Annotated in this window: 111 protein-coding genes and 10 pseudogenes; 52 read left to right on the forward strand and 69 right to left on the reverse strand. The window is 58.6% G+C overall.

Annotation, left to right across the window (positions count from 1 at the left end; genetic code table 11):
• The 3 genes and pseudogenes from P3R82_RS29535 to traC all read right to left on the reverse strand — a co-directional run.
• A pseudogene (locus P3R82_RS29535) lies at positions 1 to 470 on the reverse strand (conjugal transfer protein TraG); the annotation flags it as partial.
• Positions 457 to 672 (reverse strand): type IV conjugative transfer system coupling protein TraD, encoded by a 216-nt coding sequence (locus P3R82_RS29540; protein ID WP_046797658.1) that lies wholly within the window; start codon positions 670 to 672, stop codon positions 457 to 459. The pseudogene P3R82_RS29535 and the gene P3R82_RS29540, both read right to left, overlap by 14 nt.
• 4 nt (positions 673 to 676) lie before the next feature.
• Positions 677 to 973 carry a conjugal transfer protein TraC gene (gene traC / locus P3R82_RS29545; RefSeq protein ID WP_046797659.1) on the reverse strand — a complete coding sequence of 99 codons (297 nt, stop codon included), beginning with the start codon at positions 971 to 973 and terminating at the stop codon, positions 677 to 679.
• Between the two features lie 249 nt (positions 974 to 1,222).
• Between traC and traA the strand changes: the two genes are divergently transcribed.
• From traA to P3R82_RS29565, 4 genes are read left to right on the forward strand one after another with little or no spacing between them, the layout of a single operon-like run.
• On the forward strand, positions 1,223 to 4,546 hold the full coding sequence (gene traA / locus P3R82_RS29550; protein ID WP_283196446.1) for a Ti-type conjugative transfer relaxase TraA: 3,324 nt from the start codon (positions 1,223 to 1,225) through the stop codon (positions 4,544 to 4,546).
• Positions 4,543 to 5,109, forward strand: coding sequence for a conjugative transfer signal peptidase TraF (gene traF / locus P3R82_RS29555; protein ID WP_283196447.1), 567 nt, complete (start codon positions 4,543 to 4,545; stop codon positions 5,107 to 5,109). Before traA ends, traF begins: the two co-directional genes overlap by 4 nt.
• A complete protein-coding gene (locus tag P3R82_RS29560) occupies positions 5,099 to 6,265 on the forward strand; it encodes a conjugal transfer protein TraB (RefSeq protein WP_283196448.1) in 1,167 nt (388 codons plus the stop codon). Before traF ends, P3R82_RS29560 begins: the two co-directional genes overlap by 11 nt.
• A 17-nt stretch (positions 6,266 to 6,282) precedes the next feature.
• Positions 6,283 to 6,894: a TraH family protein gene (locus tag P3R82_RS29565; protein ID WP_283196449.1), complete on the forward strand. Its 612-nt coding sequence runs from the start codon at positions 6,283 to 6,285 to the stop codon at positions 6,892 to 6,894.
• Positions 6,895 to 6,926: 32 nt separating this feature from the next.
• Here the strand turns inward: P3R82_RS29565 and P3R82_RS29570 are convergent, their stop codons facing one another.
• The 3 genes from P3R82_RS29570 to P3R82_RS29580 all read right to left on the reverse strand — a co-directional run bounded on the left by P3R82_RS29570 (position 6,927) and on the right by P3R82_RS29580 (position 8,687).
• Positions 6,927 to 7,547: an RES family NAD+ phosphorylase gene (locus tag P3R82_RS29570; RefSeq protein ID WP_283196450.1), complete on the reverse strand. Its 621-nt coding sequence runs from the start codon at positions 7,545 to 7,547 to the stop codon at positions 6,927 to 6,929.
• Positions 7,548 to 8,303: a hypothetical protein gene (locus P3R82_RS29575; RefSeq protein ID WP_035227102.1), complete on the reverse strand. Its 756-nt coding sequence runs from the start codon at positions 8,301 to 8,303 to the stop codon at positions 7,548 to 7,550. It lies immediately after the preceding gene.
• Positions 8,304 to 8,435: 132 nt separating this feature from the next.
• Complete coding sequence (locus tag P3R82_RS29580; protein WP_283196451.1) at positions 8,436 to 8,687, reverse strand: hypothetical protein; 252 nt, start codon at positions 8,685 to 8,687, stop codon at positions 8,436 to 8,438.
• 304 nt (positions 8,688 to 8,991) lie between these two features.
• Between P3R82_RS29580 and traR the strand changes: the two genes are divergently transcribed.
• A complete protein-coding gene (gene traR / locus P3R82_RS29585; protein ID WP_142174466.1) occupies positions 8,992 to 9,696 on the forward strand; it encodes a transcriptional regulator TraR in 705 nt (234 codons plus the stop codon).
• A 14-nt stretch (positions 9,697 to 9,710) separates the two neighbouring features.
• Here traR and P3R82_RS29590 read toward each other — a convergent pair whose 3' ends face one another.
• Entirely contained in the window at positions 9,711 to 10,010 is a 300-nt protein-coding gene (locus P3R82_RS29590) for a transcriptional repressor TraM (RefSeq protein ID WP_092938379.1), read from the reverse strand.
• Positions 10,011 to 10,476: 466 nt separating this feature from the next.
• Between P3R82_RS29590 and P3R82_RS29595 the strand changes: the two genes are divergently transcribed.
• On the forward strand, positions 10,477 to 11,283 hold the full coding sequence (locus tag P3R82_RS29595) for a LuxR family transcriptional regulator (protein ID WP_349294084.1): 807 nt from the start codon (positions 10,477 to 10,479) through the stop codon (positions 11,281 to 11,283).
• A gap of 117 nt (positions 11,284 to 11,400) precedes the next feature.
• Positions 11,401 to 12,063: an acyl-homoserine-lactone synthase gene (locus P3R82_RS29600; protein ID WP_283196452.1), complete on the forward strand. Its 663-nt coding sequence runs from the start codon at positions 11,401 to 11,403 to the stop codon at positions 12,061 to 12,063.
• A 38-nt stretch (positions 12,064 to 12,101) separates the two neighbouring features.
• On the opposite strand, the gene trbI is transcribed toward P3R82_RS29600, so the two are convergent.
• The 11 genes and pseudogenes from trbI to trbB form a co-directional block, all read right to left on the reverse strand.
• Complete coding sequence (trbI, locus tag P3R82_RS29605; protein WP_283196453.1) at positions 12,102 to 13,397, reverse strand: IncP-type conjugal transfer protein TrbI; 1,296 nt, start codon at positions 13,395 to 13,397, stop codon at positions 12,102 to 12,104.
• Positions 13,398 to 13,409: 12 nt separating this feature from the next.
• On the reverse strand, positions 13,410 to 13,853 hold the full coding sequence (gene trbH, locus P3R82_RS29610) for a conjugal transfer protein TrbH (protein ID WP_283196454.1): 444 nt from the start codon (positions 13,851 to 13,853) through the stop codon (positions 13,410 to 13,412).
• Between the two features lie 3 nt (positions 13,854 to 13,856).
• A complete protein-coding gene (gene trbG / locus P3R82_RS29615; RefSeq protein ID WP_283196455.1) occupies positions 13,857 to 14,687 on the reverse strand; it encodes a P-type conjugative transfer protein TrbG in 831 nt (276 codons plus the stop codon).
• A gap of 15 nt (positions 14,688 to 14,702) precedes the next feature.
• A complete protein-coding gene (locus P3R82_RS29620; protein ID WP_283196456.1) occupies positions 14,703 to 15,365 on the reverse strand; it encodes a conjugal transfer protein TrbF in 663 nt (220 codons plus the stop codon).
• A gap of 21 nt (positions 15,366 to 15,386) precedes the next feature.
• Positions 15,387 to 16,514: a P-type conjugative transfer protein TrbL gene (trbL, locus tag P3R82_RS29625; protein ID WP_283196490.1), complete on the reverse strand. Its 1,128-nt coding sequence runs from the start codon at positions 16,512 to 16,514 to the stop codon at positions 15,387 to 15,389.
• Positions 16,515 to 16,561: 47 nt separating this feature from the next.
• Complete coding sequence (trbK, locus tag P3R82_RS29630; RefSeq protein ID WP_071201508.1) at positions 16,562 to 16,744, reverse strand: entry exclusion protein TrbK; 183 nt, start codon at positions 16,742 to 16,744, stop codon at positions 16,562 to 16,564.
• Positions 16,741 to 17,544 (reverse strand): P-type conjugative transfer protein TrbJ, encoded by an 804-nt coding sequence (trbJ, locus tag P3R82_RS29635; protein WP_234689190.1) that lies wholly within the window; start codon positions 17,542 to 17,544, stop codon positions 16,741 to 16,743. The genes trbK and trbJ overlap by 4 nt, the downstream gene beginning before the upstream one ends.
• The gene (locus P3R82_RS29640) at positions 17,537 to 19,972 is read right to left on the reverse strand and encodes a conjugal transfer protein TrbE (RefSeq protein WP_283196491.1); all 2,436 of its coding nucleotides are present in this window, start codon (positions 19,970 to 19,972) and stop codon (positions 17,537 to 17,539) included. Before P3R82_RS29640 ends, trbJ begins: the two co-directional genes overlap by 8 nt.
• A 10-nt stretch (positions 19,973 to 19,982) precedes the next feature.
• On the reverse strand, positions 19,983 to 20,282 hold the full coding sequence (locus P3R82_RS29645) for a conjugal transfer protein TrbD (protein ID WP_015647762.1): 300 nt from the start codon (positions 20,280 to 20,282) through the stop codon (positions 19,983 to 19,985).
• Positions 20,275 to 20,626, reverse strand: a pseudogene (locus P3R82_RS29650) (TrbC/VirB2 family protein). The gene P3R82_RS29645 and the pseudogene P3R82_RS29650 overlap by 8 nt, the downstream one beginning before the upstream one ends.
• 31 nt (positions 20,627 to 20,657) lie before the next feature.
• Positions 20,658 to 21,623 carry a P-type conjugative transfer ATPase TrbB gene (gene trbB, locus P3R82_RS29655; RefSeq protein ID WP_052821131.1) on the reverse strand — a complete coding sequence of 322 codons (966 nt, stop codon included), beginning with the start codon at positions 21,621 to 21,623 and terminating at the stop codon, positions 20,658 to 20,660.
• Between the two features lie 376 nt (positions 21,624 to 21,999).
• Here trbB and repA point away from each other — a divergent pair, with 376 nt between their 5' ends.
• The 3 genes from repA to repC all read left to right on the forward strand — a co-directional run bounded on the left by repA (position 22,000) and on the right by repC (position 25,687).
• Positions 22,000 to 23,199 carry a plasmid partitioning protein RepA gene (repA, locus tag P3R82_RS29660; protein ID WP_046797688.1) on the forward strand — a complete coding sequence of 400 codons (1,200 nt, stop codon included), beginning with the start codon at positions 22,000 to 22,002 and terminating at the stop codon, positions 23,197 to 23,199.
• A gap of 103 nt (positions 23,200 to 23,302) precedes the next feature.
• The gene (repB, locus tag P3R82_RS29665) at positions 23,303 to 24,307 is read left to right on the forward strand and encodes a plasmid partitioning protein RepB (protein WP_283196457.1); all 1,005 of its coding nucleotides are present in this window, start codon (positions 23,303 to 23,305) and stop codon (positions 24,305 to 24,307) included.
• 168 nt (positions 24,308 to 24,475) lie between these two features.
• The gene (gene repC / locus P3R82_RS29670) at positions 24,476 to 25,687 is read left to right on the forward strand and encodes a plasmid replication protein RepC (RefSeq protein WP_283196458.1); all 1,212 of its coding nucleotides are present in this window, start codon (positions 24,476 to 24,478) and stop codon (positions 25,685 to 25,687) included.
• 344 nt (positions 25,688 to 26,031) lie between these two features.
• Here the strand turns inward: repC and P3R82_RS29675 are convergent, their stop codons facing one another.
• Positions 26,032 to 27,192: a site-specific integrase gene (locus P3R82_RS29675; protein WP_283196459.1), complete on the reverse strand. Its 1,161-nt coding sequence runs from the start codon at positions 27,190 to 27,192 to the stop codon at positions 26,032 to 26,034.
• Positions 27,193 to 27,269: 77 nt separating this feature from the next.
• Between P3R82_RS29675 and P3R82_RS29680 the strand changes: the two genes are divergently transcribed.
• From P3R82_RS29680 to P3R82_RS29725, 10 genes are all read left to right on the forward strand, one after another.
• Positions 27,270 to 27,548, forward strand: a complete 279-nt coding sequence (locus P3R82_RS29680) for a type II toxin-antitoxin system Phd/YefM family antitoxin (RefSeq protein WP_283196460.1) — start codon at positions 27,270 to 27,272, stop codon at positions 27,546 to 27,548.
• Positions 27,535 to 27,966 carry a plasmid maintenance toxin (PemK-like) gene (locus P3R82_RS29685; protein WP_283196461.1) on the forward strand — a complete coding sequence of 144 codons (432 nt, stop codon included), beginning with the start codon at positions 27,535 to 27,537 and terminating at the stop codon, positions 27,964 to 27,966. The genes P3R82_RS29680 and P3R82_RS29685 overlap by 14 nt, the downstream gene beginning before the upstream one ends.
• A 306-nt stretch (positions 27,967 to 28,272) precedes the next feature.
• Positions 28,273 to 29,910, forward strand: a complete 1,638-nt coding sequence (locus P3R82_RS29690) for a Mu transposase C-terminal domain-containing protein (RefSeq protein WP_283196462.1) — start codon at positions 28,273 to 28,275, stop codon at positions 29,908 to 29,910.
• Complete coding sequence (locus P3R82_RS29695) at positions 29,907 to 30,824, forward strand: TniB family NTP-binding protein (RefSeq protein WP_183902755.1); 918 nt, start codon at positions 29,907 to 29,909, stop codon at positions 30,822 to 30,824. Before P3R82_RS29690 ends, P3R82_RS29695 begins: the two co-directional genes overlap by 4 nt.
• A gap of 448 nt (positions 30,825 to 31,272) precedes the next feature.
• Positions 31,273 to 31,863, forward strand: coding sequence for a hypothetical protein (locus tag P3R82_RS29700; protein ID WP_283196463.1), 591 nt, complete (start codon positions 31,273 to 31,275; stop codon positions 31,861 to 31,863).
• A 246-nt stretch (positions 31,864 to 32,109) separates the two neighbouring features.
• The gene (gene blh, locus P3R82_RS29705; protein WP_183902757.1) at positions 32,110 to 33,408 is read left to right on the forward strand and encodes a bifunctional sulfur transferase/dioxygenase Blh; all 1,299 of its coding nucleotides are present in this window, start codon (positions 32,110 to 32,112) and stop codon (positions 33,406 to 33,408) included.
• Positions 33,399 to 33,746 (forward strand): sulfite-sensing transcriptional repressor BigR, encoded by a 348-nt coding sequence (bigR, locus tag P3R82_RS29710; protein ID WP_183902758.1) that lies wholly within the window; start codon positions 33,399 to 33,401, stop codon positions 33,744 to 33,746. Before blh ends, bigR begins: the two co-directional genes overlap by 10 nt.
• Positions 33,743 to 34,153, forward strand: a complete 411-nt coding sequence (locus P3R82_RS29715) for a YeeE/YedE family protein (RefSeq protein WP_183902759.1) — start codon at positions 33,743 to 33,745, stop codon at positions 34,151 to 34,153. Before bigR ends, P3R82_RS29715 begins: the two co-directional genes overlap by 4 nt.
• Entirely contained in the window at positions 34,150 to 34,581 is a 432-nt protein-coding gene (locus P3R82_RS29720) for a YeeE/YedE family protein (protein WP_183902760.1), read from the forward strand. Before P3R82_RS29715 ends, P3R82_RS29720 begins: the two co-directional genes overlap by 4 nt.
• Positions 34,578 to 35,360, forward strand: a complete 783-nt coding sequence (locus P3R82_RS29725; RefSeq protein WP_183902761.1) for a sulfite exporter TauE/SafE family protein — start codon at positions 34,578 to 34,580, stop codon at positions 35,358 to 35,360. The genes P3R82_RS29720 and P3R82_RS29725 overlap by 4 nt, the downstream gene beginning before the upstream one ends.
• Positions 35,361 to 35,433: 73 nt before the next feature.
• On the opposite strand, the pseudogene P3R82_RS29730 reads toward P3R82_RS29725, so the two are convergent.
• The 5 genes and pseudogenes from P3R82_RS29730 to P3R82_RS29750 form a co-directional block, all read right to left on the reverse strand.
• Positions 35,434 to 36,350, reverse strand: a pseudogene (locus tag P3R82_RS29730) (recombinase family protein).
• Positions 36,351 to 37,014: 664 nt separating this feature from the next.
• A complete protein-coding gene (locus tag P3R82_RS29735) occupies positions 37,015 to 37,578 on the reverse strand; it encodes a hypothetical protein (protein ID WP_283196464.1) in 564 nt (187 codons plus the stop codon).
• Between the two features lie 36 nt (positions 37,579 to 37,614).
• Positions 37,615 to 38,037, reverse strand: coding sequence for a type II toxin-antitoxin system VapC family toxin (locus tag P3R82_RS29740; protein WP_283196465.1), 423 nt, complete (start codon positions 38,035 to 38,037; stop codon positions 37,615 to 37,617).
• Complete coding sequence (locus tag P3R82_RS29745; RefSeq protein ID WP_283196466.1) at positions 38,034 to 38,300, reverse strand: type II toxin-antitoxin system Phd/YefM family antitoxin; 267 nt, start codon at positions 38,298 to 38,300, stop codon at positions 38,034 to 38,036. The genes P3R82_RS29740 and P3R82_RS29745 overlap by 4 nt, the downstream gene beginning before the upstream one ends.
• 87 nt (positions 38,301 to 38,387) lie before the next feature.
• Positions 38,388 to 39,518 carry a site-specific integrase gene (locus P3R82_RS29750; protein WP_283196467.1) on the reverse strand — a complete coding sequence of 377 codons (1,131 nt, stop codon included), beginning with the start codon at positions 39,516 to 39,518 and terminating at the stop codon, positions 38,388 to 38,390.
• A 124-nt stretch (positions 39,519 to 39,642) separates the two neighbouring features.
• Here P3R82_RS29750 and P3R82_RS29755 point away from each other — a divergent pair, with 124 nt between their 5' ends.
• On the forward strand, positions 39,643 to 40,602 hold the full coding sequence (locus P3R82_RS29755) for a DUF1403 family protein (RefSeq protein WP_035243841.1): 960 nt from the start codon (positions 39,643 to 39,645) through the stop codon (positions 40,600 to 40,602).
• Between the two features lie 2 nt (positions 40,603 to 40,604).
• Positions 40,605 to 41,282, forward strand: coding sequence for an SMC-Scp complex subunit ScpB (locus P3R82_RS29760; protein ID WP_051032483.1), 678 nt, complete (start codon positions 40,605 to 40,607; stop codon positions 41,280 to 41,282).
• A 24-nt stretch (positions 41,283 to 41,306) separates the two neighbouring features.
• Here the strand turns inward: P3R82_RS29760 and P3R82_RS29765 are convergent, their stop codons facing one another.
• Genes P3R82_RS29765 through P3R82_RS29775 form a run of 3 tightly spaced genes read right to left on the reverse strand, consistent with a single transcriptional unit; the run spans position 41,307 to position 44,796 of the window.
• Positions 41,307 to 42,344 (reverse strand): TniQ family protein, encoded by a 1,038-nt coding sequence (locus P3R82_RS29765; RefSeq protein WP_003501672.1) that lies wholly within the window; start codon positions 42,342 to 42,344, stop codon positions 41,307 to 41,309.
• Positions 42,341 to 43,219 carry a TniB family NTP-binding protein gene (locus tag P3R82_RS29770; RefSeq protein ID WP_035243718.1) on the reverse strand — a complete coding sequence of 293 codons (879 nt, stop codon included), beginning with the start codon at positions 43,217 to 43,219 and terminating at the stop codon, positions 42,341 to 42,343. The genes P3R82_RS29765 and P3R82_RS29770 overlap by 4 nt, the downstream gene beginning before the upstream one ends.
• 2 nt (positions 43,220 to 43,221) lie before the next feature.
• Positions 43,222 to 44,796, reverse strand: a complete 1,575-nt coding sequence (locus P3R82_RS29775; protein WP_225245755.1) for a Mu transposase C-terminal domain-containing protein — start codon at positions 44,794 to 44,796, stop codon at positions 43,222 to 43,224.
• 164 nt (positions 44,797 to 44,960) lie between these two features.
• On the opposite strand from P3R82_RS29775, the gene P3R82_RS29780 reads away from it, so the two are divergent.
• Positions 44,961 to 46,049 (forward strand): RHE_PE00001 family protein, encoded by a 1,089-nt coding sequence (locus P3R82_RS29780; RefSeq protein WP_283196492.1) that lies wholly within the window; start codon positions 44,961 to 44,963, stop codon positions 46,047 to 46,049.
• 52 nt (positions 46,050 to 46,101) lie between these two features.
• Here the strand turns inward: P3R82_RS29780 and P3R82_RS29785 are convergent, their stop codons facing one another.
• Entirely contained in the window at positions 46,102 to 47,583 is a 1,482-nt protein-coding gene (locus tag P3R82_RS29785; RefSeq protein ID WP_183902424.1) for a macro domain-containing protein, read from the reverse strand.
• 20 nt (positions 47,584 to 47,603) lie between these two features.
• Entirely contained in the window at positions 47,604 to 48,842 is a 1,239-nt protein-coding gene (locus P3R82_RS29790; RefSeq protein ID WP_183902425.1) for a DarT ssDNA thymidine ADP-ribosyltransferase family protein, read from the reverse strand.
• Positions 48,843 to 48,941: 99 nt separating this feature from the next.
• Between P3R82_RS29790 and istA (P3R82_RS29795) the strand changes: the two genes are divergently transcribed.
• Positions 48,942 to 50,462, forward strand: a complete 1,521-nt coding sequence (istA, locus tag P3R82_RS29795; RefSeq protein WP_183902426.1) for an IS21 family transposase — start codon at positions 48,942 to 48,944, stop codon at positions 50,460 to 50,462.
• Complete coding sequence (istB, locus tag P3R82_RS29800) at positions 50,452 to 51,246, forward strand: IS21-like element helper ATPase IstB (protein WP_183902427.1); 795 nt, start codon at positions 50,452 to 50,454, stop codon at positions 51,244 to 51,246. Before istA (P3R82_RS29795) ends, istB (P3R82_RS29800) begins: the two co-directional genes overlap by 11 nt.
• On the opposite strand, the gene P3R82_RS29805 is transcribed toward istB (P3R82_RS29800), so the two are convergent.
• The 14 genes from P3R82_RS29805 to P3R82_RS29870 all read right to left on the reverse strand — a co-directional run bounded on the left by P3R82_RS29805 (position 51,247) and on the right by P3R82_RS29870 (position 61,800).
• Positions 51,247 to 51,417: a transglutaminase N-terminal domain-containing protein gene (locus P3R82_RS29805; RefSeq protein ID WP_183902428.1), complete on the reverse strand. Its 171-nt coding sequence runs from the start codon at positions 51,415 to 51,417 to the stop codon at positions 51,247 to 51,249.
• A 454-nt stretch (positions 51,418 to 51,871) separates the two neighbouring features.
• The gene (locus tag P3R82_RS29810) at positions 51,872 to 52,321 is read right to left on the reverse strand and encodes a hypothetical protein (RefSeq protein ID WP_246400283.1); all 450 of its coding nucleotides are present in this window, start codon (positions 52,319 to 52,321) and stop codon (positions 51,872 to 51,874) included.
• Positions 52,322 to 52,714: 393 nt separating this feature from the next.
• The gene (locus P3R82_RS29815) at positions 52,715 to 52,918 is read right to left on the reverse strand and encodes a hypothetical protein (RefSeq protein ID WP_183902429.1); all 204 of its coding nucleotides are present in this window, start codon (positions 52,916 to 52,918) and stop codon (positions 52,715 to 52,717) included.
• Positions 52,919 to 52,984: 66 nt separating this feature from the next.
• Complete coding sequence (locus tag P3R82_RS29820; RefSeq protein WP_183902430.1) at positions 52,985 to 53,122, reverse strand: hypothetical protein; 138 nt, start codon at positions 53,120 to 53,122, stop codon at positions 52,985 to 52,987.
• A gap of 85 nt (positions 53,123 to 53,207) precedes the next feature.
• Positions 53,208 to 53,435, reverse strand: a complete 228-nt coding sequence (locus tag P3R82_RS29825; protein ID WP_183902431.1) for a hypothetical protein — start codon at positions 53,433 to 53,435, stop codon at positions 53,208 to 53,210.
• A 293-nt stretch (positions 53,436 to 53,728) separates the two neighbouring features.
• Entirely contained in the window at positions 53,729 to 53,938 is a 210-nt protein-coding gene (locus tag P3R82_RS29830; protein ID WP_029870033.1) for a cold-shock protein, read from the reverse strand.
• 479 nt (positions 53,939 to 54,417) lie between these two features.
• Entirely contained in the window at positions 54,418 to 54,549 is a 132-nt protein-coding gene (locus tag P3R82_RS29835; RefSeq protein ID WP_183902432.1) for a PHB depolymerase family esterase, read from the reverse strand.
• A 133-nt stretch (positions 54,550 to 54,682) separates the two neighbouring features.
• Positions 54,683 to 55,744, reverse strand: a complete 1,062-nt coding sequence (locus P3R82_RS29840) for a fatty acid desaturase (protein WP_183902433.1) — start codon at positions 55,742 to 55,744, stop codon at positions 54,683 to 54,685.
• Entirely contained in the window at positions 55,741 to 55,860 is a 120-nt protein-coding gene (locus P3R82_RS29845) for a DUF4167 domain-containing protein (RefSeq protein WP_210279760.1), read from the reverse strand. Before P3R82_RS29845 ends, P3R82_RS29840 begins: the two co-directional genes overlap by 4 nt.
• A gap of 323 nt (positions 55,861 to 56,183) precedes the next feature.
• Positions 56,184 to 57,482 carry a glycoside hydrolase family 130 protein gene (locus P3R82_RS29850; protein ID WP_183902435.1) on the reverse strand — a complete coding sequence of 433 codons (1,299 nt, stop codon included), beginning with the start codon at positions 57,480 to 57,482 and terminating at the stop codon, positions 56,184 to 56,186.
• Between the two features lie 30 nt (positions 57,483 to 57,512).
• Positions 57,513 to 59,795, reverse strand: coding sequence for a glycosyltransferase family 4 protein (locus P3R82_RS29855; RefSeq protein WP_183902436.1), 2,283 nt, complete (start codon positions 59,793 to 59,795; stop codon positions 57,513 to 57,515).
• Positions 59,792 to 60,745, reverse strand: coding sequence for a class I mannose-6-phosphate isomerase (locus P3R82_RS29860; protein ID WP_183902437.1), 954 nt, complete (start codon positions 60,743 to 60,745; stop codon positions 59,792 to 59,794). Before P3R82_RS29860 ends, P3R82_RS29855 begins: the two co-directional genes overlap by 4 nt.
• A gap of 292 nt (positions 60,746 to 61,037) precedes the next feature.
• Positions 61,038 to 61,274 carry a hypothetical protein gene (locus P3R82_RS29865; RefSeq protein ID WP_183902438.1) on the reverse strand — a complete coding sequence of 79 codons (237 nt, stop codon included), beginning with the start codon at positions 61,272 to 61,274 and terminating at the stop codon, positions 61,038 to 61,040.
• Between the two features lie 259 nt (positions 61,275 to 61,533).
• Positions 61,534 to 61,800, reverse strand: coding sequence for a DUF1488 domain-containing protein (locus P3R82_RS29870; protein ID WP_183902439.1), 267 nt, complete (start codon positions 61,798 to 61,800; stop codon positions 61,534 to 61,536).
• A gap of 1,018 nt (positions 61,801 to 62,818) precedes the next feature.
• Here P3R82_RS29870 and P3R82_RS29875 point away from each other — a divergent pair.
• The 5 genes and pseudogenes from P3R82_RS29875 to P3R82_RS29890 form a co-directional block, all read left to right on the forward strand.
• Positions 62,819 to 64,465, forward strand: a complete 1,647-nt coding sequence (locus P3R82_RS29875) for a PAS domain S-box protein (RefSeq protein ID WP_343056546.1) — start codon at positions 62,819 to 62,821, stop codon at positions 64,463 to 64,465.
• On the forward strand, positions 64,444 to 65,190 hold the full coding sequence (locus P3R82_RS30325) for an ATP-binding protein (RefSeq protein ID WP_210279763.1): 747 nt from the start codon (positions 64,444 to 64,446) through the stop codon (positions 65,188 to 65,190). Before P3R82_RS29875 ends, P3R82_RS30325 begins: the two co-directional genes overlap by 22 nt.
• 393 nt (positions 65,191 to 65,583) lie before the next feature.
• Complete coding sequence (locus P3R82_RS29880) at positions 65,584 to 65,727, forward strand: hypothetical protein (RefSeq protein ID WP_183902440.1); 144 nt, start codon at positions 65,584 to 65,586, stop codon at positions 65,725 to 65,727.
• 91 nt (positions 65,728 to 65,818) lie between these two features.
• Positions 65,819 to 65,989, forward strand: a complete 171-nt coding sequence (locus P3R82_RS29885; RefSeq protein WP_183902441.1) for a hypothetical protein — start codon at positions 65,819 to 65,821, stop codon at positions 65,987 to 65,989.
• A gap of 15 nt (positions 65,990 to 66,004) precedes the next feature.
• Positions 66,005 to 66,328: pseudogene (locus P3R82_RS29890) on the forward strand (alpha-ketoglutarate-dependent dioxygenase AlkB); the annotation flags it as partial.
• 35 nt (positions 66,329 to 66,363) lie between these two features.
• On the opposite strand, the gene P3R82_RS29895 reads toward P3R82_RS29890, so the two are convergent.
• From P3R82_RS29895 to P3R82_RS29910, 4 genes are all read right to left on the reverse strand, one after another.
• Entirely contained in the window at positions 66,364 to 69,330 is a 2,967-nt protein-coding gene (locus P3R82_RS29895) for a Tn3 family transposase (RefSeq protein WP_183902442.1), read from the reverse strand.
• Positions 69,281 to 69,952 carry a recombinase family protein gene (locus tag P3R82_RS29900; protein WP_283196468.1) on the reverse strand — a complete coding sequence of 224 codons (672 nt, stop codon included), beginning with the start codon at positions 69,950 to 69,952 and terminating at the stop codon, positions 69,281 to 69,283. Before P3R82_RS29900 ends, P3R82_RS29895 begins: the two co-directional genes overlap by 50 nt.
• Positions 69,953 to 70,259: 307 nt before the next feature.
• Positions 70,260 to 71,171 (reverse strand): hypothetical protein, encoded by a 912-nt coding sequence (locus tag P3R82_RS29905; RefSeq protein WP_183902443.1) that lies wholly within the window; start codon positions 71,169 to 71,171, stop codon positions 70,260 to 70,262.
• A 274-nt stretch (positions 71,172 to 71,445) separates the two neighbouring features.
• Positions 71,446 to 71,739, reverse strand: coding sequence for a hypothetical protein (locus P3R82_RS29910; protein WP_113207725.1), 294 nt, complete (start codon positions 71,737 to 71,739; stop codon positions 71,446 to 71,448).
• 545 nt (positions 71,740 to 72,284) lie between these two features.
• Between P3R82_RS29910 and P3R82_RS29920 the strand changes: the two are divergent.
• The 7 genes and pseudogenes from P3R82_RS29920 to P3R82_RS29955 all read left to right on the forward strand — a co-directional run.
• Positions 72,285 to 72,662, forward strand: a pseudogene (locus P3R82_RS29920) (ATP-binding protein); the annotation flags it as partial.
• Between the two features lie 294 nt (positions 72,663 to 72,956).
• The gene (locus P3R82_RS29925) at positions 72,957 to 73,223 is read left to right on the forward strand and encodes a hypothetical protein (protein WP_113207726.1); all 267 of its coding nucleotides are present in this window, start codon (positions 72,957 to 72,959) and stop codon (positions 73,221 to 73,223) included.
• A gap of 907 nt (positions 73,224 to 74,130) precedes the next feature.
• Positions 74,131 to 74,493, forward strand: coding sequence for a hypothetical protein (locus P3R82_RS29935; RefSeq protein WP_113207728.1), 363 nt, complete (start codon positions 74,131 to 74,133; stop codon positions 74,491 to 74,493).
• 27 nt (positions 74,494 to 74,520) lie between these two features.
• A complete protein-coding gene (locus tag P3R82_RS29940) occupies positions 74,521 to 74,952 on the forward strand; it encodes a pyridoxamine 5'-phosphate oxidase family protein (RefSeq protein WP_183902444.1) in 432 nt (143 codons plus the stop codon).
• 51 nt (positions 74,953 to 75,003) lie between these two features.
• Positions 75,004 to 75,421: pseudogene (locus tag P3R82_RS29945) on the forward strand (DUF1003 domain-containing protein); the annotation flags it as partial.
• 219 nt (positions 75,422 to 75,640) lie between these two features.
• Positions 75,641 to 75,829 carry a hypothetical protein gene (locus P3R82_RS29950; RefSeq protein ID WP_162735831.1) on the forward strand — a complete coding sequence of 63 codons (189 nt, stop codon included), beginning with the start codon at positions 75,641 to 75,643 and terminating at the stop codon, positions 75,827 to 75,829.
• A 177-nt stretch (positions 75,830 to 76,006) separates the two neighbouring features.
• Entirely contained in the window at positions 76,007 to 76,156 is a 150-nt protein-coding gene (locus tag P3R82_RS29955; protein ID WP_183902473.1) for a hypothetical protein, read from the forward strand.
• 1,127 nt (positions 76,157 to 77,283) lie between these two features.
• On the opposite strand, the gene P3R82_RS29960 is transcribed toward P3R82_RS29955, so the two are convergent.
• Complete coding sequence (locus P3R82_RS29960) at positions 77,284 to 77,769, reverse strand: hypothetical protein (protein ID WP_183902474.1); 486 nt, start codon at positions 77,767 to 77,769, stop codon at positions 77,284 to 77,286.
• Positions 77,770 to 78,342: 573 nt separating this feature from the next.
• On the opposite strand from P3R82_RS29960, the gene P3R82_RS29965 reads away from it, so the two are divergent.
• Entirely contained in the window at positions 78,343 to 78,546 is a 204-nt protein-coding gene (locus tag P3R82_RS29965) for a WGR domain-containing protein (RefSeq protein ID WP_246400297.1), read from the forward strand.
• A gap of 201 nt (positions 78,547 to 78,747) precedes the next feature.
• Here the strand turns inward: P3R82_RS29965 and P3R82_RS29970 are convergent, their stop codons facing one another.
• Positions 78,748 to 78,912 carry a hypothetical protein gene (locus P3R82_RS29970; protein WP_165420901.1) on the reverse strand — a complete coding sequence of 55 codons (165 nt, stop codon included), beginning with the start codon at positions 78,910 to 78,912 and terminating at the stop codon, positions 78,748 to 78,750.
• 314 nt (positions 78,913 to 79,226) lie between these two features.
• On the opposite strand from P3R82_RS29970, the pseudogene P3R82_RS29975 reads away from it, so the two are divergent.
• The 3 genes and pseudogenes from P3R82_RS29975 to P3R82_RS29985 form a co-directional block, all read left to right on the forward strand.
• Positions 79,227 to 79,346: pseudogene (locus P3R82_RS29975) on the forward strand (HU family DNA-binding protein); the annotation flags it as partial.
• Between the two features lie 635 nt (positions 79,347 to 79,981).
• Positions 79,982 to 81,853, forward strand: a complete 1,872-nt coding sequence (gene ltrA, locus P3R82_RS29980) for a group II intron reverse transcriptase/maturase (protein WP_283196469.1) — start codon at positions 79,982 to 79,984, stop codon at positions 81,851 to 81,853.
• 70 nt (positions 81,854 to 81,923) lie between these two features.
• A pseudogene (locus tag P3R82_RS29985) lies at positions 81,924 to 82,067 on the forward strand (HU family DNA-binding protein); the annotation flags it as partial.
• Between the two features lie 57 nt (positions 82,068 to 82,124).
• Here the strand turns inward: P3R82_RS29985 and P3R82_RS29990 are convergent.
• The 8 genes and pseudogenes from P3R82_RS29990 to P3R82_RS30025 all read right to left on the reverse strand — a co-directional run bounded on the left by P3R82_RS29990 (position 82,125) and on the right by P3R82_RS30025 (position 89,321).
• Positions 82,125 to 82,457, reverse strand: coding sequence for a hypothetical protein (locus P3R82_RS29990; protein ID WP_183902477.1), 333 nt, complete (start codon positions 82,455 to 82,457; stop codon positions 82,125 to 82,127).
• Positions 82,458 to 82,513: 56 nt separating this feature from the next.
• Positions 82,514 to 82,837, reverse strand: coding sequence for a DUF736 family protein (locus tag P3R82_RS29995; RefSeq protein WP_063473607.1), 324 nt, complete (start codon positions 82,835 to 82,837; stop codon positions 82,514 to 82,516).
• 614 nt (positions 82,838 to 83,451) lie between these two features.
• A complete protein-coding gene (locus tag P3R82_RS30000) occupies positions 83,452 to 83,871 on the reverse strand; it encodes a hypothetical protein (RefSeq protein WP_183902478.1) in 420 nt (139 codons plus the stop codon).
• Entirely contained in the window at positions 83,861 to 84,121 is a 261-nt protein-coding gene (locus tag P3R82_RS30005; protein ID WP_183902484.1) for a type II toxin-antitoxin system prevent-host-death family antitoxin, read from the reverse strand. The genes P3R82_RS30000 and P3R82_RS30005 overlap by 11 nt, the downstream gene beginning before the upstream one ends.
• An 82-nt stretch (positions 84,122 to 84,203) precedes the next feature.
• Positions 84,204 to 85,145: a DUF2493 domain-containing protein gene (locus P3R82_RS30010; protein WP_183902479.1), complete on the reverse strand. Its 942-nt coding sequence runs from the start codon at positions 85,143 to 85,145 to the stop codon at positions 84,204 to 84,206.
• Positions 85,146 to 85,530: 385 nt separating this feature from the next.
• Positions 85,531 to 86,565, reverse strand: coding sequence for a toprim domain-containing protein (locus tag P3R82_RS30015; RefSeq protein ID WP_183902480.1), 1,035 nt, complete (start codon positions 86,563 to 86,565; stop codon positions 85,531 to 85,533).
• Positions 86,566 to 86,577: 12 nt separating this feature from the next.
• A pseudogene (locus tag P3R82_RS30020) lies at positions 86,578 to 88,512 on the reverse strand (strawberry notch C-terminal domain-containing protein); the annotation flags it as partial.
• Positions 88,513 to 88,568: 56 nt separating this feature from the next.
• Complete coding sequence (locus P3R82_RS30025; protein ID WP_000602738.1) at positions 88,569 to 89,321, reverse strand: IS6 family transposase; 753 nt, start codon at positions 89,319 to 89,321, stop codon at positions 88,569 to 88,571.
• Positions 89,322 to 89,405: 84 nt separating this feature from the next.
• Here P3R82_RS30025 and P3R82_RS30030 point away from each other — a divergent pair.
• Positions 89,406 to 90,029, forward strand: a pseudogene (locus P3R82_RS30030) (chromate transporter); the annotation flags it as partial.
• Between the two features lie 344 nt (positions 90,030 to 90,373).
• Here the strand turns inward: P3R82_RS30030 and P3R82_RS30035 are convergent.
• Genes P3R82_RS30035 through P3R82_RS30045 form a run of 3 tightly spaced genes read right to left on the reverse strand, consistent with a single transcriptional unit; the run spans position 90,374 to position 93,192 of the window.
• The gene (locus P3R82_RS30035; protein ID WP_283196470.1) at positions 90,374 to 91,501 is read right to left on the reverse strand and encodes an HNH endonuclease; all 1,128 of its coding nucleotides are present in this window, start codon (positions 91,499 to 91,501) and stop codon (positions 90,374 to 90,376) included.
• The gene (locus P3R82_RS30040; RefSeq protein WP_283196471.1) at positions 91,502 to 91,990 is read right to left on the reverse strand and encodes a hypothetical protein; all 489 of its coding nucleotides are present in this window, start codon (positions 91,988 to 91,990) and stop codon (positions 91,502 to 91,504) included.
• Between the two features lie 5 nt (positions 91,991 to 91,995).
• Complete coding sequence (locus P3R82_RS30045) at positions 91,996 to 93,192, reverse strand: nucleotidyltransferase (RefSeq protein WP_283196472.1); 1,197 nt, start codon at positions 93,190 to 93,192, stop codon at positions 91,996 to 91,998.
• A 176-nt stretch (positions 93,193 to 93,368) separates the two neighbouring features.
• On the opposite strand from P3R82_RS30045, the gene P3R82_RS30050 reads away from it, so the two are divergent.
• From P3R82_RS30050 to P3R82_RS30060, 3 genes are read left to right on the forward strand one after another with little or no spacing between them, the layout of a single operon-like run.
• Complete coding sequence (locus P3R82_RS30050; RefSeq protein ID WP_283196473.1) at positions 93,369 to 93,689, forward strand: helix-turn-helix transcriptional regulator; 321 nt, start codon at positions 93,369 to 93,371, stop codon at positions 93,687 to 93,689.
• Positions 93,690 to 94,595, forward strand: a complete 906-nt coding sequence (locus tag P3R82_RS30055; protein ID WP_283196474.1) for an ImmA/IrrE family metallo-endopeptidase — start codon at positions 93,690 to 93,692, stop codon at positions 94,593 to 94,595. It begins immediately after the preceding gene.
• A gap of 5 nt (positions 94,596 to 94,600) precedes the next feature.
• Positions 94,601 to 95,080 (forward strand): hypothetical protein, encoded by a 480-nt coding sequence (locus P3R82_RS30060; protein ID WP_283196475.1) that lies wholly within the window; start codon positions 94,601 to 94,603, stop codon positions 95,078 to 95,080.
• Between the two features lie 57 nt (positions 95,081 to 95,137).
• Here the strand turns inward: P3R82_RS30060 and P3R82_RS30065 are convergent, their stop codons facing one another.
• Positions 95,138 to 95,794, reverse strand: coding sequence for a hypothetical protein (locus P3R82_RS30065; RefSeq protein ID WP_283196476.1), 657 nt, complete (start codon positions 95,792 to 95,794; stop codon positions 95,138 to 95,140).
• A 75-nt stretch (positions 95,795 to 95,869) separates the two neighbouring features.
• Positions 95,870 to 96,199, reverse strand: coding sequence for a DarT ssDNA thymidine ADP-ribosyltransferase family protein (locus tag P3R82_RS30070; protein WP_283196477.1), 330 nt, complete (start codon positions 96,197 to 96,199; stop codon positions 95,870 to 95,872).
• A gap of 86 nt (positions 96,200 to 96,285) precedes the next feature.
• Here P3R82_RS30070 and P3R82_RS30075 point away from each other — a divergent pair, with 86 nt between their 5' ends.
• The gene (locus P3R82_RS30075; RefSeq protein ID WP_283193952.1) at positions 96,286 to 97,119 is read left to right on the forward strand and encodes an IS5 family transposase; all 834 of its coding nucleotides are present in this window, start codon (positions 96,286 to 96,288) and stop codon (positions 97,117 to 97,119) included.
• Between the two features lie 12 nt (positions 97,120 to 97,131).
• On the opposite strand, the gene P3R82_RS30080 is transcribed toward P3R82_RS30075, so the two are convergent.
• Positions 97,132 to 97,314: a hypothetical protein gene (locus P3R82_RS30080; protein WP_283196478.1), complete on the reverse strand. Its 183-nt coding sequence runs from the start codon at positions 97,312 to 97,314 to the stop codon at positions 97,132 to 97,134.
• Between the two features lie 325 nt (positions 97,315 to 97,639).
• On the opposite strand from P3R82_RS30080, the gene istA (P3R82_RS30085) reads away from it, so the two are divergent.
• Both istA (P3R82_RS30085) and istB (P3R82_RS30090) read left to right on the forward strand, forming a co-directional pair.
• On the forward strand, positions 97,640 to 99,166 hold the full coding sequence (gene istA / locus P3R82_RS30085) for an IS21 family transposase (RefSeq protein WP_283196479.1): 1,527 nt from the start codon (positions 97,640 to 97,642) through the stop codon (positions 99,164 to 99,166).
• A complete protein-coding gene (gene istB / locus P3R82_RS30090) occupies positions 99,156 to 99,968 on the forward strand; it encodes an IS21-like element helper ATPase IstB (protein ID WP_283196480.1) in 813 nt (270 codons plus the stop codon). Before istA (P3R82_RS30085) ends, istB (P3R82_RS30090) begins: the two co-directional genes overlap by 11 nt.
• Before the next feature lie 32 nt (positions 99,969 to 100,000).
• On the opposite strand, the gene P3R82_RS30095 is transcribed toward istB (P3R82_RS30090), so the two are convergent.
• Both P3R82_RS30095 and P3R82_RS30100 read right to left on the reverse strand, forming a co-directional pair.
• Entirely contained in the window at positions 100,001 to 100,612 is a 612-nt protein-coding gene (locus P3R82_RS30095; RefSeq protein ID WP_283196481.1) for a hypothetical protein, read from the reverse strand.
• Positions 100,613 to 102,286: an Eco57I restriction-modification methylase domain-containing protein gene (locus P3R82_RS30100; protein ID WP_283196482.1), complete on the reverse strand. Its 1,674-nt coding sequence runs from the start codon at positions 102,284 to 102,286 to the stop codon at positions 100,613 to 100,615.
• Here P3R82_RS30100 and P3R82_RS30105 point away from each other — a divergent pair.
• From P3R82_RS30105 to P3R82_RS30115, 3 genes are all read left to right on the forward strand, one after another.
• Positions 102,270 to 103,022: an IS6 family transposase gene (locus tag P3R82_RS30105; RefSeq protein WP_000602738.1), complete on the forward strand. Its 753-nt coding sequence runs from the start codon at positions 102,270 to 102,272 to the stop codon at positions 103,020 to 103,022. The genes P3R82_RS30100 and P3R82_RS30105 overlap by 17 nt on opposite strands.
• Before the next feature lie 583 nt (positions 103,023 to 103,605).
• Entirely contained in the window at positions 103,606 to 104,034 is a 429-nt protein-coding gene (locus P3R82_RS30110; protein ID WP_012653051.1) for a DUF305 domain-containing protein, read from the forward strand.
• A gap of 15 nt (positions 104,035 to 104,049) precedes the next feature.
• Positions 104,050 to 104,382 (forward strand): four-helix bundle copper-binding protein, encoded by a 333-nt coding sequence (locus P3R82_RS30115; protein ID WP_041700177.1) that lies wholly within the window; start codon positions 104,050 to 104,052, stop codon positions 104,380 to 104,382.
• A gap of 98 nt (positions 104,383 to 104,480) precedes the next feature.
• Here the strand turns inward: P3R82_RS30115 and P3R82_RS30120 are convergent, their stop codons facing one another.
• Positions 104,481 to 106,694 carry a copper-translocating P-type ATPase gene (locus P3R82_RS30120; RefSeq protein WP_283196483.1) on the reverse strand — a complete coding sequence of 738 codons (2,214 nt, stop codon included), beginning with the start codon at positions 106,692 to 106,694 and terminating at the stop codon, positions 104,481 to 104,483.
• Between the two features lie 670 nt (positions 106,695 to 107,364).
• Between P3R82_RS30120 and P3R82_RS30125 the strand changes: the two genes are divergently transcribed.
• Positions 107,365 to 107,937, forward strand: coding sequence for a cytochrome c (locus P3R82_RS30125; protein ID WP_071207600.1), 573 nt, complete (start codon positions 107,365 to 107,367; stop codon positions 107,935 to 107,937).
• Between the two features lie 10 nt (positions 107,938 to 107,947).
• On the opposite strand, the gene cueR is transcribed toward P3R82_RS30125, so the two are convergent.
• From cueR to P3R82_RS30140, 3 genes are all read right to left on the reverse strand, one after another.
• Positions 107,948 to 108,391, reverse strand: coding sequence for a Cu(I)-responsive transcriptional regulator (cueR, locus tag P3R82_RS30130; protein ID WP_012653056.1), 444 nt, complete (start codon positions 108,389 to 108,391; stop codon positions 107,948 to 107,950).
• A 15-nt stretch (positions 108,392 to 108,406) separates the two neighbouring features.
• Positions 108,407 to 110,887 (reverse strand): heavy metal translocating P-type ATPase, encoded by a 2,481-nt coding sequence (locus P3R82_RS30135; protein WP_283196484.1) that lies wholly within the window; start codon positions 110,885 to 110,887, stop codon positions 108,407 to 108,409.
• 152 nt (positions 110,888 to 111,039) lie between these two features.
• Positions 111,040 to 111,243, reverse strand: coding sequence for a heavy-metal-associated domain-containing protein (locus tag P3R82_RS30140; protein WP_012653058.1), 204 nt, complete (start codon positions 111,241 to 111,243; stop codon positions 111,040 to 111,042).
• Positions 111,244 to 111,394 lie beyond the last annotated feature (151 nt).

Raw genomic sequence — 111,394 nt, forward strand, 5'->3', positions numbered from 1 at the left:
GCGCGTTTACCCCGGATGCGTTTCGGCTCGGAACGCGAGAATGCCGCGTTGCCGAGCACGGCCACGCGAAGTGCGAACATGCCAGAGAAGAGAGCTGCCGCAGTACCTGTCATCGTTGCCGGGTCGATATAGGACAGAATCGACCTCGCCGCAGGCACCTGTCCGGCAAATTGCGAAAGCCGCATTCCTTCCCGAACGACGGCAATTGCAATAACGGTGCCCGATCCGGCCACGACGCCGCACCCTGCCGTCTTGATGTTGACCGATCCCTGGGCACTGAGGAGAAAGATCAGTGCAATCGCAGCGCTCGCCACATAGGGAAGTGCCAAGCCGATTTGGCCGAGCGTCAATTTCGCCTCCGCCGTTTTTCCGAACGTCGCGAGCCACTGTTCGATCCCCGGCAACATCAGTGCGATGGCGATCATCGCCAGCGGCGGAACAACGGCGAGCAGGATCTTATTCGCTGTCATTGCCGAATGCCTCCGCGCCGATTGCGGTCAGACGGGATCGCTCCGCCTCATCGCCCTTGATTTTCTTTTGCGCTTCGATCAGCACACCCAACAGAAGCGCGCGTTTCTCATAGCGCAACCCGGCTTTGACGATCAGGCCGCCCAACTCGATCTTCTCGCGAGCGTCCTTCTTTCTGGCCTCTGCTGTGGTCAGCCGCTGCATCCGCTCAAGCCTCGCCAGCCTGGCTCGTAGCCGCGCCAGCGCTGAGCGACGTGGCCGACGATGTTCCGGTCGCTCCAGCGGCACCCTTTTCTTTTCCGTTCGATCCGGCTTTCGTTCCGCGAAACCGCTTTGCAACGTCCTCGAAAGCTGCCTGAAGGTCGGCGTCGTCGACTTCGATCTCTCCAAGTCCGGCCTTCAGCGCAATGCGGCCAATGCGTTCGGCGTCACGCGTTTCTGCCTGCTTCAGCTGTTCCTGCAAGCGGGCAAGTTCTTCGCGGATTTTCGACGTTGGCTTCTTCATCGGGATGCAATCTCCAGTGATATCCGTGGAATGATGGCAGAGAGTCCCCGATTTTTCCCCGGCAGGACAGGTACAAATTTGTACCTCGCCAAAGCGTCAGCATTTGGCGAATGATCCCGCCGCTCGACAAGAGCGGATCCAAGGGCGCAATTATACGTCGCTGACGCGACGTTCTGCTTTTGCCCCCTGGCGGGGCAACCTCTTGCGATCAACCAGTTGATTTCGTTCGCAAGAAGGAGCGATCCGCCCGTGGCCGTCCCGCATTTCTCAGTCAACATCGTCGCCCGTGGCTCTGGGCGCAGCGCCGTGCTGTCTGCGGCCTACCGGCACTGCGCCAGGATGGAGTATGAGCGGGAAGCACGCACAATCGACTACACCAGGAAGCAGGGTCTTCTGCACGAGGAGTTCGTGATCCCTGCCGATGCGCCAAACTGGCTGCGCGCCATGATCGCCGATCGATCGGTCTCGGGAGCCTCAGAAGCGTTCTGGAACAAGGTCGAGGTGTTCGAGAAGCGGGTCGACGCCCAGCTTGCCAAGGACGTCACCATCGCGCTGCCGATCGAGCTATCCTCCGAGCAGAACATCGCGATGATGCGAGACTTCGTTGCCGAGCATATCACGTCGAAGGGTATGGTCGCGGACTGGGTCTATCACGATGCACCCGGCAACCCGCATGTCCACCTGATGACGACATTGCGGCCTCTGAGCGGGGACGGGTTCGGTGCTAAGAAGGTTGCTGTTCTTGGACCAGACGGCCAGCCCATTCGCAATGACACTGGCAAAATCATCTATGAACTCTGGGCGGGTGGCACCGAGGGCTTCAATTCCTTTCGTGATGGATGGTTTGCTGTGCAGAACCGGCATCTGGTGCTTGCCGGGCTGGATATCCGCATCGATGGCCGATCCTTCGAAAAGCAGGGCATCGACCTGACACCGACCATTCATATCGGGGTCGGTGCCACCGCCATCGAGCGAAAATCGCACACAGAAAACGGGCTGGCGACAGCCGGGTTACGGAAGCTCGAGCGGATCGAATTGCAGGAGGAGCGGCGCGCGGAGAATGTCCGGCGCATCCAGCGCAATCCCGGTATCGTGCTCGATCTCATCACTCGGGAGAAGAGCGTCTTCGACAACCAGGACGTGGCGAAGGTCCTCCATCGCTATGTCGACGATGCGGCTCTCTTCCAAAGCCTGATGGCGCGGATCATGCAGCATCTGGAAGTGCTGCGTCTCGACCGCGAGCGGATAGACTTTACCTCCGGTGTCAGGACGCCTGCCCGCTACACGACACGCGAGATGATCCGCCTTGAGGCTGAGATGGCAAACCGGTCCATATGGCTGTCCGGGCGCAGTTCCCATGGCGTCCGCGAGCCAGTGCTTAGGTCGACGTTTGACCGGCACACACGGCTGTCGGATGAGCAGAAAGCGGCGATCGAGCATGTCGAGGGGCCGGCACGCATTGCAGCCGTGATCGGGCGCGCCGGCGCCGGCAAGACAACAATGATGAAGGCGGCGCGCGAGGCTTGGGAAGCGGCCGGTTATCGTGTCGTTGGTGCCGCTCTGGCGGGTAAGGCGGCCGAAGGATTGGAAAAGGAAGCGGGTATTCTTTCCCGCACATTGTCGTCCTGGGAACTGCGCTGGGCCCAAGGTCGCGACCATCTCGATGACAAGACCGTTATGGTCCTCGACGAAGCCGGCATGGTCTCCTCCAAACAAATGGCGCAGCTTGTTGAAGAGGCAACGGTGCGCGGGGCAAAGCTCGTTCTCGTCGGTGATCCCGAACAGTTGCAGCCGATTGAGGCCGGTGCTGCGTTTCGGGCAATCACCGATCGTATCGGCTACGCCGAACTCGAAACCATCTATCGCCAGCGCGAGCAATGGATGCGCGACGCGTCGCTCGATCTCGCCCGCGGCAACATCGCCAAGGCTGTCGAGTCCTACAGCGCAAACGGTCGGATGATGGGATCGACCTTGAAGTCACAAGCTGTCGAAAACCTTATTTCCGATTGGAACCGCGAGTACGATCCGGCCCATTCCTCGCTGATCCTCGCACACCTTCGCCGCGACGTGCGGATGCTCAATACCCTGGCGCGCGCCAAGCTGGTCGAGCGCGGCCTTGTCGATGACGGTTACGCCTTCAAGACGGAAGACGGTATCCGTCATTTTGCCGCTGGCGACCAGATCGTCTTCCTCAAAAATGAAAGCTCGCTTGGCGTCAAGAACGGCATGCTGGCCAAGGTCGTGGAAGCCGCCCCGGGGCGTATCGTTGCCGAGATTGGCGAGGGCGAGCGCCGGCGGACGATCAGCGTAGAGCAGCGGTTCTACAACAACGTCGATCATGGTTACGCGACGACGATCCATAAGAGCCAGGGCGCGACCGTCGACAGGGTCAAGGTCCTGGCGTCGCTGTCCCTCGACCGGCACCTGACCTATGTGGCGATGACCCGTCATCGCGAGGATCTCGGCGTCTATTATGGCTCGCGGTCCTTCGCCAAGGGGGGTGGCCTTGCCGAGCTTCTATCGCGCAAGAACTCCAAGGAAACGACGCTCGATTACGAGAAGGGCGCCTTCTATCGCGCGGCCCTTCGCTTCGCCGACGCGCGGGGTCTGCATCTGGTCAATGTAGCGCGCACCCTCGTTCGCGACCGCCTCGACTGGACCGTTCGCCAGAAACAGAAGCTCGTCAATCTCACCGCCCGCCTGGCGACGATCGGCGCACAGCTCGGTCTCAAGCGCCCGAATCCCCATGTGACCCCGAAACCCTTCATGGAGGCAAAGCCAATGGTATTAGGCATCACGACGTTCCCGAAATCGATCGACCAGGCCGTTGAGGATCGTCTGACTGCCGATCCCGGTTTGAAGAAGCAATGGCAGGAGGTCACGACACGCTTTACCCAGGTCTTCGCCGAGCCGGAGACCGCGTTCAAGGCGGTCAATGTCGATGCCATGCTGAAAGATCCGGCAAGAGCGCAGACAACGCTTGCAAAGATCGCAGCTGAGCCGGAAAAGTTTGGAGCGCTCAAGGGCAAGACCGGCATCTTCGCCGGAGCGAACGAGAAGGCGGCGCGCGACACCGCACTTGTCAACGCGCCTGCCTTGGCGCGAAACCTCGAGCGATATGTGACGGCGCGGGCCGAGGCAGAGCGCAAGCATGAAGCGCAAGAGCGGGCGATCCGTCTCAAGGTCTCCGTCGACATCCCTGCCCTCTCTCCATCGGCCAGGCAGACGCTGGAGAGGATCCGCGATGCGATCGATCGCAACGATCTTCCTGCCGGCCTCGAATATACGCTGGCCGACAGAAACGTGAAAGCCGAGCTCGAAGGCTTCGCCAAGGCTGTGTCTGAGCGCTTCGGAGAACGCAGCCTGCTCCCGCTGTCGGCGAAAGATGCAAACGGCGAGACCTTCCACAAACTGACGGCCGGGATGAACCCCTCGCAGAAAAGCGAAGTTCAGTCGGCCTGGAACAGCATGCGCACTGTGCAGCAGCTCGCCGCGCACGAGCGCACCACGCTGGCATTGAAGCAGGCTGAAAAAGCGCGGCAAACCCAGACCAAGGGGCTCTCCCTCAAATGATTATGATGATGCGTGAAGGTTGGACGATGCCTCGTCAACGACGCCGCGCCTGCGTCACGATATCCGTGGCCGCCGGCATGTTTGGCGTCCTCTTTGCTGCCGGTTGGAGTGGTGGTCTGCGCATCAACACGACGCCGAGTGAGCCGCTCGGCCTGTGGCGCATCGTTCCGCTCACCCGCTCCGTCTTGCCCGGCGAAACAGTTTTCGTCTGCCCGCCTGACAATCCCGCTATGCGCGAGGCGCGACAGCGCGGATATCTCCGGCGGGGACTTTGCCCCGGTGGTTTCGGACCGTTGATCAAGACCGTTATCGCGGTGGCGGGACAGCGCGTGGACGTCACCGATCGTGTCGCCATTGATGGCTTACCGATCCCCCGCTCTCGCATCATAGAGAAGGACGCACAGGGGCGATCTCTTCGGCACGATCAAAGCAGGATGGTGCGGCCCGGAGAGGTGTATTTGCATTCCGGCTTTATCGGCTCATGGGACTCCCGGTATTTCGGGCCGGTGCCTCAGTCCGGCGTACTCGGTCTAGCACAAGAGGTGTTGACCTATGCGCCGTGAGGTCATGATAATTGCCGTTCTCGTTTCGCTTGCCGTGGTGGTCGGGGCGGTTGGCTGGAGCGGGCAGGTGTCCCTGCTCCCTGCGGCAACCCTCTTCCCGCTTCTGTGGGCCCTTTCATCAACGCGGATCGCAGCGGCCGTCGTCGCGGCCGGCTATTTCCTGGCGGCGTCGCGAGGATTGCCGTCGGGCGTCGCACAGTTCTTTGCTGCGGATCTCTGGGTCGGCCTCAGCTTCTGGGTCGCGGCGGCATCCTCTTTCGTTGCTGTCCATGCGGTATTCTGGACAGCACGGTCGGGCTTGGTAAAAGCGGTGCGATATCTCCTCATCTTGGCTCTCACCGGTCTGCCTCCGCTCGGGATCACAGGCTGGGCGCATCCGTTGACGGCGGCGGGAATTCTGTTTCCGGGATGGGGATGGTGGGGGCTGCTCGCTTTGACAGCCGTCCTGATCGGTCTCGCATCCCGGATCGGGCCGGCTATCGCCATTGCTCTGTCAGGTCTATGGCTTTGGTCCGCCGCATCGGGGACAAATCAGATTCTACCGGTGGGGTGGCGTGGTGTCGACCTTGAAATGGGTGCGAGCCTTGGCCGCGACAGCTCACTACAACGTCAACGCAACCTGATCGCACTCGTTCAGGAGGTTGCGGGATCTGGCGCAGCCGTGGTGGTTCTGCCTGAAAGCGCGCTGGGCTTCTGGACGCCAACCCTTGAACGTCTCTGGCGGGAAGGATTGCAAGGGGTCAGTGTGACGGTAGTTGCCGGTGCGGCTGTGATTAATGCGAATGGCTACGACAATGTGATGGTGGCTATTGATGGGGGTGGCGGACGTGTCCTCTATCGCGAGCGCATGCCTGTGCCGGTTTCGATGTGGCGTCCATGGGAGCGATGGATAGGAGAGACTGGCGGCGCCCGCGCCAGTCTCTTCGCCAATCCCGTCGTCGAGGTCGCGGGCCGAAAGATCGCGCCTCTTATCTGCTACGAGCAGCTCGTACTGTGGCCCATTCTCCAGTCGATGCTACACCGACCCGACGCGATCGTTTTGATCGGCAATGGCTGGTGGACGACGGGTGGCAACATCGTCGCCATCCAGCGCGCGAGCGCCAAAGCCTGGTCCGCCCTGTTTGGCGTCCCCCTTGAGATTTCCTTCAATACCTGAACTTTGGAGCCTTCGTCATGGATGCTGCCTTTATCGCGGAATGCGCCGATCCCTCCCTGAAACCCGCCATCGTCGAGCAGTTCGTGTCCGCTGTCGGTCCGGGCGATCCGCTTGCTGTCACGGTCAAAGCCGGAGGGCGGCTCATCCTTGTCCCAAAACCGAAGACGCCAGACGAGGCGATGGAGGTCATACGCCAGTATGTCGGACAGGCCGTCGTGCGTGTGGGCCTGACACAGTTCCCGGCGGGTGTCGGCGTGAAGGACGCGTCCGAGCTTAAACCAGATTTGATCGCACCTTGCGAAAACCTTCGCATGGGGACGAGGATGTTTTCCAAGATCATGCGCATCGTTTCAAAGTGGTATGGCAACCCAACGAGCAAAGAGGTGCTTCCACAGATCTTCGAAGATGCCGTTTACGCTTGGAACACCGGCCAGTTCGAGGGGCAAAGCGTGTTTCAGGCGGAGGATCCAGGTGGGACAATTGTCGATCGGAAAAACGTTTCTTCGGATGCCGCGGACCAACCTGCGGATGCTAACCCCTCCCAGAGCAAAGGGGAGTCCTTAGACGAAAAAGAGGTTGGGACTGCGGGAATTCGGGTCGATTTGTCCCGGATCGGTGGGCAGAAGTAGTGCTGGATCCGACTTCGACGACAGGTAAAATATCAGGGATCAGGTTCGACAATTGCGACATTGAGGTCGTTTAGTATATCAGCCAGACCCGGCGCGCGGATCAGCTTCGTCGTGCCGACCGCCTGCAGTTTTCCGATAGCTCGATCGAACAGTGCAAGGTTGGTGTGGCCGTTGAGCCGAGACGGGTAGATGATGCCGTCCACCTGGCTGTCGTGTTCATTGAAGGCGACCGCCCACTTCCGTGCGAGGGATTGCTTTGAGCCCTTCGCGACATCCGTCGGCACACCCATCTTGATCGGCCCGTCGTCTCGAAGATCGACCATCATCAGCGGATTGATGACCTCGATCTCTGCGAAATTGCGGTCATACAGTTCGGATTCAGCTATCGGCAGGTCGCCGAGGACCCCATCGCGTTGATCGCGCAAGACGGCTTCGAGAAAGCACACCTTCACCGTATCGCCCAAATAGAGCACCCCGAACCGGTTAGCGAACTTGCGCCGGCGTGGATCGCTGAAACGGCTCGGTGTTTTACCGAAGCCCAGTGGATCAGGGTAGGTGCCCAGATAGATGCGACCGAACCGAAGTCCGGCTGCGACCGTATGCAGGTGAAGGCTTGCATTTGCAAAGCCGGGAGGCGGCAGAGTACGTGCCATTCAGCGGAAATCTCGACCAATGCTCTCGACAACCTCGAGCGCTTGCTCGGTCCGTCCCCGCTCCAATGCCTCGCGACCTGTCAGTCCGTCCAGCTCTCCGTGGGGCTGGACCAGGAACCGGTAAACCGCCCAGGCTCCGCCCAGTCGCTCGTGGAGCGTTGCAAGCGCTGCAAACGGCTTGCCATCGGCATCGATCTGCCAATCCGGGAAGCGAAAGCCGCGTTTCGCGCCATCCAGCCCCAATACCAGTCCGGTCTGGCGCTTTGAATTCACCGTTACCCTTGTCGTGCCAAGCAGCTTGGCGAATTCGTCGGCATTCAGCATGTCAGTGCCGCTGAGGACCTCAGCAGCCTTTATGCGTCCCCGCGCCCGTGCGGCCACCAACGCCTGCTCCAACTCCGGATCCAGTGCATCGTTCTCCTCTACGACAGGCACCGTTGTCATTTCCACCGCCTCAACGGGAGTGACAACCATCTCACCTTCGGAATCGACATCGACACGGAAGCTGACCGGGTGGCCAGCAGAACGGCTTTTTGCGATCGCTTGACCATATTCCTGGAGGAGCGCCTTGACGCGATTGGGATTGCCGGTCAGGGCTTTTGATGCATTGTCCGGGATCTTGATCTTGAAGGCGGCTCTCCCCTTCGCCAGCGGGGCGGCGCCTGTGGTCAGGAAAAAAGCCATGGATTCAGCGCCCGGTTTTTCGCGCCCGCTTGCACCGTCACGTATGCTGGTTTTGGACTTCAGAGATGCCATCTCTCACCCTCCGTTCGGAGAGCTATATATGGCAAGGTTGGTTAAGTTCGTCAAGTTGGTAAAGCCGTAGTGCTCCTGATCTCTGTGTCCTGATTGCGGCTACGTGGACGACTGCGGAGTGATCGACGACAATCATGGTTGATGCAGGTCGTCGAGGACTTCTTTCGGGGATGATGTATCAAGCAGCGGTAGGGCAGAAACCTTTTCCCCGATCGCTGTCATCTGTTCGACGGTCATGCGATGTCTCACAGGCAGGTCGCCGAAAACCCCGAGGGCCTGAGCTTCACGTTCGAGGGTAGCGCGTATGATATCGTCCGGTCTGCGCCCGACACGGGCCGCAATTTCCCGGGCAAGCTGTTCGGTGTCGTGGGTAAGCTGCAACATGGGTTCGCTCTAAATGGGTCCTTCCATGTAAAGCATTTCGCAAAACAATGACAGATTCTGCTCAGGGGCCATGAAGCTGAGATCGCTTGGCCAATTGTGAGCTGACACGTTTTCCGCGAGTAAGCAAAATCCGTGGTTTGCAATTCCGAGAAGACGATTTAGAAAACCATTCCATCATGGTCAACTTACGCGATTGAATATGCTTCATTCTTTACCAGGTCACTGTTCGCGCGCGTCGCGGTCCCTCTGACTGCCGACGCACTTCGCCACCGCGAAACGGGTGCGATTTACAGGGAGAGTATGGATGTCAAACTGGGTCGAGAAACTGCTGGATATCACTGTGATCGGAAACGATCAGTCCATGGTGAAGGGCGCACTGGCCAATCTTGCTGATCGGTTCGATTTTGTGGGCTATGCCTTCGTCAACATTCGTCCGGGTCAGACCTATGCGGTCTCCAACTACGATATCGACTGGCAGAAAATCTATGACACGCTGGACTACCGGTTCATCGATCCGGTCATGCGGCAGGCCCAACTGATAAGGCGCGCTTTCGCCTGGTCCGGCGAAGCCGAAAAGAGCTCGCTGTCAAAAGAGCAGAAAAACTTCTTTTCGAAAGCCGCTGATTTCAACATTCGCTCGGGCGTTTCCATCCCGGTCGCCACCGCCAACGGTGCCATGTCCATGCTGACCTTTGCATCGGCGAAGCCTTCGCTTGCCAGTGATATGGAGATCGATGCGATTATGGCCGCATCAGCGGTCGCCCAGCTTCATACGCGTCTTGAGCACATGCGTGTCACGCCCTCCATCGAGGAAAAGATTGTCCTGACGCCGAAGCAGGTGAACTACATTCGCTGGCTGTCGCTTGGCAAAACCGTCGAGGTGATCGCTGAACTAGAGCAGGCAAAGTATGCTGGCGTCCGCTCTGCGATTGACGATGTCAGAACGCGCTACAATCTGGCCAATCATGCACAGGTGGTGGCTTTGGCCATCCGACGCGGCCTGATTTAGGCTGATCCGGCGGGTCAGGTTTTGGGCGTATAGCCCAGAATGTGCAGCAGGGTGGTCAGCGCCGACATTTGCGCGTGCATCCTGATGGTTGCTTCGAGATAGGCAATATGGGTATCGCTAACAAGCTCCTTACCGGCTTTAACGTCAGCCGGCAGTTCATTGAACAGATTTTCTGCCTGCTCCAACAGTTCGCGATGTTCGCGGATTGCATCGATCGTGAGACGCTCGACGAGCGGTGACGGAAGCCCATGCAGGAGGCCTACCAGCGGCTTCAGATCGACTGCCTCGCCATTCAATCGGTCGTCGGCGTCCATGTTCAACTCCCAAAACAGGAATGCGCGGTGCGCCCCCGCATAGTTCCTGACCCCTGGCGATCGGGGAGTTTGTAACCGAGCACACTCAGCCCATGGACCTTTAGTTCCGAGGAACCTGGACATACCTCCACGGCTCCCCGACCATAGGTCGAGGAATCTGGCGCCCTAACGGCGGGCACCAAACCGGTGTGCTTCGGGTTACAAAGCCCGGAGGCAGCGCGTACTGCCTCACCAGCGCTTATAGCGACCTAACCTTGTTCGCGCCACCGCAGATTTGTTGGCGTACTGGGTCGGCTCGCGGCCAACGCTTGAAGAAGGAACCTAGAGTCGTTGTCGCTTTTGTGTCCAAAATGAAACGCGGAGATCGACCAATAGTCGAACTAAATTAACCTCTGCATCGCGAGGCCCTTTCTCGTCGAGAAGTTGCGTTTGAAACGCGAAAGCAATCAGGCTACAGCACGATCCCTTGAAGTTCTGCATCGCCGCCGAACTCGTTTGGCTGATTATTCGATCTCTGCGGCGGATTGTCAGTCCGCCGTGTTGGAAACGTATATTGACAGGATCTTTCGCCGATTTTTCTGACGTCAGGGAGCGCCTTGCAAAGACGGGCGCGGTGACCGAGGCGCTCCATTTGATACAGTCGTTTTATCGCGTCGATTTCATTACCTACCATCTCGCTTCGACGGTGATTGGTGATTTTGACGCCCCGTTCGTGCGCACGACCTACCCGGATGCGTGGGTATCCACTTATCTGTTGAAGGGCTATGTCACCATCGATCCTGTTGCGCGCGAGGGCTTTCTGCGCCAGTTGCCATTCGATTGGCGAGAACTCGAAGTCGCACCCGAGATGCTGATGTTTCTGGAAGACGCAACACGCCATGGGATCGGCCGCTTTGGCTTCTCCATCCCTATAACGGATAAAGCCGGCCGTCGCGCCATCCTCTCTTTGAATTCGAACGCCTCCGCCGAAGACTGGGAGGATCTGGTGGATGCTCATCGGAGTGAATGGGTCGATCTCGCGTATCTCGTCCACCAGATGGCCGTGTTCGAGCTACATGGAGCGAGCGATCCGATCCCGGTCTTGAGTCCGCGGGAACGTGAGTGCCTCTACTGGAGCGCGCTCGGCAAGGATTACAAGGATATCGCGCTTATTCTCGGCCTATCCCATCACACGACCCGCAGCTACATCAAGTCGGCGAGGACGAAACTTGGTTGCGCCACGATCTCGGCGGCGGCCACTCTTGCCCTGAAGCTGCGCGTGATCACGATATGAGCCGACCGCCAGCCAGACTTTGACAATACCCGCATATGGGCTTGAGCATATGCGGGAATATCTGGCTTCCCCGGGAGGCGGCATCTTCCAGCCATCATCAACAGCTGGAGATAAACTTTGTTCATTCTGGTTCAGGCGCATCAGTACACCCGTTATAAGTCTCTCATGGATCAGGCATTTCGCCTTCGCAAACGCGTCTTTCGCGACCAGCTCGGATGGGCCGTCACGATCGACGGTGATTGCGAGCGCGACGAATACGATGCTCTGCGGCCGGCTTACCTGATGTGGTGCAATGATCGCGCGGATCGCCTTTATGGAACGTTGCGACTGATGCCAACCACCGGCCCGACGCTTCTCTACGACGTGTTCCGCGACACTTTTGCGGGGGCCAGCCTGATGGCACCTGGCATCTATGAGGGAACGAGAATGTGCCTCGATGAGGAAACACTCTCCGAGGACTTCCCGAGTCTGGAAGCGGGTAAGGCGTTCGGCATTCTGCTACTGGCGTTGTGCGAATGCGGATTGTCCCACGGCATCGAGACGCTGGTCTCGAACTACGAGCCGCACCTGGCGCGCGTCTATCGTCGGGCGGGGCTCGCCGTTGAAGAGGTTGGCCGTGCGCACGGCTATGGTCGCTCCCCGGTTTGCTGCGGTATCTTCGAAGTTTCAGAGGAAGTTCGCACGCGCATGCAGCAGGCGCTCGGTGTCGTGGCTCCCCTCTACGCAGGATATCGGCCGCGCAAAAATGCAACCAGCGAGCCCGTGCGTCTATCTGCCTGATCCAGGAGTTGTCCAAGGCGGTTACGGCAACGTGTGCCTCAACCGCCATAATTTCCGGGAAAGACAATATCCTGGTCGACGAGAACGTTGAACTTGTAGCCCGGCCGGATCTGGATGGTGGGCTGAACATTCAGGTTCTTGGAAATCGTCTGCTCCGCGACGCGGCCGAAGGTCTCCGCAAAGTTTCTACGCGCCGCGTCAGAAGCCGTATCCTGTGTGGCGAGGGTCGAACTCTCCGGAACTGCCATATCGATGCCGGTACCTATGAGTGCAACAAGCGCTGCCGATCCAAAGGTTCGGAAATAATGATTGTTGACCTTGTCGGAGAAGCCGCCATAGCCCTGCGAGTCTGTTCCAGCCATGCCGCCGATCTGCAGTGTAGAGCCATTCGGGAAGATGACATCCGTCCAGACGACCAGAACGCGGCTTTGGCCAAACGAGACCTTGCTGTCATAGCGTCCGAGTAGTTTGGTACCCTGCGGAATGAGAAGAAAATGCCCGGTGGCGCTGTCGTAGATGTGCTGGCTCACCTGCGCTGTGATCCGGCCCGGCAAATCGGAGATGATGCCGGTAATCATGGTGGCCGGGATGACGGAGCCGCGCTTCAGTTCATAGCGTGACTGCTGGGGTACAACCTGGTTCGGCAGGTAGCCGAGATCCTTGATGTCGGCGTTGAAGAAATCTTCCTTCGAAGTCTGCCCATTTGGATCGGCATTCTGCCCCATCAGACCTGATTTCATGGCCGCGGCGTAGAGATCAGAGGCACCGTTATTGGTGGCCGGCTGCCGCTCCGTTGTCCTGGTGTCGTTGGAGATATTTCCCAGCTCCGAGATTTTGACCTTCAGCGGCGAATCAAACGCAGTCGCACGGGCCTGAAGGCTGGCCATGCGCTGTCGCTGCTGTTCACGCAGGACTTGTTCGCGCTGCTCGCGGCGAAGTCGGGCCAACCATTCTTCTTCCGACTCCATTCGCGGTCGGCGCTCTTCCCGTGCCTGCTGCTTTATCTGCTCTTCTTCAATCGGCTTGGCCTCGACATTTGTCTGGGTTGTGGGCGTGGGCTGGAATACGGGCTGCTCTTCGCGATCCCCGATGATGCCGTCTTTTACCCCGCGCTTCATCTGATCAGCGAAGGTCGAGGCCGGGACGTTCGAGCCTGCTTCATCCGGAATTCTGTCGCCGAACCGCAGTCCCCGGGATGATATGCCGTAGACAAGGACACAGGCGACGACGACTGCGATACCGATGCCAAAGAACACCGGCAGGCGATTAAGCCGTTTCATGCCTTTTTCCTGCGAGGCGCTGCTCGGATTGCCGAGCTGGAGCGACTGGACCATATCTGTCTCTCCTCAGTTTCGCTTCATCAATGAAAGCGGGCTTGCCGGCGTGGCGCCACCTGATGACACCGAATAGGCTCGCCCAAGCTCGAGTGTCTCGCTGGAAAGTCTTGCCAGCACCTGTCCGTCAACGTCGATCAACGAATATGCCAGCTCGATCGGTTTGGCGGTGTCTTTCAATGAGCGCGCCTTGTCATCCGTCACGACAGTGAAACCCCACCCCTTCAACGCGGCCTCGAGCGCGGTCGCGAAATCCGATGCGTCGCTGTGAAGCCTGATCGGCGTCGCGGTCGATCCCGCCTGCTCGGCATAACGCCCAGCTATGTCGCCAGCGATAGCGCTTGCCACGGGGCCTGTTACCGTCGAAGGCGCGGCGCTCGTCGTGATCTCGTCTGTTCCGGTCTGGCAACCAGAGAGAAGAACGCCAGCAACAAATAGAAGAAGGCAAAGGCGCATCGATCAGCCTCCCCGCCGTATGGTGATTTTCTGCTGACGCCAGCCGACGCCCGAAACAAGGACAGCCTTGTCGATATTGTAATCGACGATCATCATGCCGTTCTTCATCCGGTAGTTTACGATCCGGTTTTGCCTGCCAGAAACCACGAAGAGGACCGGCGCATCCTGACCGGAGAGCGTTCGCGGAAACTGTATGTAGGTCTTCTGCCCATCCGAATAGACGCGCTTCGGCTTCCAGGGCGCGCTGCCGCTCAGCGAATAGGAGAAGGCAAGTTGCTCTGGCGGTACGCCGCCGTCGGAATTGGTCATCGTCTGAATTCGAGCGTTGATGTCGGACAATCTCGTCGCGGCCTCTTCCGGATACTCGAAACCAACGCGGGCCATGTACTGGCTTGGATGCGATTTGAGCTTAATGTGATACGTGCGCCTCGACGTCGTCACGACCATCGATGTGACCAGCCCGGCCTCAGACGGTTTGACGATCAGGTGAATTGCCTGTCCGCCCGCAGCACCGGATGTGGCCGGCTCGACCTTCCAACGCACCGTATCGCCGACAAGAACGTCGCGGACAATCTCTCCACCCTGAAGCTCGATGTCGCAGACCTGTAAAGGTGAGCAGACGACAGAAGGCTGCGTCTCACCGAACAGGAAGATGACTTTTCCGTCGGCCCCAGTTGTCACCAGTCCCCGCTTCCCACGCCATTTGTTGGAGAGGGTGGTTCCTTTCGCCTCATTCGTCGTCAGGTTCTGGGCAAAGCCCGATGTCGTCGCCGTGATCAAAAGCGCAAGTGCGGTCATGCAGCAAAGCGCTGCCCGATTTAACTGTGTATTCATTGAAGTCCCCTGCCCTTACAGTTGCGCAGTCCAGTCGAAGTCCTTGACATAGAGTCCGATGGGATTGAGCCGGATCGTTGCCTCGTCCTGGGGCGCGGTGATCGCCACCGTGGCTATGCCGCGAAATCGGCGTGTCGCGATTTCCTTGCCCTTGCGATCACGCTCATATTCGGTCCAGTCGATCTGATAGGTCTGGTTCGACAGCGCGACGATGTTGTTTACCTCGACCGCGACGGTCGCATTCACGGCCTTTTCGAATGGCGAGTTGCCGCGGAACCAGGCGTTGATCTTCTGGGTCGAGGGATCGCTTGTCCTCAGAAGCGCATAGGTTCTGTCGATATACTGTTTCTGGACGACGGCATCAGGCGTGATGGAGCGGAAACTGGTGATAAAGCCGCCGAGCGTGGCCCGAATGACCCTTGCGTCTGCATATTCGATCTGCTGGGGAAATCCGGCGGAGACGGTGTTTCCGAGCTTGTCGACCTCGACGATGTACGGCACGAGTTTGACTTGCGTGCTGAGATACAGCGAGTAGCCGAAACCGATCACCGCCATACCCAGGCTTAAGATTCCGACCGTCCGCCATGCCGAGGCCGCCCTCACGTAAGAGCCATATCGTTCCGACCACTCCTGCCTTGCGGCAAGATAAGGGTTCTCGGGGGCGCGTTGCGCTGCCATATTGTTTTCCCTGTCTTGAATTTACGATTTGTCGTGTCGTTCCGGCGGTTGACCGGGCGAGGCTCCCTTGCCACGAGCCTGGTCGAGCTTCGCGTTCGCTAGGCCAAGGATGGAGCCGGCATAGGCACCGGGCGACCCGATCGCCTTCTCCTTGGCTGCGGATCCTGCGGCCTGCCCGGCCGAGCCAAGGCCTGCACCCACTCCACGTAGAGCCGCTCCTCCAAAGGATGATCCGGCGGCCCGCGCCGCTTGCCCTGCAGCAAATCCTGCTCCAGCCGCACCTGCTGCCAGGAAGGCTCCGCCGGTCGCGAATGACGCCGCCTGCCCACCGTGTTGAATGGCTTCCATCCCGCCGGAAACAGACGCCCCCTGAACGACGCCCTGCATGATGTTTGGAACATACATCGCGATGATAAATACAACGACCGAGATGCCGGCGATCGCAAGTGTCGTGATGAACTGGTCGGTCTCGGCGGTAGGGGCCTGAGCAAGTCCCAGGAGGACATTCGAGCCGATCTTTGCGATCATGACCAAGGCCATGAGCTTCATGCCAACGCCGAAAGCATAAACGAGATATCGGACGGCAAAGTCCTTGGTGAACGAGGATCCACCAAGGCCGAGCATTATCATTCCTGCGAGTAGGCCGACATACATCTCGACCATCACAGCCACGAAAATCGCCGCCACCAGCGAAAAGCAGATCACAACAATACCCATGGCGAGAACGGCTGCGATCGCAAGGGCATTATCCTCGAAGACACCGAACTTGGCCTGTTCCGACATCTGCGAAGCGACACGGATACCTGCATCGAACACCTCCGCGGGCGAAGCTGACCCACTGCCGGCCCCGATCTGATAGAGACTATCGACAACAGCTTTGGCAAACGTCGGTCCCTGGGTCAAAACAAAGGCAAAAAAGCCGATGAACATTATCCTCCGCACAAGCTCTGCGAACCAGCTGTCGAGGGATGCCGACTGAATGGCGAGCCACACCGCGGCAATCCCCACCTCTATTCCGGCGAGGATCCAGAACAGAGACCTTGCCGCATCCATGATCGTTGTTTCCCAGCCCTTGGCAGCGGAAGAAACCTGATTTTCTAGCTCTGTGAGGACTTGGCCCTGCTGTGCAAACGCAGGGCCGGCCAGCATAAGGCAGGCAAGTCCGGTTGCAAAAAAGATCAACTCGATCCGTGCCCTCACCATCTTGGACGCATTTCCTGGCCCTTTTCGATTGGGGGCAGGTCCTTTTTCACACCGAAAAACTTCTCACTCATTTTGGATGCGGACCGATCGTCGGATTTCATGATGAACACCCTTGCTGCGGACACCGAAGCCGCCGCGACCAAAAGCGCGATAGCAATGACAACTGCGCGGCTCACCAGCGTGGCTCCATCTTCTGACCTTCGGGGACGGCACTGGTATCGGCGTTGAAGAACTTTTCCCGCCGAGCCTGCGCGAGATCCTTGTCGGTTTGCTCGCTTTGCAGCCACGTCCCCATCATCGTCATCTGCTGGGAGACGAGACCACGCAGCTTCTGCATTTGCGCAACCTGCTGCGCCGCAATTTCGTGGCCGACCTGGAGAGCTTTCATTTGGCCATCGGCCGATTCCGACATGTTTCGGAGGGAGCCCATCGTATCCTCCTCGCTGTCGAACTGGTCAGCCGTCAGGCTTGCAGCCTTGAGCGTGCTGGCGATGGTGTCGCGGTTGGTATCTGACCAACGGGCATAGTTCGAGGATAGGTCCGTCCCGTTGGCGGCGGCAGTCTGAAGATCAGCATAGGATTGAAAGCGCTGTTTCAGCACATCATCTGCGCTCCCCATCGAGAAAGAGATGCTCTGTCCCTGATCGACGATACTGCGGAGCTGATTGAGGTCGCTCTCCACCTGCCCCCAGATATGATCGGGCAGCTGCGCCGTGTTTTGCAGCATGTTTTCGTAGATGTTCAGCTGGTTTTGGATCTGCTCGGCCAACTGACTGATTTGTGTCAGCTGATTTTCGACTTGCAGGCCGGAGCTTTTAAGAAGGTCAACGAGCTGTGCATTGTTGGCAAGCTGTGTCCACTCGGTTGCAGCGCCCGTCGCTGAGCCAGCAAATGCTGGTGTGGAAGCGCCGGTTACAAACGCTGCAATGACAACGGTCGCTGATTTTCTTCTGAGCGATAGGATATGGTCAAGCATAGCGATTGATCCCTCTTTCATTGAGCCATTGGGTCGGCCAGTCTTTGCCGTAAGTTGAGAGAAGTTCCCGGATCCGAGCGAGGTCGGCTTTGCCGGAAGCACCGACGAAGGAGAGGGTGAGCGGCCCCAGCGCCATATCGAAAAGGCGGCGTCCGTCCGGCGACGTCACGTAATATTCCCGCTTTGGAATAGCGGCTGCGACGATTTCGATTTGGCGAGGATTAAAGCCGATGCGCTCATAGAATTCTCGTGTCCCGGACTCGCGGGCAGCCCCATTCGGGAGGCAGATCTTGGTTGGGCAGGATTCCTTCAGGACATCGATGATGCCCGAGCGCTCTGCGTCCGAAATTGACTGAGTGGCGAGAACGACGGCGCAGTTTGCCTTTCGCAGCACCTTCAGCCACTCGCGGATTTTGTCGCGGAAAACCGGGTGGCCGAGCATCAGCCAAGCCTCATCGAGAATGATGAGGCTTGGTGCCCCCGTGAGCCGCTTTTCGATCCTGCGAAACAGATAGGTCAGCACGGGGACGAGATTTCGCTCGCCCATGTTCATCAGTTGCTCGATCTCGAAGCACTGGAATTGACCGAGGGTCAGCGAATCCTGTTCAGCGTCGAGAAGCTGGCCCATGGGGCCGTCAACAGTATAGTGGTGCAGCGCGTCCTTGATCTCCCGCATCTGCACGCCACTCACAAAATCCGACAGCGACCGGCCTGGAGCCCCCGCCATCAAACCGATCTGCCGAGATATGGCGTTTCGGTGGTCCGGGTTGACCGTGACACCCTGCAGGGAGACGAGTGTTTCGATCCACTCGGAAGCCCAGGCGCGGTCGGTCTCGGTCGAGAGGTCGGAGAGAGGGCAAAAGGCAAGCCTAGCCCCCTCCCCTGCCTCGCCGCCGATTTCGTAATGATTACCATCAACGGCCAGCGTCAGCGGCAGAATAGAGTTGCCTTTGTCGAAGGCGAAAACCTGCGCACCCTTATACCGGCGAAATTGCGCTGCGATGAGCGCGAGAAGCGTTGACTTGCCGGAACCGGTTGGTCCGAAAATAAGCGTATGCCCGACATCATCCACGTGAAGGTTCAGTCGGAAGGGTGACGATCCGGAAGCCACCTGTGTCAGTGGCGGCGCGTCGGGTGGATAGAACGGGCAGGGCGCAAGCGGACTGCCCGACCAGACGGAATTGAGGGGGATCAGGTCAGCGAGGTTGCGGGTGTTTATCAGCGGTTCCCGGATGTTGCAGTACCAGTTGCCTGGCAGGCTCCCGAGGAACGCGTCTGTCGCATTCAACGTCTCGATCCGCGCGCCAAATCCTTCAGCCTGGATCAACCTTCGAACGGACTCGGCTTTATCGGCAAGATTTTCTCTGCTCTCGTCGAACAGGATGATCACCGGCGTGTAATAGCCATAAGCGACCAGCTGCGAAGAGGCCTCGGCGATCGCGTCTTCAGTCTCAGCGACCATGGCCATTGCGTCTTGGTCAACCGATCGGCTCTGTGTCTGGAAGAGTTGGTCGAAGAAAGGCCGTACCTTTTGCTGCCATTTCTTGCGCGTGCGCTCCAACCGCTGTTTGGCTTCCTCAGCATCCAGAAAGATAAAGCGTGACGACCAGCGATAGGTGAGCGGCAAGAGATCGAGGTTATTCAAGATGCCTGGCCAGCTCTCGGCCGGCAAACCGTCGATCGCAATCGCGCTGAGGAACCGGTTTTCGACTTTCGGGGTAAGGCCGTGCTCTAGCTCCGCGGTCGCCAGCCAATCCAAATACATGGGAATTTCAGGCAGACGGACTGGGTGGTTTTCACCGGTGATGCAGAACCGGATGAACTGGAACAGCTCATCGTAGCGGGCAATGCGGGTGCCACCGCGTTCCGGCACCTCACGCGTCCGCATACGCTCAATGGAGATGACGTTGCCGAGGTATTGCTCAATCTCTCGGGTGGAGCGCCTGAAACTGTCGAGCACTGTGTCGGCATAGGTCGCCGTCCGGCTCTCAGTGTCCGAGTAGATATAACGCGTGACGCCAGATCGCCGGCGCTCGGGAGGGCGATATGTCAGGACGAGCGCATGCCGGCTCTCGAAATGCCCGCGCTCCTGTTCGAAGTGCTTACGCCGCTCATCATCGATCATTCGAGTGACAGCATCGGGGAAATGACTGCGTTCCGCAGAAGGATAGTCAGTCGTTGGGATGCGCACGGCCTCGACCTGGATCATCCAGCCGGAACCTAGCCGTGAAAGGATCGTATTGATCTGACGGGACAGATCGTTGCGCTCGAAATCCGTGGCGCTCTCGGAGTCAGGGCCGGCAAAATACCACCCCGCCATGAGACTTCCGTCCTTGAGAAGAATGATCCCATTGTCGACCAGTCCGGCATAGGGCACGAGATCGGCGAACGACGGTGCAGACGGGCGAAGGGAACGCAAAGCGACCATCATTGCACCTCTAAAAACGCCGCCACGGCGAAGACGTGGGCAGGTAGTGATGCCGGTAGCGCAAATGCCGCACGTAGACGTGACGCATGAGGGGATCGGATTTTGCCATCATGCGCAGCGCGCCGACGATCACGAACCAGATGGCGATGCCAAACAGCGCTGAATACAGGGTGAGCACGACGAAGATCAGGATGATTGCCACCAGCCCTGTGACAAGCAGGAGCTCCCGGTCTGCCCCCATCAAAAGGTTCGGCCGTGAAAGAGCGCGGTGAATGCGATTGCGTTGGAGAGCGGAATGCGGCTCACCCATTGGCCCCCTCCCCTCTTGCAACGGGCATCGGCTGGGAAACGGTCCCTGGCAAACTTGTGGCAGTGATGCCGATCGACGCGCCGGTCGCACCGAATAGTCCGACAATCGTAGTCGCCCCCAGCAGGATACCGGCGACCAGTACGATGTAGACGAGGCGTCGCGCGAAATCGTTGAGCTCGCCGCCGAAGATCAGCATTCCGCCGGCGATCGCCATGGCGGCGAGGGCAATTGCTCCTGCGACTGGCCCAGTGATGGATTCCTGAATCTGTTCAAGCGGCCCCTCCCAGGGAAGACTCCCCACCGGAACTGGCAAGGGCTGGCGCCGCAATCGCCGCGCAAAACATCGCAGCGAGCAGTCCGAGGCGAAAAGAGCGATTATGCAGCATGAATGTCCTCATCAATTTGAGCGTAATGTTCGGTCTGGTACCGGCTACCGCTGAAGCCCTCGACATTGATGACTTCTCGTACCCGTCTCCCCCTCCCCGCGCGCTCGATCGAGATGACAAGATCAACGGCCTCGCCGATCACAGCCTGCATCGGCTGCTGACTGACCTCGGCGGTCAGTTGCTCCAGGCGACGCAGGGCGGACATGGCAGTATTGGAGTGGACGGTGGTGACGCCACCGGGATGGCCCGTATTCCAGGCCTTTAGCAGCGTCAGTGCGGCGCCATCGCGGACTTCGCCAACGATGATGCGGTCGGGACGGAGGCGCATGGTGCTCTTGAGCAGCCGCGCCATATCGATCGTGTCACTGGTATGCAGGCACACCGCATTTTCTGCTGCACACCGGATTTCCGCAGTATCTTCAAGAATGACCATGCGGTCGTCCGGTGCTGAGGCTATGATTTCAGCGATCACGGCATTAGCGAGAGTCGTTTTGCCCGAGCCCGTTCCACCCGCGATCACGATATTGAGCCGATTCGCGATTGCGCTCCTGATCACTGTGGCTTGCGCCTCCGTCATCACCTTGTCAGCGATATAGTCGTCGAGTGGGATCAGCCTGGAGGCTCTGCGCCTGATCGTGAACGTTGGGGACGCGACAACCGGGGGCAGCAACCCTTCAAAGCGGTGTCCGCCAATGGGAAGTTCGCCCGAAATGATCGGCCGCTCATCGTCCGCCTCAGATTGTAGAGCGTGTGCGACGGAGCCGATGATTGTTTCCGCTGCTGTCGCAGCCATCTCACCCGCGGGCGCTATGCCCTGCCCTAACCGCTCGATGAAAACTTTACCGTCCGGGTTGAGCATGATCTCGACGACGCCAGGGTCGTCGAGGGCGATACATAGACGATCGCCCAGTGCTTCTTGAAGCTTGCGCACAAGGCGGGAATGCGACTGAAGCATTGCGACGTTCTCCTCGCTGATTGATTTGCGGGAAAAAAAAGCGGGACGGCACCAAGCTGTCCACGTACAAATTTGTACCTCGCGATTCTCTGTCGTTTCCTGCACGGTGGCGCAAGTTGGAGAGACGGCCTGTCGGCGTCTTGAATATTTGCGAACAGATTGTGAGGGAAAGAGATTTTGGGCGGGAATTTATACCAGGCTAAATCTCTGGAAACGTTGAAAAAAAGGCGGGAACAGTTTGTTGCATCAAAGAGCGTTAAGGTTTTGTTAACCCTATTTCTCTTGCGGACAGACGGGAATCGTGCGCTATCTTCAGACGGTAATAGCGCGTCTGACGCTGATAAACCGTCTTGAACCTGAGGCTAAAGTGAACGTGATCGACAGGCACATCAGTAGGGCTGCAACGTCCGCACATATTACGCAGCGCGCGGAAGCTCTATCCGCGAGACTCCGTGCGGTCGGTGAACGCGCCTTTCCCCCGACCGCGCAGAAGTCGCTTCGGTCGTTCACCTCTGGGGAGGTAGCCGAGATCGTTGGTGTTTCGGATGGCTACCTGCGCCAACTCTCCCTAGATGGCCTCGGCCCGGCACCTGATATCGGGACCGGTGGCCGACGCTCCTATACACTTGAACAAATCAATGGCTTGCGGCAGTACCTCGCCGAGGCACGCCCCAAGGAAGCAGCGCGTTTCTGGCCCCGTCGCCGGGAGGGCGAAAAACTTCAAATCATCACTGTCGCCAATTTTAAGGGTGGCTCGGCCAAGACCACGACATCTCTATATCTCGCGCAGGGTCTGGCGCTCCAGGGTTATCGAGTCCTTGCCATAGATCTTGATCCCCAGGCCTCGCTCTCCGCGATGTTTGGTTATCAGCCGGAATTCGATGTTGCGGAGAATACCACGATATACGGCGCCATCAGGTATGATGACCAGCGTGTGGCGATGAAAGATGTGATCCGCAAGACCTACTTCACGGGCATCAGCATCGTTCCCGGCAATCTTGAGCTGATGGAGTTTGAGCATCAGACCCCGCGATTTATGCTTCAGAACCGAGGACGGCCAGAAGATTTGTTTTTCAGGCGTGTCGCAAGCGCCATTGATCAGGTCAAAGACGAGTACGACATTGTCGTTGTTGACTGCCCTCCTCAGCTTGGTTTCCTCACCATGGGTGCTTTGAATGCAGCGACAGGAATGATTGTCACCGTCCACCCACAAATGGTGGACGTAGCTTCCATGAGCCAATTTCTCCTAATGACGTCCGATCTTGTCTCCGTAATCGAAGAGGCGGGAGGTAAGCTAGACTATGATTTTCTGAGGTTCCTTGTGACCCGCCATGATCCTCGAGATGTACCTGAACAGGAAATCGTCGGTTTACTTCGGGATGTATTCGGTACCGATGTGATGGCTGCGGCAGCATGGAAATCGACCGCAATTGCTAATGCCGGTTTGACCAAGCAATCTCTTTACGAGTTGTCGCGTGGCGCGGTCGGTCGATCGACCTATGATCGAGCGATGGAATCGATTAGTGCCGTGAATCACGAGGCTGTCGGCCTAATCAATGAAGTGTGGGGGAGATGATGGTGCTCCACTATCAAAAGAATCAATCGCTTAACTTGTTGTCAGCTGACGACGTGATGTCGTTGGGGCTAGTAGTTAAACGTTCTGATTGGGGAAATGATAGATGAGCAAACGCACTCAATCAGTTCGCAATCTCTTTGCCGCAGGGCCTGATGAGGCGCCGACCGTGGACACACGTCAACCAATGCAGCGCGTAGCGTCAGGAGCGGTTCGGTCGTTGAAGGACACTTTTTCGGAAGTTGAGAGGGACTACGAAGAACTCAAGCAAAAAGTTGCTGACGGCGCTCTTCCGATTGACCTCGATCCGTCTCTTATCGACCCATCCCCTTTCGCCGATCGTTTTGCGGATCAGGATGCTTCGGCTGTCGAAGCGCTCAAAGCCTCTTTCCTTGAGCACGGGCAAGAAATACCAATTCTAGTACGGGCTCATCCGACTGAGATTGGCCGTTATCAGATTTCTTATGGCCATCGTCGCGTACGAGCTGCCACTGAGCTTGGTCTTAAGGTCAAGGCTTACGTGCGCGAACTTAGTGACGATCGCCTTGCTGTCGCCCAAGGCATTGAAAATTCAGCTCGTGAAGATCTTACCTTTATAGAGCGTTCAATGTTCGCGCTGAAACTCGAGGAAGGCGGGTTTGAGAGGACACTCATTCAAACCGCGTTGTCGGTTGATCGGCAGGAAGCATCCAAGCTGATCAACGTAGGCCGCGCAGTTCCTGGTTGGCTGGCCGAAGCGATAGGCCGGGCTCCGAAGATAGGTCGCCCGCGGTGGCAGGAGCTTGCTGACGGTCTGAAAAATGCAGGAGCGGAAAGCAAAGCGCGTAAGGCTACAACTGACAAGTCTTTTGGTCACAAGACTTCGGATGATCGCTTTATCGCGGTTCTTCGCGCGATAAAGGCGATCGATAGACCGAGCGCGGAAAAGACGCCGGTACTTTCCGCAAAGTCTGCCGAGGGTGCTAAGATCGCGACCCTCGCGGTCTCCGGCAGGGTTTGTAAAATTGAGATTGATAGAGATCGGGACGAGGCGTTTGCCAAGTTCGTGATGGATCGAATTCCTGATCTTTACGAGAAATTCCGGCAGACCGAGCCCGGATCCGAAGGTTAGAAAAGGAAGAAACCGCAAAAGAAAAAGGCCCCCAAACGTTGCCGTCGTGGAAGCCTCTCTCATTGGTCTAAGCAGCCTGAGAATCGCATTTCCATGAATCCCAGTCAATAGTCTTTGGCACCGATTTGGTGAGCTGATTCCTTTTGCCGATCGAAAGGTGAAAGAAAAATGCGAAGTGGAAGTGTAACGACGCCATTCGGGCGGCGGCCGATGACGCTTGCCTTGGTCAGGACCCAATTCCAGACAGCGGACATCCGTAAGGGAAAAGTTGCGGACAAATGGAAAGTATACCGCGACGCCTGCGAAGCACGCACGCTACTTGGCCTGCGCGATAGGGCGCTTGCTGTGCTCAACGCTCTCCTGTCGTTTTATCCAGAGACGGACCTCAGCGAAGATGCGAACCTTGTGGTCTTTCCGTCTAATGCTCAACTGAGCGCACGAGCGAACGGCATCGCGGGTACGACTCTGAGAGAGGCCTTGGCTGTATTGGTGGGTGCCGGACTGATAAATCGTAACGACAGCCCCAATGGTAAACGCTACGTGAGACGTGGCAAGGACGGCGAGGTGGAGACAGCATATGGGTTCAGTCTTGCCCCATTGCTTGCGAGGGCGGAAGAACTTGCTCTCATGGCGCAGCGGGTGGCCGAGGAGGCACGACGCTTCAAGGTAGTTAAGGAGCGGACGACTATCGCGCGCAGGGACGTGCGTAAGCTTATCACGGCTGCTGTTGACGATGGTGCGCCTGGCGACTGGGCGACGATGGAGACAATCTACCTAGGGGCCGTAGCAAAGCTTCGGACCGCCAAGTCGATTGAGGCCCTTGAATCGATCCTGGACGAACTGGAACTATTGCGCGAAGGTGTACTTAGCGTATTGGAAAGCAACATCTTTTCACAAAAAACCGCTACCAATGACAACGAAATCCGTCAGCACATACAGAATTCAAATACCGAATCTATAAATGAATTTGAACCTGGCTCAGAAAAAGAGCAGGGCGAGAAACCGATGTTAAAACCAGACCGACCGGCGGAGCCGCTAAAGAGTTTCCCTATTGGTTTGGTGATGCGAGCGTGCCCTGAAATTGCGGCCTATGCGCCTGGAGGCCAGGTCCAGAGTTGGAGGGACTTGATGTCCGCCGCAGTCGTGGTTCGATCGACCTTGGGAGTGAGCGCTTCAGCGTATCAGGACGCTTGCGAGGCGATGGGCGCCGAGAATGCGGCCGTCGCGATGGCAGCGATACTTGAGCGAGCTGGGCACATCAATTCAGCTGGTGGCTATCTCCGCGATCTCACCTCCAGAACTCGCCGCGGTGAGTTTTCGCTCGGCCCGATGATAATGGCGCTTTTGAAAGTGAACTCTGGCGGGGCTATAAGTGCGTGATGTCCCCGATCTTAGGAGCTTTCGGAAGCCGTCGATTGTAGTCAGCTGACAACAAACTAACCCCCTGTTGCAGCTAAGGTTTCTTAATCGCCTGCGCGGTCCGGATCAGGAGTCAAACCAGGAGTTTGCAACTGAAATAGCCGAACGTGTTTCGAAGGTGGCACCAGTGGTCGTTCTTTCCGCCGCGCGGTAGAGTAGATAGAAGCTTCAGCGTTGCTTTGGGAAACAGCGCGGCGAAATGCGCCTTGAGCATGACCATCGTTTACCAGCTCGTTTTGCCAACGCCACGGAAATACAGTTTCAGTGAACATGCTGTCATGGCTGTGCGGAGGACGACGGCGCCCTTATAACAATCGCGTAGCCCGGCCGCTCCGGCGGGTCGCGTTGTTGTAGTAGCTTGACGCCTGCTGTACCGATCGGTGGCGCGACTGCTCCATCGCCTCCGGCAAAGGAACGCCTCGGTTTGCGGCTTCAGTCAGATAGCCCGACCGCAACCCATGCGCGGAAAACTCATCCGCCTCCAGACCGGCCATCGTCGCCCGCTGTTTGACAATATCATTGATCGCCTTCGGATCGAGCGCCCGACGGGATACATTCCCCCAGCGATCAATCGCCCGGAACACACTCCCACTTTCAATCTTGGCGGCAACAAGCCAGGCGTTCAGGGCATCAACCGGCCGGCCGGTCAGGTAGACAACTTCATCGCTGTCGCCGCTGCTGGTCTTTGTGCGGCCGAGATGGATCGACAGCGAGGGCAGGGGAGCCCCGCCCTCAACGGCGATCGGCGGCTCAGCCGTCAACTGTTCCCTGCGCAGCCCGGCAATCTCGCTGCGACGGCGCCCACCCGACGCAAAGCCAACCATCAGGATAGCCCGATCGCGGATGTCACGAAGGCTTTCGCCGGCACAAGTTGCCAGCATTTTTGCCATGATGTCGCCGGTGACCGCCTTTGCGCTCTTGCGGCGGCGTTGGCGTGGCACGGCACGAACGGCGAGCCGGATTGCGGATTTGAGGGCAGGGGAGGCGAAAGCGCCGTTGAAACCTCGCCACTTAGTCAGTGTCGACCAGTTGGCCAGACGACGGCGCACGGTATCGGGCGCGTGCGGCCCGGTTGATCTGAGAAAGCCGCCATCTCGAAGGGCCTGGTCAACCTCAGCCGGCATGCCATGGTCCGGATCGGTTTCGCGCCTCGCTGGGTCCCAGAGGTGATGGGCGACAAACTTGAGGAGCAGCGCCTCGGGGGCCGGCCAAGGAAGGGCGCCGCCAGTCGCGGCATGCGACCAGGCTTCGAGATAGCCGAGATCGGAGGTCAACGCCCGCAGCGTATTCTCACCCATACCTTCGTTGACCAGATGACGCAGGGTCTCGACGTCCTGGTCGGTCAGGATTTCGGCAAGCTTGTCACGTCGGTCGATCGGCAGCACCGCCGCGATGTTGTCGAGCTGTTCGGCGCGGTTTAAAACATTCTGGGTGACCGACGATACCGACAAGGTCTTTTTCGTCATGGTACATGTCCAATGCTAATCGTGCGTTTGCAAAAGTTACGGAAAGCCCGTATATTCCGCAACAAAGGAGTTCTGCCATGACCTCGACCGTGACAGCAGCAGCCGTTTCCAAGAATTTTGGCGCCTATCAGGATGCCGCAGTCCGCGAGCCGGTGATTATCACCAAGAACGGCCGGCCGCGCACGGTTCTGATCGCCTATGAGGACTATCTGCGTCTGGCCAGACGCGACCGTCGCGTAGATCTCACCACAGCGATGAGTGATGATGAACTTGCCGCCATTGAAGCGTCGCAGATGGAGCCGGGTCTCGATCATCTCAACGCCGAACTGCTGACGGACAAACATGCTGCCGACTGAACCAAAAGTCGGTTGGGTCTTTCGTTATTCCTATCTCTGGCATTGGCAGCATCTCGAAGGCCGGGAGGAGGGCGACAAGGACCGCCCGGCGTTGGTGTTGGCAATTGTTGCGACCCTGGACGATGGCACGCCCGCAGTCCGTGTCCTGCCGATCACGCACTCGCCGCCCTCTGATCCGAGTGACGCGATCGAAATCCCGCCGGCGACAAAACGGCGTCTCGGACTGGACGACGAACGATCCTGGATTATCCTGACGGAAAGCAACCGGTTTGTCTGGCCGGGACCGGATGTCCGGCCCGTTGAGAGCGAAACAGGCTACCTTGGCCCTTTGCCACCGGCATTGTTCAACGAGATCAAGCGCCGTTTTGTCGAACTGGCGCGCGGCCAGCGTCATCGCGCCACGGCCCGCAGCGAGTAGCGGCTTAGCTGCGGTCGCGGACCTTGGCTGGCCGCGTCTTTGATCTGCAATGTCGAGCAAAATGGGTCCTTTGTGATCGTCCTTGCGCCCAGTTTCACTTGTCGGCATTCTTAATCGAGTGGATTCTATCTCACTGATTTCTCAGGACAAGGGGTTTTCCAATTTCGCCGGACTCGCCCTAATTCTCCGGACTCCTTCGTCACTTAAAGTGCTGTCGCGGCTCTGTTACGATCCCGCGTCATCTTAGCTGTCGATGTAGTCGGCGCAAAGCTCCACTTGAACCGTGACGGGATGGGGAGATATAGGATGAACAAAAGACCCGATAAAATGGTGGCGACTGAGGTCGCTTGGACGAAGGCGGTCACTCGCGAAGCGCTGATCCGGCCGCTGGCAGCGGCGAAGCGTATACCAGCGCTCGGCCTTGCACGAGTGTGCCGGGAACTTGGGTTGAAGCGGTCGCGTCTTTACGAACTGATAGCCCTTTATCGAGTGGCGCCGGTAGCCAGCTCGCTTCTTGATGGCGTGGCGGGTCAAGAAAAGGGAGGCCGTCGACTGCGTGACGATGTCGAAGAGACCATCGAGGTTGCAATCCGCGACACCTATCGAAGTCGCGAACGGCCGACTGCGAAGGCACTTCATGACCGCGTCCGCCAGCTGTGCCACGAGGCCGGTATCCCCACACCTTCCTTGAAAGCTGTCAGAGGTCGAGTCCATCAAGCGGACCAAAGGGGGCTTTATAGAGATAGGGAGGGAGCCACGGCCGGGCGCCAACGGTTCGCACCGGTTGTCCGGGAATATACTGCAGACTATGCATTTCAGGTCGTGCAGATCGACCATACGCTCGTAGATCTCTTTATCGTCGATTCTTTCCATCGCCGCCCTTTGCAAAGGCCGTGGCTGACACTGGCCATCGATATCGCAAGCCGGATGGTGGCCGGTTTTCATATCAGTCTGGAAAGCCCTTCATCGACATCCGTTGCCCTCGTCGTTCAACAGTTGGTCTTGCCGAAGGAACCGTGGCTCGAAGATCGGCGTATCAAGGCCGATTGGCCGGCCCATGGCCTTCCGGATATCATTCATCTCGACAACGCTCGAGAGTTTCATGGCAAAGCTCTCGTTCGCGGGGCAGCAGAACACGGAATTTCCCTTGTTCATCGTCCGGTTCGCCGTCCGCATTACGGCGCGCATATCGAACGGCTGATCGGCACCATGATGGGGGCGGTGCATATGCTGCCGGGTTCGACCTCAAGCAACGTCGCGGATCGCGGGTCTTATGACTCCGAGAAACATGCAGCGATGACCTTGGATGAGTTGGAGAGGTGGCTCACACTCGAAATCACAGGCCGCTATCATGCCGATCTTCATCGCAGCCTGGGCGTGCCTCCACGGCTGGCCTGGGATGACGGCCTTGCTGATCGGCCATACGCGTTGAGGCTTCCCCATGATCCTGGCCAGTTCCTGAAGGATTTCCTGCCGTTTGAAGAACGGTTCGTCCGTAGAGACGGGATCCATCTGTTCGGGCTTCGCTATTGGGACGATGTGCTTAGCCCATGGGCCGGCCGGGGCCAGCGGGTGCGCGTCAAGTACGACCCCCGAGACCTGTCGCGCGTTCAGGTAGAAGGGGCCGACGGCTTCGTCTGGACGGTTCATTTCGCTGATCTTCGGCGCCCGCGTATCACGCTTGGTGAGCATCGTCTGGCCTTGGCTGCATTGCGAGCAAAAGGCGTCCGGGCCGTCAACGAAGAGCTGATCTTTTCGACGATTGCCGAGCAGCGGCAACTTTTGGCGGACGCTGCGGTGAAAACACGAACCGTGCGCCGGAATGCAGAGCGGAGCGAGCGCGCATTGTTCGCAAGTCGGGGTTACGACGCTCTTCCCGACGACCAGCCCAGTCCAGAAATTTTCGAGGATCTGCCACCATTGTCCGTGGAGGAGTGGTCATGACAGCATACGAGCACCTGCAGCCGGCGTATCGCCAGTATGCCGATCTCGATACCGATGAGCGCATCGCCTGGCTGCGTGCGGATAGATGGCTTGAGACTTCGCAAGCAACGACGGTGATCAGGCGGCTAGAGGATCTTCTGTCTTACCCTCCGCGCGACCGGATGCCCTGCCTTCTCATCTATGGCGAAACCGGTATCGGCAAGACCAAGATCATTCGGAAATTCCTACGTGATCATCCGCCTCGGTTCGACCGGAGCACAGGCGTCACGACGATGCCTGTCGTTGCCATGCAGATGCCGGCCGAGCCGATCGAGCGCGATGTCTATGGTGAGCTGCTGAATGCACTGGGCGCGCCAGGTCCCCAGTACGAAGCCGCATGGCGCCTGAAGGCCATTTGCCGAAGCATGATGCGTGACATGGGCGTTCGGATGCTGATCATCGACGAGATCCACGCTGTCCTGACCGGCACATTTCGCCAGCAGCGAATATTCCTCAACGTCATCCGGTTCCTGGCTAATGATCTGAAGGTGCCTATGATCTGTGCGGGGACGGACCTTGCCCGACAAGCCCTTCTAACAGACCAACAGCTCGCCGAGCGGTTCGATGCTCTTCATCTGAACCGTTGGTCCAACGACAAAAATCTGGCCCAGCTTCTGTCGAGTCTGGCCGGAATTCTCCCCCTCAGGGAACCATCCGATATAGGCACTGCCGCAGTCCGCCAACGTGTCCTTGAGTTGACCGACGGTGTAACGGTCAGGATTTTCCGGTTGATTGAGACCGCAGCGGTCGAGGCCATCCGAAGTGGTAACGAGCGCATTGCCATCGAAAGCTTCACCGGTGGCGAGCTGGTTTTGCCCCTGATCTCGATGACGCGATACTCGGAGCGGCAACTGCAGAGACGGATTGCCCGGTGAGGACGACACCGCTTTTGCCGCTGGCACCGCGCCATATGGCGACGAACTGATCTCATCGTGGCAGGCGCGGGTTGCGGCAAGGTATTCCCGGCAAAGTGCTGATATTGAAGCTTGGCTGGGCCTCGACAGCTCAACCGATAACGATTTCGATCCAGACCCGACAAGTGTTTGGAGATGGAGCCGCGCTTGCAGGATCCGACCTGCCGTCGTCGAGGCGCTCGCACTTTCCCGGAATGCTGCCTCACTTGGTTATGTCCGGCAGTCCAGATGGCGCGGCATATGTCCCGCCTGCCTGGAGGGCGATCGGCGAAACGGCCGCGATCAGTATCTTCGCAGACACTGGTCGCGCGCTGAGACCGTTGCTTGTAGCATCCACCGCGTTCGCCTCCGCTTCTCCTGTCTGAAATGTTTAAGGCGATGCGACTTCCGGTATGAATACCGGGACGGGTTGGCCGAGCTGATTTGCTCCGGCTGTATGAGAGCTGTGTCGCGTGCCCCACCGTCGCATTTTGAACTCCGTTACGCCGGCCTGCTGATTGCGACGATGGAGGCGATCGACGATGCGGAGAAGGGGAGGGGCGAGACAAAGCTTGCCGACATTCGAAAGGCTATCCGCTTTCTCTGGAGCGGTTCTGTGAACCACGGAAGACCCGAGATCACTTTTTTCGGCGTTCAAGACATAAAAGGGCCGGCTTCCATCCCGGTGAACGTGGATGCGCCGTTGACGTGCTTGTCCATGACATGGCGGTCCAGCACTCTCCTGACGATGGCGCAGATGCTGGATATCAGCAGCGCACAATCCGAGTTCGGCCCTCCTAGCGATTGTTTGACGTTCGCTTTCCAGCAGTTTGAGAAAAATATAACTTCGAGTCAGTCCCTGACTACTCGGTCATCTACGGGGAAAAAAGCAGAATCGATCTTCCGCCTCGATCCAACAGTAAATATTTTAGAGCTGTCGCCGCGATTACGAAGGATCCGAGGTGGCACGCCATTTCGACGCTTAGGGGACGCCAACGCTCAATCGCGCTCTCGCGACTAGCTCGTAGTCTTTTGGATCTCCTCGAGGGGTGACGCGCTCTCTTGTAATCGCCCTGTAAAACTGCTGCTTCCGTCGTTATTCGGGGTCCGGTCGGCGCGACGCGGCGTCGAGAAAGCTCCTCTGGGGTCGGAGGGCGTCTCTCTGCTCCTGAGTGTGCTGCGACGATCAGGTCACTTGGCGGACTTGAAAGATAGACATTATACGTTATATTATAATGGATAATGTAAATGGACTAAGGAGTCAGTCATGTCCGTGATCAGGATTTCAGAGAAGCTGTCGGTCTCGCCGCAGCCAAGTGCCGACGACATCAAGTCCCTTCGTCGCCAGGGTTTCGCGACGCTGATCAACAACCGCCCGGACGCCGAGGACGCCGCCCAGCCCGGCACGGACGTGGAAAGCCAGGAAGCCGAGCAGTGCGGCCTGTCCTACGCTTATGTCCCGGTCACGCTAGGTACGATCACCGAAGCCGACGTCCGTGCCTTTCAGAAGGCGGTCGATGCGTCCGAAGGCCCGGTGTTCGCCCATTGCAAGTCGGGCACGAGGTCCCTCACCCTCCATTTAATCGGCGAGGTTCTCGACGGGCGAATGGCTGCCGAAGACGTCGTCGAGTTCGGCCGTGCCCACGGCTTCGACAGCAGCGCCGCCGCGGCATGGCTCAAGCAGCACGCGGCACGCCGCCCGCGGGTGAAAGGCTTGTTCGACAAGCGCACCTGGAGCGTCCAATATGTCGTGTCCGATCCGGCGACAGGCAAGTGCGCCATTATCGATCCCGTGCTGGACTTCGACGAGAAATCGGGAGCCACCGCGACCATCAATGCCGACGCGATCCTCGGCTATGTCAGGGAGAATGGCCTGACGGTCGAGTGGATCCTCGATACCCATCCGCATGCTGATCATTTCTCCGCGGCCCACTATCTCAAGGAGAAGACTGGTGCCAGAACCGCGATCGGCGGACGCGTCGTTGATGTTCAGAAGCTCTGGAAGAGGATCTACAACTGGCCCGAGCTTGCCACCGACGGCTCGCAGTGGGACCACCTTTTCGCACACGGCGAAATGTTCAAGGTCGGCTCCATCGACGCGAAGGTGATGTTCTCGCCCGGTCACACGCTCGCCTCGATCACCTACGTGGTCGGCGACGCGGCGTTCGTCCATGACACGCTTTTCATGCCCGAGAGCGGCACGGCGCGGGCAGACTTCCCCGGCGGAGACGCCCGCGTCCTGTGGAAATCGATCCAGGACATCCTCGCCCTCCCGGACGACACCCGAATCTTCACCGGACACGACTACCAGCCGAACGGTCGCGCTCCGCGGTGGGAAAGCACGGTGGCCGAGCAGAAGAAGTCCAACGAGCATCTTGCCGGAGTGACGGAAGAGCAGTTTGTGGAGCTCCGGAGGAGGCGTGACAAGACGCTGCCGCTGCCGAAGCTCATCCTGCATGCGCTGCAGGTAAACATCCGCGGAGGGCGTCTGCCGGAGCCTGAAGCGAACGGCAAGCGCTACCTCAAGTTCCCGCTCGATGCATTGCAGGGAGCCGCATGGGAATGAACACCGATTTAAGGAAAATGATGAAGGCACGGCTCTCTCCCGCCGAGATGGTCGGCCGGGCCGGAGAGGTCGCCGATCTCCTGAAGACGTTGTCCCACCAGTCCCGTCTCATGATCGTGTGCACGCTAGTCGAGCGCGAGTTCTCGGTCGGCGAACTCGAGGAAAAGCTCAACATCCATCAGCCGCATCTTTCGCAGCATCTGACGGTGCTGCGGAGCTCCGGAATTGTCGAAACCCGGCGGGATGGAAAGCAGATCTTCTACCGCCTGACCGAGGAGAAGGCCGCACAACTGGTCTCCGCGCTCTATGACATCTTCTGCGTAAAGGAAGAGACATGAACATCTATCTCCAGTCGCTGAGCGGCGGCATGCTGATCGGCGCATCCGCGGTCATGCTCCTGCTTCTGAACGGCCGGATCGCCGGCATCAGCGGCATCGTCGGCCGCCTTGCCCAAGGCATCGGCTTGACCACCAATCTTGCGTTCGTACTTGGCCTCCTGCTCGGGCCGCTCGTCTACCTGCTGGCGGTCGGTAACTGGCCGACCGTCGAGATCACAGCGGGCTGGCCGATGATCATCGTCGCCGGACTGCTAGTCGGCCTCGGTTCGCGGATGGGATCCGGATGCACCAGCGGCCACGGCGTGCTGGGCCTTGGCTGCCTCTCTCCACGATCCATGGCCGCCGTCGCCACCTTCTTAATCGCGGGGGTCATCGCCGTCACCATTCTACGAGGCCTCGGATTATGAATAGGACCATCTATCAATTCGGCGCCGCCCTCGCCTCTGGCATTGTCTTCGGCTTCGGCCTGTCGCTCTCCGGCATGCTGAATCCCGCTCGCGTCCAAGGCTTCCTCGACGTCTTGGGCAACTGGGACCCAAGCCTTGCCTTCGTTCTTGGCGGCGCCGTCGCTGTCGCCTTCATCGGCGTACAGGTGATGAAGAAGATGCGCCATCCTGCTTTCGACGACAGTTTCCATGTGCCCACAAACCGGACGATTGACGCGCCGCTGGTCATCGGCTCGGCCTTGTTCGGAATCGGCTGGGGGATCGGCGGCCTCTGTCCGGGGCCGGCTGTCGCTTCCCTGTCGGTCGGCTTTCCCCAGACGGTGCTGTTCGTCGTCGCCATGCTGGTCGGCATGATACTTTACGACCGGATTTGGAGCGGAAGGACATGAGCACTTCCGTTCTCGCGGCCGTCGGATCTGGCGGGATCGTCGGCTTCATGCTCGGCCTTCTCGGCGGCGGGGGATCCATTCTGGCGACGCCGCTCCTGCTTTATGTCGTCGGCGTCACGCAGCCTCATATCGCGATCGGAACCGGAGCGCTCGCGGTTTCGGTGAACGCCTTCGCCAACTTCGCGAGCCACGCTATAAAGGGTCACGTCTGGTGGCGGTGCGCAGCCGTCTTCTCCTTGCTCGGCGTCTTCGGCGCGCTTGCCGGCTCCAGCCTCGGCAAAGCGATGGACGGAGGCCGCCTGATCTTCCTGTTCGGCGTCCTGATGGTCGTGGTCGGCGCCCTGATGCTCAAGCCCAGGAAGCCGACGTCCGTAAAAAGCCGGCCGGTCGACCTCAGGATGTGCTTTGTAACCGCAGCTGTGGCGCTTGCAGCCGGAGCGGCATCGGGTTTCTTCGGGATTGGTGGCGGCTTCCTGATCGTTCCCGGCCTGATGCTGGCGACCGGGATGCCGATGATCAACGCGATCGGCACGTCGCTCCTCTCCGTCGGAGCGTTTGGGCTGGCGACCGCGTTGAACTACGCGGCGTCCGGGCTAGTGGACTGGTGGCTTGCCATGGAGTTCATTGGTGGAGGCGTAGCAGGCGGCCTTTTCGGCACGATGCTGGCAACTCGACTGAGCGCCTACAAGAACATACTCGACCGTCTGTTCGCGGCGCTCATCTTTGTCGTCGCAGGTTACATCTTCTACCGGAGCTTGGCATCTACGCCAGCAGGGTGATGCTGCACCTACATCGACACGTGGTGCTGCGTTGTGGAGCCGACGCGTTGACTTAGCACTCTTTGAGACTCCGTCAGCCCCGAAGAAGCCCGAAGCGAAACGCCTCGTCCATGAGCGCTTTTACGGACGAGGGTTGCCATTTCCGGCCGCCGCGAACCGGACGCTCTCCCATCTGATCCAACTGCGCCGCGATGTCGCGCAGTGTCAAACTCGGATCGGCGATAGCGATTGCTGCCACCAGCTTCATATGGTGATCGTCTACTGGTCTGCGAGGGGATCGCGCCAACAGTTCAGGGTCCGCGAGCTTTTCGCGAACCATGCGATGGACAGCACGGCGTAACCGCTCGACAGTCCAGTCGTGGCCCTTGCGGTTAAGGACCAGGACGACATTGTCCCAGCTATGCTGTGGGCGTAGTCGCTTCACCATCGGAAGCCAGGTCTGCGCCGAGGTGATCAGCTCGTCGAGATAAAGCTGGTTCTTCGCAGCGGCCGCAGTCCGTATCGCCTCAGGGCGTCGCTCGCGAAGGCCCGGATTGCCTGCAATCCGGCCGCGTGCCTTGGCAGCCTTCATACCCGATTTCGTTCGCTCCGCTATGAGCGCACGCTCAAGCTGGGCGACGGCGCCCAGGACCTGTAGCGAAAACATACCCTGAGGCGTCGACGTGTCGATCGGATCGCGCAGCGATCGGAAATGGACGCCACGTTCCTCAAGGTCTTCGATGACATCAAGCAGATGACTGACGGATCGTGCCAACCGGTCCAGTCGCACGACGACGAGGACGTCGCCGGTGGTCAGCTCCCTTAGCAGTCTGGCGAGAACTGGTCTGGCACGAGAGGCACCTGAGCCGTGCTCCTGATAGATCCGGTCGCAGCCCCCGCGCGCAGTTCATCGACCTGCGCATCGTGGAGCTGGTCCTCTGTAGAAACACGCGCATAACCCATCAAGCGCCGCGGCAGGGGAGGGGCTACACGTCTCGCTGATTTTGCCATGGATATTCGGCTCGATTCTGGCATTTTGTTCAAATAAAGAATGCGTCGATAAACGGTCCTTTGCAAGCGTGTTTTATGAGTGATATGCGAGTCCGCAGAGCGCGATTTATGACCATACACTGGTGTTTGGTCATCCAGTTATTCGAACGCGCGCCAGCGGCGATCTGAGGCGGAAACGCTGGGAAGTAAGGCTTCTGAGCGCATAACGTTCGCTGATCTGCGCTCGGACGGACGACGCCGACCGGAATTTTCTTCAGAGCCTGCGGCGACTGCGCCTGTACTGAGCGGGCAAAGCGCGAAGAGCGCGTTGAATCCACCGAATGAGGGCGAAATAGGCCCGAAATCGCCGGAAATGTGGGGAATCCGCTGAATCAGGATGGCCGACATTGCCGATTAGCGATCCGAAATCAATAACCATCGATAAGCGATACTTATCGATGGTTAGAACCTCTGTGGTTTTTAGTTCCCGATTTCAATTGAAGCGATAAGCGAAAAACCCTTCCTTCAGTTTTTAGCTTGCGGTTTCAACAGAGGGTAGGGAAGGGGCACCATCCGGTTGATATCACTATTGATGTTCCAGTGATTTACCACCGGGGATCCGGCCATTCCGCATTTTCCCATGCAGCGAATTCTGCCGGGGAGACCAGGTTCTTCTCGCCGTTCTTCAATCGCATAGAGTAGAAGCTGTCATACATCGGATCGAAGCTTGAAAGGAGCTGCGCAAAGCCGGATTTTCGTTGGGCCTTCGTCCATGAGCAGAAGATCCCCCGCGGCTGTCGATCATGTCGAATACTTCAAGCTGTGCTGGATCAAGGCGCTGCCAGAGACCAATGATTTGCTCAGCCTGTGCACCAAAGTCTTCGCGCAGCGCATCCTCGATGACCGCCTCCAGAGCGTAAGAGATAGCCTGGGTCTTGGCCGTATGGCTAAGGAACGCGAGGGATTGTCTCAACAGCCTCTGCTGCAGCAGAAGAACTGGCCAGAGGATCTGGACACCGTATCGAACACCGATTTCCTCAGAATGCTTTGGCGGCTGGATAACCTCACGTTGCCGCTCAAAGGCTTTGCGCACATCGTAGGCCAGGCCCAGAAACGAGCCTTCCTTGTCGATGACAATCGGTGAGCGGTCATTCACCTCGTGGACGACTTCGTGCAGCCAGGTCAGGGACGTGTGGTCTCCGACGAGAAGGATGCCAGCGTGGTTTTTGAGCAAGCTGTATGAGAGCATGTAGACTAATCCTTCCATCGACGAACATGGAGTTGATCAAGCCGCCCATGGGTTGAGGATATCAACTCCGAAGCCCTCGAAATCTTTGGTGTTGCGTGTCGCAAGCGTCAACTGATGAGCGACGGCGGTGGCTGCAATCAGCCCGTCCATCGAGGCAAGCCCACGACCGCTTCGCTTGGCAAGCGCCATAAGATCGCCCCAGGCCAGGGCGACGGGCGCTTCCACCGGAATAATCCGATTTTCGAAACGCTGAGGCAGATCGTGTGCGAGCCACTCGCCCAGGGCCTCGCGCTTTCGTCCGCTATCCATCAACGCGACGCCCCGTCTAATTTCAGCAATCGACACGATGCTGATGAACGTGCGGTCTTCGTCCAACCCGTGAATCCATCTCAGAACACCTTCATCTGGGCTAGGTTTTGTGACTTCCGACAGCACATTCGTATCGAGCAGCAGTCTCATAACGACAAGTCACGCGGCTCGTCACGTTGACGTTGAAGATCCAGATCCGCTCCGCGCAGAGGCGATGACAACAGAAATTCCGCAAGCGATCCCCTGCGCCCAGTTTTCTTCTGCCACTCATCTGCAGAAACGACGACCACGCTTGGCTTTCCGTTGCGTGTAATCGTCTGAGGTGCCAATTGCGCGCGCTCCATGACCTCCGAGAGCTTTGCCTTCGCGCCAGCGACCGTCCAGCTCATCTCGTCGTGCGTTGTTGTTTGCATCGCTTCACCTATAACCAAAATGACTATAGTGACTATAGTGCGCTAGCGGGTTTTCTGCAAGCGCTTGAACGGCAGGGGAGCAGACAGCTAAAGCCCAGATGCCTTGGTTAGATTTACCCGGAAGCGATCACGTCGCCGTTGATATCGCCGAGTCATCTCCGCGGAAGCATGACCGAGCTGTTTCTGGACGTAACGCTCGTCCACTTCAGCGGAAGAGGCCAAGCCCGCGCGAAGAGAATGGCCGGAGAATTTGAAGGCGCGTTCAATTTCGCTGAGATCGCTGCGAACGCCTGCGGCCATTGCGGCCCTTTTCACAAGCCGAGCGACCTCCTTGTCGTTCAGCCGCTCCGACCCGACAGCTTTCCCTTGCCCCGTCACCCGACGAAAAAGGGGGCCATGAGCCAGTTTAGCGAACTTGATCCAGGTCTCGATTGCGGCGACCGGGCAGGTCGCATCGGCCGAACCGCGGCCGACCTCGACCTCTCGCCATCCGGTTTTACCGCGCAGGGTAATGAGCATGCCCTTGTCGAGGATCTCGATCCAACCGCGACCGTCTTCTGTCTGGTCGGCTTTCAGATCGAGGCCGACGATCTCGGAGCGTCGAAGTCCTCCAGCAAAGCCGATGAGCAGCATCGCCCGATCCCGCAGGCCACGCAGAGAGCCGCGATCGAGCGTCTCGACCATGGCGATGATGTCCTCAGCCATGACCGCTTCCTTCTGGACCGGTGGCCTGGCGTGGCTGTTGCGGATGCCGGCCATCACGGTGTCGATATGCCGGTCCTTGCGATCGAGCGAGAGGCCACGCTGGGCATAGTTCCAGGAGAGCGACGAGAGGCGGCGTTCGATGGTCGAGACCGAGTTTGCTTTTGCACCACGTTCAGCCGTGCCGGAAGCGCAGGCGGTGATATAGAGCCCGACTGTCTGCGGCTGCGGGGGGAGGGGAGTGAGGTTCGACCGCCGGCACCATGCTGAAAAGTGCTTCCAGTCGGAGGCATAGGCTCTGCGGGTGTTCGCAGAACTCGCCGCTTCGACGTATCCCCGGGCGCGATCTGCGAGGCTGGCAAGATGCGCTGGCGTCTGATCCTGATCAGTAGGGGAGGGGAGGGCGCTGTCCCTCAACACCGGCGCGTAAACATCATGTCCAGCCGCCGTGCTGAGAGACGGCGCAGAGGTCTGTTTGACGTGATTTTCGCTGTTGTGCTCAATGATTTGGGCCATTTCTCTATAATGAGCATAATGTCCGATAATGCAAGATTATCGGACATAATTATATGCGGACAGGCTGTGCGGTTGATTGTGAAATAGGTGGTAGAAACTGCGCGCCTCGGCTATGCTTGACGGCATGGATTCGCGCCTTCCCCCACCTTTCGCCGCCCCGGTTCTCCCAGCGACCGTGTCTCCCCTACCGGCTTGGGCGAACGGGCGCGCGCGCGATTCAAGCGAAGGGGACGCCGCCTTTGCCGCTGGCATTGCTCTGAAATCGCTCGACGATTTGGTTCGCGCCGACCTGCCGTGGGCGGGCTGCTGGCGCCAGCGCCTGGCGCTTAGGGCCTCGCATTCGGCCGTGCAGCTGATTGGCCGCAACGAAGGCGAGGCGGGCTTGCGCGATGTGGTGCTGCTCACCGCGCCTGGCAACGATCCCGGGCCGGCCGGAGCTATGTATTTGGCATTCCAGAAACTGGCGGCAAAGAAGCGGCCGATCAGCAGCAAAGTTCTGGAGGAGGTAGCGGCGCTGATGGGGATGCGTCGCGAGGGCCTGAGCGAAATTGCCGATTTATTTGACGGCGCGCTTCAGTCCGGTCGTGCTGTGCCCTTCGTCGTCGCCGACCTTGTCACCAACATCTGCGCCGCCCGGCCAGATGCCGAAATTTTGGCCTGGTGGCTGGCCGACCGCCTGCTCGCGGAAAAACTCGCCTGGGCGTGTGGCGTGCCGCTCACGATGGGTGAGCGTTATGGCGCAGCGTTCAAGACGATCGGGGGCCGCGGACGGGTGCGGCCCGGGGAGCCCGCTTTCCCGCGGACGGTGTGCCTGGCGCTCGTGTCCGCCACGGTCGAGGCCTTGCGGCAGGCCAATGACATTGGCCGGCGTGCCGAGACATTGTTGGCGGTGGCGCCGAAGGTGCGAACCAAAGGCGCCGGCGTCGTCATCGAAAAGCTGCTCAACGAGGATGCCATGCCCGCCTCCGCGCCCGGCAGCCATCTCTCCCGCTGGGCGGCGACGCGATTGTTCGAGCGGCTGGAAAGTTTTGGCGCGGTGCGTGAACTGTCCGGCCGAACTTCGTTCCGGATTTTTGGGTTGTGACGATGGCGGGATCAAGCGCAACACGACGGAAGTCACGGCCGCAGGACGAAGTGTTGCTCGATCGCGAGCTCGAAGATCTGCCGCCGGAGCTGCGCTGGCGCGAATGGATGCTGCGGGTGGAAGCAGTGATCTTTGCCGCCGCCGAGCCGGTCAGCCGTGAGATTTTGGCGCGCGTGGTCGGTTGCGGCTGCAGCATCGATCTCATCATCGATGATTTGCGCGAGGATCTGCGGTCACGTCCCTATGACATCGTTGCGGTCGCCGGGGGCTGGCAGCATCGAAGCCGTTCGGCTTACGCGTCTGCGATCCGTGCCTCGCAGGCGCCAACGCGTAGCGTCGCCGCGTCGCTGTCCGAAAACGAGGCTGCGGTGCTGGCGGCGATCGCATACTTGCAGCCGGTGACCCGCGGCGAGTTGTCCAACATGTTCGGCAAGGAGATAAGCCGCGACACGATTGCCGGCCTTCGCGATGCCGGGTTTCTCAGCTCCGGCCCGCGCAGCCCGACACCCGGCGCGCCCTACACCTATGTGACGACGAAGCATTTCCTGTCGGCGTTCGGCCTTGAGACACTGCGTGACCTGCCCGATCTGGAGGGGCTCGAGGACGCCGGGCTGCTCAGCCGGCAGGCGCTCAAGGAAACCGCGCTTGGGCTGGCTGAGAGCGACGTACTGGAGGAGTGACGATTTAGGTCCTGTGCGGCTTCTTTAGGTTCCAATCATCTCCTGCACCCGGCGACGGCCGGGACCTGGGTTCATTCTGGCATAGGCGCCTAGCAGGTCCGGAAGCTTTATAGTCGGCTCCTTGCCTTTCGAGACATTCGGCCGTCCTCTGCTTCGCCTGAGAGCGTTCGCCAGAAGCTCGATCCAGGCGGGGTGATCACACGGCGGCGGAATCAGGCGTCTCAGACGGCGTGCTTTGCGTTCCTCATCCTCGGCGTCATCCACCGGCCCTTCACTGGGGCAATTGAGAAGTTCGGCGCAGTAAGCCCTTGCCGCTGTCGACAGACTGGTGAGGATCATCGCCGAGTAGTATCCGCCTGCACTGGGCAAGCTCAAGAGCCGACGGATAAGCATGGGTCCTGATGGGGAGTGGGCGATTGCTTCCAGGCTGCATACATTGTCGATGCATCGGTCGAACGTTCTCGTCATTGGACTGAGGTAAGGGATTGGTGCGCGGCGTAAGTCGTAGCCGCACGCAGCACAAGAATGTTGCGGCACGAATTCGCTCTGGTCAAAGACTGCAATGGAGCTGTTGCAGGACGGACATCGATCGCGCAATCGACAGCCATGCTCTGTGCAAGAAACCCGTGTCGCCAGCCGCCATCGACGCCGGAAATAGGGTTGCGCATCCTCGCTCAAACAACGGCAGCAGAACTGCAGCCACGTAGAACTGTCGCGTTGCCCGTTGTAGCGTAGCGGCAGCAAGAGCTGTTTGGGCAGATCCTGCGACAATGTCATCGCCGCGAGCTGATCGGGCGCGACGCCCGTTTTGGCATACAGCAGGTTTGCTATGTCGGCCGGCAGCCTCAGATCGAGGGCGGCCGACCACATTCCCGGATTAAGTCCGAGCACGCGCGCGAATGCTTTCGGGGCTACCCCATTGGCATAGGCAAGCCGGTGCAACCAGCTTGATAGCAATTCGTCTGGCTGCGGCATCACGGTGACCGGCCACAGGTCAGAAACCACGTCACCATATCGTTCGCGAATGCTGATTGCCGGCGTGCGCGCGTCGGCCGTCATCATAGAAGGCTCTCGCGCAAGGCCCTGCTGCGCCGCTGCGAGACCGGCACATGGTGCAGTTCGTCGATTCCGGCCTTGGTGATGCGTTCGCTCCCGGATCTGATCGCCGCGACAGCTGCCTTGGTGACGATGGTGACGATTTCACCGATCAGGCCTTCCGACAGGCTGAATATTATCCGGGCCAACGGTTCGGTCGACAAATCCGAGCTTTTGGCCAGCGGCAAAGCGGCTTCGAGACTGTCGAGCAGCATGAGATAGTTCTCGTCATATTGCCAGCGTGGAACTGCGACCAGGTCGAAGCGGCTCGCCATCTCGCTGGTGGCGTTGATAAAATCGCAGACGGCCACCTCGCCAATCAGCACCGGCGAGATGTCATACTGGCGGCCAATCCGCCGCAGGAAAGCAAATACGGCTTCGACGTCGCGCGCACGGCCCCGCAACGCATTGTGGAACTCGTCGAAAATCAGCACCCTCGGCCTGACGCTGGCCAACAAGTGATCGAGTTGCTCGGCCTTGCGGCCGAGGTTCCACATATCGGCGCCGGGCGCCCGCAGCGCCTGGAGAATGCTGGCATAGAAATGGCCAAGGCCGGCGCCTTCGCGTGTCTGGGCTATCCATACCCTTTGCTTGGGCGAGGTTCTCAGGTGCTCGACGGCGAACCGCTCGGCAATCATCGTCTTACCGTTGGCGTAGGGGCCGACCAACATCAGCCCCTGGGTTCGCAAAGACGCAGGCCGTAACAGAAGCTCGGCAAGTCGCCGATGGCTATCCTGGGCGGCATGATGCCCTATCCACCGTGGCGCGCGGATATAGGCGATCCTTTCCTCCTGATCACGGTCAAGATACGGTCGGACGTGCTCGAGCAAATGATCCACTATTGCTACCAGTCCTCCACCGGCAAGCGGCTCTTCTGGCGCGGGGGATGCTCGGCGGGAGGAGGCGTCCGCGGTTGCATGACTGCATAAGACTTCTCCGCCGCAGCGGCATGGGCCTTGCGGACAGCATCACGCAACTGGCGCCTGGAGGGTTTCGCCGATTGCACAATGGCTGCGATCTCGCGGCGGAGCGCCACCTTCTCAGTGCTTGAGCGGTGGTTTGCCGCACGCCGACGGGTGCGTTCCGCCTCATGCTCCCACAGCGTCACTGACGTCAGTTGGCCGTCGCGTCGCTCGACCGGCCGAAACTGTCTTGTTTCCGGGTCGCGGATGTAAACATGGCTGATGTCACGGGGGTCGTATCGCACCTCAAGCTTTCCGAGCCGGTCACGTTCGGGAACGACGGCGCTCAGCCACGGCGAATAATAGTGCATGGCGAACATGCTGATCCCTTGCGGTGACAATTGCCTTTCCGTCCCCGGCAAGAACGACAACAGCACGCGCTGCGGGTCATCGTCGAAACGAGGCAGGGCGGTTGCGTTGCGCTGCCATTCCGTCATGGGGACATTCAGGGTCTTGGAATTTTCCTGCAGGTTGTGATCGATCACGGCCAGCGCAACGCAACGCTCCAGATCGGCGAAGCTCACGCAGGCGCGCCGCTCGGATGGATATTCGTCGCGGTGGGCCACCGAACGGCCCGAAGAGCCCGGGTAGGTTGCGAGGACGGCGTTGAGCTTTCCCAGCAGCCGTTCAACCACGCCGCCTTGATGGACCCGGCCGCGATCGCGATACCGGATCCTGATCCCATAATCATCACATCCTCGCTGGAAGGCATGTCCCTTGAATTCCATCGCCGAGTCCGTGACGAGCAACTGCGGCCGACCGAACATCGGCCAGGCGTGATTGAGATTGCGCGCTGCAAGCCATGTATCTTTCGGGCACATGGCTTGGGCGAGACAAAGCGCAACGGACAGAACCGACGGCTTTTCCAAGGTGAGGCAGAAGCCGACGATGGATCGTGTCGCCACGTCGGTGATAACAGTCAAATATGGGCGGCCGACGAACACACCGGCACCATCGACCACCTCCACGAAATGGATATCAGTCGGCGTATGGTCGATTTGGCAGACGGCGAGCGGGTGTGGCGCATGGATATAGCCGGGACGCGGCTTCAGCCGCAGCAAGTGCTTTGGATTGGCCGATCGCTTCTTCGCGATCTCTTCAGGCGAAAACAACATCGGGATGCGCCGAGCGACCGTCACATATGAGGGAACGGCAAGACCGGCTTCCTCGCACCGCGCGCGGATCTCGTCGACCACGGGAGCAAGTGGGGTCGGCTCAAGCGTCAGCCACTTCTCGCGAAGTGTGGCCGCGATGATCGCCTCCACCTGTTCCGGCAGCCGCTTGCGCCGACTGACAGCGGTGCGAGGAAGCAAGCTGGTCACAGTGCGATCGGCTCGGTAACGGGCCAGGAGATTATAGATTTGCCGGGTGGTGAGCCGCAGTTCAGCCGCCGCGCGTTTGATGGCAGCATGTTTCGGATTGCCGCCATCCAGGATTTTGTCCAGCTCGCGGGCCATTCGACGCGCCATCGACCAGTGCTCGTCCAAGACCGGGCGCGCCGCCGGCGAGCTTCGATCGTGAAATCGCTTTGGCAAAGGGCCTCGCTGAAATCATTAGCTGAAAATCGTCTCCAGTTTAGCGCCAGAACCCAACTGGCGTATGACATTCCCCGGATTGAAATCTGGAAGTAAAAGCCACAGGTGTCGCGTTGACCCGTCTCGACGAACGCATTGCCCGTTCGGCGGTCGGGGCAGGCTGTATTGAGCGTATGCATTTCGCCGACGCCTCCGCCTCGCTGTGGATCGACGGCGAACTCGTCCACCTCGAAGACCTCGTCCTCCACGACGCCACGAAGGATATTCGCACACCGACCCATGAGCTGACAATCGCCCGCGACGTCCTGCGCACTCGCCGGCGGATCGCCGGCCAATCCCCGGATTGGGCGCTTTCGGCCGACGGCATTCGAACGCTCCGGCAAACTGAACCAGTGGCGTCGATCGGCGCCGACGAGGCAGAGGCGGACGGCGCCGCCCGGCGCGCCGTCGCGATCGATGTGGTAGGGGAGGGGGAAGACGCGGACGGTGGCGACGATCTTCCCGGTGTCGACTATGCCGCCATCGATGCGGTACTTGCCCGATCGGAGGCCGCGATCGAAAACGCAACGCGGCCCGGCCGCGCCATCGCGGCAGACAGAGACGCACTGGTCTATGATCTCGATTGGGACGAGGATGCCCGGCTCGATGAATGGCGTGGCGTGTTGCGCCAGGCCGAACACCTGCCGGCGGTGCTGCAGGCCATCGTCGCCCTCGATGCCTGGAACGAGCTTGCCGTGCTGCAGCACGCGCCCTGGCTCGGCCGGTTGTTTTGCGCCTCGATCCTGCGCCAGGCCGGGGTCACCACCGGCACCCATCTCGCCGCCATCAACCTTGGCCTGAAAACCATTCCCGTCGATCGGCGCCGGCATCGGGACCGGGAGACCCGGCTGCTGGCTATTGCCCACGGCCTGATCGCGGCCGCCGAGATAGGTCTCAAAGAGCATGACCGGCTGGCGCTCGCCCGAACACTGATGGACCGAAAGCTGGACGGACGCCGGACGTCTTCAAAACTGCCCGAGTTGGCCGAGCTGGTGATGGCGAAGCCGTTGGTGTCGGCCGGGATGGTGGCGAAGACGCTCGACGTGACGCCGCAGGCGGCGCGACGGATCGTTTTGGAGCTGGGCCTCAGGGAGATGACGGGCAGGGGGAGGTTTCGGGCGTGGGGAATTCTCTAAGTCTGGTCCATCGTCCGCAAGGTTCACGGGCCTGCAGCTGCAGCGACCTCATTCAGTTTCCGATAAGCCCCGCCTCGGCCCCGTCATCGTCCGGTTCGGTGGAATCGACCGGCCGCGCCTTTGTTGGTGGCGGACTATCTTGCGAAATACTCTCCCGCCTAAAACCAAGCTCAATCAAACGATGAAGATCATCGTCATCGACGTCGGACGACAGCTGCACCGTCAGCGCGCGAACCCCTGAAGCAGCCCTCAGCAACGCTTCCAGCAACTCACGTTTCGTCTCTTCAGAAATCCCGTTGAAGGAAAGACTTAAGCTGTTCTCGCGACCAGTTTCAGGCACTCGCACGTCTTGACGCAGGTCTTCGCTCTGGTCTCTGGGTGGAGTTGACAAACGGTTTCGAAGTGCCGTCAGCAAATGGTCGAGATTAGGTGCTCCGGTTTCTCCGCGCCGACCAATCGGCTGCGCGCCGATTCTATCCAGCGTCTCACGCACAAAGGATGAGGAGTGTTCGTATCGAACATATGAGATCGACGCTTGAGCCCACTTCTCTGATCCTCTGTTGGTCAACCATTCAGGTTCCGGGTCCGAGAGAAGGGCTGCTTCAGCGTTTGCACGAAGCATGTCCATCGTCTGGGCGAACAACGGGCGGCTCCATTTGGAATTGGGAGGCGCGCTCGATGCAATCGTAAGCGGGTGAGATCGACCGATGTCATGTATTTTCGCTAGCGGTTTGCGGGTCAAAACACCAAATGGGAGAAGCAGGACCGTTGCAACGCCCTGTTGCGCGAACAGGTCGGCGATCTCCTCGCTGATTTTTGTTCCGTAAGCGAGCGCGACGGTAACGTTTGCCCCGGAGACCGCGAGTTCCGCGGCGATGGATTGCAGCGCTTTCATTTCCCGCTCGCCCGGCTGGCGCGAAGGCAGAAGCGCCAACCATTTACGTGTCAGCAGATCTTGCCGACCCATCACGAACAGGAGACCTGTGGGATTCGATGCGGAGGGATGGTTATTTAGGACTTTGTATCCCAACTGCTCAACGCTACCTCGTTCGTCCGAGGAAGGTTGCGTCACACTCTTGCCAGCTCTCAGGGATGCTGCGGGCTCAAAAACGAAGACATGAGCGTTCACTCCGCCAAGCTTTTGACGGATCATTTCGGATACGCGGTCCCAATCTAATCCTCCATGACCGCATCCCAAAGCAGGCAGGGCAACCGTTACCGGCCCGACGGTATCAAGGTAGGCACGGAGATCATCTAAACCGGCATCGATGTCCTCATATCGCGAAGGGTCGCGCCAATCGCGTTTCGTAGGAAAATTTACGACCCAATCGCCGCTTAGAGATTTCCATACGTGCATCTTTCCAGGTCGCACACGGCCAGCTTTGCAGTCATCTCGATACTCCTTGAACATTTCGGGATAGTGCTGCTTGAACGCCAAGGCGACACCGGCACCCATGACACCGACACAGTTGACCGTGTTCACGCGAATGTCGGCCTTTGTGTCGAATAGGTCGCCTTGTATAAAATCCAGCATCGCTCTACCGTCAAACCTTCCTAAATTGCTGCCAAGCACCGTCGGTAAACCAGATCAGCTTTCGCCTGATCCCACCAGTGCTCCTGTAGCGACAGGACGTCCGCTTGACCAAGGACGAAGAGCATATCGAGCTCGTCTTTGTCATCGACGACATCGATGATTTGCCGTTCGTCTCGGTCGCGGCCTAAGACATCACCAACTAGATCATGATAGCACACCAATTTCATCAACGTCGCCGCCGAGTTTGGCTTTACGGTTCCAACATGTTTGGTGAGGATCTCGGCCATCATCGGCATGGCGCCGACGGGATGATTGGGATCAACCTTCTGAAGGCCTCCATTGCTGGTCCACCGTGCCTTCGGACCTTTTCCGATATCGTGCAAATAAGCGGCAATCTCGGCGAGCTTCTTTTGCCTGTCTCCGAGGGCCGCATATCTCGGTAGATTGACAAGGCGCTCAACGACGTCTTTGGTATGCAAATCAACAGTCTGTTTGTGGATACCAGCATTGGCGGATGCTAAACCCACGAGTTCGGCGGTGTGCGGGACGCAGCCGAAATTGGCGCGAAGTCCAGCGAGCAGCGCGGTGAGGTTTTTGAAGTCTGCGGTCGCGACGTGCTTCCCACCGTTCTGAATGACGTGATCCCTGTAATGGTTATAGTGCAGGAGTATCTCGCCCGGTCCTTTAACCAGGCTCGTGCCGTCTTTTAGTTCTAGGTTTTTGTAGTAATGCCTGCGGTTTCGATCCTCGAACTCGATGGCGGGAAATGCCGAATTGCCAACGATCTGCTGAACCCGCTTTTTCACGCTATCGTTCCAGACGACACAGCGCGAGGCGGCGGTAACTGGAACATGGCCGTGTACGAGAGCCTCAGCCATGCGCCGGTGACGGTGCGCTTCATCCAGGCTCCCCCACTTCGTATAATCAATCGCGGCCCAATCGAGCTGATCGAGTTGATCGCCTGATGCGTAGAATTGTGGAGGAATCGCGGTGTTCGCCGATGCGTTTGTAAAGACGGTGTCCGGCCGATCGACGATAGAGATCGGGAACTCAAAATAAAGAATGTCGTATTGATCAACGTTCTTCGCGTTCACCACGCCGAGGAGCATCGGGCTCAAAGCACCAAAATAGAACGGCACGTAGTCATGTACGCAACCTCCAGGTCCGCAAGTGACATTCATCGTGGCGCGGCGCTCCTGGATCCCCGCAGAAGCGATGGATCGGTGTCGTCTGGGAAAGGCGTGATTGTTGGTTTCCACGCGGAACTGAGCCGGTTAGGCGCATAATTTCCATTGAGAATTGAGCCATGTGAACCTTCCCCCAACGCGGTGAGCGACAGGGGCAACGGAGTGATCCACATGGGACTTTTAAACATCATCCGTCGGATGGCACTGCGCGAGAAGTTGTCGGTGCGCGAGATCAGCCGACGAACCGGATTGTCGCGCAATACGATCGCAAAGTATTTGAACGCTGGTACGATCGAGCCGACGTTCACGGTACCGGAACGACCGAGCAAGCTCGACCCTTTTGCCGACAAACTGGCGGGCTGGCTGAAGACCGAGGCCGGGAAGTCGCGCAAGCAGCGCCGAACGCTGAAGCAGCTTCATGCTGATCTGACGGCTCTCGGCTTTACCGGCTCCTATGGTCGGGTCGCCGCGTTCGCCCGTGACTGGCGGGTCGAGCAGCAGACAGCGGGCCGCGGCATATTCGTTCCTCTGTCTTTCCGCCCAGGCGAAGCATTCCAATTCGATTGGAGTGAAGATTATGCCGTGATCGGCGGCGAACGCACGAAGCTGCAGGTCGCCCATATCAAGCTATCGCACAGCCGGGCGTTTCTGATCAGGGCTTACCTGCTGCAAACACACGAGATGCTCTTCGATGCCCACTGGCACGGCTTCCGGGTGTTCGGCGGTGTGCCTGGTCGCGGCATTTACGATAACATGAAGACGGCGGTCGATCGCGTCGGTCGCGGTAAGGAGCGGCAGGTCAATATCCGTTTCCTGGCGATGACGAACCACTACGTCTTCGCGCCTGAGTTTTGCAATCCCGCCGCGGGTTGGGAAAAGGGTCAGGTCGAGAAGAACGTCCAGGATGCCCGACCTCGTCTGTGGCAGCAGATGCCGGACTTTCCGGATTTGGCGACATTAAATGCCTGGCTGGAACAGCATTGCCAGAACCTGTGGCGCGAGACAGCGCATGGCACCTTGCCAGGTACGATCGCGGACGTCTGGTCGGCGGAACGCCCGGTATTGATGGCGCTGCCTACCGCGTTTGACGGCTTCGTTGAGCAGAGCAAGCGCGTCTCTCCAACATGCCTGATTACTTTCGAACGGAACCGCTACAGCGTGCCTGCGTCTTTTGCGAACCGGCCTGTCAGCCTGCGGATTTATCCGGAGCGACTGGTCGTGGTAGCCGAAGGCAATATCCTCTGCGAACATCCGCGGATCATAGAACGCAGCCACGACAAACCGCCACGAACGATTTACGACTGGCGACACTATCTTGCCGTGATCCAGCGCAAACCCGGTGCCCTTCGAAACGGTGCACCCTTTCTGGAATTGCCGTTGGCATTCCGGCAATTGCAGGACCAGATGCTTCGCCGCCCCGGCGGTGACCGAGAAATGGCCGACATCCTCGCTCTTGTCCTTCATCACGATGAGCAGGTCGTTGTCAGAGCCGTGGAATTGGCCCTGGATGCGGGCGTGGCCACCAAGACGCATGTGCTGAATCTGCTGCACCGGCTGATCGACGGCAAGACGACCGACGGTCCCGATATCGACACGCCACAGGCGCTGACCCTGCTTCACGAACCCAAGGCGAATGTCGAACGCTATGATGGTCTGCGTCTCCGGATCGCAGGAGGTCGCCATGCGTCATGATCCTGCCAGTGCGGCCGTCGTCATCATGCTGCGTAGCCTGAAGATGTATGGCATGGCCCAGGCCGTCACGGACCTGATCGAGCAAGGGGCTCCAGCTTTTGATGCGGCCGTGCCCATCCTGTCCCAGTTGCTGAAGGCCGAGATGGCCGAGCGCGAGGTTCGCTCCATCGCCTATCACATGAAGGCTGCTCGCTTCCCGGCCTACAAGGACATCTCCGGCTTCGACTTCGCCGCCGGCGAGATCAACGAAGCGACCGTGCGCCAATTGCACCGATGCGAGTTCATGGACGGGGCGCAGAATATCGTTCTTGTCGGCGGACCTGGCACAGGAAAAACACATGTGGCGACGGCTCTTGGCGTTCAGGCGATCGAGCATCATCGCCGAAAGGTCCGCTTCTTCTCCACAATCGAACTGGTCAATGCGCTCGAGCAGGAGAAAGCCAAAGGAAAGGCGGGCCAGATCGCCGAGACCCTTGTTCGCCTCGATCTGCTCATCCTGGACGAGTTGGGATACCTCCCGTTCAGCGCCTCCGGCGGAGCGCTGCTCTTCCACCTGCTGAGCAAGCTCTACGAGCGCACCAGCGTCGTTATCACCACCAATCTTAGCTTCAGCGAATGGGCCTCGGTCTTCGGTGATGCCAAGATGACAACCGCTCTCCTCGACCGCCTGACCCACCGTTGTCATATCTTAGAAACCGGAAACGACAGCTTCCGCTTCAAAGCCAGCTCGGCCGCAGCAGCCCAAAAGAGAGGAGAAAAAGCTAATCCCTTGACCAAAGCCTGATCAGAAAACCATACTTAGAGGTGGCTCACTTCTCGGTGGAAAAACCGGCTCAGTTCCGCGTGAAAACCAACAGCGGCCCTCACGTGGCCTGAGCATAAGGCGGTGCGGCGACAGCGACACCTTCTCTCGAAAAGCGTAGGTCGTACGATGATGAATGTTGAGCATCGGCATAGCAACGGACCCTAAAAGCTGATGGCGAGGCTGCTGACGAATCCTTCCGCGTGCGGCACCGGCTGATTAACGCATCAATCCGGCAGCCAAGCGCATCGTTGATCACCTTGCCGGCGTCTCGAACGGCCCGACCGCCGGCGTTGTGGACCGCGCTCGGCTTTGCATAATCGATTGCACTTCTGAAGACGTCCGTCGCCCAGCCATACGGCCCTTCGTGCGTAGCGGCAATCTCGGTGAGATTCGTATTGCCTCATGGGGGAAAGCTGAACCGGGAAGCGATAGCGGTAAGTCGTGCGGTGTCGTATGGAAAGCTTCGGCATGCCCTCTCCTTGTCAGCGCGGCGTGACTGCAAACCGGTCCACTCTATCAGACTTGAGCTGGCGAAACGCCCACGGCTCTGCGTTGTCCGTTGCCGAGCTCGGGGACTCATCACAAGACCCCATTGCCCTTCGGATCAGTCGTCGCTGATCGATGGAAGATGCAGCTTGACCTCGCGGCGCTTCTTTTCATCCAGAGGCTCGATATGCTCCTTCCAGAATGACGATGCCATGGCTGGTTCATCGTCCCACTTTCGCGTGCTGACGATGTTGTCGTCGACTTTCACGCGCCGACGCCCGCCCAGGCGCAGGTACTCCTCCGCCAGCCGCAGGGATGGCGTCTGAGCATCGTCGCGAATACCGGTATCTTCGCTGCTTTTATTCTTCTCCAGAAACACGACCAGTGCCTCACGCTCGGGACCGAAGGGCTGCTGGTTCAAGAAAGCATCGACCGACGAACTTGTCTCGTGGCCGCCAGAGGATGCGTTCCCCCGGTGGAGGACGAAAAGCCTGTTGGTCGCAGCGTCTTTTCCAACGAACCACTTGTCTCCATTCGAACTCGAAGCAAATTCTTGCAGATCGGTCATGTCTTACTCCTCTTTTTCAGCTGTCAGTTCATAGGACACGGAAAGCCACGGCCAATCGGATCGGCCTGGTCGCGACGGTGTCCCGGATCTCTGAGCGTCGCAGATTAAATCTTATGCCGGCGTCCCAAGAGTAAGTCAGACCTGTCGCCGATCAAGCGAGCCGGCGTGAAAGTGGGTAGCCTGGCGCGTCATAGAGCGCGCGAATCTGGTTTTGATCAAAACGCTCCTCGTCAATCTCCAACATAGAGCCACGCTGCTGACTGTTTGGCATGTCCTCTACGGCGAAACGGAGGGCTTCGGCAGCTGTCTCGAACCGCCGATAGCGAGGGCCGCTTATTCCAGCTTTCGACTTGCCGGCGTAAAGTCCAGCTCCGCCCGTATAATCGAACCGGGTCACATTTGCGCCCTCGCGGTTGCGACAGGATGACGGGGGCGACGGGCGGCATCTCGGACGGTTCGTTCGCTGTCGCGCAGTTCGCGCTTCCGCAGTTGCATCCGTTTTCGAAGGTTGAAGAGCTTTTCGGCACTGGAACCGACTTCGGCGGCAGGTGAACGAAACAGCGCTTCTGCCGATTTTTGGGTGGTGTAGTTTGTCATTTTGTCCTCGAATAATGAGCGCGGTATCGCGCCCCTTGCGATGATATTGGGGGTGACAGCTCCGAGCTATTTCTTGCTGACGCTCGTCGTGTGGCCGCCCGTGAGCTTGACCTGCGAGCCAGATGGCGCGGGTGCCGCTGCTGCGGATTTGTCTTTTTTCGGTTTACGGATTTCGCGGTTGCTACGCGTTTGGCCTTTGGCCATGGGCTTATCCTTCGGCGCCCGGATAAATGTCGGCGCTGTTTGAGCTGGAGTGATTTGGGTCCGCGTCTGTCTCGAAGCGAATTTGTTAAACTGGGAGGAGCGTCGTGCCGTGAAGTATCGTCCGCATGCGGGTTTTTCCGCCGACACCGAAATTGGGAAAGGCTCTCATCGCCGCCAAGGGCAGATTTCGCGGAGCGTCGCCGGTGACCGCGGTTTTGAGAAGCGCGCCGAGGGCCACTTGTTCATAATATCCGAACGCATTCGAACGAGCCAGATTTTGTGAAACGTGGCCGGAATACTCGTTGGAAGACATCGCGTCCTCCTCTCGGTTGGGTAAGGCCGCCGGAACGACAGCGATGCCTATGATGCGGCTATTGCGTCTGCCACATGCCTGCCTCGCCGTTTGGGCAGGCTATTGTCATTTCTGCCTGCCACGCCGCTTAAGCCAAGGAGCGGTCGAAACTGAACCTACCCTTGCGGATGCTTCGGAGATTACGATTGCCAATCTCTGTGGCGGGAAAACAAAAGGCCGGGCATGACCCGACCTCTCACAGTCATTCAGCTTTGCTGCCAGTACATCCGTGGTCAGCGGTGCTAATGACCTTATTACGCCGCCTGAAGGTTGTCGGCAGAGTTCTTGCCAGACTTGCGGTCCTGGACGATGTCATAGGTGATCTTCTGACCATCCGAGAGTGAACGCATTCCGGCGCGCTCGACGGCAGACACATGCACGAAGACATCCGTGCTGCCATTGTCAGGCTGAATGAAGCCGAAGCCCTTGGTGGAGTTAAACCACTTCACAGTACCAGTGTTCATAACGATTTCCTTTCGAAGCAATCGTTGTGGTTCCCGCGATGCCTTGCGGGATAAGATCGATTATTTGAGAGGAAATCCGACGGGAGCATAGAGCTCTGGAACGACGTCACAAGCATTGGTCGATAAACAATATATAGGCTCAATTTTTGGTTTTGCAATGCCTATCTTTTTTTCTAAGCTCCTGCTGTCTTGGTCGTATCGAACCTGGGTCGCCCAACCAGCCTCGCGTGCAGTCAATGCCGGCGTCCAGCATGCGGCCCTGAATTTTCCAAAGGACTTTCGCTGTTAACGGCAAGGTACACCGTGGACCATGCCCTTGATGAGATTGATCTCGATGACGGGTTTGCCGCTCTCATTGAGCCAGTTCTTACGACTATCGCCATTGATGGCTCGATCACATCCGGTGCGTCGGAGACCTTGGTGCACGATGGCCCACTGATGGACCATCTGCTCGGCATTTCGATAGCCTGCCCTCCGCCTTAGGCAGTTCCATCATTAAGCCCGCCGATGATCGCGCCGGCAGCTAACAATTCGGGATAGGTCGCCAGCATGACGTTCGCGATCGCGTCTCCGGCGGACGATCCGATGATGACGATCTTATCAGGATCCAACCGTGCGACTCGACGACGTCTTCTATTATCTCGCGGATCGACAGAGCTTCACCAGCCTGGCCCCGGATTGCGTGGTTCGAGCCCGTTGAAACACAGGTTGGCGTTCGGATGGTCGGCGGGTAAAGCCGGCACTTCAGCAAACGGGGGTCGAAGAGAAGTTCCTCAACCGCGCGACAGCGGCCGCTTCACGAAACGAGACCAATCGCCGGCTTCCTTCGTCCCACAGGACCAACTTCACGCATTGCAAACTTTGCCACAGCGTGATCCTGCCGATTTCGCCGAGTTCCGGATGGTTTCGAAGGACTTCCGGCAGGCGATAGTAGGGAACCTTGCTGGAGAGGTGGTGCACGTGGTGAATGCCGATGTTGCCGGTCAGCCAGCGCAGAGGCCGCGGCAGGTCATAGTGCGAAGCTCCGTGCAGGGCGGCTTTTGGAAATTGCCATTCCGGCTCCTTCGACCAGTGTGTCTCCTCGAATTGATGCTGCACGTAGAATAGCCAGACGCCGATCGAACCCGCGAGAAGGACAATCGGTAGGTGGACGACTAGAAAGGAGACAGGGCCGATCACCCAGATCAGGAGCGCGGCGATCACCGCCACCGCAACGTTGGTGGCCATCGTCGATATCCAGGGAAGCACGCCCTCGCGCATCATACCCATCGGCAGGCGTTGCTGGAAGAGGAAAAGCCAGGCCGGGCCGATGCCAAACATCACCAGCGGATGCCGATAAAGGCGATATCCAATCCGTCCCCAGCGCGACCGTCCATAATATTCTGTCACGGTGAGAGTGGTGATATCTCCGACGCCGCGCTCATCAAGATTGCCGGCCGACGCGTGGTGCGTGGCATGCGCCCTGCGCCAATAGTCATACGGAGTCAGCGTAAGGACGCCGAGAACGCGTCCTGTCCAGTCATCGAAGCGCCTGCGTGCAAAGAAGGAGCCATGGCCGCAATCGTGCTGGATCATGAACAGCCGCAGCAGGAATCCGGCCGCCGGGACGATCAGGATCAGGCCCCACCAGAAGCCGTAATGAACCGCCAACCAGGTCAGCGTCCAGAAAGCGGTGAAAGGGATGGCTGTGATCGTCAACTCGAACACGCTGCGGCCCGCATGCGGCGTGCGATATTTGGCAAGGATTTTGAGCCAGGCTTTTTCGTCCGGGGCTCCCCCGACAGGGTAGGTCGATTGCACGTTCATTGTTGCTGGCCGACTTTCTGCATGGCGGCCGTGCGATAAAAGTGTTCAGCGTGCTGATAAAGGTTCTCCGCCTCGACATGGTCACCGGATTGGGCGGCTTCTCCGGCTGAGACCATATATTGCTCATATCGTCTCATCAGGCTGTGCGGGCTCGATATTACTGTTGCATCCGCGGTGGCCCGAGCACGGCTGCTGGCAGACGGAGTATAATTTCGGCGTGGTGATTTCAAAAGAACAATTCAAGCCGTGATGAGGCTTGCTCCATAAAGGTCGCGATTTCGGGATTGATTGACGGCGACTACCATTGGCAAACTCGCCAATGGTATCGCCCTTTGGGGCGGCATCGCAGTTCGGCTGCCATATACTGTGGCATTGCGGCGGTTTGATGTTGCCTGGCTTCCCGTGTCGGCACCAAACGATGATAGCCCCATGCAGAGAGTCAGCCGGTCAGCGTGTCCAGCAGGTCGGCGATCTTGATCGTCGAGAAGTTCGAGAACGTGTCACAGATGGCGTAAGGTAGCACGATCTGATCGTTGTGGCGCATGGCGCCGCACGTGTAGACGACGTTTGGAACATATCCCTCCCGTTCCGACGGCTCCGGGTGAACGAGCGGCTCTTTCGAGCGGGCGAGAACTTTGGACGGATCGCGCTTGTCGAGAAGGGCTGCGCCGATTGCGTATCTTCGCACGGGGCCGACCCCGTGTGTGAGAAGTAACCAACCCTCGTCGAGTTCGATCGGCGATCCGCAATTGCCCATCTGCACGAATTCCCATGGAAATTTCGGGCCAAGAATGATCTCGCCGCCATTCCAGACGTGGAGGTCGTTGGAGCGGATGAGATAAAGGTTTTCATTGTCCTGGCGACCGATCATCGCATATTGGTCGTCGATCTTTCGCGGGAATAAAGCCATTCCCTTGCTCTTGGCGGCTGTCCCGGCGAGAGGCGTCATCCGAAACGACAGAAAATCTTTGGTCTCGAGGAGCTCGGAGCGAATGTCTCTGCCATCATAGGCCGTATAGGTGGCGTAGTAGGTTCTTTGCCCAGCCTCTTCGAACTCGACTAAGCGAGCATCCTCGATGCCGTTCGACTGCGCGGCGGTCATCGGAAATATCACTCGTTCGCTGATTGGCTGTTCGGAGGAAAATTTCAGTTCCAAAGGCTCGTCGGGCGATGAAGGCGAGGGGTTGTCGAACGAGGGAATGGACGCAAGCCGCGCCGTGGGTTCGATGTCCACGGTGCCATTCTGATCGACAATTCCCGATCTGAAGGTGAGAGACGAAACATGTCCTTCGCCGACCGCACGCAGGCTTAGGATAAAGCGCTTGCTGCCGCGCGGCACGCCCGACTGATCCGCGTGGGCGACTATGCTCGGATTGAACAAAGCGGATGCCTCGAAGGAGTATTCGTGCATGAAGTATGCGCCGACGAGTTGGCGTTGCACCTTGGTGAACGCAATGTGAGGCGCGAACGCCTCTTCCATTTCGTTAGCGCGCTTTTCGAACGTCGCCAGCAGATTGCGGTGTCTGCCCTCGAAGTTTTCAAGGATCTCGGCCAGTTGCAGCTCTGCGACCTCGCTGTCGAGCCCGAGCACACGATCAACGATGTGATTGGCTCGCGTCTTGTCTGTCGGTTTGAGATCTCGTGGTTCCGTGGCGGGTTTGAAGGGCCGCACCACGACGCGCGTGGGATCGGGTCGTAGGAAAAGTGCTTGGCGGTTGAGAAATGTTGTCTGTGACAAGATGATCTCGATCTGATTTGAGGCTGTGATTCATGCCGTCAGTGCGCGACGCTGGTCGAATGTCGACAGATGGCCACTGGCGCGTGAAAGTTTGCGAAATTCCACAAGGCCGAGGAGATAGCAGACTACGGATTCGCCGCCTCTGTTTTCATTGCGACGGGTCGGATGCAGACCGTCGCGGCAACTGCCTGTTTCGAGATCCACGACCGGCAATGAGAGATCGTTGCTGCCGAGGAACCAGGCGAAAGCCTTTGCAGCCTCTTCTTTCCATGTGGTGTCGTGGCTGACCCGCCATGCGGCATGACATGCGGCGATCGTCGCCGTCGCTTCCAGAGGCTGTTGATCGAAGAGCTTCACCTCTCCCGTCCGATCTGTAAATCCATCCGTGCCGATTGGCCTGAATAGTCCTTCAGGGCTCGTCTGTATCGTCATCAGCCATCGCAAGGATTTGAGCCCTGCTGCCACGCAATCGGGGCGTTCAGCACTCCATCCCGTCGCGATCAGGGCCTGAGACAGTCGGGCATTGTCGTAGGAGAGGTTCTCCTCGAACCAGTTCCAGCCCATTCTCTCGACACGATGGAAGATATCCATCAGCCTGTCGGCCAGTGTCAAACGGATCCGATGCGCGAGCATGTCGTGAGTCGAGGCTGCGCAATAGCCGTCCAGTCCCAAAAGCGCAAAGGCCCAGGCACGTGGCGAGCCGAAACCTTCAACGGTCGGCAATGCCTGCGCGAACAAGGCCGCGGCCCAGGCGCGCCGGGATGGGCTTGCGTCGCCGCGGGCGCATTCGCCAAGAGCCCAGAGCGTTCGGCCGTGGCTGTCCTCCGATCCTTTATCTTCCAGCCAGCGTCGGTCGAAGCCCATGAAGTTTCTAAAATGTTTCTCGTCAGGGTTCCAGGCGTGCTGCACGAAGGACGCGAAGCGCGCGGTGAGTGCCTCCGGCAACAGCCTCTCGCCAGGCCCGTTCAGGGAAACCGATAAGAGAAGCGCTCGGGCATTATCATCGACACAGTAGCCGTGCGCCCGATCCGGTACCGAATAGACGGCATGTTGAAACAGCCCCGTATCGTCGCACATCGACATGAAGTAGCCGAGCTGTGGCTCGGGGAGGGCAGGGGCCCTGCGCATCACGATGTTCTTCCGTGTTGCGGGCTGGCATGCGGGGTTTTCAGACGCCACCTGTGAGAACAATGCGAGATAGCGCTCTGCGGCCCTTTGCCATGTCATCGGTCGGCTGATTTGATATGCATGCCGGCGCATTGCGTCGCGTCTTGCGTCGTCGGTGAGAAGCGACGCGATCTCGCGTCCGATTGCCGACTCGTCGCCGAATGGGACAAGTACGCCGCGTCCCTCGGCCAGCAGTTCTTGCGCATGCCAGTAAGGTGTAGAGACGACGGCCTTCCCGAGGCCGAAGCTGTAAGCCAGAGTGCCCGATGTCATCTGGGCCGCATTGAGATAAGGCGTGGCATAGACATCGCACATGGAGATGAACTCTAGAAGCGTTGCCTTGTCGACGAAGCGATCGAGAAGCACCACGCTGTCCTCGATGCCCAGGTCGTTTACCCGCGTCACCAGGCTTTCGCGATAGGCTTCGCCTTGGTCGCGTACGAGATTGGGATGGGTTGCTCCGAGGATAACGTAAATCGCATCGGGCCGGTTTTCCAAGATCAAAGGCATGGCGTCGATCATGACCTCGATGCCTTTGTTTGGTGAGAGAAGCCCAAACGTCAGGATTACCGAGCGCCCGTCGAACCCCAGGCCAGCTTTCGCGACTGCCGGTTCCGAAAACGGCATGTCGGGAATTCCATGGGGAACGACTTCTATCTTGTCGGCCGGCACGTGATAGACCTCCGACAACAAAGTCCTGCCCTTTTCCGCCATGACCACCACTTTGGCAGACAGGTCGACGAGTTTGTTCAGGACGCGGCGCTGGCCGAGACTTGGCTCCGCCAGAACCGTGTGCAGCGTGGTGACGATCGGCATCTTCAACCGCGACAGCAGCGCAACGATATGATCTCCGTCCTCGCCGCCAAAAATTCCGAATTCGTGCTGCAGGCAAGCGACGTCGAAATTGCCGGCGTTCAGGACGTCTGCGGCATGAATATAATCGTCGAGGTTGTTATCGGCTATCGCGAGACGGACCTCCGGCGGGTAGTCGTAGACATGACCATGATCCGTCATAGCCACGATCGCCGTGGCGACACGGGCGGGAGATTTCGAAACGGCCTGCTGCAGATCCGTCGTGAAAGTGGCGATACCACAGCGGCGTGGTAAAGAATTGCCGATGAATGCGATATTTTTGAGCTGATTCATAGCGAAACTCCCGGCAGCCGGGATGGATCAACGCCGGGACCCGCGAGATAGCTGGTCGCCTCGGCGGGACCGGGCTTCGACAGGTCTTTGGCGGGGGGCTTACTCAGGAGCCCGATCGCGGGCGAGCTCGCTGCGGTGGCAATGAGCAAGACAATTCCGTCAGGCCCGACACGGATGTCAGCACGATCAGCTTCCGCGAAAAACCCATCGCCGATCCTCGCTGTCAGGGATCCGATTGCTCCGCCTCCCGCGACGACCAGAGCCCAACTTTCGCGGCTCGCCGTCAATTCCCAAACGGTGTCGGCAGGGAGGTCCAACCGTTCGAGGGTGAAGAACGGACAAGACATGAGCTCGGCGCGCTCGACGGTGATATGCCGTGGTAGCTTCCTGCTGCTTGCCGGTTCCAGCCGTGCCACGGCTATGGCTTGGTCAATATGCAGTTCTCGCGAACGTCCATGATCCCAGATGCGAAACGTAGTGTCGTTGCGCTGCTGGATTTCAGCAATGACCAGACCTGCACCGATGGCATGCACGGTGCCAGCCGGAACATAAAACACGTCACCGGCCGCGGCGTCCTGCCAGTCGAGAAGGCCGTCAATTGATCCGTCGAGCGCAGCGTTCCTGAATTCGAGCTGTGTCAGTGGCCGTTTGAGCCCCACGGCGACCTGCGCCCCGTCTTCCGCTGCCAACACATACCAGCCTTCGCTCTTGCCGCTTTTCATCCCCATCGACTTGGCGATAGCATCATCGGGATGAACCTGTATCGATAGTGTTTCCCCTGTAAACAGGAGCTTCAGGAGGAGTAGACGGTCCGGCCCTCCCTCTTCGCCACAGTCAAACGAGATTTCGCCGACCGGGCTATCCTGATGGTTTTTCGATGCCCATGGCCCGAGATCAAGACGACCCCATGGCTTGAGAATTGTTCTCACACTGGCGCGGTCGATTGTCATGGTGGTCTCCTTGATCTCGCCGCTAAGATCGGGGTGACCTGAGATCGGAGTGTGTTATTGCCGCTGCAGCGCTGTCCGTACGGATCTTGGAAACAGCAAGGGCTGCGAACGTGTCTGCGGCGCCGTGATCTTATCCTGGCTCGGCCGCGACAATTACGCAGCATCCGTGACTCATCAGCGGCCTCATGGGTTTCTTGCCGTTCGTATCCTGCCCTTGGTTGAGGCAAGCTTGGCTTGCACGAGGAAATTTTCCCGTTGCCAGTTCGTCGGGTGCGACGAGTGTCGAGGTTGCTCAAGGGGCAATAGACGGCGCCAGCGTTTTTTCGAATTCCTCCCTCGATACCGACCACGCCTCGGTGCGCCCGTTGGAGCTAAGGAGCAAGGTCATTGTCGTATGAAAAGCCTCCCATGTGACGTCGATGGGCTCCTCATCAATCTGAAGCTCGAAGACGCCTGGTGGATGAGGTTGCGCCATCCCGGGAAGCTGGAACGGTCGAATGATCGTGATGCTTTTCACTGTGATATTCATGACGGCACTGTTCCTGTCGGGAGAATGCTGGAATGCTCTGTGGCGGGCCAATCCCTCTATTTGCCGGCATTTCGGAGGAGGTCTATTTCCTTGGCGATGGGGCCCAGGAGCTTCCGCAATCGGTTCTCCTCCACCTGACCGAGACGAAACCTTTTGGCGAATTCGCTCACAAGCATAGTTTTCGCCGCTCCTGGTTGGAGCGGTGGAACTGGTTTGGTTGGATGATGCACGATCGTATCCTTTCAGGATCACGGTATGCTCAACGAAAATGCGCGAGATCCAGCGTGATGGTGCTGGATCGCACTTTGGAATAAGCAGAGGTCGCAGCTTTCAGAATTCTTGGCCGCAACGCATCGAACGCCGTCAGGTAGTCTGCCTCGCTTGCATTTCGATGCGATTTCTCGCAGGCCAAGACTTCGGTCGCCAGATAGAATTTGATCTCGAACATCCCGTCGTATCCGGTGAAACGGACACAGCGATTTCTGTCGTCAAAACTACGAGCTTCGTTTGGGAACGAGATTCCCATCAGCGCCCACCCTCATCTTGCCACCGATCAACAGCGCTACCCTCGGGTTGGGGATCAAGGCCTGCTCGCGTCGGTGACCGTTCACGGTTGGCGAGAGAATTCAGGAGAGCCGATTTTGTCCTCACACCCCTGCGGAACTCGGTTGAGAGAAAGATCGAGGCGTCGCGTTTCATGTCGGAACTCGCGTCCGACTCAGATCCCCGGAGGCCAGCGGACCTTAAGACTTCCCTGACCAGCTTGAAGCCGGCGGGTTCGACATGCGATGCTGCTGGATTGGAAGACATTAAGTCCTCCTTTGTTGGGGCAAGGTTTTGCACCCTTGATGACAGCGCCCTGAAGACGAGCCGTCACTACCATCTAAGTCGTGCTGAATTACTGGATTACAAGGGGAGGCCGGGTAAGGAGGTTCGGAGCCATAACCAAGGGCCGTTGAGAACAACTCTCGAAACCAAAAAAGGGGAGAGAGTTTCTGGCATCGACGCGCGAAGAAACAGCCGGCCAGACCGCCGAACCACACTGCCGAATCTGGCTCTTTGCTCCACTTGAGCGGCGCGTCGAGTGTTGTCTCAAAGAATTTGCGTGGCCTTCCCATCACGATGATGTCGTCGATGGCAGTATTGGCATTCGCCGCGTTTCTGCTGGTGATCGCGGTGTTCCTCGTCTGCGCGTTGCCAAAGGGCCAGGGCGCTCAGCCTTAAAGTTGGGTGGGCACTCAGATTACCTCTAATCCCAGCGGTCGGTAAACGCCGTTTGCCGCAGCGGAGTTTTCGCCATCCCGAAATCCGGACGTTCCAGGTGCAGAGGACCGTCGGTCTGCGAGACCCTCTCGCTCTCGTCGCTTCGTCCTCGACGCCAGACGAAACAGAATACCCTAACACGTTTACATTTTGTCGATGCGGGTTTCCAACGCCTTTTTGCTCGCTTCTGCAACTAAATCAATAGCTTTGCGTTAAGGTTCGATTCACGAGATCTCCCTGGGGGAAGAATGAGAGAGGGCGCCGCAGCGCTTCGACGAGAGATGAACGATGCGCTGACCATCGGCCGCGGCGGCGGTACGGAAGGTTGGCGTATCCGTCGCGACGGATCAAAAGTTTGGGCCGTCGGCGAGATGTCGCCGATCCGCGATCAGGCCGGTACGGTGATCGGGTTCACGAAGATCCTGCGGGATCGCACGGAGGAGCGGGCGGCTGAGGAGGCTATTACGGACGAACGCCGCGCCCTCGAGATACTCAATCGGGCGGGCTCCGCCCTTGCGGCCAAGACGGATCTCCAGGAACTCGTCCAGATCGTGACCGACGCGGGCTTAGAGCTGACGGGGGCCCAATTCGGCGCCTTTTTCTACAATGTCGAGAACGAGGCCGGGGAGAGCTACATGCTCTACACCCTCTCCGGTGTGCCAGCCGAAACATTCTCAAAGTTCCCGATGCCACGTAATACGGCGGTGTTCGCGCCCACCTTTGGAGGTGAAGGTATCGTTCGGTCCGACGATATCACCATGGATCCACGGTACGGCAAGAACGCGCCGCGCGCCGGCATGCCCGAGGGGCATCTTCCTGTTCGCAGCTATCTGGCAGTGCCGGTCATCTCGCGTAGCGGAGAAGTGACCGGGGGCCTCTTCTTCGGCCACGCCGATATTGGTGTCTTCGACGATCGATCGGAACGCGGACTGGAGGGTCTGGCCGCCGAGGCGGCCGTCGCTATCGACAACGCAAGGCTGTTCCAGGCGCTGGAACGTGAACTCGAACAACGGCGGAAAGCGGAAAGCGAGCTGGCGGACAGCGAGGCGCGACTGCGGCTGGCGACCGAAGCGGCGGAAATCGGCACCTGGGACTACGATCCCGCCTCGAACACGCTTCGCTGGGACGTCCGGTGCAAGCAGCTCTTCGGTTTGTCGGCGGAAGCGACGGTCACCTATGAGGGTTCCTTCCTTGCAGGCATTCATCCGGACGACCGCGAGCGAGCGCATGAGGCCGTGCAGCGGGCGATCAGCTCCGAGGGGTCTGGGCACTACGACATCGAATATCGCACGGTCGGTATCGAGGACGGCAGGGAACGCTGGATTGCCGCAAGTGGACGCGCCTTCTTCAGTACGGTCCAAAGTACGCGCTTTGTCGGCACTGTGATTGACATCACCGAGCGAAAGGCGACCGAAGAGCGGTTGCACCAGCTCAACGAGCGTTTGGAAGAGCAGGTGGAAGCCGAGATCGGCAAGCGTGCCGAAGCTGAAGAGGCGCTCCGACAGGCGCAAAAGATGGAGGCCGTCGGCCAGCTCACCGGCGGTATCGCGCACGACTTCAACAACCTTCTGGCCGGGATCAGCGGGAGCCTGGAAGTTATCGAAAGACGCCTGTCTCAGGGCCGGAGCGATGGCATCGATCGTTTCATTAGGGGTGCACAGACGTCCGCGCAACGCGCCGCGGCGCTGACCCAGCGGCTGCTTGCCTTCTCCCGCCGCCAGACCCTCGATCCCAAACCGACCGACGTGAACCGGCTGGTCTGCGGTATGGAGGATCTCATCACGCGCACCGTCGGCCCGGCCATCAAGGTCGAGGTTGTCGGTGCCGCGGGCCTCTGGCCGACCCGGATCGACACCGCCCAGCTCGAAAGGCGCTCCTCAACCTCGCCATCAACGCTCGCGACGCGATGCCCGGGGGCGGCAAGCTGACGATCGAGACCGCGAACAAGTGGCTGGACAATCGCGCCGGTCGGGAGCGCGACCTGCCACCGGGACAATATATATCGGTGTGCGTCACCGACACGGGAACAGGCATCCCGAAAGACATCGCCGATCGGATCTTCGATCCGTTCTTCACGACCAAACCGATCGGTCAGGGCACGGGCCTAGGTCTTTCCATGATACACGGTTTTGTGCGGCAGTCCGGCGGTCAGATCCGCGTCTACAGTGAGCCGGGGCAGGGAACGACGATGTGCCTCTATCTTCCCCGTTATACTGGCGAGATCACGGCCGATGCCGAGGCAGTGGACACAACGATCGCGGAAATGGGTGCCGGCGAAACTGTGCTCGTCATCGACGACGAACCGACCGTTCGCATGCTGATCGTGGAAGTGCTCGAGGAGGCGGGATATGTCGCGCTTGAAGCGGAAGACGGGCCGTGGGGACTGAAAATCCTCCAGACCGACGTCAGGATCGATCTGCTCATAACCGATGTCGGATTACCCGGCGGCTTGAACGGTCGTCAGGTCGCCGACGCCGCCCGACTGAGCCGCCCGGATCTGAAGGTTCTGTTCGTCACCGGTTTCGCGGAGAACGCCGCGGTCGGCAATGGTCATCTTGAGGCCGGCATGGAGGTGATCACCAAACCGTTTGTGATGACTGAGCTGGCTAACAAGGTCACCGACATGATCGAAAATCGGCATAGGGGTGCTTGATCAACGTTTTTTCTCCCCTGCCCTTGGCTGCCTCTGTCGGAGCGCTGGAAGAGCAGACGATCTGAAATGTCCCTGAGATGGGTACCAGCCGGTCGGTTGCGCGTTTTCACGACGTCGGCCCAGCCCTTTAGGCTTCCATCGTCGCAACGGTTCATCGCTCATCCGGTGGAGGTTTCCATATCCTCTGATATTTCGCGTCTGTGCCCTAGCGCCGCATTTCTGCGCCTCGCCGTGGATCAAGATCCTTCGGGGCACACTGCCTTGTAATGCATCTACCCACTTCTTATCTTTCAAACATCACTCACATAGCCACAGCAACGGGCGGACGACTCAAACGTCGACCGTTTCGCGCGTTAGCGCGTGCCATGCTGCTGTGCCCACGAAGGATCTCAATTGAAAAACGCAGATATTGTCGCCCTGCCGGCGGGGCCGAAGCCGGGCGACAGCGGCAAGGCTACCGACAAGAACCAGAAACCATACCCCTGCCTGCTCACCCGTGTGGAACTCCAAGCAATCATCGCCAAGCAACTTGGCTGAGGCGGGAAGGGCTTCCTCCTGCCACCGCCCGTGGGGCATCGGCCCGGTAACTGCCGGCAGATTTTGAAAGGCACATCATGGAAGCGTACCGGTGTCGGACGAGCGGCTTGAAGATTGCCGCGATGTCGTCGAGCCGGACCTGCAGGATCTGATCCGCGCGACCATCGCCTCCGGCTTTTCGGCGGAGGAGGTGCTGATCGCCATCAGCGAACTCGTGGCAGAGGATTTTGCCGCGTCCGTTAAAGTCCCCAGCGTTCATTGAGGCGGAGAATTGCACATGGGTTTCTCAGCGCAAGAAGATCTATTTGGGAAAGCGGAACCGGCTTTGCCGCCCGGTTTCCGCTACCAACCCGAAATCGTTCCCAAAGACGTTCAGTCGGACCTGTTGCATGAAATACCAAAATTGCCGCTGAGACCCTTCGACTTCCATGGCTTCGAAGGCAAGCGGAGGGTAATCTCGTATGGCTGGAAATACGACTTCGACACCCAGCAGGTGAGGCCGACCGAAGACATCCCACCGTTTCTCCTGCCTGTGCGATCGATTGCCGCAGCCTTTGCCGGCATCGCGCCGGATCAACTGCGGCAGGCTCTCATCACCGAATAGGGGCTCCATGGGCATTTCTACAATAATACCCGCTAAGGGAATTTGAAGTTGTTTGGATTGAAGCGGTTAGCGCGGATCGGCCTGAAGCGTTCGAGGGGGCGGTCAATTTCGTTCCAGAGGTAGTCTCCGGTCAGCGCGATATGTGCCCAGGGCAGCGGTGCGACCTGGGAAAGCACCTCGTCGGGCATGACGATGCCCTGGCTGCGGATATAATCGACGGCGCGGCTGAGATAGACGGTGTTCCATAGGATGATGGCGTTGACGACGAGGTTGAGGCCAGACGCCCGGTAGGCCATGGTTTCGGCGACGCGGTTGCGCAGTTCGCCGAGCTGATGGAGGAAGACGGCGCGTGCAAGAGCATGCCGACTTTCACCCTTGTTGAGGATCGCGTGTGATCTGCGGCGCAACTTCGTGTCGAGCAGCCAGTCGCAGATGAAGATTGAGCGTTCAATCCGGCCCATTTCACGCAGGGCCTGGTTGAGCCGGTTTTGCCGTGATGCTGCCAGCTTCTTGAGGATCACGGATGGCGGCACCAGACCTGCAGCGATCGACGCTTTCAGCCGCAACACCTCGTCCCAGTGCTGCTCGATGACATCCATGTTGACCGTTCCCGCGATCAGCGCGTCGAGAGGTCCGTAGGCCGGGTCTGGATCGATGACGAAGAGCCTGCGATTGCCGAGATTGCGGATACGGGGAATGAGCCTGTAGCCGAAGGCGTGGAACATGGAAAACGTCGTTTCGGAGGCGCCGGCCGTATCGGTTGCGTGCTCATGGATTTCGACGGAGCTCTCGTTGTGAAGAAGACCGTCGAGCACGTAGGGCGCTTCGCTTTCGGACGCCTGGATCATGCGGGAAAAGAAGGAGGCGAAGCGGTTGGACAGGAAGCCATAGATCGACGCACCCGGCCGTTTTCCGTATTTTGCATTGTAGTCGAGGCTGGCTTCGCCGCGCCCGCCGGCCGGAAAGAACTGCCCGTCCGAGGATGAGATATGGCCGTCGCCCCAGACTGCGGCGAAGGGATGGGCCTGTTGGGCATCGACCAGCACGGCGGTCGCTGTGGCATAAGTTTCCGATCGCAGATGCCGGTCCACCATCAGCATCATCTGATGGATCGTGACGCCGCGCGAACTTTCCGCCATGCGTTCAGCGCCGGCGTTCGTAGCGTCAGCAAGGATCGCGGCCATCAGCGCCGCCTCGTCGTTTGCCGTCTCACCGGTACGATAATGGGTGAAGCTGTCGAGGAACCTGGTCCAGCTTTGGACCTCGGCAAGCAGGCTTGTGATCCTGATCCGCGGGACCAGAATATAAAGCCGGCGGCTGAGCGTGACGATCCTGTCGCGGTCCTCCTCGCGGATCGGCGAGATTGACAGACCCTTGTCGGATATCGCCGCATCTGGAATGGCGTTGGCGGCGGCCGCCTTGGCCAGCTCTTTCAATTTCGCGTCGAGCGTGGCGGTGCGCTCAGTTCGCCATTCGGCAAAGCTGTCAGGGATGGCAAGCCCGAGCCGCCCTTCGGCGCGCATCAGGGCGAAGATCGGCCGAGGCAGAAGATAATCCTCGAAACTGCGCCATGCCCGGCTGCCATCGACCCATATGTCGCCGGCCCGTAGACGTTCCCGCAGGTGAACGAGCACCGCCACTTCCCAGGCGCGCAGGTCGATATGGGTGCCATCCGAGCGCACACGCCGTCGCCATTTGCGGGTCATAAATGCGAGCGGCACCTGCGCGGGCAATTTCTGGCCATCGTACAGTGCACGCAGATGGTCCACTGCCGTCAGGATCGGGTCGTCGGGACGGAACGACCGGAACGAGAACGTGCGGAACATGAGTCTGCCCAGCTTGCGCAACGATTTGTGCCGCTCAATGAGCTCGTCGAATTCGTCACTGCGATCTGGGCGCACGACAGAGGCTGCAGCCGTCATGCTGGCGATCAATCCGTCCCAGCCGAGGGAGGTTGCGATCGCGGATGCAAAATCGGTGTTACTCTCACGGGCGGCGAGAAGAGCCTCGCCGAGCTTGAGATGATTGAGCGCCACCCCATCAAGAACGTCTGCCTCTTTCAGCCGCCGCTCCTTGCGGCTGATCTCGGCCTTGCGACGGGTGCTGCCGATCAATTTGCAGAACATGTCGATCGCGAGGTCGGTGATCGCCGCCTGCTTTTCGATGACGAAGGCGGTCAGCGTGGCGCAGCGACGCTCGGATGTCAGGCGTCGTATCTCGCGTGCATGCAGAACGCGCGCGTCCCGGGCGATGATACCATAGCGGTTGGCATGGATCGTCTTGCGACGTTCATCGGAAATGGTGGCCGCATCAAGAACCTCGAGGCGGGCGATCAGGCCCTTGAGGTTTTTCAGCTTCGCTCCTTCAGGCGCCTCCGCGATCCAGCCGAGGTGGCTCCGATCGCCCGCCCGCTCAGCGAGAAGCTGATCAAGCGCTTCGATAGACGATTGCTCCAGGCCCCGGATCAATTCGCGATAAGCCTGTCGGCGTGCCGCCGCCCGGCCGGCCAGTGCCAGACGTATCAGCAGCTCCGGCACGGGAACGAGCAGCATCCTATCCTTGAGTGCTTCGATCACCGCCTTGGTGATCGGCGCGCCTTGCTCGGTCGCGGCCGCCTCACGTGCAGCCACGGTGATCAGTGTGCGATAGTCGCTCGCCCGAACAGGCTGGAGGTCCAACGCTGCGACGATCTCGCGCGCATGCTCGCGGCGTGTTTCCTCCCGTTGGGCATAGAGCCCGAACACCGCAGGGTCGATGCCAAGCTGGTCGGCGACAATAGAGACGACCGCCTGAGACGGGACTTCTCCTGGACGCAGCGGACGCCCCAAATCCCGGACCAGCGCGAGCTGGATTGCAAAGCCCAGCCGATTATGCGACCGGCGATGCGCCTTTGCGAAAGCAATATCCTCAGCAGACAGAGCATAGCGCGCCAGGGCTTCTTCATAAATGTCAGGCGGCTCGAACAAAATGGTGCGCGCCTGCGCATCGAGGAAGGACATCGGTCACATCAGCCCTTAATGCGAGGTGTCGGGCGAGATCTTTCTTCCCGGACCCGGTCCATCCAATCCGTCTCAGTGTGTCGATCAGCGTCGAGCGCGGTACCTTGAACGTCCGGCACACGGAGGCCTTGCTGGCGCCAGCTTCCAAAGCAGCCAGAACCTGCTCGACCTTTTCCGCATCGATCGCCGGAGGCCTGCCGCCCTTGCGGCCGCGCCGGCGCGCCGCAGCCAGGCCGGCATTGACCCGCTCCGTAATCAACGCTCTCTCGTATTCGGCAAGCGTGCCGAATAGGTTGAACAGAAACGAGCCGTGCGAATTCGTCGTGTCGATCGCCTCCGTCAGAGAGCGGAAGGCGACGCCGCGTACCTTCAACTCTTCAACGATACGGATCAGGTGAGAGAGCGATCGGCCTAACCTATCGAGCTTCCAGACAACCAACACGTCGCCCTTGCGCAATTCCCCGAGGCAGGTCTTCAGGCCCGGCCGATCGTCGCGCGCTCCGGAAGCGCGATCTTGATGCAGATGACGCTCATCAACCCCGGCCGCGATAAGGGCATCACGCTGCAAGGCAACCGATTGGCGCTCATCACTACTCGACACCCGCATGTAGCCGATCAACATGTGCGACAAACCTCAAATCAGGAATTGTCGCACAGTCTCACATTCCGACAGGGTTTGTCGCGCAGAAAATCGCCATCCTACGACGCCAACTTCACCCTGCGACGGCGCTGCGCGGAAATCATGTGTTTTCCGTCAGCCACCAAAAGCAGCTATATGAAGGCGCTGCCGTTCGGGCCGACATATTCGGTGTTGAACCCATCCTTTCGAGCTGCGCGCAGAAAGGCATTCGCATCCGATAGATCGATCCGTTTTCCGTGGTCGCAAAGTTCCACGTGGTTGGCGCGCAACCAGTAAGATCCGCGGTCGCTCACCACGCGCACCTGCCAGCCGCCCTCGTCTGGCTTCTGCAACCGAAAGTCAGGAACCTTGCCATCCTGAATACCGGCACTCTCTGCCGACCGGCTTTCATTGGCTTTAGGGGTGGTTGCTGTCGTCGCATGTCGCATCGGATGTTCCTTGGATTTCTGGGTGCAGTGATCTCTTCGCTATGCTCTTCTTGCTGATGTCGGCTGGTGGGTGCCGCAGACGCGTGACCTGTTTGGCGGCGGACAAACGGATAGTGGCTCGTATCGAGACAGTCGTTGCGCTGGATCAAACGGCTAGATTTTTCCGGACTGCCGGCTGCCTCGGTCATTTTCTTCTGAATGGCCTCGGTGACGTCTTCCACCTGATGAAGCAGGTAGATAAGGCGACCCTCGGCATCGAAGATGGGAGTGTTCACCGGCTTCCAGAATTTAGTCACGAAGAGGCCGCTGGCGTCCCGGACATCGTACCGTTGGATACGCATGGCATTGGAAACGCCATCCTCGGCGGCATGTTTAAGCGATGCATAGAGATTGCTGACCCCGTCTGCCTCTTCGTCCGAAGGGTTGTCGGGGAAGACATCGAACATGCAACTCCCTGCAACCTTGGCGGCAGATGTCAGAGTGGCCTTTTCGTACGCGGTATTAATGTCGACGATGTGCAGTCCCTTGCGGGGATCCAGCAGGAGGTGGGGCTTTGAAGAGTGCTCGAATGAGTCGCGGAAGATTCTCCGCTGCACCTCCGCGTGCAACGGATCGACCTCCACACCGAAACCACTCACAGCCTCGAGGATCGCCAGGTCTCTGAGAGCCTGCGAGAGCATGACCTTGAGGAAGTGGGTATCGTGGTCGTTCCGTGGCTCCAGCAGCCGCGCGCGAAACAGGTCGATATTTTGCCTGAGAATGAACCGTTGCACAGCAGCCTCCCGGCTCCGTCTCCATTAATTCTCGTTCTGATCGACAACTGCACTCCAGCCGCTGGTTTTGCGCCATCTTAATCGCTGAAGCCAAGGAGAGCCGCCCTTAACGGCATATTCACTAGAACGAAGTTGGCGTCCCGTTCCGCCACCGCCTGGACGCCTTGCTGCCTCCGTTTCAAGGCGCCCCCAGCTTTCAGCCCGCATACCGTCCGATCCGCCTTTTCCGGTTCACTGGGACCTCCGCCTGATCACACCGATCATTGGCTAAAGGTCAATGTCGCGGCATGATTGCGAACTCATGAACCGTGCAGTGAGGTCGACGCAACTCGAACTCACTGAGCAACTTCAATGACTTTCGAACAACATCCTCGCCACGACATGGATCTGCTGCCACTTCCTCACTGCTCCCTTCCAACCGGGCACTGAGAGCCAGAAGCAGCTTCCAGACCAGATCTCCATCACGCTCAGCGATGAGGGCGCAAGCATGAAGTTTGTGAGCGAGTGCCCTAAGGATGGCCTGCCTTTCTTCGACAGGCATCTTTTCGAACGGCAGTGGGGTAGTCATAACGTTCTCCCACGTGCACTTTCTCGAACCGACCAAGCAACGTCCGCTTCCAGTGCCAGCCGCAAGTCGCCGATCGAGCAAACTATGGTTTGGACGCGTTCATTCATGGGAACCCCGCTGATCGCAAACTTGTGCAGCTTGCTCTGCGCTCGTGGAGGGTTGGGGTTCGTAATAGGCGTGGCGGTCCTTGGAGCGGGAACCGTTGTTCTATCGTCGTTGAGAGATCTACGTCTCATCATATCTACTCCTACCGTCAGGCAAGAGCGCGTATAATCTCCCAATCGGCTCTGCCCTGGAAGAATAGGCCGACAGAGTATCCTACGCTGCAAAATGCAAATGACCTAATTTATTTCCATTCGCTCGGCTGCGGTATGGCCGAACAGCCGTTCGGCCGCCTTGTTCGAGGTCCTGATAACGCCCGTCAGGCTTTTGCTGACGATCGCGTCGGAGGACTTGACAATGGCGGCCAGAAGGGCCGCCCCGTCATGACACGGGCGCGAATTCTTCACGCTTTCCTCCAGCTCGAGCAACGTCATTCAAGTCCGAAGCTCGACAAATTCGATCTGCTCATCCTCGACGATTTCGCCTATGTGACCAAGCACCAGGCTGAAACGAGCGTGCTCTTCGAACTCATCTCCGCGCGCTACGAGCGGCGATCACTCATGCTCACCGCCAACCAGCCCTTCGGTGAATGGAACAGGGTTTTCCCCGATCCCGCCATGACACTCGCCGTCGTTGATCGTCTCGTCCACCACGCAACAATCTTTGAGATGAATGTCGAAAGCTGTCGGCGTCGATCCGCGATGGAAGCCAAACGCCAGCGTGGCAGACCCGCTTACTTCGCGACAATGAAAAATGCCGCTATCCATTATTTTGCAAGGAGTCGTTTTCGCCTTGCAATTGCGTCCAGCCTCCCCATTTGAGATATAGTAGCAGCCACGGAACGGGCGCTGCTTTTTAGAGCCGCAAAAAGCTCTAGCCCCAAGCGGGAGGACGCGATGTCTTCCATAGCAAGAACTTCCAGACACGAACGCGCAATGCGATTCCTCAGCGGCTTGAGATACGGGGATTTCGTCATGAAATCGATCCCGGTCATGGCTGTCGCATTCATTCTCTACGTCATACTGCAAGGCACGTTCTGGTAGCGTCCGGATTGCAGTTACCGAAATAGCATCGTTTGCGGTGAGCGTTGGTCCAATCGACCAATTGAGGTTCCTATGTCAGAACGCACAACAGAATCTGAGATTACCTTTTCTCGTCCTTTTGCCCTAAGCGCTCTGGTCGTCCCGCTCGATGCGGGCACCTACCGAGTGATAGTAGATGAAGAATTGATAGAAGGACTGTCATTTCCCGCTTACCGAAGAACTGCAACGCATATCGAAATACCAGCCGTGGGCGTCAGTATCGGGACAAGGCAATTGTTGCAGGTTCATCCGCAGGACTTGGAGTCGGCAATCAAGAAGGATGCCGAGGGTAAGGAATAGCGAGCGGCCCCTTACGGTACCTTATTTACAAAGGATTGCGGCCTTATGGTTTCTCGGGCTGGTCGAAGGATAATGGTGGCCGCTTTGGCAATTGGGCTCGCTCTCGCGGTCCTTTATAGATTGAGCAGCCCGTACGATGCTCATGGAGAAACCAATGGCGCAGCAGGCCCCTGGATCTCGCGTGCGACAGGACAGGTCCCGGCCACCGCGACGTTCAAGTGACGGCCGCAACTGAGGAGAGCAGCAAATGACTGCCACGAAGGCTCAACAGTCTCGTTCGTCCAGATTGGCCAGGGTCTGGACAATAAGTGATTTTGCCAAACGCTTCCGGCTTGACCCGCTTGAAGAGAAACGACTGCTGAAGCTGTTGGGGCCAACTGCGACAGAGCGCCAGCTTCTTCTCAACGCCGGAAGAAGGCCGCTGAACCCCGCCGGGGACCTTGGATGAAGAAGGCACAAACATGCATGCGATGAATATCGCGTCGGCGACTTCATCCAAGCCGAGATGGACAGCGATGTCGCATGTGCTCTCGATACTTGCTTCGCCAAGTCTGAAGGATCAGAATCGATGTGCCCCACGCCCGAGGAACGAAAAACACTTAGACGCGTCCTCAAGCGGGCTGACTACGCTACTTCTGAGATGCAAGCGACCGAAGGTGATCGGCACTTGCAGGAGGTCGCTGTCATTCGTCGGATTGAGGCCGCAACTATCCCGACCGTCAATTATCCGGCGTCCAAACGGCAAAGACTGAACGCGGACTCTGCGGCTGTTTCAGCTTGGGAAAATGAGGGAGGGTCCGTGCTACGGCCGAAGCCAAAAACGTCCGCAAGAAGGCTAAGCCGTTCACACGGAGTAAATTCCGATGAACCGATACGATAAGCCGAACTTCATGAAGGGATTCCCGAAATGTACAATGCCAAGCGCGATGGTTACGGGAACGGCGCAAACCTTGCCATTCAGTCCATGGGCGAGATCGAAGGCCGTATGACGGTACTGGAGGTTGTCGCAATGACCTCGTTGAGCCTCCTCATCAAAGATGGTGACAAACATGCAGCCCAACAGGCGCTGTCAGCCATTCGCCGTGCGATGCGGTTGAAATGCGAAGACATCAAGCTGTCGTCCTTGGATGCCGATTCTGCGATTGCATATGCGCAGGAGCTTTTCGAGGCAACTTTCGAAAACATGGGCCGGGAAGAAGCAACGAAAACCATTGCACCTTCGAGCAAACGCCAAGGCTCGCGCCGTTCCATACCCGCGTTTCAGAGCTAGGAGGATCATAAATTGGGCGTTCGAGAAATGACTGACCGCGAAAGCCGGGAGGTCGTTGCCCACCAAAATGTTGGGCATCTTGCCTGTGTCCGCGACAATCGACCTTACGTCGTGCCCGTCCACTATGCGTTCGATGGAGAAAAGCTCTATGTCTTTTCCCTGGCGGGGCAAAAGGTAGATTGGATGCGGAGCAATCCGAACGCTTGCCTTCAGGTGGAGGAAAGCGGGGAACATCACCGTTGGAGGAGCGTCCTCGTTCAAGGGACCTACGAGGAACTGCCGGACACTTCGGAGCGGCACAACGAACGTCTTCACGCCTGGTCCCTCTTGCAGAAGCGGCCATTGTGGTGGGAGCCCGGCTCCTCCACGCCCGGCACCGACTCGGAAGGTAAGGAAACTCCGATTTTCTTCAGTATCTCGATTGCTCAGATATCTGGCAGGGAATTGGTTGGGTCTTGAACGGCGCTAACGCCCTGAAGTCACGGCAAGTTTGTACATCTGAAGGAGATCATGTCTGCAGAGACAGGGCGCGAGATATCTGCGCAGGAAATTTCGCTTGGTGCCAATCGATACCTGGGAAAGCCCTTCGAGCTGCTGACGCAGCGAGAGCAAGCGGTATTCCGGCGACTGATTTCACGAAGGGAAATTACCCGCGATTCAAAATCAGTCATTCGACGAGAAGCTCTCCTCGGCTCAACGATTGGCAGACAAGGTAGCGAAATTCGGCGGTTCTTGGACACTCATTGTAATCTTCGCCGTTGCGCTCGCCGTCTGGGTAGCGGTCAATCTGATCGCAGCCTCGCACGCCTTCGATCCCTACCCGGTCATATTCCTGAACCTTATCCTCTCCATGCTGGCCGCCGTTCAAGCGCCCGTCACCATGATGAGCCAGAACCGGCACTCTGCTAAGGACCGCGTCGACGCGTCCTAGGATTACGAGGTCAATCTGAGAAATCATGGTGTAGTTTCCGATGATTTACCGGACGCAATTCCAATTCGATGCCGGACAGTTTTTCAACGTAAGCAGTGCGGCTGGGACAGCAACCTTGGCGTGCACCTCCTTTTGAACGTGAGGAGATGGCATGTCGAAGAGACGAAGGCTGACCATGAGATAACGACGACATTGCGTCGACTGCGATCAGACGGCGTGAGCGTTCGCGATATTGCCGATCTGCTCGGGATTGCCCGCAGCACGGTGCAGGACGGGATTGGGCGAGCTGCGACGGCAGCGCTGTCCTGGCTTTTGCCTGCCGATCTGACTGACGACGTCCTGAAAGGCAAACTTTTCTCCAGGCAAGGCACCACACAAGGGGTGCGGCGACTACCGGATGGCTGAGCATCTGCCATGCCTCGTCCAGAACGATGAGGCTTGGTGATCTATCGAGCCGCTTCTCAATGCGTCTAAAGAGATCGGCCAGCACTGGACGAGATTACGCTCGCCCATATACATCAGCTGCTCGACCTCTAAGCACTTGAAGCGCCGAAGCCTCGGCGATCTTCTTCTGCATCGAAGATGCAGACCATCAGCCTTCTACAGTACAACGGTGCAGAGCGCATCTTTGATCTCTCGCATCTGAACGCCGCTTACAAAATCCGTAGCGAACGACTTGGCGCCGACACCACCCTGTCCTTTATTTCCGTCACCTCAGCCAAAAAACCTTAGCGGGTATTATTGCAGAGATTCCCAAAGTGCCCGTTATACTGAGGTATAAGTAACAGCGGTACTCAGCTTGCTCAAGCGGGAAAAGCTGCAACGTCGTGACGATTGCCTCAACGGTTGATCGACGCGAAAAGTGGGCAGTTGGCGAGTTGGCGCCATATCATCAACATGGGTCAGGACGGCATCGCGCTCCTGAGAGCAACAGGCCAGATCAGCGGAGGAGCCCGATACTGAAATTCCGGTAATCCTCTTCACAGGTACGCTCGCAAACCTATTCGCGGGTTCCCTCATACGCCTAATCGCCGATTTACCTATTGACGCGAACACCTATTCGCCGAGAAGCCGATACACCGTTTAGGAGAATCCCCGATCGGCTATTTCGCTCATTGACGCATTTCCCGATTCACCGAGCCGCCGTTCTCAAGGCTGTACGGATACCGGTGACGGCACCTGCTGGTGATGGGAACCCTCCGCGCAAGTGCGCCCGGTGTTTACCCGCACTCCGTCTCACTTCTGATCCGCCCGCAAACATTGGCAGAATTCGGCATCGGATGCGCTGCCGCAACCCTCGCCCCTCGGGCGAAACGGCTATTGGTATACCAATAGCCTATCCTGCCATCTCTCAAGAAATCTGTCTGGGCATCGTGCCCGAGGCGCCGATGCTGTTGCGAGTCGCCAGACAAAGCAACAGCGATCACGGGCTCATTGCCTGTGATCCGCGCCGGAGGAACAGCACGGTGGGCAGACAGACTTCTTGAGAGATGCTGAAGCAAGCCGTCGTCGTGAGCAGTCGAGAGGACCGTGACCGGAGGGAATGGGCCCCGACGACATGCGAACGATGAGACGGCGAGCGCACCGCAGGAGAGGACGCGAGCCTGGAGCGGATGCCCGAAGCATGAGGGCGCAGCGCAAGGTACTCGTCCTCTCCGTCTTGTTTGGGGAAGTCGCGGCAGCGTCCGCCTAGCGGCCCGAAAGGCCGAGCGGGTCTCGACCCGCACCGCAGGGAGGGGAGTTTGAGGGGAGAGGCGGCAAGTCTCTCCCCTCAAGAGCGCGCGCAGGCTCGATGTCGGCCAAGCGGTCAAGTGAGTGGAAAAGGCGAGAAACGGCCGAAGCCGCCCCTCGCAGGCGCATCAACCGTAGATGACACGGGCGATGCTGATACCGATGCCTGCCTCGCTGCGGATGGCGCGGACGATCGGTGCGAGCGTGCCCAACTCGGCATCGGTGAGGGCGACAAGCCTTGGATAGCTGATCTCGATGCCATCGCAGTCGGCCGCGAGCGCATAGTGCCAGTCGCCGCCGTTCAAACGGTACTCGTGAGTGTCGACGTCGATTTCGAGATGATCAAGCAGCGTGATCCGGAAACGGGCCAGGCATTCCTCTTCGCCATGAAGCTGGAAGGCGGCGATGCCTTCCTCATCCGTGTCAAAGGCAAGCTGGCGCTCCAGTGCCGTGATGGATTGCACCCGCGCAATCGCACATGCCAGTCCCTCGATGAGTTTGTCATGCAGTTCCAATAGGAATTCGTCCTCGCAACCCAAGCGATTTGCAAGGACGATGAGCCTGAAGCGCGCAAGCACTGCGAGCTGATGGACGTAGTACCAGTCATTGAACATATCAGTGTCTCCTTTCCGTCTCTGACGAAAGGAGGCCGCACCGTAGCCGCGAGGGGTCAGGGATCGCGAACGCGACCGCCAGCGGCGGCAAGTGGAGGAACCGATTTTCTGACGATGGCCCGAAGGGACGGCGGCTGAAAATTGGAGGGGCCGCGCAGTCCTTGACGCCGGAGCGGCGGGTGCAAAATGGGACGTCAGAGAGAGATAGACCACGGCGCCCAAGGCGCCGTGTCTGTATCCGGCGTCCAGCCGGCCCTGCGTTATCCTCGACCAGGGTCGCGGCGACTTCGCGCCGCCGGCGCAGCAGCCGCGAGAGGGGCGTGACCCGAATGGGCGGAGACCGATTGCGGGCTCCGTGAGCGAGAGCGAATAGCACCGTCCGCCGCAGGCGGCTCGCTCGGATCATCCGCCGACAACCCATCATCAGCATGAATCAATCGAGACCGACCGATTCAAACATGTCGTTGGACGCCGAGTCGGCCCTGCCCGATTCTCCGTGTCATGATCGCGCAACGCTACCAGCTCTATGTCGAACGCATCGACGCCAAGAAAAACATGGCCCGATACTATGCCATGTCGATTGAACCGAATCTGTTCGGCGATGCCTGTCTCATCCGCCGATGGGGCCGCATCGGTGCAAGAGGTCAAAGGCGGGAGCATCCTTTCGCACGGGAGGAAGAGGCAGTCAGGCTCTTCCTCCAGCTTTTGCGAAAGAGGCGGTCGCGCGGATACAGGCCGAAACCGCATATACGGCACGATGCATCGGGTGATCGATAGCGAAGGGAGTGCCGTGGGGCGGATGCATCCGCATGTCGATTGGCATGGGATCGAAACAGGAGTGGGGGTGTCCGGCCGCTTTCGCCGTTTCCCTATGAAACACCGCAGGATCTGGCATGTGCCGATGGCGAAACGATGCTTCGGGCCTGAAGCGCCGGTCGATCCGGCGCGTCAGGCCAGGCGACATGGCGAAAGCCACCCTCAGAAGGGTGGCTCGGCGTCAATTGCGCCCTCCTGCTCTGCGGTGATCACCGCCAGCTCTGCGCGAGCCAGCTCCAGTTCGATTTCGACCTCGCGGCGCTCGACGGGGTCGATTGCTTCGCGCAGTTCGAGGCGAAGCTCTTCAATGTGTTGTTCCAGAAGCATCGTCGTCGTCTCCTTGACGTTTGTGAAAGACGACGCGCGCGGTCATGCCCGCATGACACCCGTCGGACGGACTGAGCAGACATTTCCTCAGGTATGGCACCAGAGATCCGCAAGCGGGCTCGATGCCCGCTTGCGGATCCACCATGCAGACCCACGGAGATGCCTCAAAGTCCTTGGTAGTTGTGGAAAAATGGGCAAATCGTTGATCTTGACGTGGTGCGTCGATGACAGCGCTTTGATCCCCTGTCAGGGATTCTCGCATTAACGTTGATGCGGAGAAGAAAATGACCACGACCAATGAAATCGCCGACTAGATCGCCGGCGAACACAGCCTCACCAAGGCCCAGGGTAAGGCGATCGTCGAAGCGGTGATTGCCTCGATTACGGCGGCTGCGATCGCCGGCAACGAGACGTCGCTCCCGGGCTTCGGCAAGGTGCGCCGCGTCGGCGCGATGTAAGAGTGCAGTTTATGCTGCTGGGATAACTGGGAACTACCCATGCCCACCGACTTACCTTGGCTGGCAACAGCTGCAATCGGGGAAACTCGACAGGGGACAATAGCATGTCGGGAAAAGGCCGAGGCCGTCGCAGCTATCGCGATCTGATCGGTCAGGGCAAAGCGCGTATGGTGAAAGCTAGACTGCCTGAATCCTAGACCGAGGAACCAGAAGCCGGTGGTGACGCTCAACGATAGCCGATGCGTCATCGAGCGTAGTGGATGATAAGATCATTCCGGGGAGCGACGAAATTTGCCCGTTTGCTCCGCCCCAGTCGCGCTCTCCATCCCCTGCCGGGGACCGAACGGTTGAATGGGACACCTGTCCGCGCTGTATCTCCTTCATTGCGTAAACGCGGGATCGTCTAAACGGGCTGGCCTCACCAGACCCACATGACGACGGAGCCGCCATACTAGCCAAACGCCCGGGGTAATGTCCGGGACAGCCGCCCAGAGGCGGACGGCAATGGGTGAAACGCGCCGGGTGACCGGACGGGAATCCCCTCTGGCCGGGTGAAGGGCGGCGTGCTGACATGAGATCGGGAGCCTTATGACGACAATTGAGACAGGCTGATGCACGTCGATGCCGTGGAAAGACGACTGATCTCGCTACCTGCCCTGTCACGACAGGGAAAGCGGATAAACGGCCTCCATCGTCTTCTGGACTGCCCCAAGATTTGGGCACGGGCCTATGAAGCGATCGCCCGAAACTCCGGGGCTCTCACCCCCGGCATTGATCCCCGCAATACGCTTGACGGCTTCTCGCTGGACAGGCTGGACTGGATCATACGCCGGGTGAAGGAGGGAAGCTACCGCTTCAAGCCTGTTCGCAGGCACTACATCCCCAAGGCGAACGGGAAATTACGCCCTCTGGGCATTCCCGACGCTGACGACAAGCTCGTGCAGGCGGCCGTGAAGCTGGTTCTGGAGCAAATCTATGAACCGAATTTTTCTCGTCGCTCGCACGGGTTCAGGCCCAAGCGCTCCTGTCATACGGCTCTGGCATCCATCCAGAAGACGTGGGGCGGAACAGTTTGGCTGGTCGAGGCCGATATTGCCGGGTTCTTCGACAATATTGACCACGACATTTTGATGAAACTGCTGAGGAAACGGATCGATGACGAGCGGTTTCTGAAGCTTATCAGAGGAATGTTGACGGCTGGCTATATGGAGGACTGGAAGTGGCACGCGTCGTATAGCGGCACACCACAGGGCGGAGTAATCTCGCCCTTGCTCGCAAACGTGTATCTCCATGAACTCGATGAGTTCATGGATAGCCTCAAAACCGGGTTCGACCGGGGCATTGAGAGGCCAACAGATCCGGAATACCAGAAACTGCTCAGCAAGGGAGCGCATTATCGTCAGCATATCGCGAAGCTGCGAAGCTCTGGCCGAGAGGCCGAAGCAGAACGGCTTCGGGCTCAACTGCAGCCTTTGATCGTTGCTGCCCGGAAGCTCCCCAGCAAGGACTTCCACGACACGTTCTTCCGGCGGCTTCAATATGTCCGGTATGCCGATGACTTCCTTATCTCCGTCATCGGCACGAAACAGGAAGCTGCCGACATCCTGAATGAGGTCACATCCTTCCTCAAGAATCAGCTTCATCTTGAAGTCGCACCGGAAAAGAGCGGTATCACAAAGGCAGATGACGGCGGGGTGACTTTTCTCGGCTACGCTGTTCGGTCGACCAAACGTGCGTTTCGCGAGAAACGTGTCACGAGAAAAGGTCGAAGGGCAATGGTCAAGCGGACACCGGTACGCGGAATCCGACTGCATCTCCCAAGGGAGAAGCTTGCGGCCTTTGCTAAACGGAACCGACTTGGCAGCTATCATGCAATACGTGGCGCTATGCGTCCTGAGATGACAATCAGCTCGGATGTCGCCATCATCGTTGCGTATAACGCGATGCTACGGGGATTGGTCGGATATTACCAGTTAGGCAATAACTGGAAAAATGAGATGGCCCCGCTCCAACGGGTGTGGTGGTTCAGTCTCATGAAGACTTTGGCGAGAAAGCACAAATGCAGTATCGCGAAGATCTTCAGTATCCATTTGCAGCGGCACCAAGGGGATCATGGGCTATGGGTGGAAACCAAAGACGGGCGCAGGTTCGTCGCGGTATTCCAACTCAGGCACGTTGCATCGAAGAAAGTCATGGAAGATTCACGCATAGATCAGGACCAGCCTTCGTTCTGGTTCTGGGGGCGGACTGATCTTGTTGATCGGCTGCGCGCTCGCTCCTGCGAGTATTGCGGGATATCCGATGTGCCCGTCGATATTCATCACGTTCGACGGATGGCGGACATGAATGGCGTCTCATGGCTTGCTCGAACCAGAGCAGCTCGCATGCGCAAACGTACCATTGCATGCGAACCTTGCCATCACGCGATCCATGCCGGTCGTCTTCAGCAACGGCTCGACAGAATTGGGGTATTGTCAGCATAGGAGCCGGATGATGGGAAACTATCAAGTCCGGTTCCGTGGGAGGGAGAGAGGGCCGCGTCAACGACCGACCTCCTCCCTACCCGACTTCAAGGTAAAGGCGACCCCCGAGCGCGAGGCGCGCAATCCTTCGACCGGCGCGACGATCAAGGTTGCCGCGGCCAAAAAGCTAGCCTTCACGCCGGCGAAGGCACTGAAAGACGCACTGAACAAGTAATTTTGTCAGCATAAAAATAGCCCGGCGTCGTGCCGGGCTATTTTTTTCGGGTTTGCGTCAGTGGGCGGATGTCCGCTCAAGAAGATCCTGGATGATCGTGTCGCTGACCACGTGTTGCGCTTCGCGGGCATGGTCGTCCAGCAGCTTGTGAAGAATGCCGGATGCCAAGGGTATGAAGTCGAAACCGCGTGCGATTGCTGCGGCACGCAGTTGCGACAGAGTTTCGAACTCCTTGAAGTCCGTGCCAAGCCAGAGTTCAAGATCCTCACCACCGGCGCCCGGAAATGCCTGGAGGAAGAACGTCTGAAGCGGGCGGTCATAGCCGATAATGGCATCCGGGTCGGCGTGGCGGAATGCGGTACTGGTGACGGTAATTGTGTAGCGGCTCATGGCGGCCTCCATTGGAATGGGGAAGCCGGCCCCAGTTTCGGGGCCGGCCGACCGGTTCAGGCCGGGCTGTTCCAGAGGATGACCTTCTTGCCGGGCTCGCCGCCGGGCGCTGGGGCGACGTTGCCGAAGATCACGCCGATCTCGGGCGCTTCGAGCTTCGTGGAGATGTATTCTTCGCCAGTCTGGCGAGAGACGCGGTTCCAGCCTGCGCCGATCTCAAAGCCGGTCTTGCGGTGGATGATGCGGTAGTCCGGGGCTTCTTCGCTCGCCTTGTTGGCGTTCGGGATGAGGGCGATCGGTGCGTTGACCCGGATGGTGGCGAAGACGCCTTCGAGAGTGCCGTCGGTCTTTTCGGTGAGGGTTGCGATCGTGGTAGCCATGGGATTGTCTCCTTCGTTGCATCGGGACCATTCCCGATGGCGCCCGAAGAAGGGGCCGCGCCGCAGGCGTCACCGCAGCGTAGCGAAGGGAAACCCCTTGCGGGTTGACGCTGATCGCGGCCGGTCCCTTAGAAAGGCGACATAAAGAACGGGAATGGTCCTTGATTGCGACGTCGGCAGGAGACCTCGCCGTGGCGGCCGTTTGCGGACCCGCGGAGTGCCGCGCTCGTGACATGCGTCGGTGGTGTTCGGGTCAACGGACGCTGGCCGTCAACCAGTCGGCACATCGCGAGACATCGGCACAGGCCTGATCCCATCCTCATCGTCAAAGACGGCCTCGGTGGCGTGACGCTCGAGATCCTCGGCCTCTCCTGACCCAACTGAAGTTCTGCGGAGCCGAACCGCGTGACAGACTTGACTTCAAGGGGTGTCGCCTTGGACGTGCAGCGATGCGACATCGAGATCGATCGAGAACCGCCCGCGACGGGCCGGTCATTTACGCAATCGTGGCCGCATCAATCAGATAGCGCCAGAGATGCGCCACGGCGGAGACGAGTTCGGGAGGACGGTGGAGAACAAGAAGGGGAAGATGCGGCATGAAGCGGCGGCAAGTTTCAATCGAGCCTGTTGACCCGGCCGGTTCGGCCGCGCGCCTCGGCAAACAGTCTGGCGATCTTCACCATGAAGGGTTTGCTGAAGCGGCCGAGGATGTCCTGATCGGGCTCGATGTACCAGGAGCGCTCGACGATATCGTAATTGTATTCGTCGACCATGATCCAGCACTGCTTTAGATCGCTTAAGCCCGCACGCTTGCGCTCGATCTCCGGGATCTCCAGAGCGATGCGACCCGCCTGTGGCGGCTGCGTGGTGATGGCGAGAAGCGCCAGATGCGTGTTTCCGTCGGCGGCATTGCGGATGGCGATGACTACGCAGACGGGACGCTGCTTGCGGCCTTCGGTCTCACCGCGCTGCTGCTGCCAGGCCCAGAGGTAGGGATAGGAGATGACCTCGCCGGGTCGGAATTCACGGCTCATCGTCGTAGCCTTCGCCATGCGCCAGCCGATCGAGCGCCTCGTCGAACAGTTCCGCATGCTCGGCGGGCATTTCCGAGATATGAAAGGCGCGGCGGGGGTTGCCGCCGGTGCGCATGCGCTCATAGTGATCGTAGCTCATCAGCACGAAGCGAGGCTTCTTGTGGCGAGTCAGAACAACCGGCTCGCGGCTTGCCGCATCGGTAACGTCGCCGATCTGCTTGTTGAGGTCGCCTGTCGTGAACTGCTTCATCGCTATGGTCTCCACTTCGATTCCCATATAATCCATTTTTCCCATGTTTTCCATCTTTTCCATGTATCCGGGAAGACGGCGCTCACGCGCCGTCTCCTGAAGCCTGCCAGACCGGAATGCCGAGCCGACGTGCCTTGTCGGCGAGATTGTCTGTGATGCCGTTTCCGGGAAAGACGATCAATCCGGCGGGCATCACCGAGAGCATCTCGTCATTGCGGCGGAAGGGTGCTGCCTTGGCGTGCTTCGTCCAATTCGGCTTGAAGGTGATCTGCGTCACCTTGCGGGCTTCAGCCCAGCAGGCAGCAATCCGTTCGGCGCCCTTCGGCGAGCCGCCGTGCAGCAGCACCATGTCGGCATGCTTGGCATGCGCCTGATCGAGCTTAGCCCAGATCCGCTCATGATCATTGTAGTCCATGCCACCGGAGAAGGCGATCTTGGTGCCGGCGGGGATCAGCACCTCGGTCTCGGCGCGCCGCCGCGCGGAGAGGAAGTCCCGGCTATCGATCATCGCCGCCGTCATGTTGGCATGGTTCACTTTGGAACCAGTGCGGGGCCGCCAGGACGATCCGGTCTGCGCCTCAAACAGATCGGCGGAAACATCGCGCATAAACTCGAAGGCGTTGCGGCGTTCCAACAGCGTGATGCCCTCGGCAACGAGGCGTTCGAGCTCGACACTCTTGACCTCCGAGCCGTCCTGCTCGCGCTGGCCGGTACGCTGCGCCTGCTCGTTGCGATCGAGCTCGCGCTGGATGCGCTCGCCGGCACGATGGAACAGATTGGGGATCGACCAGAACAGGTCTTCGAGATCGGGCTCCAGGCGGGTGTCGCCGAGCATCTCGGCGAGGGCGTCGAAGATCGTTGTGATCGATGACTGGACCTGAGGTTCCCCCGGCAATGGCCGCGGATCGGGCTCATCCTGGAAGGGGCGATAGCCGAAGACCTGCATCTCGTAGATGAAGCGGTCGGTCGGGGAGGACGCGTGGTTGGGCTCGAAGCCGTCGTCGGCGGGAAGGATCAGGTCCATGGTGGTCTCCGTTCGGTGGGCCGCGCCTCTCGCGGCCTGACGGCGAACCCGGTCACGCGGGCCGAGGCCGGAACCGCAAGCGAAGCGCAGCGGCCCAGCGAAGCGCCGGGCGGCTGAGGGAGGGTTTCTTGATCCGCGAGGAATGACGGGCCATCGCATCGGCCCGAAAAGTGGGAACCGGTTTTCGGAGGAGCCGATGCGCGGAAATGGCCCGGCAGGGGAAGAAACCCGACCGACCCGCTGAAGGCCCGGAGGCCCGCGTGATAAGGGTCGCCTCTCGGCAGGCCCGCGGGCGCGCATTCACACGGGGAGCGAGCCGGCACCACGGACCGTCCTCTCACCCGCGCTGCAGCAATCCCGCCTGTGCTCCTTCCGACAAGCCTCATCAGGGCAGGAAGGCCACCGCATCTTCCGGAGTGAGTTGAGCCTTGAGGCTTGCGGTCAGCCGGCCGGGACCCAGCCGGCGCAGATCCTCGTTGAAGTCGCCGAGTTCCGGCGACAGCACCAGCGGCAGGATCCCGCATTCCTGCGCCCGTCGGCTCAATCCCTCGAGCCCATGCCGGCCTGCGGCATCCGCGTCGGCCGCGATATAGATACGCCGGCATCCGGGCGGGAAGTGAAAGCCCGCGAGATGATTGGCCGTCAGGGCGGCGACCATCGGCATGCCTGGCATCACGTGCGAGAGCGACAGCATGGTTTCGAGGCCCTCGCCCGCCGCCAGGACTGGTACAGGATCGGTGACGGGAAAGCGGAAACGTACGCCATTACCGAGCAGCCTGCCGAGTGCGCGGCGGGGATTGTCCACCTTGGCCTTGCCGACGCCATCGGGATCGAGCCAGCTGCGGTGCACGCCGGTGATGGCTCCGGCCGCATCGGTCACTGCCGCAATGAGAGCCGGAAAGCTGGTCGTCCGAGCGGTGACGAGATCGCGATAATAGCAGGACGGATGGAAACGGAGCGCACCATGGGTGGACGCCCGCAGAATGCCGCGTTCGCGCAGATAGATGTCGGCGAGCGTACCCGCCAACGGCTGCGTCATTCGAAACAGCCGTCGTGCCCGCTCTATCGCCGGCCGCTCGACCGGAAAGGCGTCACTTACGTCGCCCCTGAGGTCCGACACCGGTTCGGGCTGGGGCAGACTGAGAAAATGGCGCGCCTCCTCGGCAACGTCACGGAAGTCCACGAGACCGCAGGCCTCGCGGACGAGATCGAGCAGGTCACCAAACTGACCGGTCGCCGCATCCGTCCACCGCCCAGCACGCGGGCCGATCAGATGCACATAGAGCGACCGGCCCCTGCTGTTGGCGACGTCGCCGACGAGCCAGTAGTTGCCGGCGCGGTGGCCGGCGGAAAGATAGTGACGGCAGACCGCCTCTGCGTCTTGCGCGAGACGGTCCGCCAGATCCGACGCGGAAAGCATGGCAGACCTCCCTCACGACCGGCGCGCGACATCGATGAGGCGATGACGCTGCATCAGCTTCGACAGGATCCCCGCACCCTCATCTGTCGTCGGCACAAAAAAGCGCAGCTTCCAATTGATCATCTCGGAGAACAGACCGATCGACCGCAGCCAGTCTCGCATGCCGTCGGTAAAGCCGGTCAATTCGACGCGGTACTCGTTCATCACCCGCACGCGGCGGAGTGTCATGTCAGCGGCAAGGCCGATGATCGAGGATCCGTGCACCAGCGCCGTCCAGGCTTGGTCGCCGCTCAATACTTCCGTCTGATCGATCCCGAAGTTGCGGCAAAGGCCAGCGAGCCGATCCGGAGCAATGACGCGGCCAACGATCCGTTCGCCGTCATCGGTTTGCAGACGCCGTACCCGGCAAAAATCCTGCGGCAGCAATCTCCAGATCGGCAGCAACAACCCGCTGACGATGTGCATCGTCGAGGTCGAGAATTTCGGCACGGAAGCGACTTCGGTGTTCCAGGCGAGGACGAAAGCGTGTTCGTCCGCCTCCGCCCAATTCGTCTCTTCGAGCTGCCGGACTTCGAAGCGGAGCTCGTCCATCGGCCGGATCAGCGACACCCTTGGCTGGACCGAACCGTCGTCCAGCATGATGGAGCGGGTCGGGACCATCACCGCCGGCCGGCCTGACTTGCCGTTGATCATCAGCTTCGCGCGGGGATCGCGACCGACCAGAGCCTGCACATCATGGAGCAGCATCGGCGCATTGCGATCCCTCCGCTCGATGGTCAGCAGGTGCGACTGCGCGCCGGTGACCGGATGCGTGTAGATCAGCCGCCGAGCGGCGATTGTCATGCTGTCGGCGGTGATCGTCTCCAGGCCTTTGTCATAGATGCCGGCGGCGATCGCGCCCTCGATGCGGGCGGCCAGCAGCTGCTCGAAGGCCTCGAACAGCAGGTTCTGCATAGCGATGGTCAGCGCCAGCATGCGATTGAGGAAGGTCTGGATGGGCGGGAGTTCGTCCTTCAGTCCGCCCTCCTCCGAGGTGAGCGACAGGCCGGTGATACTTTCGAACTTCTCCAGCGAGCAACCTTCGATCCTGCCGGCATGCAGCAGGCCGTAGAATTGTCGCAGCGTGTCGCGGGCATATTGGGATTCGAGATTGTCTTCGCTGCGAAACATCCCCTGCCCGCCGGTCTGGCGCTGTCCCCGGGTGATGGCGCCAAGCGTGTCGAGACGCCGGGCGATGGTCGACAAGAACCGCCTCTCCGCCTTGACGTTGGTGGCAATCATCCGAAACCGGGGCGGCTGTTTCTGGTTGGTGCGATGGCTGCGCCCAAGACCCTGGATCGCCACGTCGGCGCGCCAACCCGCTTCCAGAAGGTTGTGAAGACGCAGGCGCTGGTTCTTGGCGGAAAGATCCGCGTGGTAGGATCTGCCGGTCCCGCCGGCGTCGCTGAAGACGAGAATGCCTTTTTCGTCGTCCATGAAGGCGCGGGCCTCGTCGAGATTGGCGCTGCCCGGCCGGTTCTGCACGGCATAGCGGGCGATGGAGCCGCTGTCCTCGCGGCGGACGATGCGGCGCGAGCGGCCGGTGATCTCGGCGACCTGGCTGGTGCCGAAATGCTGGACGATCTGGTCGAGGGCCGTCGGGATCGCCGGCAGGCTGCCCAAGGTTTCGACCAGCTCGTCGCGCCGACGTTCCGCCTCCCGGCAGATGACCGGGTTCCCGTTCGCGTCATGAACCGGCCGGGAACTAAGATTGCCGTCAGCATCTGAGAATTCCTCGAAGAGCTGAACCGGAAAGGAGTGCATCAGGTAGTCGATGACATATTCCCGCGGCGTCACGTCGACCTGAAGATCACCCCATTCCTCGGTCGGGATCTGCGCCAGCCGGCGCTCGGTCAAAGCCGCGCCCGTCGAGACGAGTTGGACGATCGCAGCGTGACCCTGTTGCAGAGGGCGTGTCGCAAACACTTCTGGAGGCAGCTATCACCCAGCCAAGGCCGGTATTTTCATGCTTTGTTAACCTTTTGCAGTCCGAAGAGGCGCGCAAGCAAATCATTCTGGTCATTGACGGTCCAGCCGCCTGAAAAGCCAAAGCCCTTCCGCAGCCACAGCATCGCCTCGAAACCCGCGATGGTTCGCCGCGCCGTGTTAAAGGATTGGAAACCGCCGATCTTCGGCATGTTCTTCTTCACCCGGAAATGGTCGCTCTCAATCCCCTGCTGGAGATGTTTGGTCACATAATGCACGGGATCGGGATGGAGAAGCCCATCATCAACCGACGTTTTGATCGTTGACGGGAAGGTGTTGGCCCCGTCCGTCCCAATCCTGTTCGGCGACAACAAGGGTTCATCTTTAAGCATCTTTCGGAAGAACCGCTTGGCAGCGTCGAGATCGCGCTTAGCGGTCAGCAGGAAATCCACCGGATTGCCATGCTTATCGATGGCTCGGTACAGATAGCGCCATTTGCCGCGGATCTTGACATAGGTCTCATCAATCCGGACCGAGCCGCAATGGGGTCGACGAAACTGCCGCAGCCGTTTCTCGATGACAGGTGCATAAGCCAATACCCAGCGGTTGATCGTGCTATGATCGACCTCGAAGCCCCGCTCGCGAAACATCTCTTCCAAGTCACGATAGCTGAGCGGGTAGCGCAAGTACCAGGCAACCGCCTGTACAATCAGCCAGGCCTCGAAATGCCTGCCCTTGAAATCATCCTTCGACTGGCGCTTCAGCTTTTCGGCAATGGTATTCAAAATCATCGGCTCGCTCCGCAATATCAGGAGCGGCAACTTCTCTCCCCATGGTCAACATCGAGTTAACCTGAAGAATTTGCGACAAGGCCCTTCACCCAGATCGGCGTCTTTTTCAGCAAGAAGGCGGTGGTGACGTTTGGCGGAGCCTATGCGGTTCTGGCCTACGTGGCGCAGGAGGCGGTGCAGAATTTCGGGTGGCTGAAACCCGGCGAGATGCTCGACGGACTTGGCATGGCCGAAACCACACCGGGGCCGCTGATCATGGTTGTCGAGTTCGTCGGCTTCATGGGCGCATACCGTGATCCAGGGTCGCTCAATCCGATGGCAGCGGCAACGCTGGCGGCGATCCTGACCACGTGGGTGACGTTCATCCCGTGTTTCCTCTGGATATTCCTCGGCGCTCCGTTCATCGAAAAACTGCGCGGCAACGTCGCTTTGACAGGTGCGTTGTCGGCAATCACCGCCGCCGTCGTCGGCGTCATCCTGAATCTGGCCGTCTGGTTCGCGCTCCACACCCTGTTTGTCCTGACGACTGCCTGGCACATCGGACCGGTCTCTCTCGACATTCCGGTAATCGGGTCTCTCGTCTTTCCGGCTCTTGTACTGTCGATCGCTGCGGCCGTTGCGATCTTCCGCTTCAAAGCATCGGTCATCGCGACACTGCTCGTCTGCGCTCTAGCGGGAATGGCATGGACACTTGTCACAGGGGCATGACCGGCACCTCAACATGCGCCTTGTCTGGGGTGCCTTACCGCAAAGCGCGTCGCGGAAATCATGGAGTAGGCCAGGTTTTAAAACCCTGCGTATCTTGTCAGCTTAGTACTTCACTGGCTCGCGCGTCGAGCCTGTGGGTGCGTTTCGTCTGGCTGATGAAACGCGAGGCATGTCCGCAATCACCGGCAATGGGCGGAAACGTAACCGAAAACGCGAGGCTATCGGTAACCCGCAGCGAAAGCAGAAATGACGACGAATTACGGATTCCTCTTGATTGCAGGTTCAAGGATTTCCTCACTAACAGTTCAGGTCTTGAACCAGTTCGAACTTTGCGACCCGCTTTTTCACTGGATGCGCAGAGCAGAGACAAACCCGCCCGCCCGGCGATTTTGATCAAACACATTCATCGGCAAATCAGCCTTCGGCATCCAGACACGCCCCACTTCTACCGCCGCGGACACTGGCAAGGCCGGGAACACATTGATTGTCGCTCCCTCTCCGTGCGCGGATTTTATACGGTTGAAAAGCCGCCTCAGTTCCTGGCGAAAAAGTGAGAGGTCCCCAGAGTTCCGCATGATGTCATTGTGTGGAGAGCTCACAGTGATCGACCAAACCGAAACATCGTCGCCCAGAACCGAAACTATGCGGTCCCTCGACACCGTCGCGCTCAACCCTAAAATCAGAGCCACCTTTGAATGAATCTCAGTCGGCGTCTCAACTAGGAAATCGATCGGAGCGCTGTCGTTCTGCCACTTCCATGTCGCCGGCTCTCTGTGGCGTTGATGAACCTCGGCAGGTAGAATATCGCAAAGTAGCCTCCCCAATTCAATCAGGAGAGGCTGAGGCGCAAGCGCGAAAACGCTTGCATGCGCGATCTGCTGTCGTTCGATCCGGCCCCTGATTTTGTGTGCAAACAGCCGTTGAAGGTTGGTTTGCTGAACCTGCCAATACTGTTCGTCGGCATCGTCGAGCGAGAGGCCGAGCATTTCAAGATCAATCGTTTCAAATGACGCCGGCGAGCGCTCCGGCAGCATGGACGCGAATATATCCTCTCTTGCCACAAGCGCGTCATTTCTGCCGATGTTGGCTCCGAAACGAATGACATGCGAAGCGCGATCCGGTTGGATACCACTGGCCAGACGGATCCTCCGCTCGTGCTCTTCCTTCATAAGGACCAGAAGTTCCTCAGGATGGTCGTCCGGCGCTTCAGTGTCGATCAGTCGATGGCACTTGGCGCAGAGAAGCATGAGGTTGGTGATGTCTTTGGCGAGAAGTGCTGATCTTGTCGGATGACCGCGAGCCCCCTCGGGCGAGTCGGCAACGATGTGCGCGACAAAGCCAAACATCTTGTCCTCTTTGCCAGTGAGAAGGTCTCCGATGAGCTCGCAGTTACAACCGCGAAACTGGCAACGACCTGCCGCACGCGCCCAGAGCGCGCGCTGGATCTTCTCGGGAACCTTTGACTTTGCCATTCAACCGACCCTTCGAACTGGTGCGTGTCGCTGCAAGCGGCTTCGACTGACACGCTGCTCCACATCGCGATGCTCCGGATGCTCTCCCCCGCCTCGCCACTCGCCGTCGATCAGCCAGTCTTCGAAATAGAAGAGCCAGAGCGACGTCCACGGAATGATGGTCTGATCGAGCCTCATCCAGGGCTGCCACTCATATGTGCGTGGCAAATAGAGACAGAGGCGGGTAGGCTTCTGGTCGTATACATGCGGAAGGTCATTTCCACCGGAGAGCATCAGCAGATCAGGATTGTCGAGAAACACTCTCGGCGAGCGATTGACCGCAAATTCTAACCGAGCATCATAGATGCGGGAAAGCGCCGTGGGTGACGATTTATAGTGCCAGCTGAAATGTCCTGATCCGAGTTCACCATCCCCGGCCGACAACGGGTTCTTCGTCAGTAGAAGAAACTGCTGCGCGGCTGTCAGTGGCTTCGGATCGGAAAACCGCATGGCGGCTATCTTCCAAAAAACGTGTTGGCGGGAACGGGGGTGACGGTGGCCGTGGTCATACCTGTCACAAGGCCGATGCGGGGTGCGACGCCAAGAGTGCCCTTCTGACGAGAGGTGGAGATGTCATCCGTAATAGAATCTATGACAGCCTTGGCCGGGGCGGACCCGAAGGCGTCGCCAAGTTGTCGCCTCAGGCCATCAAGCCCTTCCACATCCTTCAGCCTGCTGATGTCTGCCAGAGCCCTGGTGTGCCAGGTGAAAAATATCTCGGCGCGCTTGGGATCACCGTTCCACTTTTCGGAAAAATTCTCGCCCTTCGTCGTCTCGTTCCAGACAAACCATTGCATCTGACCGTCAACGCGGCGCGTCTCGATGAAGTCGGTCATGTGCCGGATGACGTCGAAGAGCAGATCCAGTTCAGACTCGTAGGTGAAGGTCCTGACGCAGTACTCATAGCTCTGGGATGCCAACGTCGTCACCAGGACTGAAATCGGCGACAGGGATATATCGATCTCGTTGACGGCGATGAAGACATCCCGGTGGCGCTTGAGTATCTGGACGACCCTTTGCAACAGGCCCTTGAAATGAACCTGCTCAGGAAAAGGTTCGATGTCGGCACGTGCGCGATCCTGAGTATGCAAGCTTTTCGTCACCCGGAAACGCGGCGCAAGCTTCACACGCTCAAGGAACAATGCCTTGTAGCCCTTCGGATTTGACGGCTTCCAGATCTTAAGAGCGCGATCGGGGACAAGTTCACCGCCCATATAGCAGTTTCGGTTTGGAATCGACGGGGTAATATCCATATGGAATTCGTTAGCGTAGACAAGCCGCCAGCAGCGCGCCATCTCCACCAGAAGCGGCTTGTAATGGCCATTCGCTTTTAACCGGTCGCCGATCGCCTTCTTCAGTGCAGCCGGCTCGACCCAGTTTCCGAGATATGGCGCGTGGGCTACCAGATCGACGTCATGTTCATTGCTGCCGATCGGCTTAACGGTCGTTCCGATAGCGGTCGATCCCTGCAGGAAAATTCCCATTGCCTTAAGCAAGGGATCCTCCGCGTCCGCCAACCATCCGCCGACCCCTTCGTAGCGCTCCTTCGCAAGCTCCACCTGGCTCGGCGCGATTTCGAGAGTGACGCACATCCGCTCAAGAGCGCCGATAAGCATTCCGTCCCGCATGACAAGTCGATGATCGTGAAACATGCATTCCTCCTGCGCCCGAAAAGGGATCTAGCCGTAAGATTTGCTCGTCTATTTTCATACAGATAAATCGAACGCTTGCTATCGTCAAGCTCTGTGCTATATTTTTGTACAGATTAACCGAACGGCGCGGCATGCGAGTGCACGCGCCTTCAGTGATTCAAGGGAGTAATTCGAACATGTCTTTGGCTGCCAAGCTCAAAGAACTCAGGGGCAAGAACCGTCAATCCTTGCAGGACGTCGCGGATGCCATTGGAGCGTCCAAGACGCATATCTATGATCTGGAGACCGGTCGAAGCACCAACCCCTCAATTGAACTTCTGACCAAACTCGCCACGCATTTTCGCGTTGCTATTGCCGACTTAGTTGGCGAGAATCCAGACGGGAAAGACGAGGAGCCTGGTCTAGTCGCGATGTATAGGGATCTTAAATCTCTCGCTCCGCAAGACCGTGAAACAATCCAGATGCTGATGGACAGGCTCAAACCAAAGGGAAAGTAAATGGACATCTTGCGGATGGATCTTGCCGACACGGGGTCGCCTGAGGGGCTCGTCAGCCTGATCCTGAAGCATGAACCCAATCTTCCGCTTCCCGTGCCGATTGAGAAATTGGCGCTCCAACTCGAGATTGAAGAAATTGCCGAGTTGCAAACAGAAGGTTTTGAGGGCGGCTTGATCACCGACACGGTACGGAGCCGCGGAATTATTCTCGTCAGAAAGGGGCTGAACCAGCCGCGTCGCCGTTTTACCATTGGCCACGAGCTCGGTCACTTCCTGATTGCCAACCACATCCCGGATAAGGACGGTCAGTTCCTCTGCTCAAGGGAAGATCTCCGGGCACTTTCCGCGAAGGAAGGCAACCGGCGGGCGAAAATGGAAGTCGAAGCGAACCGCTTCTCTTCCCTTATCCTGATGCCGCCACCGAAACTGCGCGACGCCTTCAAGAAGCATCCTTCGCCGAGCCTTGAACATGTATTCGAGTTAGCGGACAAGTTTGAAGTCAGCAAAGAAGCCATGGCGCGGGCCTATGCCGAGTATCACCCAGAGGCGTTGGCCTTCATTGTCGTCAAAGATGAGAAAGTTGGGCGGATCTATCACAATCGAACGCGCTTTCCTTTCGTCGTTTCAAGCCGCAACAAGTCGGTTCCTCAAGGCTCGACGTTTTACCGAAGAAATCTCCAGATCGGGGTTCCAAGCGAAATCGAAAGCCAGCTTCCCGATCTGTGGATCGACGTAGTCCGAGGGCAGCGCGCCCCGTCTCTCAGCGAACAGGTCTGCCTTCAGAAAAATGGGTTTGCCTTGATCATGCTCTGGCATGAAAGCGCGGAGGAGGACGAAGAAGAAAATGAAGACATGACCACGCGCGACCGATGGCGTGCCCAACAGGAACGATATCGCAGGGATTGATCTTGATGGAAGGCCATAATTTTGAGCGTCTCAAATCACACATCGTGCCCCTATCGAATTCCATGGCATTCGAGACAGCTCGGCTTGAATGGGACTTAGTCGGCGTCGAGATCAGTGAAGAGTTTGATCAATGTCCCTGCGGTCAGGATATTCTGGAACATTGCTACATTCGCAACCGGCTCAATGGCGCCACAACCTATGTCGGCAATGTCTGCATCAACCGCTTCGTCGGAATTGATACGGGAAACCTCTTTGAAGGTCTGAAACGGATTCACGCGGATATCTCTGCTAATGCGAACGACGATCTTATCGAGCATGCCTACCGGATGGGATACCTGTTCGATGACAAGGAATATCGCTTCCTCAAGCAGACGAAACTTAAACGGAAGCTATCAGCAGCCCAGCTATCTTGGAAACAAAAGATAAACCGGCGAATATTAAACCAGACCATAGTACAACGACGAGGCGCACACCAGGTTCGGTGATGCGCCGACGGGCGGCCTCCGTAACATCGGCTAGACGATGGACTGTCTGATAATTGGTTAAAACGTAACTTCGCTCAACCAACTTGAAATCGAGGCTGCTTGACGTGCGGTTGAAGCCCCGGCGAGATCCAACATGTGGGTAGTCATCGCGGCTATAAATGTTGAAGGAGTTTCTAGATACTCCTCGAATCTGTCCTCACGCATCAATGATACGAACAATGCGCAAGATTTTGCCTGGCAATTGATCGACTTACTTGGATTAAATTCTATGTCGGAGAAACCATCATAGCGCTTTTCCCCATCCACACGGTTCTTCAGCCAATGTCGATGCGGAAAGATCGCGTTGAGATATAGCCAGTCATAAAACACCGTGGTCGGAATCAACGGAAACTCGAAACCCTGAAATTTGAAGGCTTTCAGCGCCCCAGAGCTTCGAAGACGTGGATCTCTCTTTGCGTCCCTCGGATCGACGTCAAAAAGGTCCGTATAAGGGCCGCCGTGCTCGAAAACCTTGCTGCCTTGAAAAGCATTTTCCAGAGGCATGTCGCGTTCACCTGCCGAAACTCGAAGATGAAATGCGCTCAAATGGCGACCGGCCGTCTCATCCGACTTGCTGGAAACTTCTAGGAGCGGCGTAAAGCCTGCTTTCTTCGCTGCTTCGTGAAGCGACCGGATATTCTTTTTTTCTGGACCTCGGCAAATCCTCCCGCCCACGGAATTTCGAGGTCGACGCGCTTAACGTAACCATCCGCTTCGGCCGTGGGAATGAAGATCGGTCTCTCAGCCATGTCAGATGTTCCTTATATAGGCTAACGGTATGATATGGGGCACGAGCACCTCATATTTCTCTGCTTGGGAGAGGCGCGCCTTTATCGCGGTGTCTTTCCAATCCGTCCTAGTATACAGGATTTCAAAGTCAACGAGACCTTCTGCATCAGCAATTGCGACGGACTCGACGCCGGCCTTGTTGGCGACGTCGTTGGTGAAGCGTACCCCTTCGAATTGCATCACCGACGGGTGGATTTGCAAGAAAATGGTATCTGTAATGCGCCCGTCTTGGCGTGCGACGAACTCCATTGGATGGGTATTGCGAAAGCAAAGGTGGACGAAGTTGCCCATCCCCTTTAGAGCCCGACCGAAAAAGAGTTGAGTGAAATCAGCCAGTTGTGATTCTGTTTGTTTGCTTAGGACGAACGGAGGCCACAATGGGCTGGACTGATTTCACCCGTCGGCAATATGCCCGACGCACAATGCGCTATGCAAGCGATCTGACGGACCGGGAATGGGGATTGATTTGGCCTTGCCTGCCTGGACCACGGCGGCTGGGCAGGCCGCGCAGCACCGATCTTCGTGAAGTCGTGAATGCGTTGCTGTACATCGCGACGACCGGTTGCCAGTGGCGAATGCTGCCGAAGGATTTTCCGCCTTTTACAACTGTGCAGTCATACTTCTACGAATGGCGAGCGACAGGGTTGTGGGCTCGGATCAATCATCGTCTGGTGATGGAGGCGCGTGAATTGGAGGGCCGGGAAGCCTCGCCGTCTGCGGGCGTGATCGACAGCCAAAGCGTGAAGACCACGGAAAGTGGTGGAATTTCAGGCTATGACGCAGGCAAGAAGATCAAGGGACGCAAACGGCATATCGTCGTCGATACGCTCGGATTGATGGTCGGCCTCAAGGTTCACAGCGCCGAGATACAGGATCGCGACGGCGCGCCTGCCGTCCTCAAAACCATTCTCAAGCGTTGGCCGTGGCTGAGACATATCTTCGCCGACGGTGGTTATGCCGGACCGAAGCTGAGGGGCGCCCTGCAAAAGATCGCAAAGTTCACCCTCCAGGTCGTCAAGCGCACCGATAAGGCAAAAGGCTTCGAGGTTCTGCCGCGTCGCTGGGTCGTGGAGCGCACCTTCGCGTGGCTTGGTAGATGCCGAAGATTGGCCAAGGATTGGGAAAAATCCGTCGCATCAGCCGAGGCCTGGATCACCATCGCTCACATCCGGGTACTGACACGACGCTTGGCAAGGTACCGATATCATTGAAGGCTTTTCGAGTCAGACTCTTAGAGCGTCGGCATCCCTGCTCCACTCATTACCGCCGGGTGCTGGCACTTCGACGTTCTTTTCGTGCAGTTGAGAAAGGGGATAAAGACCGCCCATTTCTTTGATGATCGGCAGGTTGCGACGATCCGTAAAATGATAAAGAAGCGGTACCTTGGCTAGCGTATCAATTCCCATTTTCCCCTCCCAGGTTCATGTCGAGGAGATCTTAGATGAATAAAGTCGCAGCGAAAGATAATATCACAGGAACTCTGACTATATCTCGATCCAAAGGTGATCTATCTTGATCACTGATAAGCCGAGCCTTCTCTCGTGCTCGGATTCAAGCATTGCTACGCGACGTAGTGGATCATGTTCAACGAGATCGAGTCTGTCGTTAGTGGACCAGCCTGTTGATTTGCACTGAGAGCTGACCCGGGATCACGGAATATTATCATCGAGAATTGACCCATGTTTGAACCGTCCCTCGCGTCATCGAAGCGGGGGCTCTGGAGTGATCATCATGGAGTTATTGAGCGTTATCCGACGCTGGCATTTCCGCGACAAGCTTTCGATCCGAGACATCTCGCGGCGCACGAACCTCTCGCGGAACACGATCCGCAAATATCTGCGATCCGATGGTGTTGAGCCGAAGTTCAAGGTGCCGGACCGGCCAAGCAAGCTCGACCCGTTTGCCGACCGGCTCTCCGCCTGGCTCAAGTCCGAGGCCAACAAGCCCCGCAAACAGAAGCGCACGATGAAGCAGCTTCATGCCGATCTGCTGAGCCTCGGTTATGACGGCTCGTATTGCCGGGTCGCGGCCTTTGCTCGCGAATGGAAGGCAGACTGGCACAGGGAGCGACAGACGACGGGGCGCGGAACGTTCGTGCCGCTGGCATTTGAACCGGGCGAGGCCTTCCAGTTCGACTGGTCAGAGGACTGGGCGATCATCGGCAACGAGCGCACCAAGCTGCAGATAGCCCATACCAAGCTGGCCTATTCCAGGGCCTTCATTGTCAGAGCCTACCTCCTGCAGACGCACGAGATGCTGTTCGACGCCCACAATCATGCTTTCCGTGTGTTCGGCGGCATTCCTCGCCGTGGCATCTACGACAACATGAAGACGGCGATCGACAAGGTCGGCCGCGGCAAGGATCGTGACGTCAATGTCCGCTTCCAGGCGATGGCCAGTCACTATCTCTTCGAGGCCGAGTTCTGCAATCCGGCGTCCGGTTGGGAGAAAGGACAGGTCGAGAAGAACGTGCAGGATGCACGCCACCGCTTCTTCCAGCCGATACCGCGCTTTCCAACTCTTGAAGCTCTCAATGATTGGCTGGAGACGCGTTGCAAGGAATGCTGGGCGGAGACCCAGCACGGAAAGATGCGCGGCACGATCGCCGATCTCTGGGCCGAAGAAGCACGGACGTTAATGCCAGTTTCCCGGCTCTTCGACGGCTTTGTCGAATACACCAAGCGCGTCACTCCAACCTGCCTCGTGCATCTGGAACGCAACCGCTACAGCGTTCCGGCTTCCTTTGCCAATCGACCTGTGAGCCTGCGGGTCTACCCTGATCGCGTCGTCATCGCCGCGGAAGGTCAGATCGTGTGCGAACATCGCCGCATCATCGACCGCTCCCACGATCGACCCGGTCAGACGATCTATGATTGGCGGCATTACCTGGCCGTGGTCCAGCGCAAGCCCGGCGCTCTGCGGAACGGCGCTCCCTTTGCTGAGCTACCAGACACGTTCCGAACCCTGCAGCAGCACCTGCTCAAGAAGCCGGGAGGTGATCGCGAGATGGTCGATATCCTGGCTCTCGTTCTTCAGCACGACGAGCAGGCCGTGCTCTCGGCTGTCGATGCGGCGCTGAAGTCCGGCGTTCCCACCAAGACGCATATCCTCAACCTGCTGCATCGCCTCGTCGATGGCAAATCCTTTACACCACCGACCATCAGCGCACCGCAGGCCCTGGTGCTCACGAATGAGCCCAAGGCCAATGTCGAACGCTACGATGCCCTGAGAAAGTCGGAGGTCCGCCATGCGTCATAATCCGGCAAGTGGCGCGATCGTGATAATGCTTAGGCAGTTGAAGATGCACGGCATGGCTCAGGCGGTCGGTGAACTGACCGAACAAGGAGCGCCGGCGTTCGAGACCGCCATTCCGATCCTGTCGCAGCTCCTCAAGGCCGAGACCGCGGAACGCGAGGTCAGATCGACGGCATACCAGCTCAAGACGGCACGCTTCCCTGCCTATCGTGACCTCAACGGCTTCGACTTCTCAAGCAGCGAGATCAACGAGGCCCTTGTGCGTCAACTCCATCGCTGCGACTTCCTCGATGACGCCAACAATATCGTCCTGGTCGGTGGCCCGGGCACAGGCAAGACCCATGTCGCCACCGCGATCGGCGTTCAGGCCATCGAGCATCACCACAAGCGAGTCCGGTTCTTCTCAACCGTCGAGCTGGTAAATCTGCTCGAGCAGGAGAAGGCTCAGGGGCGATCAGGGCAGATCGCCAACAGGCTGACTCATTCCGATCTCGTCATCCTGGATGAACTGGGCTACCTGCCGTTCAGTGCGTCAGGCGGAGCACTGCTGTTCCACTTGCTGAGCAAACTCTACGAGCACACCAGCGTCATCATCACCACCAACCTGAGCTTCAGCGAATGGGCCAGCGTCTTCGGGGACGCCAAGATGACGACGGCACTCCTCGATCGCCTCACCCATCACTGCCACATTCTCGAAACCGGAAACGACAGCTTCCGCTTCAAGAACAGCTCAGCCCACGAACCCAAAACCAGGAAGGAGAAAGCCAAGGCCTTGACCACAACACCCGACCCGAAAGATATCTAAAGGACGGGTCAATTCTCGGCGCAAATCCCGGGTCAACTCTCAGCGCAAATCAACAACCAGCCATCGACAGGTTCTTGGACGATGCCATTAAGCCACATTTCCAACTGGTCTCGCCACCATTCGACATTGTTGGTTTGAACATACCCAATCATCGCAGCCCGAGCATGTGCAGCTCCATGGTGACCTGCTTTAAACCGTTGAATGCCTCCAGCTGTACCGAATTTGTCGAAAAGATATTCGCGCTCATCACGGTCGGTCGCAACCGGCGTGGGCAAGCGTTTACATTCGACCGGGATGAGAGTCTGATATTCGCTGTATCTGCGCGCACCAATCCAGATGATATCTCCCCGTGGTGCAACGGTCAGATCTATTGCCCGCCGTCCATCTGTCTCATCCGGCTCTTCGCGCTTGAATTGCACCATGTCCCACCCGGGCGCATGACGAGAAAGGCTGCTCAGCCGCGAGCAGAGTTGGGATGTCAGCTTGGTCTCGCCACTGGCGGCCTCACGCTCGGGGTCGTCGCGCCAGTTTGGCAGCGCGTTCGCGATGAACTTGATAAGGGAATTGAGCCACTCATCTGGCAGGTGGATGCCTGATTTAAGTACGCCTGAGTGGCCGGTATAGTCGCTTTGGTCCGCCAGCATTCAGAAACCCTGTGCTCGCAGATCCGCCATGACGTCGTCCGCATCCCGGAGCGCCACAGAGCGGGTCCAAAATCGATGTCGGTCCGGTTTAAGCAGAAACAGAAAATTCTCATCGTAGAGCCTAACGATGCGCGTGATCGTAAGGCTCCTACCCCGCTTCTCTTTCAACAACGCATCCAGCTTGCTGCGCAGTTCATCGGTGCCGGACCAATCAACCTCGCCTTTTCCGAACACGAAGGCCTTGCAGATCGAGCCGGAGAACCATTGCGCGGGAAGCGCGCGGATCGGCGCACTGTCATAGACGGCTGCGATCTGCCGCGTGAAGGTTTCATCGAACAAGGTCAGGGCATCGATTGAAGCTGTGCGCATAATAGGCGCGCCTGCGCCCAGTCGTATGAAGTCACGCTGATGCTCAACGATGTCGGAGGCGATGATCCTCTCATTTACGCTGAGATCTAGATCCTGGTCTTCCGAATAAGGAAGTGCCAAGACATCGGCACTCAGAATAGCGGTCGCGCGCTGGGTGAACAAACGCGGGCTAATCCCAGCGATGTAGGCGCGAAGGGCTATCGAGTCTGTTTTCAACCACTGTTCGATATCACGCAATTGTTTCACCTGCCCGCGAGGCGCCGCGAAACCGACAATCTCGTGCTTGTACGTGAGGTAATGGCCTTCCCAAAGTCCGTGGTACAGGTCCTCATGCTCTTTGATCAGGAGCAGTGGCGGCGTGAAGCGGCGTTCGGTCTTTGTGTCTTTGATTGCTTGTTTTGGCACGAATCCAAAGGAGTTCACATCGATTCCGTCAGCGGAAAGCCCAGTCGTCGGCAACAACGGTTTACCGACTATGTGGCCCGCCGGCTTAGAAATGCCTTTCTGGCCGGCGATGTAGCCCTCGCCAAAATCCCACTGTTGCTTTGTTGCATAGTCTCGGAGAGTTGGATAACTGCGAAGTCTGTTGATGAAGTCGTGGACTCGTCCGCCACCAAGAAGATTGGCACGCCAAATATCGCGGCACTCCGCCGCATCGGAATTCTGGACCCAATGGAGGTCGTAGTAATCGATATCAAAACCTTGCTCGGCCGTTGCGCGGCCATTACGCCGGAAGACGGCGTGGAGCAATCGGCTGTCGGAACGTGGCGGTGCGGCCTCGCTGACCACAACAACGACCTTGGGATCTGCGTCGCCTTTCTTGAATAGTCCGCGCACTGAAACAAAGTCGAGCAACTCCCTAACGTTCCAATTCTTGAAAAACGTCTGACGAAAGCCAGACGCGTACTGGTTATAGAGAAACCCGGACGGCTCGATCATTGCCAAGACGCCACCCGGTTCGAGAATTTTCATACCCTCGTGCAGAAACAGGTAAGCAATCTGGTTGTCAGCAAGCCCGCCATAAGTACGCGCATAGTCTTTCGCGCTGGCCAGAGCCGCCTCTGTGGTAAGCGACGATTCAAATGGAGGATTGCCGACAAGAACCGAGACCGGCGCGTTCAACACACCTTTCGCCTTTGCCTCAAAGAAGCAACTTGCGTGCAAAGTTTCACCCCCAGACGGGGGAATAATTTGATACTTTTCCGGGCCTTGTCGCAAATTCTTCAGGTTAACTCGATGTTGACCATGGGGAGAGAAGTTGCCGCTCCTGATATTGCGGAGCGAGCCGATGATTTTGAATACCATTGCCGAAAAGCTGAAGCGCCAGTCGAAGGATGATTTCAAGGGCAGGCATTTCGAGGCCTGGCTGATTGTACAGGCGGTTGCCTGGTACTTGCGCTACCCGCTCAGCTATCGTGACTTGGAAGAGATGTTTCGCGAGCGGGGCTTCGAGGTCGATCATAGCACGATCAACCGCTGGGTATTGGCTTATGCACCTGTCATCGAGAAACGGCTGCGGCAGTTTCGTCGACCCCATTGCGGCTCGGTCCGGATTGATGAGACCTATGTCAAGATCCGCGGCAAATGGCGCTATCTGTACCGAGCCATCGATAAGCATGGCAATCCGGTGGATTTCCTGCTGACCGCTAAGCGCGATCTCGACGCTGCCAAGCGGTTCTTCCGAAAGATGCTTAAAGATGAACCCTTGTTGTCGCCGAACAGGATTGGGACGGACGGGGCCAACACCTTCCCGTCAACGATCAAAACGTCGGTTGATGATGGGCTTCTCCATCCCGATCCCGTGCATTATGTGACCAAACATCTCCAGCAGGGGATTGAGAGCGACCATTTCCGGGTGAAGAAGAACATGCCGAAGATCGGCGGTTTCCAATCCTTTAACACGGCGCGGCGAACCATCGCGGGTTTCGAGGCGATGCTGTGGCTGCGGAAGGGCTTTGGCTTTTCAGGCGGCTGGACCGTCAATGACCAGAATGATTTGCTTGCGCGCCTCTTCGGACTGCAAAAGGTTAACAAAGCATGAAAATACCGGCCTTGGCTGGGTGATAGCTGCCTCCAGAAGTGTTTGCGACACGCCCGTTCCAACGCTGGCAAGGTCAAGAGCGGCAGTCGAACGAAATTGATTTGTAGTCGTTGTCGGGTGGCGCTTCACGGAACCGATGGCGAACCTGAGCGTTTCTCAGGGTCATTCACCGGAGCATCGCAGGAGCGTCACTTGCATGCCTAAGGGAAAATCTTCCATGTTCGGTCGCAGCATAAAAAAGAGAATGTGTCTAATTCTTGCGATACTTCTCATCTTGTCAAATATCCATGGAACGGCGCTGGCGGGTGGCGCATCTGCCGATCACTGCCCTTCAATCTCTTCATTGGCATCTAGCCACGATTCTAAAGGTTCTGTTGGACACGCTTGCTGCCCCACCATGATTTGCTGCCCAATCTTAGTCTCGGTGGACGTGCTTGGTGGTCCAGACAGACGGAGGGCTGTTGTATTCGTCGCGGTCGAACAACCAATCAGTTTGCTGTTTCTTCGTCCGGACTATCCGCCCCCAAAGCTTCTAAGCTGAGTTGCGAAGCGTACCAAATTGTATCCAATCAGGAGAACTAAAATGAAAACTATCGTAAGAATCTCGCTCGCCGCTGCATGCGCTTTGTCATTGCTCACTGTCATGCCCGCCATGTCGTTCGCAGAGATGGCCTATCCGGAAAAGTGTAAGTCCGAGATGGACATGTCAAAGATGGATATGAAGTCCGGTGACATGGGCATGGGCGACATGATGACCGACTATCAGAAGGCATCGATGGAAGGCATGAAGTCGATGCAGATGAACATGATGCAGGGCATGATGAAGAAGGACGCAGACGTTGCCTTCGTGTGCGGGATGATCGCCCATCACATGGGCGCGATCAGCATGTCCGAGGTCGAGCTGAAATATGGTGACAACGAATGGGCCAAAAAATCCGCACAGAAGATCATCGACGCGCAGACCAAGGAAATCGCCGAGATGACTGACTGGCTCGACAAGGAAGCGAAGTAGGAAGGAAGCATGACCATGCATCACATTTCAGATGAAATGAAAGTCTGCATCGACAATTGTCTCGCCTGCTATCGCGAGTGTTTATCGATGGCTATGGGGCACTGCTTGGAAATGGGCGGCGAACATACGGAGCCGAAGCATTTGAAGCTTATGATGGCCTGCGCGGAAATTTGCCGGACTTCGGCTCATTTCATGCTCCTGGGTTCAGAGCATCACAAGCACGTGTGCCGAGAATGCGCTGAGATTTGCGCTCAGTGCGCCGATGATTGTGAGCGCGTCGGGGACATGGAGTCGTGTGTAGCGACTTGCCGTCGCTGTGCGGACAGCTGCGCTAAAATGGCGGCCTGAAAGTTGGGGGAGAGCACTCTCACATGCTCTTCCCCAACACTTAGTTTATCAGGCGACAGCCTGCGACGCAGAAAGCAGCGTCCATTCTCGATCCCACCTCATATCCGCACACTCCTCAATCTCAAAGCATTGCCAATCACGCTTACCGACGAAAGCGCCATGGCAGCCGCTGCGATGATTGGGGACAGCAAAAGCCCGAACGAGGGATAGAGCAATCCGGCGGCAATCGGTACTCCAGCCGCGTTGTATATGAAGGCGAAAAACAGGTTCTGCCTGATATTGCTCATTGTCGCCTGGCTCAGTTCACGAGCCCGCACGATCCCCTGAAGGTCGCCCTTCAGCAGGGTTACGCCAGCACTCTCGATCGCGACATCGGTGCCGGTCCCCATGGCAATTCCGACATCGGCCGCAGCCAGGGCGGGAGCGTCGTTCACACCGTCCCCCGCCATTGCGACGATCCGGCCTTCTTCTCGCAAACGCTTCACGATCTCGCTCTTGTCTTCCGGCAGGATTTCGGCTTCGACCTCGGTGATCCCAAGCTTGCGTGCGACTGCGGCGGCCGTCGTCTTGTTGTCGCCCGTCAGCATCACGACCCGGACCCCTGCCTTGAGCAACGCTTGGACTGCGTCGGGTGTCGTCGTCTTGATCGGATCGGCGATCGCTAAAAGGCCGCCGAGGTCGCCGTCTACCGCTACGAAAATGACTGTTGCGCCTTCTCCTCTCAGTGCCTCCGCCTGGCTGGTAAGAGCCGAGACATCGATATGAGCTTCCTCCATGATGCGGTGGCTGCCTATGATGAGCCTGCGTCCGTCGACACTTCCCGTAACCCCTTTGCCAACCGGGCTATCGAAATCTTCCGCGACGCCGAGAACCAACTGGCGCTCCGTCGCCGCGTTGACTATGGCAGTTGCCAGTGGATGCTCGCTCGCTCGTTCCAGCGTTGCCGCCAGGCGCAGCAGTTCGGGTTCTGTGAACCCATTTATCGCGGCCATGGACGTTACCTTGGGTTTACCCTCGGTCAGGGTTCCGGTCTTGTCGACGACCAACGTGTCGACTTTCTCGAAACGCTCCAAGGCTTCGGCATTCTTGATCAGGACACCAAGACCAGCACCCCGGCCAACGCCAACCATGATCGACATCGGCGTTGCAAGGCCCAACGCGCAGGGGCATGCGATGATGAGCACCGCGACCGCGGCGACAAGACCGTGGGCAAAGCGCGGTTCTGGACCCCAGATCATCCATGCTGCGAATGCGACGATGGCAATGCCGATCACCACGGGGACGAACCAGCCTGAGACTTCGTCGGCCAGGCGCTGGATGGGCGCTCGCGAGCGCTGGGCGTCCGCAACCATGCGGACGATCTGCGACAGCATGGTATCGCGGCCGACTTTTCCTGCCTCCATGACGAAGCCACCGGTCTGGTTCATCGTCCCGCCTATCAGCTTTGCACCGACCTCTTTGGTGACGGGCATCGATTCACCGGTGATCATCGATTCATCAACCGAACTGCGTCCTTCGATAAGGCTGCCATCGACCGGGACCTTTTCACCGGGGCGAACCCGAAGCCGATCCCCGACGACAACCATTTCCAGGTCGATGTCCTCGTCGACACCGTCGCGGACGCGGCGTGCCGTCTTGGGGGCAAGGTCAAGAAGTGCGCGGATGGCTCCACCGGTCTGTTCACGGGCTTGCAACTCCAGAACCTGTCCCAGCAACACCAGCACCGTGATGACGGCTGCAGCTTCGAAATAGATGGCGACTGAACCGTCTGCGGAGCGGAAAGTGGCGGGAAACAGACCAGGTGCAAGGGTTGCAACAACGCTGTAAGTCCACGCGACCCCGGTCCCCATTGCTATCAATGTGAACATGTTCAGGCGCATAGTGACGAGGGACTTCCATGCTCGCTCGAAGAATGGAAAGCCTGCCCATAGGACGACAGGTGTAGCCAGAACAAGCTGAATCCAATTCGAGGTCTGGGCACCAAGCACCATGTGAAGATTGGTGAGGTGTCCACCCATCTCCAGCATGAGGACGGGCACGGACAGAACGAGCCCGATCCAGAAACGGCGTTTCATGTCGAGATATTCGGCGCTTGGCCCGGTATCCGTTGTGGCTGCTTCCGGTTCAAGAGTCATCCCACAGATAGGGCAGTTCCCGGGGCCAATTTGCTTTACCTGCGGATGCATAGGGCATGTGTAAATTACGCCCTCCGTCTGATACGTCACTGAACTCTTTTGGGCCACGAGCGTGGCCTGAGCACCGTGCCCTTGATGATGATTGTGGTGACTTTCATGGCTTTTTTGCTCGTCCATTAGATAGCTCCCTGTTGGTTCGTCTCCAGGACTTCGAAAGGAAACGCAGCACGGCGGCCTCGACAATCGCCACCGGAATGGTCGCCGTGCAGCTATGGCAGGCAACCGAAGGATCATACCGCCGTTGAGCGGAGGTGTTCAGAGAACGGATCAGGGAGGGCCGAGAACAGGTCGGTAGCTGAGACCTGTGATTGACTGCTGAGGATGAAGGTATCTGCGAGGGACAGACCCTACGTGAAAAACACCAGGGTTCGTAGGCGGAAGGATGACATTGCACAGGCTGCACACGCTTTTGCAGCAGACCATCTGCTCGACATGGTGGCGATCATCTTGGCGAGCTTCTTCGCCCATGGACGTTTCGACATGTAGCGCTTGAGGTAAGTCGTTATCGCATAATTCGGAAGCAGCCTCGGCCATCGGCGCGACGAGGAACATAATTGCGACCAAAACGGCCAGCAATCCTCTCGCGTATCGTCGAATGGTTTGGCTTACGGCGATCATGATGTCGTTCGGTCCCTATCGTCGTACTCAAGCATAGTACCGTGGCGTGGCAAGAGTTGCGTTGATCCTGATCAAGCTCAAGGACGGTTTCAGACCCAGAAGGTTTGGCTCCGGTGTAACGGGATGGTCAAAAACAGGAGGAATAGCCTCCGGCAAAATGGAGTGTAGCATGGCATTGAAGGCGAGAGTGACGAAACTGGCCACTTCGGCGCTTTCAATAGTCATTTTCGGCACGGTGATCTCCTTGGCTATCGCTCAAAACGCTGCGCCCGGCAAGGTTGTCCAAAGACAGGATGGTATGAAGGCGATGGCAAACGCCGCCAAGTCCATCGACGCCATGTTCAAGGACTTGTCGCCCTATGACGCAAGAGCTTTCAAAGCGGCCGCCGAGACCATTCTGGCTCACTCGGGACTTAGCCTGTCGGCGCTGTTCGACGGCTCCGGTGCCACGCCTGGCTCAAAAGCCAGCCCAAGCATTGAAACCGACCGCCAACAGTTCGACAAGCTGGCAAAAGAGCTTGGCACGTACGCCTCCGCGCTGTCTGTCGCAGCTGACCGAAATCCCGACACACTTGGACCAGAAACGCGGATGCAAACGGGAGATGCCATGGGAGGCGGACCGCTCGCAAGAAAGGTAGACGCAGAGAGGGATGCAGCGTCAATGCCCGCAGAACACGCTTTTCACATGATGCTTCAGACTTGCACGTCGTGCCACGCGAAGTTTCGGGTCAACATGGACTGATCAAATTCATTTAGACAACGTTGGCGAGGCCAAACTTGGATGGCATACCAGGCCCGATGTTCTCCAAGGTGTCGGCGAAACCTTCGATGATCGGGCAGTCCGGCCGATCATCGCCGTGGCAATGGCTGGCGAGATGCTTCAACGTCTTCGTCATAGCGGCAATCGCCGCAGCCTTGCGCTCGAGTTCCGCGATGTGTTCAAGCGCGATCGCCTTGACGTCGGAGCTTGCCCGCGAACGGTCCCGCCACAGGGCCAGCAGCGTCTTCATCTGCTCCACCGAAAACCCGAGGTCACGAGCACGGCGAATGAACTGCAGCGTATGGACGTCGCTGTCGCCGTATGTGCGGTAGCTCGACTCCGTACGGTGTGCGGGCGTGATCAACTTGATCTGTTCGTAATAGCGGATCATCTTGGTCGAGACGCCCGAAGCCTTGGATGCTTCACCGATGTTCATCGTGGTTTCCTTCCGTCAGGTTGTCTTGAAGCGTCGCAGGCGCAGCGCGTTGGCTAGTACGAACACGCTGGACAGGCCCATCGCGCCTGCGGCGAGGATCGGCGACAGCAGCGTGCCGTTAACCGGGTAGAGGACGCCGGCCGCAACAGGCACGAGGCTGACATTGTAGGCGAAGGCCCAGAACAGGTTCTGCCGGATGTTGCGGATTGTCGCCTTGCTGATGGCAATCGCCCGCGGCACCCCGTTGAGATCACCCGACATCAGCACGACATCGGCGCTCTCGATAGCGATGTCGGTTCCGGTCCCGACCGCGAGGCCAATGTCGGCTTCCGAAAGGGCCGGCGCATCGTTAATGCCGTCGCCGATGAAAGCCACCTTGCGCCCGCCGCTCCGCAGCTTGCGGACCGCTTCGACCTTGCCGTCCGGCAGGACTTCGGCGACGACTTCGTCGATGTCGAGCTGGCGGGCGATGGCCTGGGCGGTGCGCCTGTTGTCGCCCGTGATCATCGCGACCTTGAGACCGAGCGCATGTAGGGTCTTGATGGCTTGCGGTGTCGTGTCCTTTATGGGGTCGGCCACCGCGATGATTGCGGCCAGTTTACCATCGATGGCTGCATAGAGCGGAGACTTTCCCGCATCGCCCAGAGCGGCCGCCTGGTCCGCGAACGACGAGACATCGATTCCGTTCTTGGTCATGGACCGGTCCGCACCAACCAGCACTGTCCGGCCGTCGATCCGGCCGCTCACCCCGTAGCCGGGGGCAGCCTCGAAATCGGAGACGTTAGAGAGTGAAAGGCCGTCGGCCTTCGCCGCTGCGACGATGGCTTCGGCGATCGGGTGTTCGGACTGCGTCTCCAGGCCTGCCACGAGCCGCAGCGTTTCAGCGCGGTCGAAGCCGTCGCTGACAACGAAGTCTGTCAATTCCGGTTTGCCCTTCGTCAATGTACCGGTCTTGTCCAATGCTACGACGTCGACGTCGCGCAGGGTCTGGAGTGCTTCGCCCTTGCGGAAGAGGATACCGAATTCGGCGGCACGGCCCGTGCCGACCATGATGGATGTCGGGGTCGCCAGGCCCATGGCACAGGGGCAGGCAATGATCAGCACGGCCACAGCGTTCACCAGAGCGAAGGTCAGCGCTGGCGAGGGGCCGAGTAGCAGCCAAGCCAGGAAAGTGGAGACAGCGGCTGCGATGACAGCAGGAACGAACCATCCCGTAACCCGATCGACGAGCGCCTGGATCGGCAGCTTCGAGCCCTGCGCCGCCTCGACCATTTTGATGATCTGGGCGAGAAGCGTGTCCGCGCCGATCTTCGTCGCCTCGAACGTGAAGGACCCCGTTTTGTTGATCGTGCCGCCAACGACATCGTCGCCAGCGGATTTTTTCACCGGAACGGGTTCGCCAGTGATCATGGACTCGTCCACGTAAGAACCACCATCGACGAGGCGGCCGTCGACCGGGACTTTCTCGCCGGGGCGGATGCGCACGATGTCGCCGAGTGACACGTCTCCGATTTCGATCTCGATGAAGTCCTCGCCTCGCTTCACATGCGCGGTCTTCGCCTGAAGGCCGATAAGGTGCTTGATCGCCTGGCTTGTCTTGCCTTTTGCCCGCGCCTCGAGGGTGCGGCCAAGCAGGATCAGCGTGACGATGACGGCCGCCGCCTCGTAGTAGACGTTGGCGGTTCCCGGCGGCAGGATACCAGGAAGGAACGTCGCGACGACGGAATAACCCCAGGCAGCCGACGTGCCCAGCACCACCAGCGAATTCATGTCGGGGGTCCAATGAAGCAGGTTGGGAACGCCCTTCCTGAAAAAGCGGAGCCCAGGTCCGAACAGGACGGCGGTGGCGAGCACGAACTGGATGACGAGGTTGTTGCCCATGCCGATGTTCACCATGATCCAGTCATGGACGGCCGGGATGAAATGCGACCCCATCTCGAGGACGAACAGAGGAAGCGTCAGCGCCGCGGACAGGGCCAGCGACATCTTCAGGCGGTTGGCCTCGCGGTCTCGACGATCCTCGTCGTTGTCCGTGGAGCGGACAGCGGTTATCCTGCGCACCTCATAGCCCGCGGCGCGTACGGCATCCTCAAGGACGAGTGTGGAGGTTCCGGAGACGACACGAACGGTAGCCTTTTCGGTCGCGAGGTTGACCGTTGCTTGTCTCACACCCTGAACGGACTTCAGTGCCTTCTCGACGCGGGACACGCACGAGGCACAGGTCATGCCCTCGACGCCGAGCTCGCGGGTTTCGAGTTTGGGTTCATAACCGGCCTTCTCGATAGCCTGGAGGACAGCTTCGGTTGGTACCACCTCATTATAGGTGACGGTTGCGCGCTCGGTGGCGAGGTTGACGATGGCGGAAGCGACCCCCGGAACAGCGACGATGGCTTTCTCGACACGCACGACGCAGGACGCGCAGCTCATGCCTTCGATCCCGAAATCGGTTGGAACGAGCAAGGTCTTGGAGGCTTCGATCTTCGGGATGGCAGTCATCGGGCAATCCTTTTGCTTAACTGCTCATATGGTTAGTCCTTCCAATCATGGGAAGGTCAAGAGGTGTCGTGGGAATTCGTACAACAGATTTCGCGGATAGAAAGTGCCTGGGTTAAGGCCGCCCCAGCAACAGGGACGGCCGCTGATCTAACTCAACGTGTCGTGTAAGACACCGGATATCCCGCGTCTTGGATCGCCTTGCCGATGATGGCCGGGTCCAGCGTTGTTTCGACAGTTGCGCTCTTGGAAGCGAGGTCTACGGTGGCGACTGCAGCCGGATCGGCGGCTTTGATGGCTTTCTCGACGGTGCCCTTGCAGTGGCCGCATGTCATGTTCTGGATATTGAACTCATACATCTTGATGTCTCCTGTCGATGTGCTGGTTTGATATGGGGCTTCCAACGATGGGAGGGTCAAGGCCCAGTGGCCAAGATTTGGCGTTTCCGAATCCGGGCACACGCGGATGGATCAACCTCTTCGACGAGATCCCGCATAAACAGCGGCAGCA

Origin of the sequence: Rhizobium sp. AN80A, assembly GCF_030053015.1 — a bacterium.
Taxonomy (GTDB): Bacteria; Pseudomonadota; Alphaproteobacteria; order Rhizobiales; family Rhizobiaceae; genus Rhizobium; species Rhizobium metallidurans.

What these genes read in the sequence shown, in the direction of transcription:
- P3R82_RS29540 (WP_046797658.1), bottom strand. Translation starts at nt 672, where the DNA reads ATGCAGCGGCTGACCACAGCAGAGGCCAGAAAGAAGGACGCTCGCGAG.
- traC (WP_046797659.1), bottom strand. Translation starts at nt 973, where the DNA reads ATGAAGAAGCCAACGTCGAAAATCCGCGAAGAACTTGCCCGCTTGCAG.
- traF (WP_283196447.1), top strand. Translation starts at nt 4,543, where the DNA reads ATGATTATGATGATGCGTGAAGGTTGGACGATGCCTCGTCAACGACGC.
- P3R82_RS29560 (WP_283196448.1), top strand. Translation starts at nt 5,099, where the DNA reads ATGCGCCGTGAGGTCATGATAATTGCCGTTCTCGTTTCGCTTGCCGTG.
- P3R82_RS29565 (WP_283196449.1), top strand. Translation starts at nt 6,283, where the DNA reads ATGGATGCTGCCTTTATCGCGGAATGCGCCGATCCCTCCCTGAAACCC.
- P3R82_RS29570 (WP_283196450.1), bottom strand. Translation starts at nt 7,547, where the DNA reads ATGGCACGTACTCTGCCGCCTCCCGGCTTTGCAAATGCAAGCCTTCAC.
- P3R82_RS29575 (WP_035227102.1), bottom strand. Translation starts at nt 8,303, where the DNA reads ATGGCATCTCTGAAGTCCAAAACCAGCATACGTGACGGTGCAAGCGGG.
- P3R82_RS29580 (WP_283196451.1), bottom strand. Translation starts at nt 8,687, where the DNA reads ATGTTGCAGCTTACCCACGACACCGAACAGCTTGCCCGGGAAATTGCG.
- traR (WP_142174466.1), top strand. Translation starts at nt 8,992, where the DNA reads ATGTCAAACTGGGTCGAGAAACTGCTGGATATCACTGTGATCGGAAAC.
- P3R82_RS29590 (WP_092938379.1), bottom strand. Translation starts at nt 10,010, where the DNA reads ATGGACGCCGACGACCGATTGAATGGCGAGGCAGTCGATCTGAAGCCG.
- trbI (WP_283196453.1), bottom strand. Translation starts at nt 13,397, where the DNA reads ATGGTCCAGTCGCTCCAGCTCGGCAATCCGAGCAGCGCCTCGCAGGAA.
- trbH (WP_283196454.1), bottom strand. Translation starts at nt 13,853, where the DNA reads ATGCGCCTTTGCCTTCTTCTATTTGTTGCTGGCGTTCTTCTCTCTGGT.
- trbG (WP_283196455.1), bottom strand. Translation starts at nt 14,687, where the DNA reads ATGAATACACAGTTAAATCGGGCAGCGCTTTGCTGCATGACCGCACTT.
- P3R82_RS29620 (WP_283196456.1), bottom strand. Translation starts at nt 15,365, where the DNA reads ATGGCAGCGCAACGCGCCCCCGAGAACCCTTATCTTGCCGCAAGGCAG.
- trbL (WP_283196490.1), bottom strand. Translation starts at nt 16,514, where the DNA reads ATGCTGGCCGGCCCTGCGTTTGCACAGCAGGGCCAAGTCCTCACAGAG.
- trbJ (WP_234689190.1), bottom strand. Translation starts at nt 17,544, where the DNA reads ATGCTTGACCATATCCTATCGCTCAGAAGAAAATCAGCGACCGTTGTC.
- P3R82_RS29640 (WP_283196491.1), bottom strand. Translation starts at nt 19,972, where the DNA reads ATGGTCGCTTTGCGTTCCCTTCGCCCGTCTGCACCGTCGTTCGCCGAT.
- P3R82_RS29645 (WP_015647762.1), bottom strand. Translation starts at nt 20,282, where the DNA reads ATGGGTGAGCCGCATTCCGCTCTCCAACGCAATCGCATTCACCGCGCT.
- trbB (WP_052821131.1), bottom strand. Translation starts at nt 21,623, where the DNA reads ATGCTTCAGTCGCATTCCCGCCTTGTGCGCAAGCTTCAAGAAGCACTG.
- repB (WP_283196457.1), top strand. Translation starts at nt 23,303, where the DNA reads ATGAGCAAACGCACTCAATCAGTTCGCAATCTCTTTGCCGCAGGGCCT.
- repC (WP_283196458.1), top strand. Translation starts at nt 24,476, where the DNA reads ATGCGAAGTGGAAGTGTAACGACGCCATTCGGGCGGCGGCCGATGACG.
- P3R82_RS29675 (WP_283196459.1), bottom strand. Translation starts at nt 27,192, where the DNA reads ATGACGAAAAAGACCTTGTCGGTATCGTCGGTCACCCAGAATGTTTTA.
- P3R82_RS29680 (WP_283196460.1), top strand. Translation starts at nt 27,270, where the DNA reads ATGACCTCGACCGTGACAGCAGCAGCCGTTTCCAAGAATTTTGGCGCC.
- P3R82_RS29685 (WP_283196461.1), top strand. Translation starts at nt 27,535, where the DNA reads ATGCTGCCGACTGAACCAAAAGTCGGTTGGGTCTTTCGTTATTCCTAT.
- P3R82_RS29690 (WP_283196462.1), top strand. Translation starts at nt 28,273, where the DNA reads ATGAACAAAAGACCCGATAAAATGGTGGCGACTGAGGTCGCTTGGACG.
- P3R82_RS29695 (WP_183902755.1), top strand. Translation starts at nt 29,907, where the DNA reads ATGACAGCATACGAGCACCTGCAGCCGGCGTATCGCCAGTATGCCGAT.
- blh (WP_183902757.1), top strand. Translation starts at nt 32,110, where the DNA reads ATGTCCGTGATCAGGATTTCAGAGAAGCTGTCGGTCTCGCCGCAGCCA.
- bigR (WP_183902758.1), top strand. Translation starts at nt 33,399, where the DNA reads ATGGGAATGAACACCGATTTAAGGAAAATGATGAAGGCACGGCTCTCT.
- P3R82_RS29715 (WP_183902759.1), top strand. Translation starts at nt 33,743, where the DNA reads ATGAACATCTATCTCCAGTCGCTGAGCGGCGGCATGCTGATCGGCGCA.
- P3R82_RS29720 (WP_183902760.1), top strand. Translation starts at nt 34,150, where the DNA reads ATGAATAGGACCATCTATCAATTCGGCGCCGCCCTCGCCTCTGGCATT.
- P3R82_RS29725 (WP_183902761.1), top strand. Translation starts at nt 34,578, where the DNA reads ATGAGCACTTCCGTTCTCGCGGCCGTCGGATCTGGCGGGATCGTCGGC.
- P3R82_RS29735 (WP_283196464.1), bottom strand. Translation starts at nt 37,578, where the DNA reads ATGCTCTCATACAGCTTGCTCAAAAACCACGCTGGCATCCTTCTCGTC.
- P3R82_RS29740 (WP_283196465.1), bottom strand. Translation starts at nt 38,037, where the DNA reads ATGAGACTGCTGCTCGATACGAATGTGCTGTCGGAAGTCACAAAACCT.
- P3R82_RS29745 (WP_283196466.1), bottom strand. Translation starts at nt 38,300, where the DNA reads ATGCAAACAACAACGCACGACGAGATGAGCTGGACGGTCGCTGGCGCG.
- P3R82_RS29750 (WP_283196467.1), bottom strand. Translation starts at nt 39,518, where the DNA reads ATGGCCCAAATCATTGAGCACAACAGCGAAAATCACGTCAAACAGACC.
- P3R82_RS29755 (WP_035243841.1), top strand. Translation starts at nt 39,643, where the DNA reads ATGGATTCGCGCCTTCCCCCACCTTTCGCCGCCCCGGTTCTCCCAGCG.
- P3R82_RS29760 (WP_051032483.1), top strand. Translation starts at nt 40,605, where the DNA reads ATGGCGGGATCAAGCGCAACACGACGGAAGTCACGGCCGCAGGACGAA.
- P3R82_RS29765 (WP_003501672.1), bottom strand. Translation starts at nt 42,344, where the DNA reads ATGATGACGGCCGACGCGCGCACGCCGGCAATCAGCATTCGCGAACGA.
- P3R82_RS29775 (WP_225245755.1), bottom strand. Translation starts at nt 44,796, where the DNA reads ATGGCCCGCGAGCTGGACAAAATCCTGGATGGCGGCAATCCGAAACAT.
- P3R82_RS29785 (WP_183902424.1), bottom strand. Translation starts at nt 47,583, where the DNA reads ATGCTGGATTTTATACAAGGCGACCTATTCGACACAAAGGCCGACATT.
- istA (WP_183902426.1), top strand. Translation starts at nt 48,942, where the DNA reads ATGGGACTTTTAAACATCATCCGTCGGATGGCACTGCGCGAGAAGTTG.
- istB (WP_183902427.1), top strand. Translation starts at nt 50,452, where the DNA reads ATGCGTCATGATCCTGCCAGTGCGGCCGTCGTCATCATGCTGCGTAGC.
- P3R82_RS29805 (WP_183902428.1), bottom strand. Translation starts at nt 51,417, where the DNA reads ATGCCGATGCTCAACATTCATCATCGTACGACCTACGCTTTTCGAGAG.
- P3R82_RS29810 (WP_246400283.1), bottom strand. Translation starts at nt 52,321, where the DNA reads ATGACCGATCTGCAAGAATTTGCTTCGAGTTCGAATGGAGACAAGTGG.
- P3R82_RS29815 (WP_183902429.1), bottom strand. Translation starts at nt 52,918, where the DNA reads ATGACAAACTACACCACCCAAAAATCGGCAGAAGCGCTGTTTCGTTCA.
- P3R82_RS29820 (WP_183902430.1), bottom strand. Translation starts at nt 53,122, where the DNA reads ATGGCCAAAGGCCAAACGCGTAGCAACCGCGAAATCCGTAAACCGAAA.
- P3R82_RS29825 (WP_183902431.1), bottom strand. Translation starts at nt 53,435, where the DNA reads ATGTCTTCCAACGAGTATTCCGGCCACGTTTCACAAAATCTGGCTCGT.
- P3R82_RS29830 (WP_029870033.1), bottom strand. Translation starts at nt 53,938, where the DNA reads ATGAACACTGGTACTGTGAAGTGGTTTAACTCCACCAAGGGCTTCGGC.
- P3R82_RS29840 (WP_183902433.1), bottom strand. Translation starts at nt 55,744, where the DNA reads ATGAACGTGCAATCGACCTACCCTGTCGGGGGAGCCCCGGACGAAAAA.
- P3R82_RS29845 (WP_210279760.1), bottom strand. Translation starts at nt 55,860, where the DNA reads ATGGTCTCAGCCGGAGAAGCCGCCCAATCCGGTGACCATGTCGAGGCG.
- P3R82_RS29855 (WP_183902436.1), bottom strand. Translation starts at nt 59,795, where the DNA reads ATGAATCAGCTCAAAAATATCGCATTCATCGGCAATTCTTTACCACGC.
- P3R82_RS29860 (WP_183902437.1), bottom strand. Translation starts at nt 60,745, where the DNA reads ATGACAATCGACCGCGCCAGTGTGAGAACAATTCTCAAGCCATGGGGT.
- P3R82_RS29865 (WP_183902438.1), bottom strand. Translation starts at nt 61,274, where the DNA reads ATGAATATCACAGTGAAAAGCATCACGATCATTCGACCGTTCCAGCTT.
- P3R82_RS29870 (WP_183902439.1), bottom strand. Translation starts at nt 61,800, where the DNA reads ATGGGAATCTCGTTCCCAAACGAAGCTCGTAGTTTTGACGACAGAAAT.
- P3R82_RS29875 (WP_343056546.1), top strand. Translation starts at nt 62,819, where the DNA reads ATGAACGATGCGCTGACCATCGGCCGCGGCGGCGGTACGGAAGGTTGG.
- P3R82_RS30325 (WP_210279763.1), top strand. Translation starts at nt 64,444, where the DNA reads ATGCCCGGGGGCGGCAAGCTGACGATCGAGACCGCGAACAAGTGGCTG.
- P3R82_RS29895 (WP_183902442.1), bottom strand. Translation starts at nt 69,330, where the DNA reads ATGTCCTTCCTCGATGCGCAGGCGCGCACCATTTTGTTCGAGCCGCCT.
- P3R82_RS29900 (WP_283196468.1), bottom strand. Translation starts at nt 69,952, where the DNA reads ATGTTGATCGGCTACATGCGGGTGTCGAGTAGTGATGAGCGCCAATCG.
- P3R82_RS29910 (WP_113207725.1), bottom strand. Translation starts at nt 71,739, where the DNA reads ATGACTACCCCACTGCCGTTCGAAAAGATGCCTGTCGAAGAAAGGCAG.
- P3R82_RS29925 (WP_113207726.1), top strand. Translation starts at nt 72,957, where the DNA reads ATGTCAGAACGCACAACAGAATCTGAGATTACCTTTTCTCGTCCTTTT.
- P3R82_RS29935 (WP_113207728.1), top strand. Translation starts at nt 74,131, where the DNA reads ATGTACAATGCCAAGCGCGATGGTTACGGGAACGGCGCAAACCTTGCC.
- P3R82_RS29940 (WP_183902444.1), top strand. Translation starts at nt 74,521, where the DNA reads ATGACTGACCGCGAAAGCCGGGAGGTCGTTGCCCACCAAAATGTTGGG.
- P3R82_RS29955 (WP_183902473.1), top strand. Translation starts at nt 76,007, where the DNA reads ATGCAGACCATCAGCCTTCTACAGTACAACGGTGCAGAGCGCATCTTT.
- P3R82_RS29960 (WP_183902474.1), bottom strand. Translation starts at nt 77,769, where the DNA reads ATGTTCAATGACTGGTACTACGTCCATCAGCTCGCAGTGCTTGCGCGC.
- P3R82_RS29965 (WP_246400297.1), top strand. Translation starts at nt 78,343, where the DNA reads ATGTCGATTGAACCGAATCTGTTCGGCGATGCCTGTCTCATCCGCCGA.
- P3R82_RS29970 (WP_165420901.1), bottom strand. Translation starts at nt 78,912, where the DNA reads ATGCTTCTGGAACAACACATTGAAGAGCTTCGCCTCGAACTGCGCGAA.
- ltrA (WP_283196469.1), top strand. Translation starts at nt 79,982, where the DNA reads ATGCACGTCGATGCCGTGGAAAGACGACTGATCTCGCTACCTGCCCTG.
- P3R82_RS29990 (WP_183902477.1), bottom strand. Translation starts at nt 82,457, where the DNA reads ATGAGCCGCTACACAATTACCGTCACCAGTACCGCATTCCGCCACGCC.
- P3R82_RS29995 (WP_063473607.1), bottom strand. Translation starts at nt 82,837, where the DNA reads ATGGCTACCACGATCGCAACCCTCACCGAAAAGACCGACGGCACTCTC.
- P3R82_RS30000 (WP_183902478.1), bottom strand. Translation starts at nt 83,871, where the DNA reads ATGAGCCGTGAATTCCGACCCGGCGAGGTCATCTCCTATCCCTACCTC.
- P3R82_RS30005 (WP_183902484.1), bottom strand. Translation starts at nt 84,121, where the DNA reads ATGAAGCAGTTCACGACAGGCGACCTCAACAAGCAGATCGGCGACGTT.
- P3R82_RS30010 (WP_183902479.1), bottom strand. Translation starts at nt 85,145, where the DNA reads ATGGACCTGATCCTTCCCGCCGACGACGGCTTCGAGCCCAACCACGCG.
- P3R82_RS30015 (WP_183902480.1), bottom strand. Translation starts at nt 86,565, where the DNA reads ATGCTTTCCGCGTCGGATCTGGCGGACCGTCTCGCGCAAGACGCAGAG.
- P3R82_RS30025 (WP_000602738.1), bottom strand. Translation starts at nt 89,321, where the DNA reads ATGATTTTGAATACCATTGCCGAAAAGCTGAAGCGCCAGTCGAAGGAT.
- P3R82_RS30035 (WP_283196470.1), bottom strand. Translation starts at nt 91,501, where the DNA reads ATGGCAAAGTCAAAGGTTCCCGAGAAGATCCAGCGCGCGCTCTGGGCG.
- P3R82_RS30040 (WP_283196471.1), bottom strand. Translation starts at nt 91,990, where the DNA reads ATGCGGTTTTCCGATCCGAAGCCACTGACAGCCGCGCAGCAGTTTCTT.
- P3R82_RS30045 (WP_283196472.1), bottom strand. Translation starts at nt 93,192, where the DNA reads ATGTTTCACGATCATCGACTTGTCATGCGGGACGGAATGCTTATCGGC.
- P3R82_RS30050 (WP_283196473.1), top strand. Translation starts at nt 93,369, where the DNA reads ATGTCTTTGGCTGCCAAGCTCAAAGAACTCAGGGGCAAGAACCGTCAA.
- P3R82_RS30055 (WP_283196474.1), top strand. Translation starts at nt 93,690, where the DNA reads ATGGACATCTTGCGGATGGATCTTGCCGACACGGGGTCGCCTGAGGGG.
- P3R82_RS30060 (WP_283196475.1), top strand. Translation starts at nt 94,601, where the DNA reads ATGGAAGGCCATAATTTTGAGCGTCTCAAATCACACATCGTGCCCCTA.
- P3R82_RS30070 (WP_283196477.1), bottom strand. Translation starts at nt 96,199, where the DNA reads ATGGGCAACTTCGTCCACCTTTGCTTTCGCAATACCCATCCAATGGAG.
- P3R82_RS30075 (WP_283193952.1), top strand. Translation starts at nt 96,286, where the DNA reads ATGGGCTGGACTGATTTCACCCGTCGGCAATATGCCCGACGCACAATG.
- P3R82_RS30080 (WP_283196478.1), bottom strand. Translation starts at nt 97,314, where the DNA reads ATGGGAATTGATACGCTAGCCAAGGTACCGCTTCTTTATCATTTTACG.
- istA (WP_283196479.1), top strand. Translation starts at nt 97,640, where the DNA reads ATGGAGTTATTGAGCGTTATCCGACGCTGGCATTTCCGCGACAAGCTT.
- istB (WP_283196480.1), top strand. Translation starts at nt 99,156, where the DNA reads ATGCGTCATAATCCGGCAAGTGGCGCGATCGTGATAATGCTTAGGCAG.
- P3R82_RS30095 (WP_283196481.1), bottom strand. Translation starts at nt 100,612, where the DNA reads ATGCTGGCGGACCAAAGCGACTATACCGGCCACTCAGGCGTACTTAAA.
- P3R82_RS30105 (WP_000602738.1), top strand. Translation starts at nt 102,270, where the DNA reads ATGATTTTGAATACCATTGCCGAAAAGCTGAAGCGCCAGTCGAAGGAT.
- P3R82_RS30100 (WP_283196482.1), bottom strand. Translation starts at nt 102,286, where the DNA reads ATGGTATTCAAAATCATCGGCTCGCTCCGCAATATCAGGAGCGGCAAC.
- P3R82_RS30110 (WP_012653051.1), top strand. Translation starts at nt 103,606, where the DNA reads ATGAAAACTATCGTAAGAATCTCGCTCGCCGCTGCATGCGCTTTGTCA.
- P3R82_RS30115 (WP_041700177.1), top strand. Translation starts at nt 104,050, where the DNA reads ATGCATCACATTTCAGATGAAATGAAAGTCTGCATCGACAATTGTCTC.
- P3R82_RS30120 (WP_283196483.1), bottom strand. Translation starts at nt 106,694, where the DNA reads ATGGACGAGCAAAAAAGCCATGAAAGTCACCACAATCATCATCAAGGG.
- P3R82_RS30125 (WP_071207600.1), top strand. Translation starts at nt 107,365, where the DNA reads ATGGCATTGAAGGCGAGAGTGACGAAACTGGCCACTTCGGCGCTTTCA.
- cueR (WP_012653056.1), bottom strand. Translation starts at nt 108,391, where the DNA reads ATGAACATCGGTGAAGCATCCAAGGCTTCGGGCGTCTCGACCAAGATG.
- P3R82_RS30135 (WP_283196484.1), bottom strand. Translation starts at nt 110,887, where the DNA reads ATGACTGCCATCCCGAAGATCGAAGCCTCCAAGACCTTGCTCGTTCCA.
- P3R82_RS30140 (WP_012653058.1), bottom strand. Translation starts at nt 111,243, where the DNA reads ATGTATGAGTTCAATATCCAGAACATGACATGCGGCCACTGCAAGGGC.